Annotated in this window: 107 protein-coding genes and 1 pseudogene (2 of these 108 running past the window's edge); 70 read left to right on the top strand and 38 right to left on the bottom strand. The window is 71.5% G+C overall.

Annotated elements, in window-relative coordinates:
* The 10 genes from IE269_RS03955 to IE269_RS03910 all read left to right on the top strand — a co-directional run.
* On the top strand, positions 1 to 393 hold the 3' portion of the coding sequence (locus IE269_RS03955) for an alpha/beta fold hydrolase (protein ID WP_189821231.1). It extends 381 nt beyond the left edge of the window; the window shows 393 of its 774 coding nt (coding positions 382–774); the start codon falls outside the window, past its left edge; it ends in the stop codon at positions 391 to 393.
* Positions 390 to 1,952, top strand: coding sequence for an amino acid adenylation domain-containing protein (locus IE269_RS03950; protein ID WP_189821230.1), 1,563 nt, complete (start codon positions 390 to 392; stop codon positions 1,950 to 1,952). Before IE269_RS03955 ends, IE269_RS03950 begins: the two co-directional genes overlap by 4 nt.
* Entirely contained in the window at positions 1,949 to 2,227 is a 279-nt protein-coding gene (locus IE269_RS03945) for an acyl carrier protein (RefSeq protein ID WP_189821229.1), read from the top strand. Before IE269_RS03950 ends, IE269_RS03945 begins: the two co-directional genes overlap by 4 nt.
* Positions 2,224 to 3,384, top strand: coding sequence for an acyl-CoA dehydrogenase family protein (locus IE269_RS03940; RefSeq protein ID WP_189821228.1), 1,161 nt, complete (start codon positions 2,224 to 2,226; stop codon positions 3,382 to 3,384). The genes IE269_RS03945 and IE269_RS03940 overlap by 4 nt, the downstream gene beginning before the upstream one ends.
* Before the next feature lie 222 nt (positions 3,385 to 3,606).
* The gene (locus tag IE269_RS03935) at positions 3,607 to 4,809 is read left to right on the top strand and encodes an acyl-CoA dehydrogenase family protein (RefSeq protein WP_189821227.1); all 1,203 of its coding nucleotides are present in this window, start codon (positions 3,607 to 3,609) and stop codon (positions 4,807 to 4,809) included.
* Positions 4,803 to 5,339 carry a flavin reductase family protein gene (locus IE269_RS03930; RefSeq protein ID WP_229897433.1) on the top strand — a complete coding sequence of 179 codons (537 nt, stop codon included), beginning with the start codon at positions 4,803 to 4,805 and terminating at the stop codon, positions 5,337 to 5,339. The genes IE269_RS03935 and IE269_RS03930 overlap by 7 nt, the downstream gene beginning before the upstream one ends.
* Before the next feature lie 37 nt (positions 5,340 to 5,376).
* Positions 5,377 to 5,793: an aspartate 1-decarboxylase gene (gene panD / locus IE269_RS03925; protein ID WP_189821226.1), complete on the top strand. Its 417-nt coding sequence runs from the start codon at positions 5,377 to 5,379 to the stop codon at positions 5,791 to 5,793.
* Positions 5,794 to 5,834: 41 nt separating this feature from the next.
* Entirely contained in the window at positions 5,835 to 6,572 is a 738-nt protein-coding gene (locus IE269_RS03920; protein WP_189821225.1) for an SDR family NAD(P)-dependent oxidoreductase, read from the top strand.
* Between the two features lie 58 nt (positions 6,573 to 6,630).
* Positions 6,631 to 7,443 carry a phytanoyl-CoA dioxygenase family protein gene (locus tag IE269_RS03915; protein ID WP_189821224.1) on the top strand — a complete coding sequence of 271 codons (813 nt, stop codon included), beginning with the start codon at positions 6,631 to 6,633 and terminating at the stop codon, positions 7,441 to 7,443.
* Entirely contained in the window at positions 7,440 to 8,549 is a 1,110-nt protein-coding gene (locus tag IE269_RS03910) for a zinc-binding dehydrogenase (RefSeq protein WP_189821223.1), read from the top strand. Before IE269_RS03915 ends, IE269_RS03910 begins: the two co-directional genes overlap by 4 nt.
* A gap of 6 nt (positions 8,550 to 8,555) precedes the next feature.
* Here the strand turns inward: IE269_RS03910 and IE269_RS03905 are convergent, their stop codons facing one another.
* Positions 8,556 to 9,440: a helix-turn-helix domain-containing protein gene (locus IE269_RS03905; protein WP_189821222.1), complete on the bottom strand. Its 885-nt coding sequence runs from the start codon at positions 9,438 to 9,440 to the stop codon at positions 8,556 to 8,558.
* 210 nt (positions 9,441 to 9,650) lie between these two features.
* Here IE269_RS03905 and IE269_RS03900 point away from each other — a divergent pair, with 210 nt between their 5' ends.
* Positions 9,651 to 10,877, top strand: coding sequence for an MFS transporter (locus IE269_RS03900; RefSeq protein ID WP_189821221.1), 1,227 nt, complete (start codon positions 9,651 to 9,653; stop codon positions 10,875 to 10,877).
* A gap of 211 nt (positions 10,878 to 11,088) precedes the next feature.
* Positions 11,089 to 11,736 (top strand): TetR/AcrR family transcriptional regulator, encoded by a 648-nt coding sequence (locus tag IE269_RS03895; RefSeq protein WP_189821383.1) that lies wholly within the window; start codon positions 11,089 to 11,091, stop codon positions 11,734 to 11,736.
* Here the strand turns inward: IE269_RS03895 and IE269_RS03890 are convergent.
* Both IE269_RS03890 and IE269_RS03885 read right to left on the bottom strand, forming a co-directional pair.
* Entirely contained in the window at positions 11,716 to 12,537 is an 822-nt protein-coding gene (locus IE269_RS03890) for a MaoC family dehydratase (RefSeq protein ID WP_189821220.1), read from the bottom strand. The two genes, IE269_RS03895 and IE269_RS03890, sit on opposite strands and share 21 nt — an antisense overlap.
* Positions 12,538 to 12,539: 2 nt before the next feature.
* Positions 12,540 to 13,856, bottom strand: a complete 1,317-nt coding sequence (locus IE269_RS03885; RefSeq protein ID WP_189821219.1) for a 3-oxoacyl-ACP reductase — start codon at positions 13,854 to 13,856, stop codon at positions 12,540 to 12,542.
* Between the two features lie 278 nt (positions 13,857 to 14,134).
* On the opposite strand from IE269_RS03885, the gene IE269_RS03880 reads away from it, so the two are divergent.
* Positions 14,135 to 14,491 carry a hypothetical protein gene (locus IE269_RS03880; RefSeq protein ID WP_189821218.1) on the top strand — a complete coding sequence of 119 codons (357 nt, stop codon included), beginning with the start codon at positions 14,135 to 14,137 and terminating at the stop codon, positions 14,489 to 14,491.
* A gap of 643 nt (positions 14,492 to 15,134) precedes the next feature.
* Here the strand turns inward: IE269_RS03880 and IE269_RS03875 are convergent.
* From IE269_RS03875 to IE269_RS03855, 5 genes are all read right to left on the bottom strand, one after another.
* Positions 15,135 to 15,326, bottom strand: a complete 192-nt coding sequence (locus IE269_RS03875) for a ferredoxin (protein WP_189821382.1) — start codon at positions 15,324 to 15,326, stop codon at positions 15,135 to 15,137.
* A gap of 23 nt (positions 15,327 to 15,349) precedes the next feature.
* Positions 15,350 to 16,534: a cytochrome P450 gene (locus tag IE269_RS03870; protein ID WP_189821381.1), complete on the bottom strand. Its 1,185-nt coding sequence runs from the start codon at positions 16,532 to 16,534 to the stop codon at positions 15,350 to 15,352.
* Between the two features lie 121 nt (positions 16,535 to 16,655).
* A complete protein-coding gene (locus tag IE269_RS03865; RefSeq protein ID WP_189821217.1) occupies positions 16,656 to 17,201 on the bottom strand; it encodes a hypothetical protein in 546 nt (181 codons plus the stop codon).
* Positions 17,202 to 17,408: 207 nt separating this feature from the next.
* Entirely contained in the window at positions 17,409 to 17,828 is a 420-nt protein-coding gene (locus tag IE269_RS03860; protein ID WP_189821216.1) for a DUF6924 domain-containing protein, read from the bottom strand.
* 26 nt (positions 17,829 to 17,854) lie between these two features.
* Entirely contained in the window at positions 17,855 to 18,115 is a 261-nt protein-coding gene (locus IE269_RS03855; RefSeq protein ID WP_189821215.1) for a YrhB domain-containing protein, read from the bottom strand.
* A 99-nt stretch (positions 18,116 to 18,214) separates the two neighbouring features.
* On the opposite strand from IE269_RS03855, the gene IE269_RS03850 reads away from it, so the two are divergent.
* Entirely contained in the window at positions 18,215 to 18,790 is a 576-nt protein-coding gene (locus tag IE269_RS03850) for a dienelactone hydrolase family protein (RefSeq protein WP_189821214.1), read from the top strand.
* Positions 18,791 to 18,952: 162 nt separating this feature from the next.
* Positions 18,953 to 19,495: an SMI1/KNR4 family protein gene (locus IE269_RS03845; RefSeq protein ID WP_189821213.1), complete on the top strand. Its 543-nt coding sequence runs from the start codon at positions 18,953 to 18,955 to the stop codon at positions 19,493 to 19,495.
* Positions 19,496 to 19,720: 225 nt separating this feature from the next.
* Here the strand turns inward: IE269_RS03845 and IE269_RS03840 are convergent, their stop codons facing one another.
* Together IE269_RS03840 and IE269_RS03835 are read right to left on the bottom strand one after the other, a co-directional pair.
* Positions 19,721 to 20,038 (bottom strand): DUF397 domain-containing protein, encoded by a 318-nt coding sequence (locus IE269_RS03840; RefSeq protein ID WP_189821212.1) that lies wholly within the window; start codon positions 20,036 to 20,038, stop codon positions 19,721 to 19,723.
* Entirely contained in the window at positions 20,035 to 20,904 is an 870-nt protein-coding gene (locus tag IE269_RS03835; RefSeq protein ID WP_189821211.1) for a helix-turn-helix domain-containing protein, read from the bottom strand. Before IE269_RS03835 ends, IE269_RS03840 begins: the two co-directional genes overlap by 4 nt.
* Positions 20,905 to 21,027: 123 nt before the next feature.
* On the opposite strand from IE269_RS03835, the gene IE269_RS03830 reads away from it, so the two are divergent.
* Positions 21,028 to 21,465, top strand: coding sequence for an ATP-binding protein (locus IE269_RS03830; protein WP_189821210.1), 438 nt, complete (start codon positions 21,028 to 21,030; stop codon positions 21,463 to 21,465).
* 83 nt (positions 21,466 to 21,548) lie between these two features.
* Here the strand turns inward: IE269_RS03830 and IE269_RS03825 are convergent, their stop codons facing one another.
* Positions 21,549 to 22,709, bottom strand: a complete 1,161-nt coding sequence (locus tag IE269_RS03825) for an RNA-guided endonuclease InsQ/TnpB family protein (protein ID WP_229897431.1) — start codon at positions 22,707 to 22,709, stop codon at positions 21,549 to 21,551.
* 341 nt (positions 22,710 to 23,050) lie between these two features.
* Here IE269_RS03825 and IE269_RS03820 point away from each other — a divergent pair, with 341 nt between their 5' ends.
* Positions 23,051 to 23,425: an SdpI family protein gene (locus IE269_RS03820; RefSeq protein WP_189821209.1), complete on the top strand. Its 375-nt coding sequence runs from the start codon at positions 23,051 to 23,053 to the stop codon at positions 23,423 to 23,425.
* 363 nt (positions 23,426 to 23,788) lie between these two features.
* On the opposite strand, the gene IE269_RS03815 is transcribed toward IE269_RS03820, so the two are convergent.
* Positions 23,789 to 24,043, bottom strand: a complete 255-nt coding sequence (locus tag IE269_RS03815; protein ID WP_308436935.1) for a type II toxin-antitoxin system VapB family antitoxin — start codon at positions 24,041 to 24,043, stop codon at positions 23,789 to 23,791.
* A gap of 143 nt (positions 24,044 to 24,186) precedes the next feature.
* Between IE269_RS03815 and IE269_RS03810 the strand changes: the two genes are divergently transcribed.
* Positions 24,187 to 24,579, top strand: a complete 393-nt coding sequence (locus tag IE269_RS03810) for a gamma-glutamylcyclotransferase family protein (protein ID WP_189821208.1) — start codon at positions 24,187 to 24,189, stop codon at positions 24,577 to 24,579.
* An 8-nt stretch (positions 24,580 to 24,587) separates the two neighbouring features.
* Here the strand turns inward: IE269_RS03810 and IE269_RS03805 are convergent, their stop codons facing one another.
* The gene (locus tag IE269_RS03805; protein WP_189821207.1) at positions 24,588 to 25,457 is read right to left on the bottom strand and encodes an alpha/beta hydrolase family protein; all 870 of its coding nucleotides are present in this window, start codon (positions 25,455 to 25,457) and stop codon (positions 24,588 to 24,590) included.
* A 175-nt stretch (positions 25,458 to 25,632) separates the two neighbouring features.
* On the opposite strand from IE269_RS03805, the gene IE269_RS03800 reads away from it, so the two are divergent.
* The 4 genes from IE269_RS03800 (at position 25,633) to IE269_RS03785 (ending at position 29,120) form a co-directional block, all read left to right on the top strand.
* Positions 25,633 to 26,430, top strand: a complete 798-nt coding sequence (locus IE269_RS03800; RefSeq protein WP_189821206.1) for an SMI1/KNR4 family protein — start codon at positions 25,633 to 25,635, stop codon at positions 26,428 to 26,430.
* The gene (locus tag IE269_RS03795) at positions 26,418 to 26,792 is read left to right on the top strand and encodes a hypothetical protein (protein ID WP_189821205.1); all 375 of its coding nucleotides are present in this window, start codon (positions 26,418 to 26,420) and stop codon (positions 26,790 to 26,792) included. Before IE269_RS03800 ends, IE269_RS03795 begins: the two co-directional genes overlap by 13 nt.
* Positions 26,793 to 26,939: 147 nt before the next feature.
* Positions 26,940 to 28,145, top strand: coding sequence for an NAD(P)/FAD-dependent oxidoreductase (locus tag IE269_RS03790; RefSeq protein ID WP_189821204.1), 1,206 nt, complete (start codon positions 26,940 to 26,942; stop codon positions 28,143 to 28,145).
* Positions 28,146 to 28,187: 42 nt separating this feature from the next.
* Complete coding sequence (locus tag IE269_RS03785) at positions 28,188 to 29,120, top strand: RNA polymerase sigma-70 factor (RefSeq protein WP_229897429.1); 933 nt, start codon at positions 28,188 to 28,190, stop codon at positions 29,118 to 29,120.
* Between the two features lie 49 nt (positions 29,121 to 29,169).
* Here the strand turns inward: IE269_RS03785 and IE269_RS03780 are convergent, their stop codons facing one another.
* The 3 genes from IE269_RS03780 to IE269_RS03770 all read right to left on the bottom strand — a co-directional run bounded on the left by IE269_RS03780 (position 29,170) and on the right by IE269_RS03770 (position 32,274).
* Complete coding sequence (locus tag IE269_RS03780) at positions 29,170 to 29,745, bottom strand: DinB family protein (RefSeq protein ID WP_189821203.1); 576 nt, start codon at positions 29,743 to 29,745, stop codon at positions 29,170 to 29,172.
* Positions 29,746 to 29,944: 199 nt separating this feature from the next.
* Positions 29,945 to 31,093: a lipase family protein gene (locus tag IE269_RS03775; RefSeq protein ID WP_189821202.1), complete on the bottom strand. Its 1,149-nt coding sequence runs from the start codon at positions 31,091 to 31,093 to the stop codon at positions 29,945 to 29,947.
* 98 nt (positions 31,094 to 31,191) lie between these two features.
* Positions 31,192 to 32,274: an AraC family transcriptional regulator gene (locus IE269_RS03770; RefSeq protein WP_189821201.1), complete on the bottom strand. Its 1,083-nt coding sequence runs from the start codon at positions 32,272 to 32,274 to the stop codon at positions 31,192 to 31,194.
* Between the two features lie 91 nt (positions 32,275 to 32,365).
* On the opposite strand from IE269_RS03770, the gene IE269_RS03765 reads away from it, so the two are divergent.
* Positions 32,366 to 34,108, top strand: coding sequence for an AMP-dependent synthetase/ligase (locus IE269_RS03765; RefSeq protein WP_189821200.1), 1,743 nt, complete (start codon positions 32,366 to 32,368; stop codon positions 34,106 to 34,108).
* 108 nt (positions 34,109 to 34,216) lie between these two features.
* On the opposite strand, the gene IE269_RS03760 is transcribed toward IE269_RS03765, so the two are convergent.
* Positions 34,217 to 34,420, bottom strand: a complete 204-nt coding sequence (locus tag IE269_RS03760) for a cold-shock protein (RefSeq protein WP_008738468.1) — start codon at positions 34,418 to 34,420, stop codon at positions 34,217 to 34,219.
* A 293-nt stretch (positions 34,421 to 34,713) separates the two neighbouring features.
* Between IE269_RS03760 and IE269_RS03755 the strand changes: the two genes are divergently transcribed.
* Entirely contained in the window at positions 34,714 to 35,586 is an 873-nt protein-coding gene (locus IE269_RS03755) for a menaquinone biosynthetic enzyme MqnA/MqnD family protein (RefSeq protein WP_189821199.1), read from the top strand.
* Positions 35,587 to 35,637: 51 nt separating this feature from the next.
* Here the strand turns inward: IE269_RS03755 and IE269_RS03750 are convergent, their stop codons facing one another.
* Positions 35,638 to 36,669: an alpha/beta hydrolase gene (locus IE269_RS03750; protein WP_189821198.1), complete on the bottom strand. Its 1,032-nt coding sequence runs from the start codon at positions 36,667 to 36,669 to the stop codon at positions 35,638 to 35,640.
* Positions 36,670 to 36,902: 233 nt separating this feature from the next.
* Between IE269_RS03750 and IE269_RS03745 the strand changes: the two genes are divergently transcribed.
* Positions 36,903 to 38,546 carry a serine/threonine-protein kinase gene (locus IE269_RS03745; RefSeq protein ID WP_189821197.1) on the top strand — a complete coding sequence of 548 codons (1,644 nt, stop codon included), beginning with the start codon at positions 36,903 to 36,905 and terminating at the stop codon, positions 38,544 to 38,546.
* Between the two features lie 18 nt (positions 38,547 to 38,564).
* On the opposite strand, the gene IE269_RS03740 is transcribed toward IE269_RS03745, so the two are convergent.
* Positions 38,565 to 39,344, bottom strand: a complete 780-nt coding sequence (locus IE269_RS03740; protein WP_189821196.1) for a hypothetical protein — start codon at positions 39,342 to 39,344, stop codon at positions 38,565 to 38,567.
* A 251-nt stretch (positions 39,345 to 39,595) separates the two neighbouring features.
* Here IE269_RS03740 and mqnC point away from each other — a divergent pair, with 251 nt between their 5' ends.
* The 5 genes from mqnC to IE269_RS03715 all read left to right on the top strand — a co-directional run bounded on the left by mqnC (position 39,596) and on the right by IE269_RS03715 (position 44,843).
* The gene (gene mqnC / locus IE269_RS03735; protein WP_189821195.1) at positions 39,596 to 40,792 is read left to right on the top strand and encodes a cyclic dehypoxanthinyl futalosine synthase; all 1,197 of its coding nucleotides are present in this window, start codon (positions 39,596 to 39,598) and stop codon (positions 40,790 to 40,792) included.
* Between the two features lie 7 nt (positions 40,793 to 40,799).
* Entirely contained in the window at positions 40,800 to 41,345 is a 546-nt protein-coding gene (locus tag IE269_RS03730; RefSeq protein ID WP_189821194.1) for an imidazolonepropionase-like domain-containing protein, read from the top strand.
* Between the two features lie 80 nt (positions 41,346 to 41,425).
* Positions 41,426 to 42,118 (top strand): demethylmenaquinone methyltransferase, encoded by a 693-nt coding sequence (locus tag IE269_RS03725; RefSeq protein WP_189821193.1) that lies wholly within the window; start codon positions 41,426 to 41,428, stop codon positions 42,116 to 42,118.
* Positions 42,118 to 43,104, top strand: coding sequence for a glutaminase (locus IE269_RS03720; RefSeq protein WP_189821192.1), 987 nt, complete (start codon positions 42,118 to 42,120; stop codon positions 43,102 to 43,104). Before IE269_RS03725 ends, IE269_RS03720 begins: the two co-directional genes overlap by 1 nt.
* Before the next feature lie 518 nt (positions 43,105 to 43,622).
* Positions 43,623 to 44,843, top strand: coding sequence for a hypothetical protein (locus tag IE269_RS03715; protein WP_189821191.1), 1,221 nt, complete (start codon positions 43,623 to 43,625; stop codon positions 44,841 to 44,843).
* A gap of 264 nt (positions 44,844 to 45,107) precedes the next feature.
* On the opposite strand, the gene IE269_RS03710 is transcribed toward IE269_RS03715, so the two are convergent.
* Positions 45,108 to 45,659 carry a GNAT family N-acetyltransferase gene (locus tag IE269_RS03710; RefSeq protein ID WP_189821190.1) on the bottom strand — a complete coding sequence of 184 codons (552 nt, stop codon included), beginning with the start codon at positions 45,657 to 45,659 and terminating at the stop codon, positions 45,108 to 45,110.
* Positions 45,660 to 45,764: 105 nt separating this feature from the next.
* Here IE269_RS03710 and IE269_RS03705 point away from each other — a divergent pair, with 105 nt between their 5' ends.
* The 3 genes from IE269_RS03705 to IE269_RS03695 all read left to right on the top strand — a co-directional run bounded on the left by IE269_RS03705 (position 45,765) and on the right by IE269_RS03695 (position 48,849).
* Entirely contained in the window at positions 45,765 to 47,060 is a 1,296-nt protein-coding gene (locus IE269_RS03705; RefSeq protein WP_189821189.1) for a geranylgeranyl reductase family protein, read from the top strand.
* Positions 47,061 to 47,264: 204 nt separating this feature from the next.
* Positions 47,265 to 48,179, top strand: coding sequence for a threonine/serine dehydratase (locus IE269_RS03700; RefSeq protein WP_189821188.1), 915 nt, complete (start codon positions 47,265 to 47,267; stop codon positions 48,177 to 48,179).
* 70 nt (positions 48,180 to 48,249) lie between these two features.
* On the top strand, positions 48,250 to 48,849 hold the full coding sequence (locus IE269_RS03695) for a TIGR03086 family metal-binding protein (RefSeq protein ID WP_189821187.1): 600 nt from the start codon (positions 48,250 to 48,252) through the stop codon (positions 48,847 to 48,849).
* A gap of 63 nt (positions 48,850 to 48,912) precedes the next feature.
* On the opposite strand, the gene IE269_RS03690 is transcribed toward IE269_RS03695, so the two are convergent.
* Positions 48,913 to 49,743: a C40 family peptidase gene (locus tag IE269_RS03690; protein ID WP_189821186.1), complete on the bottom strand. Its 831-nt coding sequence runs from the start codon at positions 49,741 to 49,743 to the stop codon at positions 48,913 to 48,915.
* A 790-nt stretch (positions 49,744 to 50,533) separates the two neighbouring features.
* Between IE269_RS03690 and IE269_RS03685 the strand changes: the two genes are divergently transcribed.
* From IE269_RS03685 to recQ, 15 genes are all read left to right on the top strand, one after another.
* Complete coding sequence (locus IE269_RS03685; protein ID WP_189821185.1) at positions 50,534 to 50,893, top strand: NADH-quinone oxidoreductase subunit A; 360 nt, start codon at positions 50,534 to 50,536, stop codon at positions 50,891 to 50,893.
* Positions 50,894 to 50,911: 18 nt separating this feature from the next.
* Positions 50,912 to 51,466 carry a NuoB/complex I 20 kDa subunit family protein gene (locus IE269_RS03680; protein ID WP_018528252.1) on the top strand — a complete coding sequence of 185 codons (555 nt, stop codon included), beginning with the start codon at positions 50,912 to 50,914 and terminating at the stop codon, positions 51,464 to 51,466.
* Positions 51,463 to 52,179, top strand: a complete 717-nt coding sequence (locus IE269_RS03675; protein ID WP_189821184.1) for an NADH-quinone oxidoreductase subunit C — start codon at positions 51,463 to 51,465, stop codon at positions 52,177 to 52,179. Before IE269_RS03680 ends, IE269_RS03675 begins: the two co-directional genes overlap by 4 nt.
* Positions 52,176 to 53,507 carry an NADH-quinone oxidoreductase subunit D gene (locus tag IE269_RS03670; protein ID WP_189821183.1) on the top strand — a complete coding sequence of 444 codons (1,332 nt, stop codon included), beginning with the start codon at positions 52,176 to 52,178 and terminating at the stop codon, positions 53,505 to 53,507. Before IE269_RS03675 ends, IE269_RS03670 begins: the two co-directional genes overlap by 4 nt.
* Positions 53,508 to 53,524: 17 nt before the next feature.
* Positions 53,525 to 54,355 carry an NADH-quinone oxidoreductase subunit NuoE gene (gene nuoE, locus IE269_RS03665; protein WP_438817525.1) on the top strand — a complete coding sequence of 277 codons (831 nt, stop codon included), beginning with the start codon at positions 53,525 to 53,527 and terminating at the stop codon, positions 54,353 to 54,355.
* The gene (nuoF, locus tag IE269_RS03660; RefSeq protein ID WP_189821181.1) at positions 54,355 to 55,716 is read left to right on the top strand and encodes an NADH-quinone oxidoreductase subunit NuoF; all 1,362 of its coding nucleotides are present in this window, start codon (positions 54,355 to 54,357) and stop codon (positions 55,714 to 55,716) included. Before nuoE ends, nuoF begins: the two co-directional genes overlap by 1 nt.
* A complete protein-coding gene (locus IE269_RS03655) occupies positions 55,713 to 58,223 on the top strand; it encodes an NADH-quinone oxidoreductase subunit G (protein ID WP_189821180.1) in 2,511 nt (836 codons plus the stop codon). Before nuoF ends, IE269_RS03655 begins: the two co-directional genes overlap by 4 nt.
* The gene (gene nuoH / locus IE269_RS03650) at positions 58,220 to 59,581 is read left to right on the top strand and encodes an NADH-quinone oxidoreductase subunit NuoH (RefSeq protein WP_189821179.1); all 1,362 of its coding nucleotides are present in this window, start codon (positions 58,220 to 58,222) and stop codon (positions 59,579 to 59,581) included. The genes IE269_RS03655 and nuoH overlap by 4 nt, the downstream gene beginning before the upstream one ends.
* Positions 59,574 to 60,224, top strand: coding sequence for an NADH-quinone oxidoreductase subunit NuoI (gene nuoI, locus IE269_RS03645; protein ID WP_189821178.1), 651 nt, complete (start codon positions 59,574 to 59,576; stop codon positions 60,222 to 60,224). The genes nuoH and nuoI overlap by 8 nt, the downstream gene beginning before the upstream one ends.
* The gene (locus IE269_RS03640; protein ID WP_189821177.1) at positions 60,221 to 61,033 is read left to right on the top strand and encodes an NADH-quinone oxidoreductase subunit J; all 813 of its coding nucleotides are present in this window, start codon (positions 60,221 to 60,223) and stop codon (positions 61,031 to 61,033) included. Before nuoI ends, IE269_RS03640 begins: the two co-directional genes overlap by 4 nt.
* Complete coding sequence (gene nuoK / locus IE269_RS03635; protein ID WP_189821176.1) at positions 61,030 to 61,329, top strand: NADH-quinone oxidoreductase subunit NuoK; 300 nt, start codon at positions 61,030 to 61,032, stop codon at positions 61,327 to 61,329. Before IE269_RS03640 ends, nuoK (IE269_RS03635) begins: the two co-directional genes overlap by 4 nt.
* A gap of 15 nt (positions 61,330 to 61,344) precedes the next feature.
* The gene (nuoL, locus tag IE269_RS03630) at positions 61,345 to 63,240 is read left to right on the top strand and encodes an NADH-quinone oxidoreductase subunit L (protein WP_189821175.1); all 1,896 of its coding nucleotides are present in this window, start codon (positions 61,345 to 61,347) and stop codon (positions 63,238 to 63,240) included.
* Between the two features lie 5 nt (positions 63,241 to 63,245).
* Positions 63,246 to 64,820: an NADH-quinone oxidoreductase subunit M gene (locus tag IE269_RS03625; RefSeq protein ID WP_189821174.1), complete on the top strand. Its 1,575-nt coding sequence runs from the start codon at positions 63,246 to 63,248 to the stop codon at positions 64,818 to 64,820.
* On the top strand, positions 64,817 to 66,481 hold the full coding sequence (nuoN, locus tag IE269_RS03620) for an NADH-quinone oxidoreductase subunit NuoN (RefSeq protein ID WP_189821173.1): 1,665 nt from the start codon (positions 64,817 to 64,819) through the stop codon (positions 66,479 to 66,481). Before IE269_RS03625 ends, nuoN begins: the two co-directional genes overlap by 4 nt.
* A gap of 159 nt (positions 66,482 to 66,640) precedes the next feature.
* Positions 66,641 to 68,671 (top strand): DNA helicase RecQ, encoded by a 2,031-nt coding sequence (gene recQ, locus IE269_RS03615; RefSeq protein WP_229897471.1) that lies wholly within the window; start codon positions 66,641 to 66,643, stop codon positions 68,669 to 68,671.
* Between the two features lie 384 nt (positions 68,672 to 69,055).
* Here recQ and IE269_RS03610 read toward each other — a convergent pair whose 3' ends face one another.
* Together IE269_RS03610 and fahA are read right to left on the bottom strand one after the other, a co-directional pair.
* On the bottom strand, positions 69,056 to 69,727 hold the full coding sequence (locus IE269_RS03610) for a GOLPH3/VPS74 family protein (protein ID WP_189821172.1): 672 nt from the start codon (positions 69,725 to 69,727) through the stop codon (positions 69,056 to 69,058).
* Positions 69,728 to 69,793: 66 nt separating this feature from the next.
* Entirely contained in the window at positions 69,794 to 71,032 is a 1,239-nt protein-coding gene (gene fahA, locus IE269_RS03605; RefSeq protein WP_189821171.1) for a fumarylacetoacetase, read from the bottom strand.
* Between the two features lie 215 nt (positions 71,033 to 71,247).
* Between fahA and IE269_RS03600 the strand changes: the two genes are divergently transcribed.
* Positions 71,248 to 72,528: a carboxylate--amine ligase gene (locus IE269_RS03600; protein ID WP_229897428.1), complete on the top strand. Its 1,281-nt coding sequence runs from the start codon at positions 71,248 to 71,250 to the stop codon at positions 72,526 to 72,528.
* A gap of 118 nt (positions 72,529 to 72,646) precedes the next feature.
* Positions 72,647 to 73,846 (top strand): NAD(P)-binding domain-containing protein, encoded by a 1,200-nt coding sequence (locus IE269_RS03595; protein ID WP_189821170.1) that lies wholly within the window; start codon positions 72,647 to 72,649, stop codon positions 73,844 to 73,846.
* A 45-nt stretch (positions 73,847 to 73,891) separates the two neighbouring features.
* Here the strand turns inward: IE269_RS03595 and IE269_RS03590 are convergent, their stop codons facing one another.
* The gene (locus IE269_RS03590) at positions 73,892 to 75,070 is read right to left on the bottom strand and encodes an epoxide hydrolase family protein (RefSeq protein WP_189821169.1); all 1,179 of its coding nucleotides are present in this window, start codon (positions 75,068 to 75,070) and stop codon (positions 73,892 to 73,894) included.
* A 63-nt stretch (positions 75,071 to 75,133) separates the two neighbouring features.
* Between IE269_RS03590 and IE269_RS03585 the strand changes: the two genes are divergently transcribed.
* Complete coding sequence (locus IE269_RS03585) at positions 75,134 to 76,099, top strand: helix-turn-helix transcriptional regulator (RefSeq protein WP_189821168.1); 966 nt, start codon at positions 75,134 to 75,136, stop codon at positions 76,097 to 76,099.
* Here IE269_RS03585 and IE269_RS03580 read toward each other — a convergent pair.
* Positions 76,096 to 78,087: a CocE/NonD family hydrolase gene (locus IE269_RS03580; RefSeq protein ID WP_189821167.1), complete on the bottom strand. Its 1,992-nt coding sequence runs from the start codon at positions 78,085 to 78,087 to the stop codon at positions 76,096 to 76,098. The genes IE269_RS03585 and IE269_RS03580 overlap by 4 nt on opposite strands.
* 12 nt (positions 78,088 to 78,099) lie before the next feature.
* Positions 78,100 to 79,593 (bottom strand): peptide MFS transporter, encoded by a 1,494-nt coding sequence (locus tag IE269_RS03575; RefSeq protein ID WP_189821166.1) that lies wholly within the window; start codon positions 79,591 to 79,593, stop codon positions 78,100 to 78,102.
* Between the two features lie 250 nt (positions 79,594 to 79,843).
* On the opposite strand from IE269_RS03575, the gene IE269_RS03570 reads away from it, so the two are divergent.
* From IE269_RS03570 to IE269_RS03545, 6 genes are all read left to right on the top strand, one after another.
* A complete protein-coding gene (locus IE269_RS03570) occupies positions 79,844 to 80,854 on the top strand; it encodes a polyprenyl synthetase family protein (RefSeq protein WP_189821165.1) in 1,011 nt (336 codons plus the stop codon).
* A gap of 119 nt (positions 80,855 to 80,973) precedes the next feature.
* Entirely contained in the window at positions 80,974 to 82,014 is a 1,041-nt protein-coding gene (locus IE269_RS03565; protein ID WP_189821164.1) for a CHRD domain-containing protein, read from the top strand.
* Between the two features lie 316 nt (positions 82,015 to 82,330).
* On the top strand, positions 82,331 to 83,566 hold the full coding sequence (locus tag IE269_RS03560; RefSeq protein ID WP_189821163.1) for a LolA family protein: 1,236 nt from the start codon (positions 82,331 to 82,333) through the stop codon (positions 83,564 to 83,566).
* Between the two features lie 27 nt (positions 83,567 to 83,593).
* Positions 83,594 to 84,664: an ABC transporter ATP-binding protein gene (locus IE269_RS03555; RefSeq protein ID WP_189821162.1), complete on the top strand. Its 1,071-nt coding sequence runs from the start codon at positions 83,594 to 83,596 to the stop codon at positions 84,662 to 84,664.
* A complete protein-coding gene (locus IE269_RS03550; protein ID WP_189821161.1) occupies positions 84,651 to 85,532 on the top strand; it encodes an ABC transporter permease in 882 nt (293 codons plus the stop codon). Before IE269_RS03555 ends, IE269_RS03550 begins: the two co-directional genes overlap by 14 nt.
* 225 nt (positions 85,533 to 85,757) lie before the next feature.
* Positions 85,758 to 86,348: a TetR/AcrR family transcriptional regulator gene (locus IE269_RS03545; protein WP_189821160.1), complete on the top strand. Its 591-nt coding sequence runs from the start codon at positions 85,758 to 85,760 to the stop codon at positions 86,346 to 86,348.
* Between the two features lie 60 nt (positions 86,349 to 86,408).
* Here IE269_RS03545 and IE269_RS03540 read toward each other — a convergent pair whose 3' ends face one another.
* The 9 genes from IE269_RS03540 to IE269_RS03500 all read right to left on the bottom strand — a co-directional run bounded on the left by IE269_RS03540 (position 86,409) and on the right by IE269_RS03500 (position 98,571).
* Positions 86,409 to 87,764 (bottom strand): M28 family metallopeptidase, encoded by a 1,356-nt coding sequence (locus IE269_RS03540; RefSeq protein ID WP_189821159.1) that lies wholly within the window; start codon positions 87,762 to 87,764, stop codon positions 86,409 to 86,411.
* Between the two features lie 188 nt (positions 87,765 to 87,952).
* Positions 87,953 to 88,450, bottom strand: coding sequence for a hypothetical protein (locus IE269_RS03535; protein WP_189821158.1), 498 nt, complete (start codon positions 88,448 to 88,450; stop codon positions 87,953 to 87,955).
* Positions 88,451 to 88,583: 133 nt separating this feature from the next.
* Positions 88,584 to 90,188, bottom strand: a complete 1,605-nt coding sequence (abc-f, locus tag IE269_RS03530) for a ribosomal protection-like ABC-F family protein (protein ID WP_189821157.1) — start codon at positions 90,186 to 90,188, stop codon at positions 88,584 to 88,586.
* Positions 90,189 to 90,520: 332 nt separating this feature from the next.
* The gene (gene rarD / locus IE269_RS03525; RefSeq protein WP_229897426.1) at positions 90,521 to 91,498 is read right to left on the bottom strand and encodes an EamA family transporter RarD; all 978 of its coding nucleotides are present in this window, start codon (positions 91,496 to 91,498) and stop codon (positions 90,521 to 90,523) included.
* Positions 91,499 to 91,667: 169 nt separating this feature from the next.
* The gene (locus IE269_RS03520; RefSeq protein ID WP_189821155.1) at positions 91,668 to 92,747 is read right to left on the bottom strand and encodes a 2-oxoacid:ferredoxin oxidoreductase subunit beta; all 1,080 of its coding nucleotides are present in this window, start codon (positions 92,745 to 92,747) and stop codon (positions 91,668 to 91,670) included.
* Positions 92,740 to 94,692 (bottom strand): 2-oxoacid:acceptor oxidoreductase subunit alpha, encoded by a 1,953-nt coding sequence (locus IE269_RS03515; protein WP_189821154.1) that lies wholly within the window; start codon positions 94,690 to 94,692, stop codon positions 92,740 to 92,742. Before IE269_RS03515 ends, IE269_RS03520 begins: the two co-directional genes overlap by 8 nt.
* A 303-nt stretch (positions 94,693 to 94,995) precedes the next feature.
* The gene (locus IE269_RS03510) at positions 94,996 to 95,655 is read right to left on the bottom strand and encodes a response regulator transcription factor (protein WP_189821375.1); all 660 of its coding nucleotides are present in this window, start codon (positions 95,653 to 95,655) and stop codon (positions 94,996 to 94,998) included.
* A 231-nt stretch (positions 95,656 to 95,886) separates the two neighbouring features.
* Positions 95,887 to 97,203 carry a sensor histidine kinase gene (locus IE269_RS03505; protein ID WP_189821153.1) on the bottom strand — a complete coding sequence of 439 codons (1,317 nt, stop codon included), beginning with the start codon at positions 97,201 to 97,203 and terminating at the stop codon, positions 95,887 to 95,889.
* A 96-nt stretch (positions 97,204 to 97,299) separates the two neighbouring features.
* Complete coding sequence (locus IE269_RS03500; protein WP_189821152.1) at positions 97,300 to 98,571, bottom strand: sensor histidine kinase; 1,272 nt, start codon at positions 98,569 to 98,571, stop codon at positions 97,300 to 97,302.
* Between the two features lie 228 nt (positions 98,572 to 98,799).
* On the opposite strand from IE269_RS03500, the gene IE269_RS03495 reads away from it, so the two are divergent.
* From IE269_RS03495 to IE269_RS03435, 13 genes and pseudogenes are all read left to right on the top strand, one after another.
* Entirely contained in the window at positions 98,800 to 99,210 is a 411-nt protein-coding gene (locus IE269_RS03495) for an NADH-quinone oxidoreductase subunit A (RefSeq protein WP_189821151.1), read from the top strand.
* A pseudogene (locus tag IE269_RS42960) lies at positions 99,201 to 99,887 on the top strand (NADH-quinone oxidoreductase subunit B); the annotation flags it as partial. The gene IE269_RS03495 and the pseudogene IE269_RS42960, both read left to right, overlap by 10 nt.
* Positions 99,888 to 100,135: 248 nt before the next feature.
* A complete protein-coding gene (locus IE269_RS03485; protein WP_189821149.1) occupies positions 100,136 to 101,611 on the top strand; it encodes an NADH-quinone oxidoreductase subunit C in 1,476 nt (491 codons plus the stop codon).
* Positions 101,608 to 102,576, top strand: coding sequence for a complex I subunit 1/NuoH family protein (locus IE269_RS03480; RefSeq protein WP_189821148.1), 969 nt, complete (start codon positions 101,608 to 101,610; stop codon positions 102,574 to 102,576). The genes IE269_RS03485 and IE269_RS03480 overlap by 4 nt, the downstream gene beginning before the upstream one ends.
* A 2-nt stretch (positions 102,577 to 102,578) precedes the next feature.
* Positions 102,579 to 103,193 carry a NuoI/complex I 23 kDa subunit family protein gene (locus IE269_RS03475; RefSeq protein WP_189821147.1) on the top strand — a complete coding sequence of 205 codons (615 nt, stop codon included), beginning with the start codon at positions 102,579 to 102,581 and terminating at the stop codon, positions 103,191 to 103,193.
* Positions 103,190 to 103,822, top strand: coding sequence for an NADH-quinone oxidoreductase subunit J family protein (locus IE269_RS03470; RefSeq protein WP_229897425.1), 633 nt, complete (start codon positions 103,190 to 103,192; stop codon positions 103,820 to 103,822). The genes IE269_RS03475 and IE269_RS03470 overlap by 4 nt, the downstream gene beginning before the upstream one ends.
* The gene (gene nuoK / locus IE269_RS03465) at positions 103,822 to 104,211 is read left to right on the top strand and encodes an NADH-quinone oxidoreductase subunit NuoK (protein WP_189821146.1); all 390 of its coding nucleotides are present in this window, start codon (positions 103,822 to 103,824) and stop codon (positions 104,209 to 104,211) included. Before IE269_RS03470 ends, nuoK (IE269_RS03465) begins: the two co-directional genes overlap by 1 nt.
* Positions 104,208 to 106,205, top strand: coding sequence for an NADH-quinone oxidoreductase subunit 5 family protein (locus tag IE269_RS03460; RefSeq protein ID WP_189821145.1), 1,998 nt, complete (start codon positions 104,208 to 104,210; stop codon positions 106,203 to 106,205). The genes nuoK (IE269_RS03465) and IE269_RS03460 overlap by 4 nt, the downstream gene beginning before the upstream one ends.
* Before the next feature lie 3 nt (positions 106,206 to 106,208).
* The gene (locus IE269_RS03455) at positions 106,209 to 107,783 is read left to right on the top strand and encodes a complex I subunit 4 family protein (RefSeq protein ID WP_189821144.1); all 1,575 of its coding nucleotides are present in this window, start codon (positions 106,209 to 106,211) and stop codon (positions 107,781 to 107,783) included.
* 23 nt (positions 107,784 to 107,806) lie between these two features.
* Positions 107,807 to 109,417 (top strand): NADH-quinone oxidoreductase subunit N, encoded by a 1,611-nt coding sequence (locus IE269_RS03450; protein WP_229897470.1) that lies wholly within the window; start codon positions 107,807 to 107,809, stop codon positions 109,415 to 109,417.
* Positions 109,418 to 109,568: 151 nt separating this feature from the next.
* A complete protein-coding gene (htpX, locus tag IE269_RS03445; RefSeq protein WP_189821143.1) occupies positions 109,569 to 110,432 on the top strand; it encodes a zinc metalloprotease HtpX in 864 nt (287 codons plus the stop codon).
* Positions 110,429 to 110,821: a YccF domain-containing protein gene (locus tag IE269_RS03440; RefSeq protein ID WP_189821142.1), complete on the top strand. Its 393-nt coding sequence runs from the start codon at positions 110,429 to 110,431 to the stop codon at positions 110,819 to 110,821. Before htpX ends, IE269_RS03440 begins: the two co-directional genes overlap by 4 nt.
* Before the next feature lie 129 nt (positions 110,822 to 110,950).
* Positions 110,951 to 111,223: a GlsB/YeaQ/YmgE family stress response membrane protein gene (locus IE269_RS03435; protein ID WP_189821141.1), complete on the top strand. Its 273-nt coding sequence runs from the start codon at positions 110,951 to 110,953 to the stop codon at positions 111,221 to 111,223.
* On the opposite strand, the gene IE269_RS03430 is transcribed toward IE269_RS03435, so the two are convergent.
* The 3 genes from IE269_RS03430 to IE269_RS03420 all read right to left on the bottom strand — a co-directional run.
* Positions 111,212 to 111,877 carry an alpha-ketoglutarate-dependent dioxygenase AlkB family protein gene (locus IE269_RS03430; protein WP_189821140.1) on the bottom strand — a complete coding sequence of 222 codons (666 nt, stop codon included), beginning with the start codon at positions 111,875 to 111,877 and terminating at the stop codon, positions 111,212 to 111,214. The two genes, IE269_RS03435 and IE269_RS03430, sit on opposite strands and share 12 nt — an antisense overlap.
* The gene (locus IE269_RS03425) at positions 111,874 to 112,389 is read right to left on the bottom strand and encodes a methylated-DNA--[protein]-cysteine S-methyltransferase (RefSeq protein ID WP_189821139.1); all 516 of its coding nucleotides are present in this window, start codon (positions 112,387 to 112,389) and stop codon (positions 111,874 to 111,876) included. The genes IE269_RS03430 and IE269_RS03425 overlap by 4 nt, the downstream gene beginning before the upstream one ends.
* Before the next feature lie 176 nt (positions 112,390 to 112,565).
* Positions 112,566 to 112,777 carry the end of a YajQ family cyclic di-GMP-binding protein gene (locus IE269_RS03420; RefSeq protein ID WP_189821138.1) on the bottom strand. It continues 277 nt past the right edge of the window, so 212 of the gene's 489 nt are visible here — the last part of the coding sequence; its start codon lies beyond the right edge, outside the window; its stop codon occupies positions 112,566 to 112,568.

The raw sequence follows: 112,777 nt of genomic DNA, 5'->3' as shown, positions 1-112,777 counted from the left end.
TTCTTCGAGGAGGCGAACCGCACCGGCATCGAGAACGCCCGTGCCGCGTACGAGGCGGGCCCGCTCTCCCGGAAGCTGGCCATGGTGCACGACGACCCCCACGGGGTCTTCGACCGCTGGAGCGGGGTGTGGCTCTCGCCCGCCTTCCGCACCTGGAACATCGAGGACGAACTCGACGTCACCGCACCGGTGTTGATGATCCAGGGCGACGCGGACGAGTACGGCTCCCTGGCCCAGGTCGACGCCGTCGAGCGGGCGGTCGCGGGCCCCTTCCGGCGCCTGGTCCCCGAGGGCTGCGACCACTACCCCCACCTGGTCGCCCCGGAGCTGGTCGCCGACACCGTCCGCGACTTCCTCGCCGAGCACACCCGGTCCGTGGAGGCCGCCCGATGACCGCGCAGGCCCCGGTGCGCCTCGACGCCCTGCTGGCCCGCTCCGTCGCCCGTCACCCCGACCGCACCGCCCTGGAGGGTGCGGGGGAGAGCTGGACGTACGCCCAACTCGATCTGGCGGTCCAGGCGTTGGCGAACCAACTGATCGCCGGCGGTGTCGCCCCGGGCGACCGCGTCGGTGTCTACGCGCCCAAGGCCCCGGCCACCGTCATCGCCCTGTACGCGGTGCTGCGGGCCGGCGGTGTGGCCGCGCCCCTCGACGTGGCCGACCCGCCGGAACGCACCGCCCGCATGATCCACAACGCGGGCCTGTCCCTGCTGCTGACCGACGGCCGCGCGCTGTCCGGCGCCCACCGCGCCGCCGCCCGCGCCCGCGACGGGGCACCCGCCCCCGAGGTCCCCTTCGCGCACGGTCTGCACGGGCTGCGGATCCTCGCCCCCGAGGAGCGGCCCGCACCCCTGCCCGGACCCACCGCCCAGGGCGGCTACCTCCTCTTCACCTCCGGCTCCACCGGCTGGCCCAAGGGCGTTCTCCTCTCGCACGAGAACGTCGCGCACTACGCGCTCTGGGCCGCCGACGAGTTCGGCCTCACCCCGGACGACCGGATCGGCTCGCAGGCCGCCCTCACCTTCGACCTGACCACCTTCGACCTGTTCAGCGCCGCCGCCGCAGGGGCCTGCACCGTACTGATGCCGGACCTGCTGCGGTCCTTCCCGCGCGACGTCGTCGGCTGGCTGACCGAGCAGCGCATCACCGCCTTCATGGCGGTGCCGTCGCTGTACCAGAACATGCTCCGGCAGGGCGGCATCGCCGACGCCCCGCCGCCCGCCCTGCGCCTGGTGGCCTTCGGCGGCGAGGCGTTCGTACCCGAACTCCTGGAGCAGTACCTGCGCATCCTGGACGGGGTGCCCTTCTACAACCTGTACGGGCCCACCGAGACGAACGCCTGCACCTACTACCGGGTGCCGGCCGACTGGACCGCCGACCAGGAACTGCCCATCGGCCGCGGCATCGGCGGCGTACACATCGACGTACTCGACGAGGACGGCAGGCCCACCGACGGCGAGGGCGAGATCCACATCGCCGGACCCGTCGTCTTCCAGGGCTATCTGCGCGGCGGCGCACCCGTCGACCCCACCGTCACCGTCACCTTCCGGGACGGCGTGACCCGCCGCGCCCACCCGAGCGGCGACCTCGGCCGGTTCAGGCCCGACGGCGAGGTCCTGCTGCGCGGCCGACGCGACAACCAGGTCAAACGGCGCGGCCACCGCATCGACCTGATGGACGTGGAGAACGCCCTGCTGGAGCTGCCGCAGATCACCGCGGCCGCCGTCGTCGCCAAGGGCGGCCCGTACGCGGGTGAAGTCTGGGCGTACGCACAGACCGACGCCGACGAACGCGAGGTCCTGGCCGCGCTGCGCGACGTGCTGCCCCGGCGGATGCTGCCCGACCGGGTCGTACCGCTCACCACCCTGCCCACGACCACCAGCGGGAAGGTCGACCGTCGCGCCCTGAGCGAGACGGCCGCCCCCGCACTCCTGGAGGAGATCACCGCATGAACAGCGTCGAAGAACTCTGCACCCTCATCGGCAGCCGAATCACCTGGGGGCGCGGCGAGGACGCGAGCTCCCTCGACGCCGACACCCCGCTGCTGGAAAGGGGGCTCCTCGACTCGCTGGCGATCATGGAGATCGTCACGGCGCTCGACAAGGAGGCGGGGATCGCCCTGCCCGACACCGAGATCGTCGCCGCCAACTTCCGTACGCCCAGGGCGCTTTGGAGTGCCATCGGGAAGCTTTCCGGCGAGACCCTTCCGGACGGGATGCGGATATGAGCGCGGCGCTCGCCTCGGTGCTGCGCTCCGGGGCCCCCGAGACGGAGCAGCTCGTCGACGACTTCCGGGACCTGGCCGAACCGGTGGTGCGGCAGGCCGAGGGCAAGGACTTCCTCGCCCAGTGGCAGGCCATGGCCGACCTCGGTGTGCTCCGGCTCGCCCCGCCAGGGGCCACTGCGCCGGGACCGGTCACCCGCTCGCTCGCCATGATCGAGGGCCTCGGTCTCGCGGGTGCGGACCCGGGGCTGTGCTACGCGCTGACCTCGCAGATCTTCGGGATGCAGTTCCCGCTGCGGGACGCCGTCGGCGCGGACGCCTGGCAGCGGGTGGCCGACGTCCAGGAAGGCGGTGCGCTGCTGTGCCACGCGCTGACCGAACGGGGCGGCGGCAGCGACCCGTTCTCCATGCGCACCCGGGCCCGGCGCGAGGGCGAGGGCTTCGTGCTCGACGGGGCCAAGACGTTCATCACCGCCGCCCCCGTGGCCGACCGGGCGATCGTGTTCGCCCGTACCGCCGAGGAACGTTCGCCGTTCGCGCTCTCCGCCTTCCTCGTCCCGCTCGACCTGCCGGGGGTCCGCCGCGGCGAGACCTTCACCAAGACCGCCCTGCCCACCGTGCCGATGGGCGAGCTCCTCTTCGACGAGGTCCGGTTGCCCGGGAGCGCGCTGCTCGGCCGGCAGGGATCGGGACTCGCGGTGATGGCCTCCACCACCGCCTGGGAGCGGGCCGTCATCCTCGGCTACGCGCTCGGCCCGATGCGGCGCCTGCTGGCCCGTACCGTCGAATGGGCGGCGGAGCGTAACCACTTCGGCCGCCGGATGGGGGCCAGTCACCAGGTCGCGGCCCGGGTCAGCGACATGGCCCTGGCGCTGCACCGCTCCCGCGTCCAGCTGTACGCGATGGCCGCCCGGCTCGACGCGGGCACGCCCACCCGGCTGCTGGCCGCCGAGGCCGCCCTTACCAAGATCTCCGTGTCCGAGGACTACGTACGGCTGACCGGACACGCCACCGCGCTGGCCGGCGTCCGTGCCTTCCTCCCCGGCTTCGACCTCGCCGCCGACCTGGCCTCCCCGGCGGCCGCCCTCACCTACGCCGGTCCGAACGACCTGCTGCGCGTGAACGTCGCGCGCCAACTCGGCCTGCCCGTCGAGAACTGACCGGGCGACCCCCGAGCCGTGAACCGGCCGACCACCGAGCCGAGCACCGAGTCGTGAACCGACCGCCCGGGCGACCCCCGAGCCGTGAACCGGCCGACCACCGAGCCGAGCACCGAGTCGTGAACCGACGCCCGGCCGACCCCCGAGTCGCGGACCGACCGCCCGGCCGACCCCCGAGTCGCGAACCGACCGCCCGGCCGACCACCCACCCGAAGGACTTCGATGACGCTGCCGACCTCCCTGGACGACCTCCTCAAACTCGCCGCGCAGACCGGCGAGCGGATCGCCCCGCTCGCCGCCGGCACCGACGCCGGACGTGACGACGGCCACGAGAGCTACCGCATCCTGCGCGAGTCGGGGCTGCTCGCCCTGCTCGTTCCCCGGCACGTCGGCGGTGCCGGGCTGGGCTTCGGCGACTACTGGCGGGTCCTGGCCGAACTCGGCGCGCACCACGGCGCCGCCGCCCTCGGCCTCAACATGCACCACGTCGTCATCGGCGCGCTCGCCGACGCCGACGGCACCCGGCTGCCCCCGGCCGCCGAGGCGTTCCGCACCTGGATGCTGGGCGAGGTGGTGAACGGGCGCAAGCTGTTCGCCTCCGCCACCTCCGAGGCGGGCCGCGGCGCCAAACTCCGTGGCATGCGGACCCGTTACCGGCTCTCCGAGGACGGTGCGCACTACATCCTCAGCGGCAGGAAGTCCTTCGTGTCGCTGGCCGGTGTCGCCGACTACTACGTCGTCGCGGCGGCCGCCGACAACGGCACCGAGGAGTCGGGCGAGGACACCGGCGAGGTCTCGCACTTCGTCGTCGCCGCCGACGACCCCGGCGTGACCTTCGGCGCGGTGCAGCACATGGCGGCGATGCACGGCACGAGCACCGCCCCGATGACCCTGGACGAGGTCCGGGTGCCCCGCTCCCGGCTCTACCTCGGCGTCGAGGGCATGTCCCTGTTCAAGGTCGTACGCGAACCGCACTGGATGGTCGCCGGGTACACCGGCGCCTACCTCGGTATCGCGGAGGCGATCTTCCGGCACACCGTCGACCACGTCACCGCCTCGCCCGCACGCGCCGAATCACCCGTCGTGCAGCAGGAGTTGGGGCGGATGTCCGCCCGGCTGCGGTCCGCCCGCGCCCTGGTGCACGAGGCCGGTGACCTCGTCACGGCGGAGCGCGGCAGCCTGGAGGCCAACGCCATGGTGCACGCCGCCAAGTACGCCGTCGGCGAGGTCGGCCCGCAGCTCGCGCAGGACGCGCTGCGGCTGTGCGGCTCGGCGGCGGTCAGCCGCAGCCACCCCCTGGAGCGGCTGATCCGCGAGGCGCAGTTCGCCCATGTGATGCCCGCCAAGCCGCAGGAGTGCCTGGAGTACCTGGGCAAGGCGGCGGTCGGCGTCAACCTCTACGACGCCCGGGCGTTCGCATGGTGACGCCGGTACGGGACACGTGCGACACGCAGGACGACCGGGCGGTGACCCGCGAGGACTTCCGGGCCCTGATGGGCTCCCACCCCGGCGGCGTCGCCGTCATCACCACCGCCGACCCGCAGGGCACCCCGTTCGGCTTCACCTGCACCGCGCTGTGCTCGCTCTCCCTGGACCCGCCGCAACTGCTGGTGTGCGCGGGCAACAACGGGAGCACCCTCCCGGTCCTGGCCGCCCGAGGGGCCTTCACCGTCAACTTCCTGCACGGCACCGGGCGGCGCGCCGCCGAGGCGTTCGCCGGTCCGGCCGCCGAGCGGTTCCGGCGCGTCCCGTGGCGGGCCGCGCCCGCCACGGGCCTGCCGATGCTGCCCGAGGACGCGCACGCCACCGCCGAGTGCCGGGTCGACCGGCTCGTACCGGCCGGTGATCACACCATCGTCATCGGCGAGGTCCTGCACACCGTGACCCACGCCCCGGCCGCCGGGCGGGCACCGCTGCTGTACGGCAGACGCCGCTACGCCACCTGGCCCGAGTGACCTTGCCCCCCACCCCTCGACACCTTATGGAGCTCCCATGTACCGCACCCTGATGAAGTCGAAGATCCACCGCGCCACCGTCACCCAGGCCGACCTGCACTACGTCGGCTCGGTGACCGTCGACTCCGACCTCATGAAGGCCGCCGACCTGCTCCCCGGCGAGAAGGTCGACATCGTCGACATCGACAACGGCGCCCGCCTGTCCACGTACGTCATCGAGGGCCCGGCGGGCTCCGGCGTCATCGGCATCAACGGCGCCGCGGCCCGTCTCATCAGCCCCGGCGACCTCGTCATCCTCATCGCCTACGCCTCCGTGACGGACGCCGAGGCCGCCTCCCTCGTGCCCCACGTCGTCTTCGTGGACGAGCACAACGGCATCGCGGCCCTGGGCGGCGACCCCGCCGACGTGCCCGAGGGCTCGGGCCTCAAGCGCGGCGACCTCGTCGCCGACTGACCGTACGTGTACGGCACTTCGGACTGTTTACGGGAGGAACCATGACGCCGCTCTCCGTGATCAGCGGCGGCACCCGCGGCATCGGAAGGGCGCTGAGCCTGCGGCTCGCCGCCCTCGGCCACCGGGTGATCGCCCTCTACCGGGGCGACGAAGCCGCCGCCCGGGAGACCGCGACGGCCGGCGAAGGCCGGATCGCGACGCTGCGCTGCGACCTCGCACGGCCCGAGGAGATCCGGGCCGTCTGCCGGGGGATCACCGACACGTACGGCGCACCGTCCGTGCTGGTCAACAACGCCGGGGTGAACCGCGACCGGCCCTTCCTGGAGATGACCGCCGAGGACTGGGACGCCGTACTGGCCACCAACCTCTCCGGCCCCTTCCACCTCACCCGGGCCCTGGCCCCCGCGATGGCGCGGGCGGGCGGTGGCAGCATCGTCAACGTCGCCTCCACCACCGCGATCCGGCCCCGCGTGAACGGCGCCAACTACTGCGCGAGCAAGGCGGGCCTGCTCCAGCTCACCAAGTGCCTGGCCCTCGAACTCGCCCCGCACATCCGGGTGAACGCGCTGCTGCCCGGATTCACCGACACCGAAGAGGTCACCGAGCGCTACCGCCTCGACGACCCCGAACGGCTCGCCGCCGTCCTGGACACCGTCCCGGGACGCCGGCTCGGCACGGCCGACGACCTCGCCGACGCCCTCGAATTCCTGGTGACCGCGCGCAGCGGTTACGTCACCGGGCAACAACTCGTCGTCGACGGCGGCCACTTCATGGGGTGACTCCCCGCCGGGCACCGGCCGACGATCCCCCCCTCGTACGTCTCAGGAGAAAAGACCCATGCGACTGACCAAGGACCAGACCGACCAGTACCACGAGCAGGGCTTCCTGCTGCTCGAATCCCTTCTCGACCCGCAGGAGGTGGAGTTGCTGCGCGCCGCCTTCGAGCGCGACGCGCGGATACCCGGCCCGCAGCGGGTGGCCGAGGACGGCGGCACTAAGGTGCGGGCGGTCTACTCCTCGCACCAGCGGCAGCCCGAGTACGCCGGACTGATCCGTGACCCGCGCATTCTGGAGCCCGTGCGGCAGCTGCTCACCGACGACGTCTACGTCTACCAGTTCAAGATCAACGCGAAGCCGCCGTTCGGCGGCGACAAGTGGGCCTGGCACCAGGACTTCCTCGCCTGGCGGCTCGCCGACAACCTGCCCGCCCCGCGTCAGGTCAACATCGGCGTCTTCCTCGACGACGTCACCGAGTTCAACGGCCCGGTCATCTTCCTGCCGGGCTCGCACGCGAACGGCCTGGTCAGCGAGGGCCGTTCGGACTCCGCGAAGTCCGCCCAGCACCTCGACCCCGACGACATCTCGCTGTCCCCGCAGCAGCTCGCCGCGCACGTCGACCGGTGCGGCATGACCAGCCCCAAGGGCCCGGCCGGGTCCGTCGTGCTGTTCTCCCCGGAGATTGTGCACGGCTCGTCCCCCAACATGTCGCCGTTCGCCCGCCGGCTGCTGATCGCCACGTACAACGACACCGCCAACCTGCCGAGGCCCACGGGCGAACCCCGCCCGGACTACGTGGTGTGCCGCGACACCGAGCCGCTGCGCCCGCTGGCGGCCCCGTTCTCCCGGGCCCTGAGCGGGGTGACGGCATGACCGGGCGTCGCACCGGGCGCGGTGTCGTCCTGGAGGAGTTCGGCGAGCCGCTGCGGCTGCGGGAGTTCCCGCTGCCTCCGGCCCCCGACGGAGGGATGATCGTCGCCTGCGGGTACGGCGGCGTCTGCGGCACCGACCTGCACTTGCAGCAGGGCCACCTGGACATCCCCGTCCCGCTCGTCCTCGGACATGAAGGACTGGGTGTCGTAAGGGAGTTGGGCGCCGGAGTCCACCAGGACGCCACCGGGGCGCCGCTCGCGGCCGGTGACACGGTGATGTGGGCCTCCTCCATCGCCTGCGGCGTCTGCCCGCCCTGCCGGCTGCACCGCGAGCCGACCCTGTGCGAGCAGCGCCGTACGTACGGCGTCAACCGCGCCCTCGCAGACCGGCCGGAACTCTCCGGGTCCTGGGCCGACCACATCGTGCTGCGGCCCGGCACCACCGTGATCAAGGTCCCGGACGGCACCGACCCGCTCGCCGCCATGTCGCTGGCCTGCGCCGGGCCCACCGTGGCCCACGCGCTGTACGAGCGGCGCCCGGTTCGCCTCGGTGAGACCGTCATCGTGCAGGGCAGCGGGCCGGTCGGCCTCGCGGCGGCCGCGTTCGCGCAGCTGGCCGGGGCCGCCAAGGTCGTCGTGGTCGGCGGCCCGGCCGCCCGCCTGGAGCGCGCCGCCGCGGCGGGCATCGGGGACGTGCACCTGAACATCGCGGACGCCGCCGACCCGGCGGAGGTGCTGCGCGAGGCGCGGGACGCGGTCGGAGGGGACGGCGCCGACCTGGTCATCGAGTGCGCCGGGGTGCCCGCCGCCGTCGGGCAGGGCCTCAACCTGGCGCGGCGGGGCGGCAGTTACCTCATCATCGGCCAGTACACGGATGCCGGGGACACGCTGATCAACCCGCACCAGATCGTCCACCGGCAGCTCGACGTGATCGGCTCCTGGGCCTTCACCGGCGCCCATCTCGTCGAGTACGTACGCCTGTTGCCCGCCCTCACCGCCCGGTTCGACCTGGCGAGCCTGGTGACGTCCTTCCCGCTGGACAAGCACGCCGACGCGCTCGCGGCGGTCGCGGACGGGTCGGTGATGAAGGCGGTCCTCACGTCCTGACGGCCCTCACCGCGCTCGCTCGGCCTGACTGGCCTGACTGGCCTGACCGGTCTGCCCGGCCTGACTGGTGAGCGCGGTGAGCACCCCCAGCGCCTCCTCCGTCGCCCTGTCGTCGGGCAGATAGGCGAGCAAATGGTGGCCCGGCTCGTCCACGGCGGCGAGCTTGACGTACCGCAGCCGCAGATCACCGGCGTCCGGGTGCCGGAAATGGCGTACGGCGGGGTGGAACGCCGAAGTCTCCCGGTCGCGGTACCAGCGCCGGGCGTCCGGGTCGGTCAGCAGCTCCTCGGTGACCTCCGCATAGCGGGCGTCCTCCGGATGCCGGGCCGCCCTCGCCCGGAACTGTCCGAGCAGGCTCCGCGCCTCCGACTCCCAGTCGGCCAGCAGCGTACGGGCGGGCGCCCAGTGGAACACCAGCCACAGCAGGTTGCGCTGCTTGGGCGCGAGACGGGCCATGTCGGTCAGCAGGGACGCGTACCCCGAGTTCCAGGCGATCAGATCCCAGTGCGGGTCGAGCACCGCGGCCGGGTTCGGCGCCAGCGACTCCACCAGCGACAGCAGATTCCGGGACACCCACCCCGGCGGCCGCTCGGCGGGGCCGTCGTGCTCCACGAACGACAGCACGTGCGCGGTCTCGTCCGCGCTCAGCCGCAGGGCCCGCGCCACGGACCGCAGCACCTGCTCCGACGTACGCACCCGCCCCTGCTCCAGCCAGGCGTACCAGGAGCTGCTGACACCGGCGAGCTCGGCGACCTCCTGGCGCCGCAGCCCCGGCGTACGACGCCTCGGCGAGCCGGGCAGCCCCACCTCCGCGGGCGCGAGCCGCTCACGGCGCGACCGCAGAAACGCCCCCAACTCACGAGACGGCCCACCGGCTTCACCGCCGCTCACGCCCCCGCGCCTCCCCTCGGCCCCGGCCTGCGCCCGGGGCAGCGCCCCAGGGTGTGAGCAAGGGTAATCGGCTGCGGGCCCACGCCGGTCGGCGGCGGTGATGGTCTGGACACACGGGGCCACCAGCCCCGCGAACACGGGTCACCGGCCCCCGCGAACACGGGCCGCGAGCCCGACCCGAAGAGCCCTCAAGGAGCCCCAAGGAACCCCATGGACACCGCCGACTCTCCCCGCACCACGCCCGCACCCCCGCAGCCCCCCGCCACCGGCCCCGCCCCCACCCCCTCCACTCCGCCCCTCCCCGCCTCCTCTCTCCGGCTCCTGCGCGCGGCCGGGTTCGTCAGCAACTTCGACCGGTTCTGCATCACCCCGATGCTGCTGCTCATCGGTGCCCAGCTCGGCGTGAAGCTGAGCACGGTGATGCTTGCCGCCAGCGGATACTTCCTGGCCTACGGGCTGATGCAGCCGGTCTGGGGGCTGGCCAGCGACCGCTTCGGCCGGGTGCGGGTCATGCGCATCTCACTGGCCGGGGCCGCCGTCGCCGCCCTGTGCTCGGTGCTCGCGCCCGGCGCGACCGTGCTGATCGTGGCCCGCATCGCGGCCGGCGCGTTCTTCGCCGCGTCCATCGCCGCCTCCATCACGTACGTCGGGGACACCGTGCCCGCGGCGGTCCGCCAGCGCCCGCTCAGCGAGCTGATGACCGCGTTCGCGCTGGGCACCGCCGTGGCGACCGTCGTCGCCGGGGCGCTGGCGCACTACGTGAGCTGGCGGCTGGTCTTCGCCCTGCCCGGCCTGATCGCCCTCTACCTGGTCTTCGCCCTGCGCCGGCTCCCGGAACCCCCGCGTGCGGCGCCCGGTGCGCTGCTCGCCCCGTTCAAGGTCGTCCTGAGTTCCCGCTGGCAGTGGTACGTCATGGCGGTCGCGGCGCTCGAGGGCGCCGTCCTGCTGGGCTTCCTGACGTACCTGGCACCGGCCCTGGAGGCCGAGGGCGCCTCGGCGACCCTGGCCGGTGCGGTGTCCGCGCTCTACGGCGTCGGCTCGATGGCCGCCTCGCAGCTGGTCAAGCGCCTGGTCGGACGGTGGAGCGCGGTGGGGCTCATCGTGGCCGGCGGGGTGCAGATGGCGGTGGCCTTCGGCTTCGCCGCGGTCAGCCTGTCGGTGCCTTCCCTGGTGGTGTGCGCCCTGCTGCTCGGCGGCGGCTGGTCGTTCATGCACTCCACGATCCAGTCGTGGGCCACCACCCTGTCCCCGGCCGCCCGCGCCACCGGTGTCGCGATGTTCGGTGTCGCTCTGTACGTCGGCTCCGCCCTGGCCAGTGCCTTCGCCGCCGGGCCCGCCGAACGCCATGCGTACCCGGGCATGTTCCTGACGGCCGCTCTCCTCGCCGTCCCCCTGACGGTGGCCGCCGCGGTGGGCCGCGCCCGCTGCCGGGGCTGACCGCCGCTGCACGGGGCCGCCTTCCGGCTCCGCCTTCCGGATCCGCCCGATCAGGGCCCGTCGGCCAGGTCGGGGCGGCCGCCCCGCGCCGTAGGCTTGCCGCAGAGTACGAGCGGCGGCCAATGACCGGGCCGGCCGGTGGGGCGAAGGGGGCAGGGAGCACATGGGAGCGTCGGACGGTACGCCGGTGGCGGCGGGTCGGGGCAAGCGCATGCCGCGTGCGGTGCGCGAGCAGCAGATGATGGACGCCGCCGTCCAGACCTTCGCGCGGCTCGGGTACCGGGCGGCCTCCATGGACCAGATCGCCGAGCTGGCGGGGGTGTCCAAACCCCTCGTCTACCTCTATCTCAACTCCAAGGACGAGCTGTTCACCGCCTGCATCCGGCGCGAGGCCAGTGCGCTCGTCGCGGCGGTGCAGGCCGGGATCGAACCCGGGCTGCCCGCCGACCGGCAGCTCTGGGACGGGCTCACCGCCTTCTTCCGCCACACCGCCGAGAACCCCGACGGCTGGTCCGTCCTGCACAGCCAGGCCCGCACCCACGGCGAGCCCTTCGCCGCCGAAGTGGCCGCGATGCGGGCGGAGATCACGGCGTTCGTGAACCACCTGATCGGCGACGCCGCCCGCGAGGCCCGCTGCGATCCGCACCTCGCCGACCGTGAGGTCGCCGGGCTCGCCCAGGCCCTGGTCGGCGCCGCCGAGTCCCTCGCGGCCTGGGCGAACGACACCCCCGGCGTCTCCGCCAAGGAGGCCGCCGCCACCCTCATGAACTTCGCCTGGGCAGGGCTGGAGAACCTGATGAAGGGCGACCGCTGGTCGCCCTCGGCCGCCGCCACATCCTCAGCGGGGAAGTCCCGTTGAGGAGATCCGGCCCGACAGGTGAAGCCGTCCGTCCCGGCCCCGCAGCTCGAAGCCGCCGTCCGGCAGATGTACGTACGACACCTTCGCCGGGAGGAGTACGGGCGCCTTGAACTCCGCCCGTACGAATGACGCTTCCGGCGGATCCGCCTCCGCCACGCACCGCGCGAACGTCCACATCCCGTGCGCGATGGCCCTCGGGAAGCCGAAGGGGCGTGCGGTGAGGGGGTGCAGGTGGATGGGGTTCAGGTCGCCCGAGATGCGCCCGTAGCGGCGGCCGAGGTCGCCGGGCAGAGCCCATTCCGCCCCGCCCGCGGCGCCCTTGGGCGACGGTCCCGACCCGACACCGGCAGAGCCCCCATTCCGCGCCAGATACGTGCTCCGCGACGCCCACACCGGCACCCCGGCCCCCTCGGTCCGTACCTCCGTCACCATCACCACCTCCAGCCCCCTCCGGTGCCCCCGCACCTCCTCCGCGTACACCGCCACGTCCACCCGTTCCGCCGGACTCAGCGCCCGCCGCTGCCGCACCTCGATGCCCGTGTGGACCAGGCCCAGCAGCGGCAGCGGGAAGTCCCGCGCCGCCATGATCCGCATCGCGAGCGGGAAGCCGAGGAGGTGCGGGTACGGGAGCGGGACCGGCGCCGCCCCCGCGTACCCGCACAGCCGCGCGTACGCCGCCAGCTTGCCGGGGTCCAGCACGACCCCCTTGCGCACCAGCCGGGGCGAGGAGAGCTCGATGGCCGCGCCCGGCACCTTCTTGAAGGGGGAGCGCGCCGCCCCCGCCACCACGTGCAGCAGCATCCTCAGGCCCCCAGCAGGCTCTGCCCGCACACCCGGACCACCTGTCCCGTGACCGCGCCCGACCCCGGATGCGCCAGCCACGCCGTCGTCTCGGCGACGTCCTCCGGGAGGCCGCCCTGCCCGAGGGAGTTCATCCGGCGGCCCGCCTCGCGGATCATCAGCGGGACGGACGCCGTCATGTTCGTCTCGATGAAGCCGGGGGCGACGGCGTTGACGGTGATGCCGTACGCCGCCAGGCCCGGGGCGAGGGCCCGCACCAGCCCGGCGACGCCCGCCTTGCTCGCCGCGTAGTTCGTCTGGCCCGCGTTGCCCGCGATCCCCGCGATGGAGGAGGTGGCGACGATCCGCGCGCCCTCGCCCAGCACGCCCGCCTTCACGAGCGACTGGGTGGTCCGTATGACGGAACCGAGATTGACGTCGAGGACCGAACTCCAGTTCTCCGCCGTCATGTTGGCGAGCTTCTTGTCACGGGTGATGCCCGCGTTGTGCACCAGTACGTCGACGGGGCCCGTCGCCGCGATGCGCTCGGCGGCGTCCGGTGCGGTGATGTCCAGCGGCAGGGCCGCGCCCCCGACCCGTACCGCCGTACGTTCCAGATCGTCCGCCACCTGGGGCACGTCCAGGCACACCACATGCGCCCCGTCCCTGGCCAGCGTCGCCGCAACGGCCGCACCGATGCCCCGGGCGGCCCCGGTGACCAGGGCGGTGCGCCCGGCGAGAGGCCGCTCCCAGTCGATGTCGCCCGCCAACTCACTGGTGGTGTGCGCGAGTTGCACAACCTGACCGCTCACATACGCCGACTTCGGGGAGAGCAGGAAGCGCAGGGTCGACTCCGCGCCGGAGAGACCGCCGGGGGCGAGCCGGAGCAGCTGGGCGGTGCGCCCACGCCCGATCTCCTTCGCGAGAGACCGCACAAAGCCCCCCAACGCCTCCTGCACGGCGGCCTGTTCGGGATCGTCGGGGGAGAGGTGCGAGCCGAGCACGAGCAGGCGCCCACCGCTCGCCACGGTCCGTACGACCGGCTGGAGCGCCGCGTGCACGTCCGCGAGGCCGTCGACCGTGACCACGCCGGTCGCGTCCAGGACCACGGCGGCGGGCGCACCGGCGGAGGGGACGACACGCAGTCCGGTACGGGGGAGGAGGGCGCCCAGCGCCTCGGTGTGCGCGGAGAGGCCCGCCGTGAGATGCAGCAACTCGCCTTGCAGGACGGGGCGTTCGGGAGACCAGCGGAGGAGGGAGGCCGGTTGGGGCAGCCCGAGTCTGCGGGTCAGGAAACGGCCGGGGGCCGTGCCCGTGAAGTGCAGATAGCGATCGGCCATCGTCCCTGCTCTCTCTGTGCGGTGTTGAAGGGGCAGTATTGACTTCCGGGTAAGGTTACTCAGAAGTCAGCACCAGGGAGACGTCCCGGTGTCCGTCGCCTTCCGTTTGCCCGCTCCGGCGGCCCTCGAACGTTCGTGTGGGAGTGCTCGGCCGACCGGGTGAGAGCGGATCGTTTCGGCGGCACTCGATGGAGGGAAGGGGCGCGACGCGGGCGGGAAGGTGCGGGCACGGTGACCGGGTCGTACCCCAACCCGCCTCCTCTTCACGGGAGTTCACCATGACCGTCCCCCGCACCCGCCGCATGCTGACCGCCGCCGCAGGCGGAGCCGCCGCCCTGCTCGCCTGTCTGCCGGGGGTGGCGCTGGCCGCCGAGGGCGAGTTCAGCTACGTGTACGACGACGCGGGCCACCGCACGTCACTCGTGGACCCGCCGAGCGGGACGTGCATCCTGCTGCCGGGGGTGGACCAGACGTGGATGAGCCTGCCGCCGATGATCGCGCCGCACAACGGGACGGACCGGCGGGTGTACGTGTACGAGTCCAAGGACTGCACGGGCCCGTCCTACGGCATTGACCCGATGGGCACGGAGCCCCCGCTCCCCCGCGTCCCCCTCCGCTCCGCCCGCTTCTCCTGACCCCGATCCCCCGGGGGCTGCACCCCACCCCGGGGCTGCACCTCACTCCGGGGCTGCGCCCCACCCCGGGGCTGCCCCCCCACTCCGGGGCTGCCCCCCCACTCCGGGGTTGCCCTCCACCCCGGGGCTGCGCCCCTGTCCCCTTCCCCTCTCCCCCCTTGGGCGGCGCCCCTTTTCGCCGCCGTCCCCTTGGGCGGCGGGGCCGCCCCCACCCCCTCCCACCCTCGCCCCCTTGGGCGGCGGGGCCGCCCCCCGGGGGCGGGACGGGCGGGCAAGGGGGCGGCCCGCCCGATCCGGGCCCACCCGGACACCGGCCCCCGCCCGCACCTTGCACGCCGGGTGCGCGCAGCCCCAGGGCCCTCGGTTCGCCTCCCGGTGCCGGGTGCGTGAAGCTCCGGCCCGCCGGGCCAAGGAGGGCCCCAGCCCCGCCCCTTCACCTAAAGCGCTCGCCGCGCGGCTGGGTGGGTGGTTGCTCGCGCAGTTCCCCGCGCCCCTGAAGGGGCACGGGAAGGCGCGCCCGCGCGGGGGGAGCCGCCAGTCCGGAAGGGCCCCGCGCGGGGGGAGCCGCCAGTCCGGAAGGGCCCCGCGCGGGGGGAGCCGCCAGGTCCGGAAGTGCCCCGCGCGGAGGGGGCCGCAGATCGGACTACCCCTCCTCCCGGAGGGAGATCGCGCCGACGGGGCACGACTGGACCGCCAAGGTCACCCCGGAGCCCCCGGGGCGAGCCCCCGGGAGGAGTTCGGAGAAGCCCTCGTCGTCCTGGGTGAAGGTGTCCGGCGCGGACAGCACACACTGCCCCGCCCCGATGCAGACATCCGTGTCGATGGCGATCCGCATGGTCATGTCGTCAAGGTCTCCGTTCACCACGCCACCGGCAGTTCCGCCAGCCCCTGGATCGTGTCGCCCGGCTTGCACGGGATCTCGTCCGCCGGGACGCCCAGCCGCAGGTTCGGCAGGCGGCGGAAGAGCGCGGGGAGGGCGATTTCCATCTCCGCCCGGGCCAGGTTCTGGCCGAGGCACTGGTGGATGCCGAAGCCGAAGGCCAGGTGGCGGTCGGTGCGGGTCAGGTCGAGGGCGTCGGGGGAGGCGTAGACGTCCGGGTCGCGGTTGATGAGGGAGGTGGAGAAGATCACCGCCTCGCCCGCCCGGATCGTCTCCCCGGCGATCTCGATGTCCTCCGTCGCCAGCCGTGACATCCCGTCCGCGATGGACAGGAAGCGCAGGAGTTCCTCGACGGCACGGCTCACCCCGGCCGGGTCGGCATCGCGGAAGCGGGCCAGCTGGTCCGGGTGCTCCAGCAGCGTGTACGTACCCAGCGCGATCATGTTCGCGGTCGTCTCGTGCCCGGCGAGGAGCAGGATCAGCGCGAGGTTGACCAGTTCCTCGCGGTCGTCGAAGACGCCGATCATGTCGTCCAGCAGGCCCGCGGGAAGCCCGGGTTCCGAGGCTTGTTTGCGGTCAACCAAGGCGTTCAGATACGCGTCCAACGCGTCCCGCGCCGCCTCCACGTCCTCCCTCCCCGGCCCGCGCAGCAGCCGCCGCGAGGCCTCCTCGAAGAAGTCGTGGTCCTCGTACGGCACCCCGAGCAGCGCGCAGATCACGATGGACGGGACGGGCAGGGCGAAGGCGCTGACCAGGTCGGCGGAGTTGGAGCCCTGCGCGACCATGTCGTCCAGCAGGCGGTCCACCGTGGCCTGGATCGCGGGCCGCAGCCCGGCCGTCCGCTTCAGGGTGAAGCCGGGGATCAACTTCCGCCGCTGGGCGTTGTGTTCGGGGTCGTCGACACCGAGGAGCTCGACCCGGCGGCGTTCGACACCCACCAGGCGCTTGGCGAAGACGGGGAAGTCGGGGCGCTCGCGGGCCGAGGAGAGCCGCTGGTCGGCGAGGAGCGCACGGGCCTCGGCGAGGCCGGTCACCATCCACACCTCGGTGCCGTCGAAGATCTCGACACGGTTCAGGGGCCGGCCGGTGGCCCGCACGGGGTCGTAGCCGGGGGCGGGGTCGTACGGACAGGTGCGGTTCTGCGGAAAGACGACGGGGGTCATGGGGCCTGCGGGGGCGACGGGCGACTCAGTCACGGACAACCTCACTCACACTCAAGCGGAGGGACCTCTACCGATCACCCTCCACTAGATGCCCGCACCACGTACCCGGTCTATGCGATGTTCAGCCAAAGGGGGGCCGGGCTCGGCCCTGGGCGGGTGCGGTGGCCGGCGGGGCGGCCGGGTTGACGGCGTCGAAGGTGAGGACGCGTTTCTCGAAGTCGACGCGGAAGGTCGCCGAGTAGCTGCCGTCCCGGGTGACTTCGCGGTCGAACGCGTCGCTGGTGCGCCAGTGGGCACCTTCCGGGAGGAGTGGGGTGACGGCTCCCGGCAGGGCTGTGCCGGATCCGGCCGCCTCCCGCCACTCGTACCGCGTACGAAGCCGCTCGGCGTCCCGTGCCGAGAGGTCGACGACGCCGGCCATCTCGACGTCCGTCGGGCCGGGGAGGCGGGGGTTGTTGAGCGATACGCCGACCCAGCGGGCCCGCACGAACTCCCCGAACGCGGGGAAGCGGCGTTCGACGGGGGCCCTGTCCTGTCGCACCTGGGCCTCGGCCCTCTCTTTGGCGGGGACCCACCCGGCGGTGTCTTGTGCCTCCCCGCAGCCGGTGAGTGCCACCACCATGGCTCCCGCCAGGATTGTGGCCCCGGGCTTTCGGTTCCGTTTCACCGTGACTCCTCTCCGCCCCTGTGGCGTGGGGTGTGTTCGCTTCCCGGTGCTGGAGGGGTTCAGCAGTGGCCAGCCGGGCCGATGGGTCCCCAGCCCCGCCCCTTCACCTAAACCCGCGGGGCAGTGGGGCGGTTCCCGTGCGGGAGTGTTGTGGTTGCTCGCGCAGTTCCCCGCGCCCCTGAAGGGGCACGCACCGGGAGGTGCAGGTCAGAGGGGGTGTACGACCCCGCCGGGGGAGGTTGCGGCCTCGTCGGCGAATTCGGCGAAGTCCATGTTCGCGAGCTGGAGGTTCACGTGGACGGAGTGGACCGCCCCCGGCATCACCCGCAGCTCGCGCGGTTCCGGGTGGTCGACCAGGTCCTGGTAGTAGGTGGGGTCGAGGGTGGAGGTGTCCTCCCAGCCGAGGTTCAGTGCCAGGAGGGCCCGGTCCGGGGATGTCATGGTGTGGCGGTCGGCCAGGAAGACCACGCTCAGGTCTTCGTCGTCGCGGTACGCCGTCCACGCCTCCTCGGTGGAAGCCCCGTCCCGGTCCAACACCCGGAACTCCGGGTGGAGTTCACGCAGGACCGCCTCCCACGCCCCCTCGTCCCCGAAGTCCGTCCGGACGATCAGTGCGTCGTACTCCATCGAGCCCCCCTCACGTCCTCGCACCCTCACAGTCCGAGTTCCGCCGTCTCCATGGACCCGGTGAGCCGGCACTCGCCGGTTTCCAGGTCGACGGCGACCGGTCCCGAACCGATCGCCAGGTCCCGCCAGTTGCCGGTCCGGAGATAGGCGGTCGACTGGCAGTCGAAGTACAGCACGGAGCCCCGCACCTGCGGCTCGCCGTCCGTCAGCGCCAGGGGCATCTCCGCCGTGCGGTTCCCCGCTTCGAGGAACCGTGCCGCGCGTTCTCTCGCACTCTCCTTGTCCATGCGGCGATCGTATAGTCGAATGGGCGTTCGATAGACCTAGGATGGCGGATCATTCGCCGGCCACAGGCAAGGCAAGCGAGCAAGGCAAGGAGTTCGGGTGTGGCTGAGGTTGTGCTGTTCCACCATTCGCAGGGGCTGACGCCCGGAGTCCTCGCGTTCGCCGACGCGTTGCGGGTCGCCGGGCACACCGTGCACACGCCCGACCTCTACGAGGGGCGGACCTTCGCCACTCTCCAGGAGGCCATGGCGTACGTCGAGGAGATCGGGTTCGGGACGTTCGTCGAGCGGGGTGTGCGGATGGCCGGGGGATTCCCCCCTGACGTCGTGTACGCCGGGATCTCGCTCGGCGTGCTCCCCGCGCAGAAGCTCGCCCAGACGCAGGCGCAGGCGCGTGGTGCGCTCCTGGTCGACGCCTGCATCCCGGTCGAGGAGTTCGGCGAGGGCAAGGGCTGGCCCGCCGCCGTCCCCGTACGGATCCACGCCAAGGAGGCCGACCCGCTCGTCGCCGAGGACCTGGACGCCGCCCGCGCGCTCGTCGCCGGGGCCGCGGATGCGGAGCTGCACCTCTACCCCGGCGACCAGCACCTCTTCCTGGACAGCTCCCTGCCCTCGTACGACCCGGAGGCCGCCGCCCTCGTGACCGCCCGCGCGATCGAGTTCCTCGCCTCCTGCTGAGCCTCTCGCTGAAGCGTGGGCTCGGCCGACCCGCCGAACACGACCAGCGTCATCGCCGTCTCGACGGGCGAAGCGCCGGGCTGGTGGCCCGACCTGTTCAGCACAGCTCCGGAGGGAGGCGGCCACGGTCCGGAGTCGCCGTACTTCTGCCAGCATGCTGCCGTGACAGACATACGTGATCAGCGTCCCGCCGAGGCCACTCTCGACTTCCTGCGGACCGCGTTCCCGTCGGAATGGCGGGAGCCGCCGCTCGGGCAAGAAGCCGTCGCGGACTGGGAGCAGGAGAACCGGGTGGTCCTGCCGGAGCCGTACAGGACGTTCATCGCGGAGATCAGCAACGGGTCCGGCCTCGGCCCCGCCGGCGACGGCGGTCTCCAGCCGCTCGGCTGGCTGCCCGACACCTGGCCCGATCTTGGACCGCGACAGCCGGGCGAGCCGTTTCCGCTGGGGGCTGCCTGGCCGTGGGAGGACGACGAGAGTGTCGGCCCCGAGGACCCGCGGATCGACGCCGCGTTCAACAACGGGTCCATCGTTCTCGGGTCCGAGGACGGGCAGTCGTTCTGGCTCCTGCTGACCACTGGCCCCCGCCGCGGCGAGGTGTGGATGATCGCCGACGTCGGGGCCGTCCCGGCGCCCGGCGACCAGGCATGGGGCTTTGAGGAATGGGTGCAGCGCTGGCGCACCGGCAACGGCTGGTGGGACTGAGCGGACGCGGGTTCCGGGGTCGGCGTACGGGGTGGGTGTGGTCCGCGCGGTGGGGGTGACTCCGAGCTGGGGGCTGGCGTCGGCGAGTTTGGGGGCGTGGGGCTCTGCTTGCTTATCGGGTGGTCCCCGGGGTCGGCGTACGGGGTGGGCGCGGTCCGCGCGGTGGGGGAGGCCCCGAGCTGGGGACTGGCGTCCCCGAGCTTGGGGGCGCGGGGCTCTGCTTGCTTACCGGGTGGTCCCCGGGGTGGCGTACGAGAGGAACGCGGTCCAGGCGGCGGGGGAGACCCCGAGCTGGGGGCTGGCGTCGGCGAGCTTGGAGTCGCGGATGTGGATGGTGGTGGGGTGGGCTGCCACTTCGACGCACTGGCCGCCCTCGCCGTCGCTGTAGCTCGACTTGGACCAGTCGTAGGCGACCTCCAGGCACTCACCGCCCTCGCCGCCGCTGTAGCTCGACTTCCGCCATTCGTAAGCGACTTCGAGGCAGTCGCCGCCCGCCCCCCCGCTGTAGCTCGACTTGAACCAGGTCAGCGTTTCCGCGTTCATCGGTCTCCCAGAATTCTTTCGATCATCGCCAGGGAGGCGTCCGGCCTGAGAGCCAGCGTCTGCATGATTCCATAGCGTTCCTGCATCGCCCGGACTTCGGCCGGATCGGTGATCAGGCGCGGGTGCCCCTGAACCTCCGTGTATGCCACGCGCTGTTCGTTCTTGGCGGTCAGCAGGTTGAACGCACCATCCATGTTGGGATGTTCCTCGCAGGCTGTCTCCATTACCTGGATGGTGATGTTGCGCCGAGTGCCCAACGTCAGCAGCCGTCGCAACTGCTCGTGGTGCACCTCGCGGCCGCCGATCGGCCGGTGCAGGGCGACCTCCTCGAAGATGAAGCCGAATTGCGTGGGCGGCCACTTCTCCAGCACCCCTTGCCGCGACAGGCGGTCTGCGACTCGCTTCTCCACGGTCTCCTCGCTGTAAAGCGGTCGCCACCGGGTGAAGATGGCCCGCGCGTACGCCTCCGTCTGGAGCAGCCCGTGCACGACCTGGTTGCCGTAGTGGAAGATCTCCAGTGCCTCGGCCTCCAGCTTGGCGTAGTTCCGGTACCAGTCCGGGTGTCGGGTCCGGCTCTTCTTCAGGGCCTCTTCGACGTCCGGGATGGCCGCGATGAGAGTCCCGTGAGCCCCGAGCACAGGATCTGCGGCCAGCAGCAAGTCGGGCTGCGGCGTGCGCGTCCCCCTCTCGACGGCCGAGATGAGGTCCGGGCCGAAGCGGACGGCGGTCGCCAACTCGCTCTGTTTCATGCCCCGGAACTCCCGCAGGGCCTTGATCTGTTTGCCCAGCGCACGGAACAAGTGGGCGGTGCCGTCCTCTTGGGACGGAGTCTCTGGGGTCGGGTCCTGATCCGGGTTCGGGAGCACGGGGGCCACCTTCGGGGGTCACGGTCGACAACTCGTACAACGCGCATCACGCGCCCGTACAACTACCCAGAGTCGCCGGGTCGCACCTGGCCAGCGTAGATCGGACCGGCCACGCTCTGTCACATGAACAGTGAAATGCCCACGCTGGACGTGGAGTTCAAGCAGCAGATCAGTTCCACGCGGCGCGGGGCCCGGCTGGCGAGGCTGCTGGCGGAGCGGCAGCTTCAGGAGTGGGGGGTGCCGTACGGGTGCGAGTTCGCGGACGCGGTGGTGACGGTGGTGGCGGAGCTGGCCGCGAACGCCGTCCTCCACGGCCACGTGCCGGGGCGGGACTTCGAGCTGCGGATGACGTGGGGCGACGTACTGCGCATCGAGGTGTCGGACGCGCGGGGTGAACGGCGGCCGGTGCGGCAGGAGTACGGGCCGTACGTGACGGAGGGAGGGCGGGGGATGGTGCTGGTGGAGGAGCTGGCGGACGACTGGGGCGTCACGGAACGCAACCCCGGCAAGACGGTGTGGGCGGAGGTCAACTACTCGGCCGTGAACGACCGAGCTTGTTAGCTCGGTGTGTCACGGCTGGGTTTATGCTCCCGACTGCCCCCTACGGTAGGGCGGTCACGGGGCACATTTACCCGTCTGCGGCTCTAGGCCGGGGCGGGATCGGGCATGTTGACGAAGGCCCACGCCGAGCGGGCGCGGTTGCGCACGTTGATCCCGGCGACGTGATCGGAGGGCCCAGCGAGGCCGCACCGACGACAGGTGAAGTGTTCCCGAGTGGGCCGGTTGGCGCGCTCGGTGTGGCCGCAGCGCGGGCAGCGCTGGGAGGTGTAGGCCGGGTCCACCTCGACGAACGGCACTCCGTTGCGTCGGCACTTGTAGGCGATGAACGCCCCGAGCTGGTGGAAGGGCCAGGAGGACAGCCGTGCGCGCTGGTCGCGGGGAACCGTGACCCGATCGCGGATACCCCGAAGCTCTTCGAGGGCGATGCCGCGTCCGGTGCGTTGGGCGACCGCAACGACTGTCTTGGCGATCCTGTGGTTGAGGTGGGTGGCGTGGCGGGCTTCCTTCTTCGCCCGCTTCTTCAGCCGCTGCTTCGCGGACCGGGTGCGCTTGGCCTGGAGCTCGGCCCGCTTACGCGCCTGCCAGCGCCGGTAACGGCCCACCCGACGACCCTGGTAGTCAGTGCCGTCCGAGGTGGTGGCCAGGTTCACGATGCCCCGGTCCACCCCCACCCAGTCCACGGGTTCGTACACCTCGCGGTCGGGCACGTCGATGGTGGCGTACAGAAACCACTTCCCATCCCGGAACACCAGGTCCGACTCACCCTTGCGGTGTGCGGTGAGCTGCTTCAGAGCCTTCGGGGAGCAGGCGAAGCGGACGTTCCGCACGCGTCCGTCGAGCGTCCAGATGCTCACGGTCTGCGCGTCGTAGTTCCACGACAAGCACCGGTCATCGAACGTGTGGGCGGCGTGCGGACGGAAGGCGACCGGTTTCGACTCCGCCGTGCGGCGGCGCTTGGAGGTGGGCGGGCCGAGGGATCCGGCCCGGATGCTGACCCGCAGGGTGGTGTAGGTGTCGGCGACACGTTTGATGAGATGCTGGGCGGCCTGCGCCCCGAACCCCTGGCCCCGCAGCTCGCCGTAACAGAGTTTGCGCAGCTCCCGTACCCCGCCCCGCAGGGCGAAGGCCTCGAAGGAGAGCGCGGACACCCAGTTGGCGGCCTGGTTGAGGGCAGGCAGGGTGCGCTCGAACGCCGAGACCTGCACGGCATCCGGCAGCAGCTTGACCTGCACCACCAGCTTCATAAGAACCGAACGTAACCATCCGCTGCCCGGCCCGCGCCCCTTCCCGGCCCGCTCACCCGATCGAGTGATCGCCACCCCTGGCCGTGGGCTGCTGTGGCCGACTCCGTCGGCACCTGCTCTGATTCCTGTCCGCAGGACCCCCACCGTGCCTGGCTCCGCCGGTACAAGGGGCTGCGACGCTCCGCGTCGCTCAGCCGAGGATGCGATTCCTCCCGGGCGTGAACGCCCGGGGTTCCTCGCAAGAATCCGCTGAAGTGGCCGGGAGACTGCCGGGGGACGGCAGTGCACTGAGGGTCGGGCCGGGTCCAGGATGACGAGGTCAAGGACTGGGAGGGGGAGGCATGGACCCGGCTGCGGGATGGGTGTTCGGGGTGGGGCTGCTGGTGCTGGGGGCGGCGGTCCAGTACGTGAAGCGGCTGGTCGGGGAAGACGGCTTCGGGCGGAACGCGGCGATCGGCATCAGGACGCGGGCGACGATGGCGTCGGACGAGGCGTGGCGGCGGGGCCACGCGGCGGCGGTCCCGCTGCTGAGGGCGACGTACCTGACGGCGTACGGGGCGGGCGCGGTGTCGCTGGCGACGGGGGTGGTCCTGCTGGCGGCCGACACGCGGAGTGCGGCTGCCCTGGTCGTCCCGCTGTGCGGGCTGGTGGCGGTGCTCGGCCTGCTGATCGCGGCCTCGGCGAGGGCGAATGGGGCCGCACGGGCGCCCCTTTAGGGGCGCGGGGAACTGCGCGCCCAGCCACGACGCTCCTGCACGGGAACCGGTCCCCTCTTGCCCCGCGGGTTTAGGTGAAGGGGCGGGGCTGGGGACCTCTTGGCCCGGCGGGCCGGAGCTTCACGTGCCCGGTGCCGGGAGGCGTCCCGAGGGCCCGGGGGTGAGCGCACCCGGCGTGCAAGGTGCGGGCAGGGGTGGCACCCGGGCGGGCCGGGAGCGGAAGGGCCGCCCCGCCGCCCAAGGGGACGAGGGGAAGAGGAAGGGGGGCGGCGTCGTTGCTGATGACCTCGCCCCAGGCGCTCAGGAGTGCTTTGTCGCGCTGGACACGCCAGAGGGCGGACGAATCGATGAGGTAGCGCGGGATCATTGCGGCCGGTCGCTCTTCTCCGCCGCGTGACGCCGTTCCCAGGACTCGTAGTCCCAGGTCTGGGCGACGTCGGCGTAGTGCTCCAGGGCGGCGATGCGCCGGTGGCGCTCGGTGAACTCGCGCAGGGCGGTGTTCACGGCTTCCTCCTTGGACCTGATACCGGACACGCGCATGGCCTCGGCCAGGGCCTCGTCGTCGAGATCAATCGTGGTCAGGCTCATGAGGCCCTCCATGTTGATGGCCAGCAGCATTCATCAACAGAGTACGTATGGCACCCGACGTGCACCCTTTCGTCCCCAGGAGGGGCGACCCCGAGCCCGGCCGGCCTCTCGTCCCCGGCCCCGACCCCCCTGCCCCCTTGGCCGCGCCACCGATCAGCGGCGAGACTCCCCCCATGGCCGACCACCGCCCCGACACCCTCTTCGTCTACGGAACCCTCCGCTTCCCGGAGGTCCTGCACGCCGTCCTCGGCCGCGTCCCCTCCGGGACCCCCGCCGAAGCGGCGGGCTGGCGGGCCGCCGCCATCCGGCACCGGGCGTACCCGGGCCTGGTGCCCTCGCCCGGCAGCGTCACGCGGGGCCTCCTGCTGGCCGACCTGACACCGGCCGAGTGGCAGCTCCTGGACGAGTACGAGGGCGCGGAGTACGACCTGCGCCGCATCCCGCTGGAGGGCGGGACACCGTACGGCTGGACGTACGTATGGGCGGCCGGCGACGTCCGCCCGGACACCTGGGACGCCGAGGCCTTCCGCACGCACGGCCTGCCCGCCTTCCTCACCCTCCTCTGAGGGCCCCCTCACAGGAGGTGGTGGCGGAAGAAGTCCGCCGCCTCCCCGCCCACCCGTACCCGGGCCGTCGGGTCGGCGGGGTCGTCCGCGAAGAAGTCCTCGTGGCGGACCCCGGGTCCGGCGCAGGCCCCGCTCGCCGCCGGGATGTGCTCCAGGTACGGGCGGGTGTCGGCCTCGTACGGGGCGATGGTGTCCGCCCCTCCCCACCGGATGCCCACCGGCACCCGTACCGTCGCCAGACTCTCCGGGGTCACCAGGCTGCCGACGCCCGGGGCCACCTGGAAGACCGCCCGCACGCGAGAGTCCCTGAGGTCCACCCCGGCGGCGGCCTCCAGCGCCTGCCGTGACGCCTCGTCCTGCGGGTACAGCCGCCGCAGCTCCTCCAACAGCCCCGGGAATTCCGGGACTTCGGGCAGCGGGTAGGCCCCCGTACGGATGCCCCAGAGGATCTCCGGATCGACCCGTGCCCCGACGAGGGCCGCCGCCGTGTAGCCGCCGAGGGAGAAGCCCGCGACGCCGACCGGCCCGAGCGGCTGCTCGCGGGCGAGGGTGTCGAGGACGAAGGTGATGTCGCGGGGGCGCTCCCAGACGTGCAGGAAGCCCTCGGGCTCGTACCCGTCGACGTAGTTGTTGCCGTGGTGGTCGAGCGCGACGACCCGGAACCCCGCCTCGTGCAGCGGCCGTGCCAGCCACTCCATGTCGCTGCCCGATCCGCCGGTGCCGTGCGAGACGACCACCAGCGGCGCGGGTCGCCCGGCCTGCGGGGGCTCCCACAGGTAGAGGCGGACGGGGCGCGGGCGGGAGGGGTCGCGCAGGTCGGGGCGGGAGGCGTCGTGCAGGACGCGTATGAGGGGTTGGGCGGCCTCGGTGATCGTCATGGGGGAATCGTAAGGAGCGTGGGGCGTACGGGAGTTGCCTTTCGGGCGGATGGTCCGGGATGTTCCGGGGGTGGTGCGGCCGGTGCGGCTCGTGTAGAAACATGCGGTTCTGCTCTCGTACGCACGCACGTATGCGCGCGCGTACGCCTGCGTCCCCGACCGGAGGTCCCACCCCATGAACATGCGCCGGGACGAGGCGTACGAGGCCGTGATGGGGATGGTCTTCCCCGAGTCGGGGGAAGAGCCGCTCGTCTGCGGGGAGTCGGGCCACGGGGCGGGGCACGTGTGCATACCGCTGGCGGCGGACGTGGCCCCGGACGAGGACTGGTTCGACCTCGGGGGAGCGTCGGCGGGGGTGCGCGGGCTGCCGGAGGCGCTCGGCGGGGAGACGGTGGAGTGGGTGGTGGCGTGGCCGTGGAGTGCACGGTGGGTGGGGGTGGGGCGTACGGGTGGGGTACGACCCGTACTCGCCGTGCTGGAACGGACCACCCCGGACCTGGCCGCGCTGCCCTCCGACGCGACCTGGCTGGACGCGCTGGTTGCCGTGACGGGGTGGGAGGCGACGGGGGTGCGGGCACCGGAGGTCGAATGGGGCCTGCTGGAGCGGGGGTTGGGGATGCGGCTGCCGCAGGAGTACAAGGCCTTGGTGGAGACCTTCGGGCCGGGCCGCTTCGACTCCTTCCTGGACCTGACGCCCCCGCAGGACCTGCACCCGTCCACCTGGCCGGGCGACGGCCACGACCGCCTGGTCTGGGCCTCCAACGAACACCGGGACACCTTCTACTGGCTCATGGACGGCCCGGACCCGGAACGCTGGCCGGTGTGCGGGGAAGCGGACACCGGCAGGGCGGTCCGCTTCGACTGCGGGCCGGCTGAGGTGATCTTCCGGTATCTGGTGGACCCGGACTTCCCGTTCCGCATCCCGACGGGGTTCCGGGCGCAGTGGTTCGATGCGTGGGGGTGCGAGGAGTGAAGGGGGAGCGGCTCGGGTGCGGGGCCGGGGGGCTCATCGGGGCGCTGTCCGGGGTGCCGACGTCGCTGCTGGTGGCGTACGTGGTCGCGGTGATGTGGTCGCAGTGTGATGTCGGGGTCGCGCCGGGGCTGGTGGCGATGGGGCTGGCGTTGCTGCTGTGGTTCGCGACGAGTGTGCTGTGGACGGTGGTGGTGTGGGCGCTCGGCCGGTACGGGACGGGGCTCGCCGTGCTGGTGGGGGTGGTGGCCAACCTGGGGCTGGTGTGGTGGGTGATGGCGGTGGTGGCCACACCGGCGGACTATCCGGACGACATCTGCCCGGCGAACGTGCCGGAGTGGTGGCCGGGGTGGGTGCCGGTGTGAAGAGGGCCGAAGCCTCCGGAATCGGGCTCGGCCCGCCCGGTGTGCGACCCCGGCGCGCGACCCCCGCGTGTGACCCCCGCCACATCCCGTCACAGTCTCCGCACCCCCGGTGTCCTGTGGTCGAACCCCTTTCGAGTGGAGGACACCATGAGCGAGACCCAGGCCACCCGCGTCGTCGTCATCGGCGGCGGCTACGCCGGAGTGATGGCCGCCAACCGCCTCACCCGGCGCAGTGACCTCACCGTCACCCTCGTCAACCCCCGCCCCGACTTCGTCCACCGCATCCGGCTGCACCAGCAGGTCGCCGGGACCGGTGGTGCGGTCGTCGCGTTCCGGGAGGTGCTCGCGGAGGGGGTGCGGCTGGTGGTCGACACCGTGGAGCGGATCGACGCGGGGGCGCGGAGCGTTGCGCTCGGGGCGGGCGAGGACCTGTCGTACGACTACCTCGTGTACGCGGTCGGGAGCGGCAGCGCCGATCCGCGCGTCCCGGGGGCTGCCGAGTTCGCGTACCCGATCACCACCCTGGAGGAGGCGGAGCGGCTGCGTCCGGCGCTGGAGGGCGTGGGTGCGACCGCCCGGGTCGTTGTCGTCGGGTCGGGGCCCACCGGCATCGAGACCGCCGCCGAGCTGGCGGAGGCGGGGCGTCCGGTCAGCCTGGTCTGCGGCGGCGAGCTGAACCCGTACCTCCACCCGAGCGGCCGGCGCTCGGTGGCCCGGCGGCTGGCCCGCCTCGGGGTGGAGGTGGTGGACGGCCCCGGCAGCAGGGCCGTCGAGGTCACCGGGGACGCCGTCCGCCTGGCCGACGGGCGGGAGCTGAGCAGTGCGCTCACCGTCTGGACGGTCGGCTTCGGTGTTCCGGACCTGGCCGTACGGAGCGGCCTGACCACCGACGCGCTCGGCCGGCTCCTCACCGACGAGACCCTGACCAGCGTCGACGACGACCGCATCCTCGCGGCGGGCGACTCGGCCGCCCCCTCGGGCCTGCCGCTGCGGATGAGCTGCCAGGCCGCGATGCCGCTGGGCGCGCAGGCCGCCGACACGGTGCTCAGCCGGATCGCGGGCGAGCAGCCGGAGACGGTGAACCAGCCGTTCGCCGCGCAGTGCATCAGCCTGGGGCGGCGCGACGGGATCTTCCAGTTCGCCAACAGGGCGGACACGGCGGTGCGTTGGAAGGTCGACGGGGCGCTGGGCGCGAAGCTCAAGGAGACGGTGTGCGCGGGTGTCGTCGGCCATCTGGCGGGCGAGGCGGCCAAGCCGGGCGGGTACCGGCTGCACCGGATGGGCGGCGGCGGTCAGCGCCGGGAGCGGCTGGCCGCACAGGATGCGCCGCGGGCTCTCGACCGTACGGCCTGACCGGTCCATGATCAGACGGCAGCCAAGGAAAAGGATCTTGCCGTGAGCACCCCTCTGAGCGCCCCCGGGCCCTCTCCCTCTCCCGACCCCGCCACCGAGACCTTCCTCGCCCACCGCAACCTCCTCTTCACCGTCGCCTACGAAATGCTCGGCTCGGCCGCCGACGCGGAGGACGTGCTCCAGGAGACCTGGCTGCGCTGGGTCAAGGTCGACCTCGCCCAAGTGGACGACCGCCGCGCCTACTTGGTGCGGATCACCACCCGCCAGTCCCTCAACCGCCTGCGCACGCTGCAACGCCGCAAGGAGTCGTACGTCGGCTCCTGGCTGCCGGAGCCGATGCTCACCGCGCCGGACGTGGCGGAGGACGTCGAGCTGGCGGAGAGCGTCTCCACGGCCATGCTGCTGGTTCTGGAGACCCTCTCGCCCACCGAGCGCGCCGTGTTCGTCCTCCGGGAGATCTTCGACGTCGGGTACGACGAGATCGCGACGGCGGTGGACAAGTCACCGGCGGCGGTCCGCCAGATCGCCCACCGGGCCCGGCAGCACGTCGAGGCCCGCCGCCCCCGCCAGACGGTCCCGGCGAGCGTGACCCGGGCGGCGCTCGCCTCCTTCCGGCGCGTGCTGGAGACCGGCGACCTCCAGGGGCTCCTGGACGTGCTGGCCCCGGACGTGGTCCTGATCGGCGACGGCGGCGGCATCAAGCACGCGGCCCTGCGGCCCACGGTCGGCGCGGCGAAGGTGGCCCGCTTCATGCTGGGCGGCATCGGCAAGCACGTCGAGGGCAAGGGCTCCGCCTTCACGGTCACGCCCACCGTGGTCAACGGCACCCCGGGCCTCCTCATCCACATCGACGGCGAGCTGGACGGGGTGATGACGGCACGCGTCGAATCCGCGCGGATCACGGGCCTCTACTACGTCCGCAACCCGGAGAAGCTCCACCGAGTGACCGCCGAAACCCCGCTCACCCTCAGGTGACCCCCACCCCTGAAGGGGCGGGGGCGACGTACGGGTCGGGTGGGCGGGGCTACTGGCCCACCCTGCCGTCCACGCACTCGCGGAGCAGGTCCGCGTGGCCGCAGTGGCGGGCGTACTCGTCGACCATGTGGATCATGAGTTCGCGCACGGCGATGTCCTCGCGGCCGACGCGGGCGCCGAGGTCGGTGTGGTACTTGGACAACTCCGCGTCCGTGGCGGCCTGTTGGCGTTCCAGGTCGGCCCAGGCGGACTCCACCTGTGCCGGGTCGCCGGTCGCCTCGTCGAAGTCCGCGTCGCGCTTGCCGTACAGCTTCGGGAGCGGGTCGCCGTGGGTGATCCAGTTGAGCCAGTCCCGTTCCACCTCCGCGAGGTGCCGGACGAGGCCGAGGAGCGACATCGTGGACGGGGGGACGGAGCGGGTGGCCAGCTGGGCGGGGGTCAGGCCGTCGCACTTCATGCGCAGGGTGAGGCGGTAGTTCGTGATGAAGTCGAGGAGGGTGGCGAGCTCGCCCTCGGGGGACGGCTGGTCGCTGTCGCGGGGGTCGTCGTCCGGGTTGACCCACATGTCGGGGTAGACGGTCGCTTCGGTCCAGCGTGCGGGGCGGTCTGCGGTGGTGTCGGTCATGGGGGCATCGTCGCCCCTGGGCGGCCGTGGCGCCATGGGGTTTGCGGGGCCGCCGGGGGCCGTGTTCGGTGGCGTGGGCGTGCGTTCCCGGCGGCGGCCGCGGTTGCGGTGGATCCGGTGATCAGCAGGACGGTCGTGCCGAGGAGGGCGGTCCAGGGCGAAACCTTCGCGGCAGGGGAGAACCCGCGTCGTACGACGGTCAGCAGTTGCCGTCCGCCGGCTTGCCCGTGAAGCGGTCGGCGAGCCAGTCCATCGCCGGGAACGCCCCGACCGTCACCCCGCCGATGTGTCCCAGGAGTGGATGCGTGCGCCACTGGACCTTCGCGCCCGCCTCGCACCAGTCGCTGCGCAACTGCTTGCCCACCTTGTACGGGATCAGCTCGTCCACGGCCCCGTGGTAGAGGTAGACCGGGTGGTCGGGGGCGTGGCGGCCGAGCTTCGAGTCGTTCAGCTTCGCCTGCCAGTCGGGGGATTCGAGGGGGTTGGTGGTGGTGACCTCGCTGATCCGCTTGAAGGGGGCGGAGATCGCGTTGATCGCCACGCAGTTCTTGCGCATGAAGTCGACGTAGGACTTGCCCTGTTGGTTGAGGTACGAGTCGAGCTTCAGCTCGGGGTACGCCGTGTCGTGGCCGGCCGCCGCCATCAGGATCAGGCCCGCGCCGATGTTGCCCTCGTTGAACTTCGCGACCTCCATCAGGTCGGCGGGGACGCCGCCGGTCGCGGTGCCCTTGACGTTCAGTTCCGGGGCGTACGAGTCGTGGAGTTCGGCCGCCCAACTGCTGGCCTGGCCGCCCTGGGAGTAACCCATGATGCCGACGGGGGAGGCGGGGGTCAGACCGGTTTCCGAGGCGGGGAGCTTCAGGGCGGCGCGGGCCGCGTCCAGGACGGCCTGGCCCTCCGCGCGGCCCACCGTGTACGTGTGGTCGCCCGGGGTGCCCAGGCCCTCGTAGTCCGTCACGGCCACGGCCCAGCCGCGCTGGACGACCTGGTTGATGAGGGTCGCCTCGGTGGTGGTGCCGGTCGGGAACCCGGCGCTTGGGGCGCACTGGTCGCCCATGCCCACCGTGCCGACGGCGTACGTGACGAGGGGGCGCGGGCCCTTGCGGCCGTCCCGGGGGACGATCACCGTGCCGGAAACGGTGTTGGGGGCGCCCTTCGCGGTCGTCGAGCGGTACGTGATGTGCCAGGCGTCGGTGTTGGTGGGCTGGAGGGGGAGGGGGTGGAAGGAGGTGGGGGCGGCGGAGAGGAGGGCGCCGGGAGCGGGGTCGGCGGCGTTCGCCGTCGCGGGGAGGGAGGCGGAGAGGGCGAGGGCGGCGGAGACGGCGAGGGTTCGAGTGCGTACGGACATGGCTCTCCCTACGGGGGTGGGGGGTGCAGGGTGCGCTCTTGCGTACGGAGAAGGTAGTGACCGGTGAGTAAGGAGGGGGCTGACCGGAATGCTCAGCTTCACTGGCGCGGGGGCGCAGCGAGGAAGGGCTCGCCCCGTTGCCCGGACCCCTGAGGGAGCGCCCCGTGGGACGCCACCCGGTACGCCCCCGGAGTCGTGCCCGTCCAGCGGCGGAAGGCGCGGTGGAAGCTCGTGTCCTCCGAGAAGCCGAGGCGGGCCGCCAGCTCGGCGATGGGTTCGTGGCCCTCCGCCAGGGCCGCGATCGCCGCGTCCCGGCGCACCGCGTCCTTCAGGTGCTGGAAGCTCGTGTTCTCGCGGTCCAGGCGCCGGCGCAGCGTCGCCGGGCTCACGGCGAGGCGGGCGGCGGTGTCCGTGAGGGTGGGCAGGCGCGGGGAGGCGCGGAGCGCCCGGGCGAGGGAGCGGCGGACCTGTTCGGCGACCGTCGTGCCGTACTCCCGCCGGGTCAGCAGGTCGAAGGGGGCCCGGCGGAGGAGCGCGTCGAGCGAGGACTCGTCCTGGACGAGCGGCGCGGCGAGCCAGTGCGCGTCGAAGCCCGCCGCCGTGCGGGCGGCCCCGAAGCGGACCGGGCAGCCGAAGAGGCTCCCGTACTCGGACTCGTGAGGCGGCGGCGGGTAGGCGAACTCCGCCCAGCGCAGCGGGATGCGGCTCCCGGTCAGCCAACTGCACAGCCGGTGCCAGATGATCACCATGCACTCGGTGAGGAACCGGTCCTCGTATCTCTCCTCGTCCGCCCCCAGCCCGTTGTGCACGGTGAAGACCGCCTCGGCCGGAGTCCGGCTCAGCGAGAGGTTCGGGCCGTCGGGGAAGAGGGCGTAGAAGGCGGTGCCGCGTTCCATCGCCCGGCCCAGGTCGGAGCAGCCCATGGTCGCGTAACACATCATCGCGAAGGTCCCCGGCCGGCTCGGCGCGGACGCGAGGCCCAGGAACTCGTCCTGCGTCGTGCGGTACAACGCCCGGAAGAGCCGGGCGAACTGGACGCTGGTGACACGCGCCCGGTCGTCGCCCAGCAGCAGCGGCGGGATCCGGGCGGCCTGGAGGAGCGGGACCGTGTCCAGCCCGGCCCGCTCGGCCCCGCGCAGCACGGCCCGCACGTGGTGCACGGTGATCGTCCGCTTGCCCATGGAGGGAAGGTAGCCGCTGTGAGCGCGCGGGTCAGTGGTGCTGACGCTTCCGGTCATCTCCCGTACGAGGACGGCTCCTTACCGTCGGGTCATGACCGATACGGGTGGCACGTCCGCGGCACGGCCGCGTCCTGCGGCACTGTCCGAGTTCACCGAATGGGCGGGCGAACGGTACGGGAACCTCCCGGCCCTGCGCTCAAAGGGGGCCGGTCCCGTCTCGTACGACCGGCTCCGTGACCGCGTACGGGACATCGGGCGCGGCCTGATGGCGGCCGGGGTCGCCCCGGGCGACCGGGTCGCCGTCCTCGGCGAGACCTGCGCGGACTGGACGTACGCCCACTTCGCCGTGCTCGCGGTGGGCGCCGTGGTCGTCCCGGTCTACCCGACGGCGGGCGACGACGAGCTCGCCTGGGTCCTGACGGACTCGGGCGCGACCCTCGTCCTGTGCGAGAACGCCGAGCAGGCGAAACGGGTGTCGTCCGCAACGCCCTCCGGGCCCTTTCCCGCCCTGCTCTTCGGGGAGTTGGCCGGACTGGACGCCGGGGCGGTCGCCGTGGACGACTTCCTCGCGCGGGCCGCCGCCGTCCGGCCCCAGGACCTCGCCTCGCTCGTCTACACGTCCGGGACCACCGGGCCGCCCAAGGGGTGCCGGCTCACCCACGCCAACTTCGGGGCCGTCCTCGACGGCGGGGCCGAGATGATCCGGGGCGGGCCGGGGGACGTCACGTACCTGTATCTGCCGCTCGCGCATCTGCTGGCGCAGCTGATCGAGCTGAACACCCTCATGTTCGGCGGGGAGTTGTGCTATTTCGGGGGGCGGATCGAGGACGTCGTCGGGGAGCTGGCCGAGGTGCGGCCCACCCATCTGCCGTCCGTGCCCCGGCTGTTCGAGAAGGTGCACGCGGTGGTGCTGGGGCTGGCGGAGGCCCAGGAGGGTGGGCGGGAGCGGTTCGCGGAGGCCGTCCGGGTGGGCGTGCTGGCGGCGGAGGGGCGGCTTCCGGAGGAGGACAGGGCGACGTGGGAGGCCGCGGAGGAGTCGCTGTACGGGCTCGTGCGCGCCGCCTTCGGGGGGCGTCTGCGGTGGGCGCTCACCGGGGCCGCCCCCATCGCCCCGCAGACCCTCGACTTCCTGCGGGCCTGCGGGATCCCGGTCTACGAGGGGTACGGGATGACCGAGTCCGGCGGCGTCATCTCGCTCAACCGGCCGGGAGCGGTGAAGTACGGCTCCGTGGGGCGGGCGTACCCCGGATGCGAGATGAGGATCGATCCGCAGGACGGAGAGGTTCTGGCCCGGGGCGGGATGGTCTTCCCCGGGTACCACGGGAACGACACCGCCACCCGCGAGGCCCTCGACGCCGACGGATGGCTGCACACCGGGGACCTCGGGATGATCGACGAGGACGGGTATCTGACCATCACCGGGCGCAAGAAGGACCTGGTCATCACGTCCTCGGGGAAGAACCTGACCCCGTCGGCGATCGAGCATGCGATCCAGCAGTCCCGGTACGTCTCGTACGCGGTCATGGCCGGGGACCGCCGCCCGCACCCCGTCGCCCTGATCACCCTGGAGGGTGAGGAGATCGCCGCCTGGGCCGCCCGCGAGGGGCACGACCTCGGGCCGCGGCCCGGCCGGCACCCGGCCGTGCGGGAGCTGGTCCGGGAGGCGGTGGAGGCGGCCAACGCCCAGGTCTCCCGGCCCGCCCGCATCCGGGCCTTCGCCGTGCTCGACCAGGACCTCGGCATCGCCGACGGCACCCTCACCCCCACCCTGAAAGTGCGCCGGAAAGCCGTTCTGGAACGGTATGCAGCGGAAATAGAAGCTCTTTACCGATAAGGGCGACAAAGGCAGGAGCCCCGTTCCGGGAAATCGGAACGGGGCTCCTTGGGTACTGCGTTCAACGACCGCGATCGGTCGTTTCCCAGTCCTTGAGTCCGAGAGGACTTAGGCGGGGGTGACGTTCTCCGCCTGCGGGCCCTTCGGGCCCTGCGTGACGTCGAAGTTCACGAGCTGGTTCTCCTCAAGCGAGCGGAAACCAGACGCGTTGATCGCGGAGTAGTGGACGAAGACATCCGGGCCGCCGCCGTCCTGGGCGATGAAGCCGAAGCCCTTTTCAGCGTTGAACCACTTGACGGTTCCGGTAGCCATAAGCCCTCCCATGGGCCAAAGGGTTGCCCTGCTCCAGAACCTGCAAGGAAGTCTGAAAACAAAAGCCTGCGGGTTACATGTCCGCAGGCTCTGTACTGCAAGGGAAACCAAACTGCAACTTGCGGGCGAGCCTAGCACGCACCTTCAGGCAAGCGGTAGAGGGAAAGATCACGTCACTCGGATGTTTGACACGGGCGTGTCGGCTGACGCCGGGAGGGCCGGGAGAGGTCGTGCGCGGTGCGCCCGGACCCCCCGGAGGGGCCCTCCGGACCGGGCGGGTCTAGCCTCGCGATGTGGACAATTCAACCGCTGGCGAGCTGACGCCGAACCGCACCCGGCCCCGCGTCGGCCACATCCAGTTCCTGAACTGCGTGCCCCTCTACTGGGGCCTCGCGCGCACCGGGAGCCTGCTGGACTTCGAGCTGACCAAGGACACCCCCGAGCGGCTCAGCGAACAGCTCATCCGCGGCGACCTGGACATCGGCCCCGTCACCCTCGTCGAGTTCCTGAAGAACGCCGACGACCTGGTGGCCTTCCCCGACCTCGCCGTCGGCTGCGACGGGCCCGTCATGTCCTGCGTGATCGTCTCCAAGGTGCCGCTCGCCGAGCTGGACAAGGCGCGGGTCGCCCTCGGATCGACCTCGCGCACCTCCGTACGCCTGGCCCAGCTGCTGCTCGCCGAGCAGTACGAGGTGGAGCCGGACTACTACACCTGCCCGCCGGACCTCGGCCTGATGATGCGCGAGGCGGACGCCGCCGTGCTGATCGGGGACGCCGCGCTGCGGGCCTCCCTGCACGACGCGCCCCGGCTCGGGCTCCAGGTCCACGACCTGGGGCAGATGTGGAAGGAGTGGACGGGGCTGCCGTTCGTCTTCGCCGTCTGGGCCGCCCGCAAGGACTACCTGGCCCGCGAGCCGTACCACGTGCAGAAGTCCCACGAGGCCTTCCTCGCCTCCCGCGACCTCTCCCTGGCCGAGGTCGACCAGGTCGCCGAGCAGGCCGCCCGCTGGGAGGACTTCGACGCCGAGCTGCTGGAGAAGTACTTCACCACGCTCGACTTCCGCTTCGGGCCCGACCAGATCGCCGGCGTGCGCGAGTTCGCCCGCCGCACCGGCGACACCACCGGGTACCCGACGGACGTACAGGTGACGCTGCTGGGGGAGTGACCCCCTGCTCGGGGAGTGACCCCGCTCGGGGAGTGACCCCCGGCCGTCCGCTCAGGGCGTGGGGACGGGTGCCTTCAGGTGCGAGCTCAGCCAGGTGAGGCTGCCCGACTCCATGCCCTTGATGTACGTCGCCGGATTGTGCACCCCGTCCGGAATGATCTCCAGGCGGGTCTTGATCGGGCCCTTGCCGTAGTCGTGCATGAAGCGCTGCACGCGCGGAATCAGCTTCTCCTTGGAGCCGGCCTGGAACGCCAGGTAGACCTTCGGGGCGTCCGGGCGCTTGATCAGGTCGGCGGCCAGCTTCCGCGGATTGTTCGCCAGCTTCTCCTGCGGGAAGCCCTTCCACATCGGGGAGTCCGGCACGATGTCCGGGCCCGAGGAGATCGCCGCCTTGAACCGCTCCGGGTGCCCCAGCACCGACTTCAGCGCGATGAATCCGCCGGACGACGAACCCATGAACGCCCAGCCGTCCCGCGAGCGGAACGTACGGAAATTCGCCTTGACGAAATCGGGTACGTCCTGGGTGATCCAGGTGCCCATTTTCGGCCGCCCCGGAATGTCGCTCCCGTCGTAGTACTTCTTCTCCGGATTCTGCACCGGCATCACCACGACGAACGGCAGGCTCGTGCCCTTCTGGGACATGTCGGCGACCGTCTCCAGGAAGTGCTTCTTCTCCAGCGACCAGTAATTGCTGTCGTACCCGTACGAACCGGGAAGCGCGATCAGCACCGGGAAACCGCTCTCCGCGTACTTCGGATCGAAATACTGCTTCGGGGCCCACACCCACACCTTGCCGGTGAATCCGGACTTCGCCCCGGACAGGGTCGTCTCGGCCACCTTCGTGCCGTCGTCCAGGGTGCGGAAGACGGAGAAGTCGGCGCGCGGGCCGCGCGGCAGCAGCGTGTCGGACTCGCCCTTGGACGCCGCCTGCTGGAGGTCGTTGCGCTGGATCGAACCGCCGTTCGTCTCGGCCGAGTTGAAGTCGTACGGCTTGCCCTCGTCCGAGCAGCCCGTCACCGAGAGCGTCAGGGCGGACGCGAGCAGCGCAGCGGCTATCAGGCGGCGGTTCGGCAGGCGATTCATGCGGGGGCTCCGGGCGGGTGGGGGCGGACGTGGTGCGGTGACGGGGCGGTGCGGCGGCCCGATTCCGTACACGTGGCGGACGCGCTCCGTGCGCGTTCCGTACAAGGAGATGTGTCCCGCGGGACATCGGTTCGCCCGGTGTCCGAACTGTCCCAGTGATCCCGCACACGTCGGCCCTACTGTGGGGAGCAGGGTTCACGGCGGTCCACGAGGTCTCGGGGGAGAACATCACCATGCAGCCGCTGGAAGCGGGCGAACCGCAGAATATCGGTGACTACCGTCTGCTCGGGCGATTGGGGTCCGGCGGCATGGGCCGGGTCTACCTCGGGCGCAACGCCGGGGGCCGCACGGTCGCCGTCAAGATCGTGCATCCGCACTTCGCGCAGGACGAGGAGTTCAGGGCGCGGTTCCGGCGCGAGGTGGAGGCCGCACGGCGGGTCGGCGGGGCCTGGACCGCGCCCGTCCTGGACGCGGACGCGGAGGCTCCGGTGCCGTGGGTGGCGACGGGTTACGTGGCGGGCCCGTCGTTGACACAGGCCGTCGCGGCGCACGGTCCGCTGCCGGATGCGTCCGTACGGGTCCTGGGTGCGGGCCTCGCGGAGGCGCTCACGGCGGTGCACGGGCTCGGCCTCGTCCACCGGGACGTGAAGCCGTCGAACGTGCTGCTCACCCTCGACGGGCCCCGGCTGATCGACTTCGGCATCGCGCGGGCGACCGACGCCACGGCCTCGCTGACGTCGACGGGGGTCTCGGTGGGGTCGCCCGGCTACATGTCGCCCGAGCAGATCCTCGGCAAGGGGGTGACCTCGGCCGCCGACGTCTTCTCGCTCGGCGCGGTGCTGGCCTTCGCGGCGACCGGGACGGCACCCTTCCCCGGCGACTCGGCGGCCTCCCTGCTCTACAAGGTGGTCCACGAGGAACCCGAACTGGACGGCCTGGAAGGGGACGTGCGGGAACTGGTGCTGGCCTGCCTCGCCAAGAACGCCGCCGACCGGCCCACGCCGGAGGAGATCGGCCGGCGGCTGGTGCCGGGCGGGGCGGCCCCGGCCGTGGCGGCGGGCTGGCTGCCGGGGGAGCTGGTCGCGGAGGCCGGGCGCAGTGCGGTGCGGCTGCTGGAGATGGAGGCGGCCTCGGGGCCCGTGCCGTTCACGCACGGGGTGGTGAGCGGGGGCGGCGGGGCACCGGTGCCGGGGGAATTCGGGCCGCCGCCCGTGTCGTACGGGAGCAGGCCCGTGCCCGAGGTGCCGGCGAGGAAGCCCGAGGTCCCCGCCCAGCGGCCCGGGCTGTCCGTGTCGGTCGCCACCGAGACCTCGCCGTCCGGGGCCCCGGACGGGCGGGGGCGGCGGCGCAGCTGCACGCTCGTGCTCGCGGTGGCGGGCGCGCTGGCCGCGGTGACGCTGGGCATCGCCTTCCTGCCGGGAATGCCGGGAATGCTGGGGGGCGGGGACAAGAAGGACTCGGGGTCGGGTGCCGCGGAGCCGCCCGGGGCGCACTCATCGGCGCCGCAGGTGCCGGGCGGCGGGGTGCCGGACAGCTTCGTCGGCACCTGGACCGGCAGCCTCACCGAGGCCACCACCAACCAGCCGCACGGCACCATCACGCTCACCCTCGCGCGGGGCGCCAAGGGTGAGGACGTGCTGAAGTCCTCGTACGACCTCATGGGCGTCAAGTGCTACGGCATCGGCAAGCTGGAGTCGGCGACGGCGGACAAGGTCGTCGTGGTCGACCGCACCGACCCGGCGCGGCCCTCCACCCCGCTGCTGTGCTCCGGCGAGTCCAGCCAGATCGTCCTCGACCGCAACCCGGACGGCACGCTCCAGTACACGTCGCCGTCGGCGCAGCAGGGGAAGCCGTACGGCACGCTGAAGAAGCAGTAGACGTACGGGAGTTGCGCGTCAGTGGCGGGTCTTCTTGGGCTTGCTGGGCTTGCTCGGCTTGTTCGACGTGCCGCTGTCGGACTTCTTCGGCGGCGTCGGCCTGACGGTCTTGGCGGGCTTCTTCTGGGCCTTGGAGGGCTTGGTGGTGCTGCACTCCGCCGTCGCCCGCTCCTGCACCTGCACCTCCTGGGCGACCCAGCCGTCCGCGAGCGCGGGGGAGGGGCGCATCAGGATGCTGTACTTCTGGAAATTGGCCGGATTCGGGCGCGCGGGGCTGCGCTTGCCGGTCTTCAGGGTCTTGCTGAAGGCCTTCGACAGGTCGTGGCAGAAGCCGACCTGCACGGACGTGCCGTCCTCGGCCGGTGCGGTGGTGACGTTGTAGTAGCGGTCCGTGCCGCCGGGCACCAGGCCGCTGCTCAGCTCCTTCTCGATCCGGGCCTTCCCGAAGGCGGTGCCGCCCGCGCGGGAGTAGAAGCGGTAGCCGGGGTCGTTGGCGTTCCGCACGTGGACGCCGTGCCAGATCGCCTGGATGTAGCGCGAGGAGTCGGCGAGGGCGGCCGACTGCCGGGGGTCCGCGGGCCGCGCGAAGTCGAAGGTCACCCAGTGGCCGTCGCCGAGGCCGAGGTCGGGCCGCTTCGGTCCGGACGCGGGCGCCGCGGGCGCGGGGGACTTCTTCGCGGCCCCGGCGGGCGCGGCCGCCGGCTGCTCCTGCTTGCCGCCTCCGCCTCCGCACGCGCTCAGCAGGAGTGCGGCGGCCACGGCGGACGCGGCGACGGCGGGTATGGAACGTCGATTCACGTGCAACAGCTCCTGACGCGGCAGGCGGGGCGATCCGAGCCCGACGAAGCTATCGGCCGGATTCCGCCCCCGCCAGCGGACATTACGTACGCGTGCCTGCCACACCGGGGCGAATTCCCGTGCGGTTCCCGTGTGGGAAATACGACCTTCCCGCCCTCCCCGGGCCCCGCCCAGGAGGCCCGGGCCCCTGGCGTACGCTGGATCAGTCTTGACGTACGACCCCCGAACCCCTCTGGGAAGGAACCGCCCCGGTGACCGAGAAGGCCGACCTCCAGTCTGTCCTTGACCGTGCCGCCGAGGGTGGCCGCATCACCCCCGAGGAAGCCCTCGACCTGTACCGGGACGCCCCGCTGCACGCGCTGGGCCAGGCCGCCGACGCCGTGCGCCGCCGCCGCTACGCCGGCACCGAGCACATCGCGACGTACATCATCGAGCGCAACATCAACTACACGAACTCGTGCGTCACCGCGTGCAAGTTCTGCGCCTTCTTCGCCGCGCCGAAGAGCCCCGACGTATGGACCCGTGACCTCGACGACATCCTGCGCCGCTGCGCGGAGACCGTCGAGCTGGGCGGCACCCAGATCATGTTCCAGGGCGGGCACCACCCCGACTACGGCGTCGAGTACTACGAAGAGCACTTCGCCGCGATCAAGAAGGCGTACCCGCAGCTCGTCATCCACTCCCTCGGCGCGTCCGAGGTCGAGCACATGGCGCGGATCTCGAAGGTCTCCACCAAGGAGGCGATCCAGCGTATCCACGCCGCCGGGCTCGACTCCTTCGCCGGTGCCGGTGCCGAGCTGCTGCCCGCCCGGCCGCGCAAGGCCATCGCGCCGCTCAAGGAGTCCGGCGAGCGCTGGCTGGAGATCATGGAGGAGGCGCACAACCTCGGGGTCGAGTCGACGTCCACCATGCTCATGGGCACGGGCGAGACCAACGCCGAGCGCATCGAGCACCTGCGCATGATCCGCGACGTACAGGACCGGACCGGCGGCTTCCGCGCCTTCATCCCGTACACGTACCAGCCGCAGAACAACGCGCTGAAGGGCCGCACGCAGGCCACCCTCTTCGAGTACCTGCGCATGATCGCCATCGCGCGGATCTTCCTCGACAACGTCGCCCACATCCAGGGCTCCTGGCTGACCACCGGCAAGGAGGTCGGCCAGCTGTCGCTGCACTACGGCGCGGACGACCTCGGCTCGATCATGCTGGAGGAGAACGTCGTCTCGTCGGCGGGGGCCAAGCACCGCTCCAACCGGATGGAGATCATCGATCTGATCCGGAAGGCGGGACGGGTCCCGGCCCAGCGCGCCACGACGTACGAGCACCTCGTCGTCCACGACGACCCGGCCAACGACCCGGTCGACGACCACGTCGTCTCGCACCTCTCCTCCACGGCCATCGAGGGCGGCACGGCCCACCCCGAGCTGAAGCTCCTCGCGTCCAACTGACGCGCCGGTGCTGACGATTCACCGGGTGCGCGGCATCCGGGAGGCGGACGGCGCGTCCGGGGACGCGGTCGTCGTGGACGGCGACCGCATCTCCGCCGTCGGTACGTACGAGGAACTGGCCCCGCACCTCGACCCGCGCGCCCGCGTCCGGGAGTGGGACGGCTACCTCACCCCCGGCCGCTTCGAGCCGGACGCCGTCACCCTCCTCCAGGCCCGCTACTGGCCCGACCCCCGCGAGGCCGACGATCTCGGCACCGAGCCGCTGTCCGGGCACGCCCTGCACGGCCTCGGCATGACCGACAGCCGGTGGGGTGCCAGCGCCCGGCGCGGGGTGCAGCGCCTGCTCGCGCACGGCACGACGGCCGTCGCCGGACCCTTCACCCATCCAGCGGTACGGGTCGCCGTCGAGCGCTCCCCGGTGCGCGTCCTGCACGGGCCCCGCCCCCGCTCCCTCACCGCCGGTTCCGCCGCCGACTTCGCGGTCTTCTCGGAGCCGGCGGGGGACTGTCTGGTGACGGTCATAGGCGGACGGCTGGTGTTCCGCCGGGCCTGACGGGCTCCCGTGCGCGGCTCGGGCGGACCCGTCCGTGCCCGCCTGAGCCCCGTTCGTCCCCTACCGGCACAATGGGGCTCGTGACCCGAGCATCCCTGGACAAGCAGCCGCACGAAGTCGCGTCGATGTTCGACGGAGTGGCGGCGAACTACGACCTCACCAACACCGTCCTGTCCCTGGGCCAGGACCGCGCCTGGCGCAAGGAAGTGACCCGGGCCGTCGACCCCGGCCCCGGCAAGCGGGTCCTGGACCTCGCGGCCGGCACCGCCACCTCCTCCCTCCCCTTCGCCGCCACCGGCGCGTACGTCGTCCCGTGCGACTTCTCGATCGGGATGCTCAGCGAGGGCAAGCGCAAGCACGCGCACCTGCCCTTCACCGCCGGTGACGCGACGAAGCTGCCGTTCCGGGACGAGTCCTTCGACGCCGTCACCATCTCCTTCGGGCTGCGCAACGTCGTCGACACCGACGCCGCGCTGAAGGAGATGTTCCGGGTGACGAAGAAGGGCGGACGGGTGGTGATCTGCGAGTTCTCCGACCCGACCTGGGCGCCGTTCCGCACCGTCTACAACGAGTACCTGATGCGGGCACTGCCGCCGGTCGCGCGCGCCGTCTCCTCCAACCCGGACGCGTACGTCTACCTCGCCGAGTCCATCCGCGCCTGGCCCGACCAGGCCGGACTCGCCAAGAAGCTCCAGCAGGCCGGCTGGTCGCAGGTCGCCTGGCGCAACCTGACGGGCGGCGTGGTGGCGCTGCACCGGGGCGTGCGGGTCTGATGAGCAGCGGGCCGGGTGCGGTGGGGCCGGAGTCGGAGCACGGGCCGGAGTCCGAGCTGGAGCAGCCCGTCGACTTCGACTTCCCGGGCATCCTGCGCCGGATCGAGGCGGATGTGCGGCCGCAGATCGGCCAGGGGCAGGTCGCCGCGTACATCCCGGCCCTGTCCTGCGTCGACCCGAACCGCTTCGGCATGGCGATCGCCGACCTCGACGGCAAGGTGTACGGGGTGGGGGACTGGCAGCAGCCGTTCTCCACCCAGTCCATCACCAAGGTCTTCGCGCTGGCCCTCGCCCTGGCCCAGGGCGGCGACGACCTCTGGGAGAAGGTCGGCCGCGAGCCGTCCGGCAACCCCTTCAACTCGCTCGTCCAGCTGGAGTACGAGAACGGCATCCCGCGCAACCCCTTCATCAACGCGGGCGCGCTCGTCGTCACCGACCGGCTCCAGACCCTCACCGGCGACGCGAGCAGCGAACTCCTGGAATTCGTACGGCAGGAGAGCGGCAACCCGGACGTCACCTTCGACCCCGAAGTCGCCGCCTCCGAGTCCGACAACGGCGACCGCAACGCGGCCCTCGCCCACTTCATGGCCTCCTACGGCAACATCGCCAACCCCATCCCCGCCCTCCTCGACCACTACTTCTGGCAGTGCTCGATCGAGATGAACTGCTCCGACCTGGCCCTCGCCACCCTCTTCCTGGCCCGCCACGGCCTGCGCGCCGACGGGACGAGGCTGCTGCCGCGCCGCCTCGCCAAGCAGATCAACGCGGTGATGATGACCTGCGGAACGTACGACGCGGCGGGCGAGTTCGCGTACCGGGTCGGGCTGCCCGGCAAGAGCGGGGTGGGCGGCGGGATCGTCGCCGTCGTGCCGGGCGTGTGCACGGTGTGCGTGTGGAGCCCGGGGCTGGACCCGCAGGGGAACTCGGTGGCGGGCATAGCGGCGCTGGACCGGTTCACGTCCCTGACGGGGCTGTCGGTCTTCTGATCCCCATGATCCCCGGGTGCCCCATCTTCCTTACTGCGCAACGGATTTGAGACCTCGTCACCCCTTCACCGGGGGGTGGCGGGCGGGCAGGATGAGTCAGTTCACGTCCGTGGACCCGCTCGCCCACTCGCCTCCCCGGAGCCTCCCTCATGGCGCTGCACTGTCCCCATTGCGGAACCGTCACCCCCGGCGACACCCGGTCCTGCGTGAGCTGCGGCTGGGCCCCGGCGGCGGGGGCGGGGGCCGGGGTGCCCGCCATGCCGCCCGCGCCGGCCGGGCCCGCCGCGCCGGCCGTGCCCGCGGCACCGGCCATGCCTGCCGGGCCGCCGCCTCCGCCGGCGTATGCACCCGGGCAGACGTACGGGCAGATGCCGGGGTACGGGGGCGGTCCTGGCCCCGGTCATGTCGCTGGCCCCGGTCCCGGTCCTGGCCCCGGTCATGTCGCTGGTGCGCCTCAGCAGCCTTCCGCCGCAGGGGAGTTCCTCTCGCGCACCTTCCGCAGCGGGTGGGGTGCCGCCGTGCGGGCCGCCGCCTGGCCGCTCGGGCTGCTGCTCGTCCTCGGGGCGGGGCTCGTGGTCCTCTCGTACGTCCTCGACGGCAAGGCGGGCGACGACGACGTTCCGCTCGGCTGGGCGGTCCGGCTGCGGCTCTCCTTCGCCCTGCTGCTCCAGGCCTTCGGCGGCGGCATCGAGTTCCACGCCATGCGCTCCGGCTACCGGGTCGACCCCTCCGAGGGCTCGGGCAACTGGCCCGACTACGGCTCCGGCGTCGACACTCCCGGCCTGACCGTCGAGGGCGGGGCCACCCTCTCCTTCGTCCCGCTCACGGTCACCGTGCTGCTCGTCCTGGCGCTGTGGCTCGGGGCGCGCATGCTGCGCCGCGGCCTCGCCGCCCGCGCCGCCGCCGGACAACTCCCCAGCCGCACGGCGGGAGTTGAGGCCGCGATACGGGTCTCGCTGGTCGTCGCGGCGGGCGTGCTGATCCTCGGGCTGCTCTCCCAGCCCGAGATCGAGACCGTCGAGATCTCGATCGCGCCCGTGCTCGTCACGCTGATCGCGTTCGCGGTGGCGCTGGCCGTCACGGTCGGAGTGCTCCAGCGCGACGACCTCGCCCGGTGGGCGGGGCAGCGGCCCGGCACGGTGCTGGCGATGCGGGCGCTGGGGACTGCGGTACGGGCCCTGGTCGTCGGCATCGTGCTGTGCACGGTCGTCGGGCTCGTCGTCCTCGTCGTCAAGGGCGGTACGAGCCTCGAAGACCTACTCGTCCTCTTCCCCGTCCTGCCGAACATCGGGATCGCGGTGCTCGGGCTGTGCTGGGGGGTGCCGCTCGCGTACGACGTCCAGGGTGCGGGGGGACCCTTCCGGGTCGGTGCCGAACGCGGCGAGATCGGGCTCGACCAGATCGCGGAGGAGTTCAGCGGGTGGGGCGTGGCCGGGGCACTCGTGCTCGGGGCGGTGTGCGCGCTGGTCCTGGGGGTGCTGGCGGCACGCCGGACGCCGGAGCGGGGGGCTCAACTGGTGAGCGCCGTCGCCTACTTGCTGCTGTTGCTCGTGCTGATGGGGGCTTCCGGGATGTCGGCGGAGATCTCGGGCGGGATCAGAGAGCTCTCCGGAGCGACCGGACGCGCCTCCCTCTCCCTCGGCATCGCCGAGGCCTTGCTCTTCGGACTGCTGTGGCTGGCGGGGGCGGTGCTGGTGGGGTCGTATGCGGCGAGGGTGCGGCGGGGTGTGGGGGCTTAGGCGGGTTCCGCCCCCCTCTTCCCCTCTTCCCTCGCCCCCTTGGGCGGCGGGGCCGCCCCCCGGGGGCGGGACGGGCGGGCAAGGGGGCGGCACGCCCGATCCGGGCCCGCCCCGGCACCGGCCCCCTGCCCGCACGCCCGATCCCGGCCCGCCCCGGCACCGGCCCCTGCCCGCACCCCCGACACCGGCCCCGTGACGGGGCCCCCGGCCGAGCTCCCACCGGCCGCACCCGGTGCAAGGAGCCAAGCCGGACCGTACGCCCGACTAGAGCGACAGCCGGAAGCAGCGGCCGGACCGCTCCGGCTCCGCCCCCGTCGCCGGGACCACGAAGGTCTCCGCCGGGCGCATCCCCAGCTTCTCCGTCACCGCGATCGACCGCGCATTGCGCGCATCCACCACCGCCACCACCTCCGGCACCCCCGCCGCCCGCACCCGCGCCACCGCCTCCTGCGCCGCCGCGAACGCATAGCCCCGGCCCCAGAACTCCCGCCCCAGACGCCACCCGATCTCGATCTCGCCGACCGGCCCGTAGTGCGTGCGCGGCCACGGCTGCGCGCCCGTGAAGCCGATCACCCGGTCGTCCTCGTCCAGCAGCGTCCACAGGCAGTAGCCCAGTTCGGCGTCGTGCTTGCGCTGGCGGGCCGTCAGCTCCTCGTAGACCGAGACCCCCGAGGGCCGGCCGCCGAAGAACTCCATGACCTCCCGGTTCTTGAACGCGTCGTACCAGCCGTACGCGTCCTCCTCGACCGGCACCCGCAGCCGCACGGTCGGCAGCGGTCGGGACAGTTCGGAGGCCACAGGTGGCGTGAGGGTCATGAGGGCAGCCCTTCAGATGATGGAGGAGTACGCCCCCATAGACTGCCCGGTGGCCCGTGCCGTCAAGGCACAACATCAACATCGAGTCTTACGGGAGACCCCGCCGTGACCGAGCCCGCGACCTCGACCCCTTCCGAACACACCGCAGATGTGATCGTCGTCGGGGCCGGACCCGCCGGCTCCGCCACCGCGTACTACCTGGCCAAGTCCGGCCTGGACGTACTCCTCCTGGAGAAGACCGCGTTCCCGCGCGAGAAGGTCTGCGGCGACGGGCTCACGCCCCGTGCCACCAAGCAGCTCGTGTCGATGGGCATCGACATTTCCGAAGAGGCCGGGTGGCTGCGGAACAAGGGGCTGCGCATCATCGGCGGCGGGCAGCGGCTCCAGCTCGACTGGCCCGAGCTGGCCTCGTACCCCGACTACGGACTCGTCCGCAAGCGTGACGACTTCGACGAGCAGCTCGCCCGTCAGGCCCAGAAGGCGGGCGCGCGGCTGTACGAGCGCTGCAACGTGGGCGCTCCGATCCTCGACAAGCGCACCGGGCGCATCACGGGCGTCGAGGCGAAGCTCGGGGAGGAGAAGCTGCCCGTCACCTTCCACGCCCCGCTCGTCGTCGCCGCCGACGGCAACTCGACCCGGCTGTCCCTCGCCATGGGCCTGCACCGGCGCGAGGACCGCCCGATGGGCGTCGCGGTACGGACGTACTTCACCTCCCCGCGACACGACGACGACTACCTCGAATCCTGGCTGGAACTGTGGGACCGGCGCGGCCCCCAGGACCGTCTCCTCCCCGGCTACGGCTGGATCTTCGGCATGGGCGACGGGACGTCCAACGTCGGCCTCGGCATCCTCAACTCCTCGAAGGCGTTCAAGGAGCTGGACTGGAGGGAGGTGCTGAAGGCGTGGTGCGCCTCGATGCCGGAGGAGTGGGGGTACACCCCCGAGAACATGACCACCCCCATCCGGGGCGCCGCCCTCCCCATGGCCTTCAACCGTCAGCCCCACTACACCAAGGGACTTCTCCTGGTCGGTGACGCGGGCGGCATGGTCAACCCGTTCAACGGCGAGGGCATCGCCTACGCGATGGAATCCGGCCAGATCGCGGCGGACGTCATCGTCCAGGCGCATGCCCGAGCCACCCCCGCCCAGCGCGAGATGGCGCTCGCCCGCTACCCCCAGGTCCTCAAGGACACGTACGGCGGCTATTACACGATGGGCCGCGCCTTCGTGAAGCTCATCGGCAACCCGAAGATCATGAAGCTCGCGACGGAACGCGGCCTGACCCACCCCATCCTGATGCGCTTCACCCTGAAGATGCTGGCCAACCTGACCGACCCGACGGGCGGCGACGCGATGGACCGCATCATCAACGGCCTCGCCAAGGTGGCCCCCAACTCCTGACCCGGCTCGTCCCCTTGGGTGCCCACCCTCCCGCTTCCGCCGCCGTCCCCTTGGGCGGCGGGGCCGCCCCCCGGGGGGCGGGACGGGCGGGCAAGGGGGCGGCCCGCCCGATCCGGGCCCGGGGGCGGCACCGGCCCCCACGCGCACCCCCGGCACCGGAAGCCCGCGCCCCCGGCCCACAGTTGTCCCCCCCTGGAGCCCCCCATGACCCCGCCCCTCACCCCCGGTGAGATCAAAGTCGCCGCCGAGCGCATCTCCGGCCGCGTCCGGGAAGTCACCGTCGCCCCCGTCGGCGACGACCGCCACCTCGCCCTCGAATTCCTCCAGCACACCGGCAGCTTCAAGGCCCGCGGCGCGCTGAACTTCCTCCTCGCCCACCGGGAGTCCCAGAGCCTCCCCGACGCGGGCGTCACCATCGCCTCCGGCGGCAACGCCGGTCTCGCCTGCGGCTGGGCCGCCCGTGAGCTGGGCGTGCGCGCCACCGTCTTCCTGCCCGAGAACGCCCCGCCCGTGAAGGTCGAGCGGCTGCGGTCGTACGGCGCCGAGGTACGGCTCGTGGGGGAGCGGTACGACCAGGCCCGCGCCGCCTGCGCGGAGTTCGCGGCGGAGTCCGGGGCGCTGGCCTCGCACGCGTACGACCATCCGCTGATCTCGGCGGGCGCGGGCACCCTGACCGAGGAGATCCTGCGACGGATTCCGGGAGGCATCGACACGATCGTGGTGTCGGTGGGCGGCGGCGGGCTCTTCGCCGGGGTCGCGACGGCCGCCCTGGAGGCCGGCGTACGGGTCGTCGCCGTCGAGCCGGAGAACTGCCGGGCGCTCAACGCCGCCCTGGAGGCGGGCCGTGTCGTGGACGTGCCGGTGGAGTCCGTCGCCGCCGACTCCCTCGGCGCGACCCGCGTCTCGCAGGACGCGCTGGCGGTGGTCGGCCGCGAGGGAGTGCGCTCCGTCCTCGTGTCCGACGAGGCGATCGTGGCGAGCCGGCAGCGGCTGTGGGACGAGCACCGGATCGCCGTCGAGCACGCGGCTGCGACGGCCATGGCGTACGTGCCCGAGGCGGGGGAGCGCACCGCCGTCGTGCTGTGCGGGGCGAACACCGGGCTCGGGAATCTGGGGTAGTCAGGGGCAAGTCCGTTACGGGGCGGGGGAATTGCGGGCGGGGGCGTGCTCGCGCCCGTAGGTTGGCGCCATGACCTCGAACCAGTGGGACCTGCTCGACCAAGCGCACCAGGCCATCCGCACCGCCGCCGTCCGCGTGGCGGCGCACCAGTGGACCGCCCCGACGCCCTGTTCCGAGTGGAACGTCGCCCAGGTGCTCCGGCACGCGGCCGGCGACCAGCTCGCGTACGCCTCGAAGATCACCGGCGGGGAGGGGCCGGGCTTCGACCCCTTCGCCCCGGACGCGGCGGCGTTCGGCGGGGAGAGCTCCGCCGCCGCCCTGCTCGATCCGGCGCTCAGCCGCACCGCCGAGGCCTTCGCCGGGGTCAAGCCCGGTGAGAGTGCGGTGCCCGTGCCGCTGCCGCCGTTCTCGCTGACCGCCGAACTCGCGGTCGGCGCCGCCGCGCTGGACGCTGCCGTCCACGCCTGGGACATCGCGGCCGCCACCGGCCGGCCGTCCCCGCTGACCCTGGACCTGGCCCGCGCCCTGCTGCCGGTCGCCCACGCGCTTGTGGAACCGCTGCGCGGGTTCGCCTTCGCGGCGGCCGTCGAACCGGCGGAGGGCGCGGACGACGTGGCCGTGCTGCTCAACCACCTCGGGCGGCGGGCCGACTGGGCCGCCCGGGACTGACGTACGACGAAGGGCCGTCGTTCCCGAGCGGGGGAACGACGGCCCTCGGCCGAAGAGTGGTGCTCAGAGCACGCGCACGGCGCCGGTCGGCGGGTCGTACGACAGCGGACGCTCGACGACGCCCGTGCCCGAGTTCTGCGCGCCGACGAAGTTGCCGCCGCCCACGTAGATGCCCACGTGGTACGCGCTGCCCGCGCCGCCCCAGTACAGGATGTCGCCCGGCTGGAGGTTGTTCAGGCCGACCTGCTTGCCGAAGGTCGACTGGCTCTGCGAGACGCGCGGCAGGTCCACACCGATGGTGCGGAACGCGGCCTGGGTGAGGCCCGAGCAGTCCCACGCGTTCGGGCCGGTGCTGCCCAGGACGTACGCGTCGCCGACCTGCGCCCGCGCGAACGCGATCACGGCGGCGGCGCTGCCGGTGGCGGTCGACTTGGAGGAAGAGGCGGAGGAAGAGGAGTAGGAGCTCAGGTCGGAGCGGTCCGAGGAGCGCGAGGCGCGCTCTTCGGCAGCCTTCTTCTCGGCCTTCTCGCGGGCCTCTGCGGCCTTCTTCTCGGCCTCCGCCTTGCGGTCCGCCTCGGCCTTGGCCTTCTTGGCGTCCTTCATGGCGGTCTCGGCGGCCGCCTCCTGGCGGGCCTGCCGGTCGTACTCGAAGGCGATCTGCTGGGTCGCCTCGGCAGCGGTGCTGACGGTGGAGGCGGGCTTCGCGGCGGCGGCGTCGGTCAGCGTCGGCATCTCGACGGTGGTCTCGTGCACCGGGTCGGCGTTCGCCGGAGCCGCCGCACCAGCAACCGCGATGGTGCTGAGGACGCCACCGGCAACTCCGGCACGGAGCGCCATCTTCGAGGCGCTGCGGCGGGGCTTCCGGTGGCTGGGTATGTGAGCGGTGTGGGACATGAGAACAACCGCTATCAGAGGTAACGACTCGGCATCAAGAAACGTGGTGTCCGCCACAGTTGCCGAAATGCGGCTCGAATTCGGCCTCCGCGCCGCCTTATTGACGCCGTAACGGGCAAAACGGGCATCGATGATCAACGCTGTGATCATGGGTTTTCCGCGATACGTCCGAATTGCCCCGACGCCTACCATCCGTTCACACGCATGGCCAAGCCCGCTTTCCCGACGCATTGTTGAGCGTGACGCAGGTCACACCGCGGGCGGGCAACGGGGAGTTGGCCGACGGAGTCGCCCGCCGGCTCGCGCGTTCGTGAACGCGTGCACGTGTCCACCCGCCTCCGCGGACCCCCTCGCGCGGGTGAGTTCGAGTGGCCGATGGCCGCGGACGGGCGCACCTCGGGGCCTTATCACGCGCGAGCGTCCAGTTCCAATTTGCTTGCAGCGACCACCTCTTGATAGAGCGACACGCCTTCCACCAGCGACAACGCCACCGAATGTCACGTCAGGTGATCACTTGCGCGCTTCCGGTACGTAGATCACCGCTCATCCGGCTTCATGATCCTTCGTCAGGTGGTGGAGATCACAAAGTCGTTGTCGTACCCCGTGTCGCAGATCACAGACCGGCAGGCATAGGATGCGGGGCAGTCAGGCTTGTGAACTGCCTCACATATCCGCGATCTTCATACGGTTCTTCCGCGGAGAACGGCGAGGCGCACCGGCCCCCCGCTCCGGGGCAGGCACGAGCCCGGCGCGGTCCAACGGTCAAGGACGACTGGAAGGAGCGAGGAGGGTGAATGCTTACGCGCCCATCCTTGTGCTCGGCGCCCTCGGGGCAGGGTTTGCGATCTTCTCCGTGGTCATGGCCACGCTTATCGGCCCCAAGCGCTACAACCGGGCGAAGCAGGAAGCGTACGAGTGCGGCATCGAGCCCACACCGACGCCCGCCGGCGGCGGGCGCTTCCCCATCAAGTACTACCTGACGGCGATGCTGTTCATCGTCTTCGACATCGAGATCGTCTTCCTCTACCCCTGGGCGGTCTCCTTCGACGCCCTGGGGATTTTCGGGCTCGTCGAGATGCTCCTCTTCGTGCTCACCGTTTTTGTCGCGTACGCGTACGTATGGCGTCGCGGCGGCCTGGAATGGGACTGAGGGGCTGAGGGATCACCCATGGGACTCGAAGAGAAACTGCCGAGCGGATTCCTGCTCACCACCGTCGAACAGGCCGCTGGCTGGGTGCGGAAGTCCTCCGTCTTCCCCGCCACCTTCGGCCTCGCCTGCTGCGCCATCGAGATGATGACGACGGGCGCGGGCAGGTACGACCTGGCCCGCTTCGGCATGGAGGTCTTCCGCGGCTCACCGCGCCAGGCCGACCTGATGATCGTGGCCGGGCGGGTCAGCCAGAAGATGGCGCCCGTCCTGCGACAGGTCTACGACCAGATGCCGAACCCCAAGTGGGTCATCTCCATGGGCGTCTGCGCCTCGTCGGGCGGCATGTTCAACAACTACGCCATCGTGCAGGGCGTCGACCACATCGTGCCGGTCGACATCTACCTCCCCGGCTGCCCGCCGCGCCCCGAGATGCTGATGGACGCGATCCTCAAGCTCCACCAGAAGATCCAGTCCTCCAAGCTCGGCGTGAACGCGGAGGAAGCGGCCCGCGAGGCGGAGGAGGCGGCCCTCAAGGCGCTCCCCACGATCGAGATGAAGGGGCTGCTGCGGTGAGCGAGCGAGACGAGAGCGCGACGAACGGCGTGCCCGCCCCGCGCGACGCGGGCGGCGAGGTGCTCCGCACCCGCAAGGGCATGTTCGGCGCCAACAACGGCGGTGACACGACCGGGTACGGCGGTCTCGTACGGACCGTCACCTTCCCCGGCGAATCGTCCCGCCCCTACGGCGGCTGGTTCGACGAGGTCGCCGACGAGCTGGAGGGCGCGCTGGAGGAGCAGGACCTGCTGCCTTCGAACGCCATCGAGAAGACGGTCGTCGATCGCGGCGAACTCACCTTCCACATCGCCCGCGAGCACCTGCTCCAGGTGGCCCGCACCCTCCGCGACGACCCGGCCCTCCGCTTCGAGCTGTGCACGGGTGTCAGCGGCGTGCACTACCTCGAAGACAAGGGCCGCGAGCTGCACGCGGTGTACCACCTGCGCTCGCTCACCCACGGCCGGCTCATCCGGCTCGAAGTCAGCGCCCCCGACGCCGACCCGCACGTCCCCTCGCTGGTCTCGGTCTACCCGACCAACGACTGGCACGAGCGCGAGGCGTACGACTTCTTCGGCCTGATCTTCGACGGCCACCCCGCCCTGACCCGGATCATGATGCCGGACGACTGGCAGGGCTTCCCGCAGCGCAAGGACTACCCCCTCGGCGGCATCGCCGTCGAGTACAAGGGCGCCCAGATCCCGGCTCCGGACCAGCGGAGGTCGTACTCGTGACAACTCCCCCCTCTTCCGCATCCGCCCGCGAAACCACCGAGGGCACCGTCTACACGGTCACCGGCGGCGACTGGGACGAGGTCGTCCAGTCCGCGGTCAAGTCCGACGACGAACGCATCATCGTCAACATGGGCCCCCAGCACCCGTCCACGCACGGCGTGCTCCGCCTGATCCTGGAGATCGACGGCGAGACCGTCACCGAGGCCCGCTGCGGCATCGGCTACCTCCACACCGGCATCGAGAAGAACCTCGAATTCCGGAACTGGACGCAGGGCACCACCTTCGTCACGCGCATGGACTACCTGACGCCGTTCTTCAACGAGACGGCGTACTGCCTGGGCGTCGAGAAGCTCCTCGGCATCACCGACCAGATCCCGGACCGGGCCAGCATCATCCGCGTCCTGCTGATGGAGCTGAACCGGCTCTCCTCGCACCTGGTGTGCATCGCCACCGGCGGCATGGAGCTCGGCGCGACCACGATCATGATCTACGGCTTCCGGGACCGCGAACTCATCCTGGACGCCTTCGAGCTGATCACCGGTCTGCGCATGAACCACGCGTTCGTCCGCCCCGGCGGCCTCGCCCAGGACCTCCCGCCGGGCGCCATGGACAAGCTGCACGAGCTGCTGAAGACCATGCGCAAGAACCTGCCGGAGTACGACAAGCTCGCCACCGGCAACCCCATCTTCAAGGCCCGCATGCAGGACGTCGGCTACCTCGACCTCACCGGCTGCATGGCGCTGGGGGCCACCGGCCCGGTGCTCCGCTCCGCCGGTCTCCCGCACGACCTGCGCAAGACCGACCCGTACTGCGGTTACGAGACCTACGACTTCGAGGTCCCCGTCGCCGACACCTGCGACTCCTACGGGCGCTTCCTGATCCGGCTCGAAGAGATGCGCCAGTCCCTCGACATCGTCGAGCAGTGCCTGGAGCGCCTCAAGAAGCCCGGTGACGTCATGGTCGCGGACAAGAAGATCGCCTGGCCCGCCCAGCTCGCCATCGGCGCGGACGGCCTCGGCAACTCCCTCGACCACATCAAGAAGATCATGGGCACCTCCATGGAGGCCCTGATCCACCACTTCAAGCTGGTCACCGAGGGCTTCAGGGTCCCGGCCGGCCAGGCGTACGCGGCCGTCGAGTCCCCCAAGGGCGAACTCGGCGTGCACGTCGTCTCCGACGGCGGCACCCGCCCCTACCGGGTCCACTTCCGCGACCCGTCCTTCACCAACCTCCAGGCCATGGCGGCGATGTGCGAGGGCGGCCAGGTCGCCGACGTCATCGTCGCCGTCGCGTCCATCGACCCCGTGATGGGAGGCGTCGACCGATGACCGATGTGTCACTGGGCATGCCCCAACTGCCCGCCCCCGCCTACCCGGACGAGGTCCGGGCCCGCCTGGAAGCGGACGCGAAGGAGGTGATCGGCCGCTACCCCGACAGCCGCTCCGCGCTGCTGCCGCTGCTGCACCTCGTGCAGTCCGAGGAAGGCTACGTCTCCCGTACGGGGATGCAGTTCTGCGCGGAGGTGCTGGGCCTGACCACCGCCGAGGTCACCGCCGTCGCCACCTTCTACACCATGTACCGGCGCAAGCCGTCCGGCGACTACCAGGTCGGCGTCTGCACCAACACCCTGTGCGCGGTCATGGGCGGCGACGCCATCTTCGACGAGCTGAAGAGCTACCTCGGGGTCGGCAACAACGAGACCACCGGCGACGGCAAGGTCACCCTCGAACACATCGAGTGCAACGCCGCCTGCGACTACGCCCCCGTGGTGATGGTCAACTGGGAGTTCTTCGACAACCAGACCCCGGAGTCGGCGAAGAAGCTCGTCGACGACCTGCGCTCCGGCCGCCCCGTCGAGCCCACCCGGGGCGCCCCCCTGTGCTCGTACAAGGAGACCGCCCGCATCCTCGCCGGCTTCCCCGACGAGCGCCCCGGCGCGGTCGAGGCCTCCGGCGGCGCCGGGCACGCCTCGCTGCTGGGGCTCAGGCTCGCCAAGGGCGAGTCGCTGGGCCAGCCCCGCGTCGTATCGCCGCGCGGTGAAGCCAAGCAGGAGGCGCCGCAGGGCGGTTCCGGTCACCTCAGCTCGCACGACGCACCCCAGCCCACCTCGGCCTCCGACCCGGCCGCGGCACCCGAGCAGCACCCGGCAGGACCCTCGTCCGAGGAGGGGGAGTGATGACCTTGGCAGCCGAGATCAACAGCAACGGCAACGGGGACAGCCCGGAGAAGCTGCTCTCACCCGTCCTCTCCGCCTTCTGGGACGACCCCAAGTCCTGGACCCTGGAGACCTACCGCAGGCACGAGGGGTACGAGGGTCTGCGCAAGGCCCTCGCGATGACCCCGGACGACCTCATCGCGTACGTGAAGGAATCCGGACTGCGCGGGCGGGGCGGAGCCGGATTCCCCACCGGAATGAAGTGGCAGTTCATTCCGCAAGGAGATGGCAAGCCGCACTATCTCGTTGTCAACGCCGACGAATCGGAGCCGGGGACCTGCAAGGACATCCCGCTCCTCTTCGCGAACCCGCACAGCCTCGTCGAGGGCATTGTCATTGCGTGTTACGCGATCCGTTCGAATCACGCCTTCATTTATCTGCGCGGAGAGACCGTCCCCGTGCTGCGCAGGCTGCACGAGGCCGTGCGGGAGGCGTACGAGGCCGGATACCTCGGCGAGAACATCCTCGGCAGCGGACTCGATCTCGAACTCACCGTGCACGCGGGGGCGGGTGCGTACATCTGCGGAGAAGAGACCGCGCTGCTCGACTCGCTCGAAGGCCGTCGCGGCCAGCCCCGGCTGCGTCCTCCTTTCCCTGCGGTCGCCGGGCTCTATGCCTGTCCCACTGTTGTTAACAACGTCGAGTCGATCGCATCCGTTCCCGCAATCCTCAACAAGGGCAAGGATTGGTTCCGTTCGATGGGGAGTGAGAAGTCTCCGGGCTTCACGCTGTACTCCCTGAGCGGGCACGTCGCCAATCCCGGCCAGTTCGAAGCCCCCTTGGGTATCACGCTGCGCCAACTGCTCGACATGAGCGGCGGAATGCGCGCCGGGCACCGGCTGAAGTTCTGGACGCCGGGCGGCTCCTCCACCCCGATGTTCACGGACGAGCACCTCGACGTACCGCTTGACTACGAGGGTGTCGGCGCCGCCGGTTCCATGCTCGGTACCAAGGCGCTCCAGTGCTTCGACGAGACGACCTGCGTGGTGCGCGCCGTCACCCGCTGGACCGAGTTCTACGCCCACGAGTCCTGCGGCAAGTGCACGCCCTGCCGCGAAGGCACGTACTGGCTGGTGCAGTTGCTGCGTGACATCGAGGCCGGCAAGGGCCAGATGTCGGACCTCGACAAGCTCAACGACATCGCCGACAACATCAACGGCAAGTCCTTCTGCGCGCTCGGAGACGGTGCGGCCTCGCCGATCTTCTCCTCGCTCCAGTACTTCCGCGAGGAGTACGAGCAGCACATCACCGGCAAGGGCTGCCCCTTCGACCCCGCCAAGTCGACCCTGTGGGCCGACAAGCACCTGGAGGTGAACGCATGACCGTCACGACAAACAGCGCGCCCTCCGGGGGCGGCGAGGCGGCGGTCCCCCGGGAGGATCTCGTCTCCCTGACCATCGACGGCATCGAGATCAGCGTCCCCAAGGGCACCCTGGTCATCCGCGCCGCCGAACTCCTCGGCATCGAGATCCCCCGGTTCTGCGACCACCCCCTCCTCGACCCGGCCGGCGCCTGCCGCCAGTGCATCGTCGAGGTCGAGGGCCAGCGCAAGCCGATGGCCTCCTGCACCATCACCTGCACCGACGGCATGGTCGTCAAGTCGCAGATCACCTCGCCGGTCGCCGACAAGGCGCAGCGCGGCGTGATGGAACTGCTGCTGATCAACCACCCGTTGGACTGCCCGGTCTGCGACAAGGGCGGCGAGTGCCCCCTCCAGAACCAGGCCATGTCGCACGGCGACCCGGACTCCCGCTTCGAGGGCAAGAAGCGGACTTACGAGAAGCCCGTCCCGATCTCCACCCAGGTGCTCCTGGACCGCGAGCGCTGCGTGCTCTGTGCACGCTGCACCCGGTTCTCGAACCAGGTGGCGGGCGACCCGATGATCGAGCTGATCGAGCGCGGCGCGCTCCAGCAGGTCGGCACCGGCGAGGGCGACCCGTTCGAGTCGTACTTCTCCGGCAACACGATCCAGATCTGCCCGGTGGGCGCGCTGACCTCGGCCGCGTACCGCTTCCGCTCCCGGCCCTTCGACCTGGTGTCGACGCCTTCCGTGTGCGAGCACTGTGCCGGTGGCTGTGCCACCCGCACCGACCACCGGCGCGGCAAGGTCATGCGGCGCATGGCCGCCGAGGACCCGGAGGTCAACGAGGAGTGGCTGTGCGACAAGGGCCGCTTCGGCTTCCGCTACGCCCAGCGGCCGGACCGGCTGACGACTCCTCTCGTACGGAATGCCGAGACCGGTGAACTGGAGCCCGCGAGCTGGCCGGAGGCCCTGGCCGCTGCGGCGAAGGGGCTGTCCGCCGCGCGCGGTCGCGCCGGTGTGCTGGCCGGTGGCCGGCTGACGGTGGAGGACGCGTACGCGTACGGCAAGTTCGCCCGTATCGCCCTCGACACCAACGACGTCGACTTCCGCGCCCGCGTCCACAGCAGCGAGGAGGCCGACTTCCTGGCCTCCCGCGTCGCCGGACGCGGCCGCGACCTCGACGGCACGGGGACGACGTACACCACCCTGGAGAAGGCTCCGGCGGTGCTGCTCGCCGGGTTCGAGTCCGAGGAGGAGGCGCCCGGCGTCTTCCTGCGGCTGCGCAAGGCCCACCGCAAGCACGGCCAGCGCACCTTCGCCCTCGCCTCGCACGCCACCCGGGGTCTGGAGAAGGCGGGCGGCACGCTGCTGCCCGCCGCCCCCGGCACCGAGACCGAATGGCTCGACGCGCTGGCCGGGCACGCGGGCCTGGAGGGCGACGGGGTGCGCGCGGCCGACGCGCTGCGCGAGCCCGGTGCGGTGATCGTGGTCGGCGAGCGGCTGGCCGGTGTGCCGGGTGCCCTGACCGCTGCCGTACGGGCCGCTTCGGCGACCGGCGCGGAGCTGGTGTGGATTCCGCGCCGGGCCGGAGAGCGCGGGGCCGTCGAGGCGGGCGCGATTCCGTCGCTGCTGCCCGGCGGGCGGCCCGCGATCGACCCCCGGGCGCGCGAGGAGGTCGCCTCCGTGTGGGGTGTGGCCGAACTCCCGCACCGGTACGGGCGCGACACCGGCCAGATCGTGGAGGCCGCCGCGACCGGCGAACTCCTCGCGCTGGTCGTCGCGGGCGTCGACCCGGCGGACCTGCCCGACCCCGCGCGTGCGCGCACCGCGCTCGACGAGGTGCGCTTCCTGGTGTCGCTGGAGCTGCGGCCCAGCGAGGTCACCGCCAAGGCCGACGTCGTCTTCCCGGTGGCCGCGGTCGCCGAGAAGCCCGGCACCTTCCTCAACTGGGAAGGCAGGGCGCGGATGTTCGAGGCCGCGCTGAAGCCGGAGCAGATGACGCGCCGCCTGGCACCGAGCGATTCGCGGGTGCTGCACATGCTGGCCGACGAAATGGACGTGCACTTCGCGCTGCCGGATCTGAAGTCCGTGCGGCGGGAGCTGGACCGGCTCGGCGCCTGGGACGGACCGCACGCCTCCGTTCCGCTGGAGACCTCCCGGCCGCTTCCCCGAGCGGGTGCCGGAGAGGCCGTCCTCGCAGGTCACCGGATGCTGCTCGACCAGGGCAAGCTCCAGGACGGCGACGAGGCCCTGGCCGGCACCCGGCACGCCGCCGTGGCCCGGCTGTCGGCCGCCACCGCCGCCGAGACCGGGGTCAAGCACGGCGACGTGCTGGCCGTCACCGGCCCGGCCGGAACCGTACAACTGCCGCTCCAGGTCAGCGCGATGCCCGACCGGGTCGTCTGGCTGCCGATGAACTCGGTGGGCGGCGGCGTCCTCTCCGACACCGGGGCGCGCCCCGGCCAGTTGGTCACCCTCGCGCCCGCTCGGAGCGCCGAGGCCGTTCCGACGGAGGTGACGGCATGACGACGTACACACTCGCGGTCGAAGACCTGTCCATGTTCGGCACGGACCCCTGGTGGCTCGTCGCGATCAAGGCCGTCTTCTGCTTCGCGTTCCTGATGGTGACCGTGCTGTTCTCCATCGTGTGGGAGCGCAAGGTCGTCGCCTGGATGCAGCTGCGCATCGGCCCCAACCGGCACGGCCCCTGGGGCATGCTCCAGTCGCTCGCCGACGGCGTGAAGCTGATGCTGAAGGAAGACCTCGTCGTCAAGCGCGCCGACAAGGTCGTCTACGTCCTCGCCCCGATCGTCGCGGCCATCCCGGCCTTCATGGCGATCGCGGTGATCCCCTTCGGGCCGCCCGGCAACGAGGTCTCGATCTTCGGCACCCGTACGACGATGCAGCTCACCGACCTGCCGATCGCGATGCTCTACATCCTCGCGGTCGCCTCCGTCGGCATCTACGGCATCGTCCTGGCGGGCTGGTCGTCGGGCTCCACGTACCCGCTGCTCGGCGGTCTCCGCTCCTGCGCGCAGATGATCTCGTACGAGATCGCCATGGGTGCGGCCTTCGCCTCGGTGTTCCTCTATTCCGGGTCGATGTCGACGTCCGAGATCGTGGCGCAGCAGCACGACAAGTGGTTCATCGTCGTGCTGCCGGTGTCCTTCCTGATCTACGTCGTGACGATGGTCGGCGAGACCAACCGCGCCCCCTTCGACATGCCGGAGTCCGAGGGCGACCTCGTCGGCGGCTTCAACACCGAGTACAGCTCGATCAAGTTCGCGCTGTTCATGCTGGCCGAGTACGTCAACATGGTCACCGTCTCGGCGGTCTCGGTCACCCTCTTCCTGGGCGGCTGGCGGGCCCCGTACCCGATCAGCAGCTTCTGGGAGGGCGCGAACCACGGCTGGTGGCCGATGCTCTGGTTCGTCCTCAAGGTGCAGTTGCTGCTGTTCTTCTTCATCTGGCTGCGCGGCACGCTGCCCCGCGTGCGCTACGACCAGCTGATGAAGCTGGGCTGGAAGGTCCTGATCCCGCTCTCGGTGGTCTGGCTGATGCTCGTCGCGACCATGCGGGCGCTGACCCGCGAGGGCGTCGAGTTCCGGTCGATCGTCTTCTACGTCGCCGGGGCCGTGCTCGCCGTACTGCTGATCTCGTACGTGTGGGAGATGTTCCGCCGCTCCAAGCACGAAGAGCCCGAGGACCAGGCGGCGTTCGACCCGATGGCCGGGGGATTCCCGGTGCCTCCGCTGCCCGGACAGACACTGCCGCCAGTGCCGCGAAGGCGGTCCCGGCAGGAGCGGGAGCTCGTTGTCAGTGGCGGCGGCAATACTGAGGGCATTGCTACTGAGAGTGACGGAAAGGAGGCTGACGGTGTCTGATGCAGCTTCCCGGGGCGAAGACCCCCGGACCCCCTGGCAGAACCCCGTGGCCGGCTTCGGCGTGACCTTCAAGGCCATGTTCAAGAAGCGGCTGACCGAGCAGTACCCGGAGACGCCGAAGGTGACGGCGCCGCGCTTCCACGGCCGTCACCAGCTCAACCGGCACCCCGACGGCCTGGAGAAGTGCGTCGGCTGCGAGCTGTGCGCCTGGGCCTGCCCCGCCGACGCGATCTACGTGGAGGGCGCGGACAACACCGAGGAGGAGCGCTACTCCCCGGGTGAGCGGTACGGCCGCGTCTACCAGATCAACTACGCCCGCTGCATCCTGTGCGGGCTGTGCATCGAGGCGTGCCCCACCCGGGCGCTCACGATGACCAACGAGTTCGAACTGGCCGACAGCAGCCGCGAGAACCTCATCTACACCAAGGAGCAGCTCCTCGCCGGGCTGACCGAGGGCATGGTCGACTCCCCGCACTCGATCTTCCCGGGCACGGACGAGCAGGACTACTACCGGGGGCTGGTCACCGAGGCCGCGCCCGGCACGGTCCAGCAGGTCGCCCTCAGCAAGGGGGAGCGGGTCCAGGAGGGCGCCTCCACCTTCGGCGAGGACGAGCCCGCCTCCAGCAAGGTGGTGGGAGCGTGAGCGCCCTCGCCGCTGCCGCCTCCACCGGTGAGGCCGTCCAGTTCTGGATCCTGGGGACGGTCGCCGTCGTCGGCGCGCTGTCCACGATCCTGATGAAGAAGGCCGTGCACAGTGCGCTGTGTCTCGCCGGGACTATGATCATCCTGGCGGTCTTCTACCTCGCCAACGGGGCGTACTTCCTGGGCATCGTCCAGATCGTCGTCTACACCGGCGCGATCATGATGCTGTTCCTCTTCGTGGTCATGCTGGTCGGTGTCACGGCGGCGGACTCCCTCAAGGAGACGCTGAAGGGCCAGCGCTGGCTGGCCGCCGGCTGCGGCATCGGCTTCGGGATCCTGCTCATCGCGGGCATCGGCAACGCCGGGATCAAGGAGTTCAACGGACTCGGCCAGGCGAACGCCGCCGGGAACGTCCAGGGCCTCGCCAAGCTGATCTTCACGGACTACGTCTTCGCCTTCGAGATCACCGGCGCCCTGCTCATCACCGCCACGGTCGGCGCGATGGTCCTCACCAACCGCGAGCGCACCGAGCGCGCCAAGACCCAGCGTGAACTGTCCGAGCAGCGCGTGCGCGAGGGCAAGCACCTCCCGCCGCTGCCCGCCCCCGGCGTCTACGCCCGGCACAACGCGGTGGACATCGCCGGTCTGCTCCCCGACGGCACCCCGTCCGAGCTGACCGTCATGCAGACGCTGCGCGAGCGCGGCCAGATCCGCGACGTGTCGACCGAGGCGCTCAACGACCTCAAGGCGCTGGAGCAGCGCTCCGAGGAGCGGCTCGGTCGCGACCGGGAAGAGGAGGCTGCGAAGTGAATCCGGTCAACTACCTCTATCTCGCCTCGCTGTTGTTCACCATCGGTGCGGCAGGGGTCCTGATCCGGCGCAACGCCATCGTCGTGTTCATGTGCGTCGAGCTGATGCTCAACGCCTGCAACCTGGCACTCGTCACGTTCTCCCGGATGCACGGCAATCTCGACGGCCAGATCATCGCCTTCTTCACGATGGTCGTCGCCGCCGCCGAGGTCGTGGTCGGCCTGGCGATCATCGTGTCGCTGTTCCGGTCCCGTCACTCGGCCTCGGTCGACGACGCCAGCCTGATGAAGCTGTAAGGGGCGCAAAGAATCGTGGAGAACCTGATCGCGCTGCTCGTCGCAGCGCCACTGCTCGGAGCGGCCGTACTGCTGTGCGGCGGCCGCCGGTTGGACCGAATCGGCCACTGGCTGGGCACCGTCCTCGCCGCCGGTTCCTTCCTGATCGGCGCCGTGCTCTTCGTCGACATGATCGGCAAGGGCGCCGACGACCGCGCCCTGCACCAGAAGCTGTTCAGCTGGGTGCCCGTCGAGTCCTTCCAGGCGGACATCGCCTTCCAGCTCGACCAGCTGTCGATGACCTTCGTCCTGCTGATCACCGGCGTGGGCACCCTGATCCACGTCTACTCCATCGGGTACATGGAGCACGACGAGCGCCGCCGGCGCTTCTTCGGCTACCTGAACCTCTTCCTCGCGGCGATGCTGCTGCTGGTCCTCGCCGACAACTACCTCCTGCTGTACTTCGGCTGGGAGGGCGTCGGTCTCGCCTCGTACCTGCTCATCGGGTTCTGGCAGCACAAGCCCAGCGCGGCGACGGCGGCCAAGAAGGCGTTCCTGGTCAACCGGGTGGGCGACATCGGCCTCTCGATCGCGATCATGCTGATGTTCACCACCTTCGGGACCTTCGCCTTCGGGCCGGTGCTGGAGGCCACGGGCGACACCGGTGAGGGCAAGCTCACCGCGATCGGCCTGATGCTGCTGCTCGCCGCGTGCGGCAAGTCGGCGCAGGTGCCGCTCCAGTCCTGGCTCGGCGACGCGATGGAGGGCCCGACCCCGGTCTCGGCCCTCATCCACGCGGCGACCATGGTCACCGCCGGTGTCTACCTGATCGTCCGCTCCGGAGCCATCTTCGACGCCGCGCCCACCGCCCAGTTGGTGGTCACCGTCGTCGGCGCGGTCACGCTCCTCTTCGGTGCGATCGTCGGTTGTGCCAAGGACGACATCAAGAAGGCCCTCGCCGGATCGACCATGTCGCAGATCGGCTACATGATCCTCGCGGCCGGACTCGGCCCGATCGGCTACGCCTTCGCGATCATGCACCTGGTGACGCACGGCTTCTTCAAGGCCGGGCTCTTCCTCGGTGCGGGCTCCGTGATGCACGGCATGAACGACGAGGTCGACATGCGCAAGTACGGCGGCCTGCGGAAGTACATGCCGGTCACCTTCATCACCTTCGGCCTCGGCTACCTGGCGCTCATCGGCTTCCCGGGCCTGTCCGGCTTCTTCTCCAAGGACAAGATCATCGAGGCGGCGTTCGCCGCGGGCGGCACCCAGGGCTGGATCCTGGGCGCGGCCACCCTGCTGGGCGCCGGACTCACCGCGTTCTACATGACGCGCGTGATGCTGATGACCTTCTTCGGCGAGAAGCGCTGGCAGCCCGACGCGGACGGCAACGAGCCGCACCCGCACGAGTCTCCGTCGTCCATGACGATCCCGATGATCGTGCTGGCCTTCGGGTCGGTCTTCGCCGGTGGCTTCTTCGGCATCGGCGACCGGTTCGTCAACTGGCTGGAGCCGGTGACGAAGTTCGAGCACCCGCACCCCCCGATCTCGATTCCCGTCATCACGGGCGCGACGATCGCGGTCCTGCTGCTCGGTGTGGCCGCCGCGTACCTCCAGTACGGCCGCAAGCCGATCCCGGTCGTCGCCCCGCGTGGCTCGCTGCTCACCCGGGCCGCCCGCCGCGACCTCCTCCAGGACGACTTCAACCACGTGGTCCTGGTCCGCGGCGGCGAGCACCTCACCCGCTCGCTGGTCTACCTCGACCACAAGGGCGTCGACGGCGTGGTCAACGGCACCGCCGCCGCCGTCGGCGGGCTCTCGGGCCGGCTGCGCAAGCTCCAGAACGGCTACGCCCGCTCGTACGCGGTCTCGATGTTCGGCGGTACGGCGATCCTCATCGCCGCGACCCTGCTGATGAGGGCGGTCTGATCACGATGTCCTTTCCCCTGCTCACCGCGACGGCGGTCCTCCCGGCGGCCGGTGCCATCCTCACCGCCGCCGTGCCGGCCGCCCGTCGCACGGCCGCCAAGTGGCTGGCGCTGCTGTTCTCGCTCGGCACGCTGGTGCTGGCCGCCGTCGTGCTCGTACGGTTCGAGCCCAACGGCGACCGGTACCAGCTCACCGAGTCCCACACCTGGATCAAGGACTTCGGCGTCCACTACGAACTGGGCGTCGACGGCATCGGGGTCGCGCTCATCGCGCTGACCGCGCTGCTGATCCCGTTCGTGATCGTCGCCGGCTGGAAGGACGCCGACCCCCTCGAAACCAAGGACAACAAGCGGTGGCGGCCCACCCAGGGCTTCTTCGCGCTGATCCTGATGGTCGAGGCGATGGTGATCATCTCCTTCGAGGCCACCGACGTCTTCCTCTTCTACATCTTCTTCGAAGCCATGCTCATCCCGATGTACTTCCTCATCGGCGGCTTCGGCGACCGCGCCCACAGCGGCACGGACGAGGCGGCGGCGACCCAACGGTCTTACGCGGCCGTGAAGTTCCTGCTCTACAACCTGGTCGGCGGGCTCATCATGCTCGCCGCGGTGATCGGCCTCTACACGGTCACCGGCACCTTCTCCCTCTCGGAGATCGCGGAGCTCCGCGCCAACGGCGGCCTGGAGATGTCGACCAACGTCGAACGCCTCCTCTTCCTCGGCTTCTTCTTCGCCTTCGCGGTGAAGGCCCCGCTGTGGCCGCTGCACACCTGGCTGCCGAACGCGATGGGGGAGGCCACCGCACCGGTCGCCGTCCTCATCACCGCGGTCGTCGACAAGGTCGGCACCTTCGCGATGCTGCGCTTCTGCCTCCAGCTCTTTCCGGAGGCCAGCAAGTGGGCGACGCCCGCGATCCTCGTCCTCGCACTGATCAGCATCGTGTACGGGGCGCTGCTCGCCGTCGGCCAGCGCGACATCAAGCGCCTGGTGGCGTACGCGTCCATCTCGCACTTCGGCTTCATCATCCTCGGCATCTTCGCGATGACCAGCCAGGGCCAGTCCGGCGCGACGCTGTACATGGTCAACCACGGCATCTCGACCGCCGCGCTGATGCTGGTCGCGGGCTTCCTGATCTCCCGGCGCGGCTCGCGGCTCATCGCGGACTACGGCGGGGTGCAGAAGGTGGCCCCGGTGCTCGCCGGCACCTTCCTGATCGGCGGCCTGGCGACGCTGTCGCTGCCGGGGCTCGCGCCGTTCGTCAGTGAATTCCTGGTCCTGGTCGGCGTGTTCGCCGCGTACCCGGTGGTCGGCATCATCGCGACCTCCGGCATCGTCCTCGCCGCGCTGTACGTCCTCGTGCTCTACCAGCGCACGATGACCGGCCCGGTGAAGGCCGAGGTCAGCGGGATGAAGGACCTCAAGGCCCGCGAGCTGACCGTGGTGGTCCCGCTGATCGTGCTGCTGATCGGGCTCGGCGTCTTCCCGAAGCCGCTGACCGACATCGTCAACCCGGCGGTCACCCACACCATGCACGACGTGAACAAGCAGGACCCCAAGCCTGAAGTGGAGGCCGCGAAGTGAGCACCGTATCCGTCCACAGCCTGTGGACGACTCTGGCGGCGGACACTCCTCCCGGCGGCGGGCTGAAGTTCCAGGCCCCGACCATCGAGTACGCCCAGCTCTCGCCGATCCTGATCATTGTCGGTGCCGCGGTCCTTGCGGTGCTGGTCGAGGCGTTCGTCCCGCGCAAGGGCCGCTACTACGCCCAGCTGTTCCTGTCCGTGGTGGCCATCGCCGCCGCGTTCGCGGCCATCGTCGGGCTCGCGGCCAGCGGGTTCGGCACCACCAAGGCGCACATCGCGGCCATGGGCGCGATCGCGGTCGACGGCCCGGCACTGTTCCTCCAGGGCACGATCCTGCTGGCCTCGCTGGTGGCCGTCTTCACCTTCGCCGAGCGCAAGCTCGACCCGGAGGCGCACGGCAACCGCGTGGACTCCTTCGCGGCGGACGCGGCGGCCGTGCCCGGCAGCGACGCCGAGAAGGCCGCGGTCAAGGCGGGCTTCACCACCACCGAGGTCTTCCCGCTCGCCCTGTTCGCGATCGCCGGTCTGCTCGCCTTCCCGGCGGCCAACGACCTGCTGACGCTGTTCATCGCGCTGGAAGTCTTCTCGCTCCCGCTCTACCTCCTGTGCGCCGTCGCCCGCCGCAAGCGGCTGATGTCGCAGGAGGCGGCCGTGAAGTACTTCCTGCTCGGCGCGTTCTCCTCGGCGTTCCTGCTGTTCGGCATCGCGCTGATCTACGGGTACGCCGGTTCCGTCTCGTACGCGAAGATCGCCGACGTGGTCGACGGCACGACCCAGCAGATCTCCCCGGCGCTCGCCGGGACCATGGGCAACGACGCGCTGCTGCTCATCGGCATGGCGCTGATCCTGATGGGCCTGCTCTTCAAGGTCGGCGCGGTCCCGTTCCACATGTGGACCCCGGACGTCTACCAGGGCGCCCCGACCCCGGTCACCGGCTTCATGGCCGCCGCCACCAAGGTCGCCGCCTTCGGTGCGCTGCTCCGTCTCCTGTACGTGGTCCTCCCGGGCCTCACCTGGGACTGGCGGCCGGTGATGTGGGGCGTCGCCATCGTCACCATGCTGGGCGGTGCGATCGTCGCGATCACCCAGACCGACATCAAGCGGCTCCTCGCATACTCCTCGATCGCGCACGGCGGGTTCATCCTCGCCGGTGTCATCGCGGCCACCCCCGACGGCATCTCGTCGGTCCTCTTCTACCTGCTCGCCTACTCCTTCGTGACGATCGGCGCGTTCGCCGTGGTCACGCTGGTGCGCGACGCGGGCGGCGAGGCGACGCACCTGTCGAAGTGGGCGGGCCTGGGCCGGCGCTCCCCGCTGGTCGCGGCCGTCTTCGCGGTGTTCCTCCTCGCCTTCGCGGGCATTCCGCTGACCTCCGGGTTCGCGGGCAAGTTCGCGGTCTTCAAGGCGGCGGCGGAAGGCGGCGCGGGCGTCCTGGTCGTGGTGGGTGTGCTGTCCTCGGCGGTCGCCGCCTTCTTCTACATCCGGGTCATCGTCCTGATGTTCTTCAGCGAACCGAAGGCGGACGGCCCCACGGTCGCCGTGCCCTCGGTGCTGACGACGACCGCGATCGGAGTGGGTGTGGCGGTGACGCTGGTGCTCGGCGTCGCCCCGCAGTACTTCCTCGACCTGGCCAACCAGGCGGGCATCTTCGTCAGGTAACCGCTGTTACGGTCCGTGACCGCCGCCCGGCATCCCTTCGAGGGGTGCCGGGCGGCGGCTTTTGGTCCCGGTTGTCAGTGCGTGCCCCTACCGTGGTGGGAGGTGGCGATACGGAAATGGGGGAACGGTGCGATGAACGTGATGAGTGGGGCGAGCGGGATGGTGGACGTGGACGGCACGGACGGGACGCAGTCGGCACCGGAGATCGCGGAGAGTGACGCGCTGCGCACGCTCCACCGGATCTTCGGGTACGACGCGTTCCGGGGCGAGCAGGCGGCGATCATCGACCAGGTGGTGGGCGGCGGAGACGCGGTCGTCCTCATGCCGACCGGCGGCGGAAAGTCCCTCTGCTACCAGATCCCCTCCCTGGTCAGGCCGGGCACGGGCGTGGTGATCTCGCCGCTGATCGCCCTGATGCAGGACCAGGTCGACGCGCTGCGGGCACTCGGCGTGAAGGCCGGGTTCATGAACTCGACCCAGGACTTCGACGAGCGGCGCACGGTCGAGGCGGAGTTCCTGGCGGGCGAGCTGGACGTGATCTACCTGGCGCCGGAGCGGCTGCGCCTGGACTCGACGCTCTCGCTGCTGTCCCGGGGCAAGATCTCCGTCTTCGCGATCGACGAGGCGCACTGTGTGGCCTCCTGGGGCCACGACTTCCGGCCCGACTACCTGGCCCTGTCGGTCCTGGGCGAGCGCTGGCCGGACGTACCGCGCATCGCGCTGACGGCGACGGCGACGGCGGCGACCCACAAGGAGATCACCGCCCGCCTCGGCATGCCGAACGCGAAGCACTTCGTGGCGAGCTTCGACCGGCCGAACATCCAGTACCGGATCGTCCCGAAGGTCGACCCGAAGAAGCAGCTCCTGTCCTTCCTCCGCGAGGAGCACGCGGGGGACGCGGGCATCGTCTACTGCCTGTCGCGGAAGTCGGTGGAGGCGACGGCGGACTTCCTCTGCAAGCAGGGCATCGAAGCGGTCCCGTACCACGCGGGGCTGGACGGGGGCACGCGCGCCCGCAACCAGGCCCGCTTCCTGCGCGAGGAGGGCCTGGTGGTCGTGGCGACCATCGCCTTCGGCATGGGTATCGACAAGCCGGACGTGCGCTTCGTCGCGCACCTGGACCTGCCGAAGTCGGTCGAGGGCTACTACCAGGAGACCGGTCGTGCGGGCCGTGACGGGGCCCCGTCCACGGCGTGGATGGCGTACGGACTCCAGGACGTCGTCCAGCAGCGGAAGATGATCCAGAGCGGCGAGGGCGACGAGGCGTTCCGCCGCCGGGCCGCCTCCCATCTGGACGCGATGCTGGCGCTCTGCGAGACGGCGGACTGCCGGCGCGGCCAGCTCCTCGCCTACTTCGGGCAGGAGGGCGCGCCGGAGAAGTGCGGCAACTGCGACAACTGCCTGACCCCGCCGGAGACCCTCGACGGGACGGTGCCCGCGCAGAAGGTGCTGTCCACGGTGTGGCGGCTCAAGCAGCAGCGCAGGCAGAAGTTCGGGGCCGGGCAGATCGTGGACATCCTGCTCGGGAAGAAGACGGCGAAGGTCATCCAGTTCGACCACGACCAGCTGTCGGTGTTCGGGGTGGGCCAGGACCTGGCCGAGTCCGAATGGCGTGGTGTGGTGCGGCAGTTGCTGGCGCAGGGGCTGCTGGCGGTGGAGGGCGAGTACGGCACGCTCGTCCTGACGGAGACCAGCGGCTCGGTCCTGGGCGGCGAGCGGGAGGTGCGGCTGCGCAAGGAGCCGAAGAAGGTGGCGGTGGCGCGGGCCGAGCGGTCCGAGAGGAAGGCCAAGTCGGCTGCTGCGGTGGCGGACCTGCCGACGGACGCCGCCCCGGTCTTCGAGGCCCTTCGGTCTTGGCGGACGGAGCAGGCGAAGGAGTTGGGGATGCCGCCGTACGTGGTCTTCAACAACGCGACGCTCCAGGAGATCGCGGTGCGGAGGCCTTCGTCGCTCGCGGAGCTGGGGGAGATCGGCGGGGTCGGCGAGAAGAAGCTGGCGACGTTCGGGGAGGGGGTGCTGGGGGTCCTGGCGGGCCTGGGTGGAACTCCGGCACCCGCCTTGCCGGTCCCGGCCCCCGCTCCGGTGGCTGCGGCCCAGGCCCCCGCTCCGGCCCGCTCGGCGGAACCCGAGTGGGACTGGGACGCGGAGCCGGAGCCGGACTGGGCGATGGAGCCGCCGCCGGAGGACTGAGCGGGGGCGGCCGGGGCCTGGCCGGTACCGGGCGTGCGGGCAGGGGCCGGAACCGGGGCGGGCCCGGATCGGGCGTACCGCCCCCTTGCCCGCCCGTCCCGCCCCCCGGGGGGCGGCCCCGCCGCCCAAGGGGGCGGGGGAGAGGGGAGGGGGGCGGCTTCGCCGCCAGGCGGGGGGATGGTGCCCGAAGGGCATCCATCCAGGGGCGCGGGGAACTGCGCGACCAGCCACGACGCACCCGCACGGGACCGGGACCACGACGCACCCGCACAGACGCCACTCAGCCCCGCGGGTTTAGGTGAAGGGGCGGGACCGGGGCGGGCGCCGCAGGCAACCGGGGTGCCGGGTGCGGCACAGGAGGGCCCCACCGGAGCGAGTCCGGGGTCAACCGCCCCCGGACCCCCCGTTGCTGGCCGCCTGGTCGCTCTGGACCGCCTTGCGGACGGCCCTCGCGGTCCACTCCTGGCGGCAGAAGTCCCGGGTCTGGGACCGCAGCGCACGGCCCTCCCGCCCCGGGAAGTGGCGGGCAACCAACCCGGTCGCGTACAGGAGCGCGCCCAGGAGGCGGTCGTGCGGGTCGGGGAAGCCTGAGGCAGAGGCGACGGCGAGGCGGTGGCGGAGGACCGGCGAGAAGTCCTCGCCCGCCGCCGGGTGGCGGACGACCGGGAAGAGGCCCAGGACCTTCTTCGACTCCCGGCGCAGCACGCCCCGTTCGACGAGGCGGTCCAGGCAGCGGCCCATGACGGTGTGCCGGGAGCGCCGGACGAAGTGCGAGGTGCGGACCCCGTCCCGGCGCCCCTTCCCCGGCACGGCGGCCAGCCGCTCCAGCGCCTCCACCGCGACAGGGTCGAGACCCGCCGGCGGGATCGGGTTGCGGACCCGCACCCGGCCCCGCTCCTCCACGACGCAGCCCGCCAGGGCGAGTTCGGCGAGTACGGCGCCGGCGACGCCGTACTCGACGTAACTGCCCATGAGCCGGGTGGACCCCCGCTGCGGATGCAGTCCGAGCAGGAGCAGTTCCTCCGCGAGGGAGAGGCGGGGAGGGGGTGTGTTCACGGCGTCAGCCTCCAAGGACCGCAAGAGGGGTGTGCCCAGGACCAGGATTCCCCTCCCGCACCCCGTTCAGCCCCGCCCCACGATCCGCCCGGACACCTCGCCGAGGCCGACCTTCGTGCCGTCCGGCCCCGGCGCCCACGCCGTGAGCGTGACCTCGTCGCCGTCCTCCAGGAACGTCCGCTTGCCGGTGGGCAGTTCGATGGGCTCGGTGCCGTTCCAGGTCAGCTCCAGGAGGGAGCCCCGCTGGCCGGTCTCCGCGCCGCTGACGGTTCCGGACCCGTACAGGTCGCCCGTCCGCAGCGATGCCCCGTTGACCGTCATGTGCGCCAGCATCTGCGCCGCCGACCAGTACATGGTCGAGAAGGGCGGCTCGGAGACGACAACACCGTTGATGGAGAACGAAATCCGCAGGTCGAGGCCGCCGGCCTCCTCCTCGTCGGAGTCGTCCAGGTAGGGGAGTACCGGCACGTCCCGCGCCGGCAGCGCCACCCGCGCCTCCTCCAGGGCCTCCAGCGGAGTCACCCACGCCGAGACCGACGTCGCGAAGGACTTCCCGAGGAAGGGGCCGAGCGGGACGTACTCCCAGGCCTGGAGGTCGCGCGCCGACCAGTCGTTGAGCAGCGAGAGACCGAAGACGTGGTCGCGGAACTCCGCGAGGCCGACCGGCTTCCCCAGCTCCGACGGCGTGCCGACGACGAAGCCGACCTCCGCCTCGATGTCCAGCTTCACCGACGGGCCGAAGACGGGGGCCGCGTCCGCCGGGGTCTTGCGCTGGCCCGACGGGCGTACCACGTCCGTCCCGGAGACCACAACGGTGCCGGACCGGCCGTGGTAACCGATCGGCAGGTGCTTCCAGTTGGGGGTCAGCGCGTCGCCGTCCGGGCGGAAGATCCGGCCGACGTTCGTCGCGTGGTGCTCGCTCGCGTAGAAGTCGACGTAGTCGGCGACCTCGTACGGAAGGTGCAGGGTCACCGCGCCCAGCGGGTGCAGCAGCGGCTCTATGTCCTCGCGGTGCGCCGGACTCGTGACCCACGCGGTGAGCGCGCGCCGCACGTCGCGCCAGGCGGTGCGGCCCGCCGCCAGCAGCGGGTTCAGCGAGGGCTGGGCGAGGAGCTGGGCGTACGGGGAGCCGAGCGCGAGTGCCGCGGCGCCCGCGTCCAGCACGTGGTTTCCGATACGGACACCGACGCGGCGGCGCTCCGGCGCGTCCGCGGTGGAGAACACGCCGTAGGGGAGATTGTGCGGGCCGAAGGGATCGCCTTCGGCGACGTCGAGCGCTGACGTGAGCGGGGACTGCTCGGGCATGGGGTGCTGCCTCGCTTTCCAGGTCGTTGGAACACACGTTACGTGGGGGAGGCCAGGGACGGCAGTGGCTAAAGAGTTCGTAATGTCCTGAATGGCGTGGGTGGAGGCGGGAATTCCGGCTTAGCTTCCTTGGGGGCACGGGCGGGAGTTCCAGGGGTCCAGGGGGTCCTCGCGCAGGGTGGGTCCCGGCCCGTGGAAGTCCATAGGGGGGACGTGTGGGGAGCGGCAGTACGACGGGGCGCCGCCGCGGCGCGCCGGGGCCGACGGTGGACCGGGACGTACCGGCCCTGATCGTGAAGTTCGGAAACTATCCACTCCATCACGGCGGCGTCGGCGCGATCCGCAGCCTCGGCCGCCTCGGCATACCCATGTACGCGATCACCGAGGACCGGTGGACGCCCGCCGCCCTCTCCCGCCACCTGCGCAGGCCGTACGTCTGGCCCACCACCGGCACCGAGGAGCCCGGCCGCCTGGTCGAGGGGCTGCTGCGGGTCGGCCGCCTGATCGGCCGGCCGGCCGTTCTCGTACCGACGGACGAAGAGGCGGCGGTGCTCATCGCCGAGCACCAGGAGGAGCTGGCCCCGGCCTTCCTCTTCCCGCGCACCGAGGCCGAGTTGCCCCGCCGGCTCGCCAGCAAGCAGGGCCTGCACGAGCTGTGCACGGAGCACGGTGTGGCGACCCCGGAGGCCGCGTTCCCGGCCTCGTACGCAGATGTCGTCGCCTTCGCCGAGCGGGCCCGCTTCCCGGTGGTCGCCAAGAACCGGGAGGCTTTCGTACGCCGCCACCGCCCCGCCGTACGAGGCACTACGCGCATAGCGGGACCCCGCGAACTCCTCGCGCTCGCCCGCGAATGGGGCGACGCGCCCGGCGTGATCCTCCAGGAGTACCTGCCGCGCGAGGAGGCCGAGGACTGGATCGTGCACGCCTACTTCGACGCGCACAGCGAACCCCGGGCGCTGTTCACCGGGGTCAAGGTGCGCTCCTGGCCGCCGCACGCGGGCATGACGGCCTGTGCGTACGTGGTCGACAACCCCGAACTCGCGGGCCTCGCCGCGCAGTTCGTCAAGCGGATCGGGTTCAGCGGCATCGTGGACCTCGATCTGCGCTTCGACCGGCGCGACGGGCAGTACAAGCTGCTCGACTTCAACCCCCGGATGGGCGCCCAGTTCCGGCTCTTCGAGAGCGAGTCGGGCGTGGACGTCGTACGGGCACAGCACCTGGACCTGACCGGGCGCGCCGTTCCGGAGGGGGAACAGCGCGCCGGGCACCGCTATCTGGTCGAGAACATCGACCTGCCCGCCCTGCTCGCGTACCGCCGCAGCGGCTACACCACTCCGCACGCGCCCGCCCGGGCGGACTCCACGGAGCTGGCGTGGTTCGCGGCGGACGACCCCGTGCCGGCGTTCGCGATGCTGGGACGGATGGTGCGGCCGGGGGTGCGTCATCTCTACGAGACGTACGAGGCGCGGAGCAAGGGGCGGGGAGGCGGCGCATAGCGGGTGCTCGCGCGTACGTACGGCGGGTGCCCGCGTGCCTGGCGGGTGCTCGCGCGCATGGCGGGACGCCCCCGTGCGCATACATCTGGTGTGTTTCACCCTGGGGAGGGGAACTTCAGTGATTCTTCCGGTCGTTGTCATCGGTGCCGGGCCCTACGGTCTGTCCACCGCCGCCCACCTGAAGGCCCGCGGGATCCCGGTGCGGGTCTTCGGCGACCCGATGGTCGCCTGGCGCACCCGCATGCCCGCCGGGATGCTGCTCAAGTCGACGCCCGCCGCCTCGAACATCGACGCGCCGCAGCCCGGGCACGACCTGATCGACTTCTGCGCCGAGGCGGGGGTGCGGCGGTACGAGTCGGACTGGGACATCGTGCCGGTCGAGGACTTCGCCGCGTACGGACAGTGGTTCGCGGAGCGGCTGATTCCGGAACTGGAGCGGGAGAAGGTCGTCTCCGTCGACCGGACGGGGTCCGACTTCGCGGTGAAGCTGGACTCCGGGGAGCAGTTCCGGGCGCGGGCGGTGGTCGTGGCGACCGGGCTGTCCGGGCTGGCGCGGATGCCGAGGGAGCTGGTGGCCGCCGCCCCCGACGGGCCCTCCGCCACCGGCCCGATCTCGCACGCGGCCCAGCACCGCGACCTGTCCGTCTTCGCGGGCAAGGACGTGCTGGTCGTCGGCGCCGGACAGTCCGCGCTGGAGAACGCGGTGCTGATGGCGGAGGCGGGGGCGAAGTCGGTGCGGATCGTGGCGCGGCGGCGCGGGGCGGTCCACTTCGGCGACGCACCGGACCAGCAGCCGCGGCTGCGCCCGGAGTCGCCGTTCGGCCGGGCCTGGTCGCTGTACGGGCTGACGTATCACGCGTCGTACGTGCGGGCGTTGCCCGCGCCGGCCCGGCACTATCTGGTGCGGCGGGTGCTCGGGCCGCTCGGGGCGTGGTGGCTGCGGGAGAGGTTCACCGGGCGGGTGCAGGTGACGGACGGGCGGCGGATCGAGCGCGTGCGGGTGGAGGACGGGCGGCCGGTCCTCACCCTCGGCGGCGGCGAGGGGCCCTCGGCCGAACTGGGCGCCGACCACGTCATGGCCGCCACCGGCTACCGGACGGACGTCGCCGCCATGGGCTTCCTGGGTGACGGGCTGCGTACGGAGCTGCGTACGTCCCGGGGCGCGCCGGTCCTGGACGCGGCCTACGGCTCCTCCGTCCCCGGCCTCTTCTTCACGGGGCTGCCGGCGGCGGCGTCCTTCGGGCCGGTCATGCGGTTCGTGTGCGGGACGGAGTACGCGTCGGGGAGGGTGGCGGCGGGGGTGGACCGGCTGGGGTAGCCGGGGTGCCCCGGGGGGAGCCGACCGCTCCCCCCCCCGGCATCCTCAGCGCAGGTCGCGGAAGAACTCTCGGACGTCCTGCGTCAGCAGGGCCGGCTCCTCCAGGGCCGCGAAGTGGCCGCCCCGGTCCTCGATGTCCGTCCAGCGGACCACCGTGTTCTCGCGCTCCGCGTAGCGGCGGATGCCCACGTCGTGGGCGAGGGTCAGGACGCCCGTCGGGACGCCCGAGTTCTCCACGGTGACGCCCCAGGCCTGGTGCTGCGCGTAGCCCACGTACGCGGCGGAGCCTGCCGTGCCGGTCAGCCAGTAGAGCATCACGTTCGTGAGGAGCCGGTCGCGGTCGACGACCGTGTCCGGGAGGGCCGCACGCGGGTGCGTCCACTCGCGGAACTTGTCCATGATCCAGGCGAGTTGGCCCACAGGGGAGTCCACCAGCCCGTACGCCAGCGCCTGCGGTCGCGTCGACTGGACCGCGATGTAGCCGAACTCCTCCTGCATGAACGCCTCGATCCGGGCGACCCGGTCCCGCTCCAGGTCGGTGAGCGACGCCAACTCCTCGTCCGGGAGGGGGAATTCCGGCATCGGACCCGGGTCGCCGTTGACGTGCACGCCGATCACCCGGTCCGGGGCCACCCGGCCGAGCGCGGGGGAGACCGCCGCCCCGAGGTCGCCGCCCTGGGCGCCGTAGCGCTCGTAACCGAGCCGGTTCATCAGTTCCGCCCACGCCCCGGCGATCCGCGCCGAGTCCCAGCCGCCCTCGGAGACCGGGCCCGAGAAGCCGAAGCCGGGGAGTGAGGGGATGACCAGGTGGAAGGCGTCCGCCGGGTCGCCGCCGTGCGCGCGGGGGTCCGTCAACGGGTCAATGACATCGAGGAATTCCACGATCGAGCCGGGCCAGCCGTGCGTCAGGATCAGCGGCAGCGCGTCCGGCTCGGGGGAGCGGACGTGCAGGAAGTGGATGCGCTGGCCGTCGATCTCGGTCAGGAACTGGGGGTGGGCGTTCAGCTCCTGCTCCGCCGCCCGCCAGTCGTACTTCTCACGCCAGTACGAGACCAGCTCGCTCAGCCAGCCGGTCGGCACGCCCGTGGTCCAGTCGTCGCCCGGCAGGGGGGCGGGGAGCCGGGCGGCGTCCAGTTTCGCGTGCAGCGCGTCGATCTCGTGCTGCGGGATCTCGATCCGGAAGGGGCTGATGAGGGGGCTGGTGACCTGCTCGTTTCGGCTCATGAAGACAAGGTATCGACCAGCTAGGACACCTTCCGTCCTAGCCAACTGGCAGACTCCACAGGCATGTTGGAAACTTCCGCACGCCTGCTCAGGCTGCTCTCGTTGCTCCAGACGCCCCGGGACTGGCCGGGGTCCGACCTCGCGGCGCGGCTCGATGTCGACGTACGTACCGTGCGCCGCGACATCGACAAGCTGCGCACCCTCGGCTACCCCGTCCACGCCACCCCCGGCGCCCCCGGTTACCGGCTCGGCGCGGGCGCGAACCTGCCGCCCCTCCTGCTGGACGACGACGAGGCCGTGGCCGTCGCGGTCGGGCTGCGCACGGCGGTCGGGGGAGGCGTGGCCGGCGTCGAGGAGAACGCGCTGAGCGCCCTGACCAAGCTCCAGCAGGTGCTGCCGTCCCGGCTGCGGCACCGCGTCGGTGCACTGGAGGCGGTGACCGTCAGCCTTGCCCCGGACGGCGGCCCGGGCGTCGACCCCGATGAGCTCACCGCCGTCGCCGCCGCCTGCCGGGGGCATCAGCAGCTGCGCTTCGACTACCGTGGGCACGGCGGGGAGAGCTCGGTGCGCCGCACCGAACCGCACCGGCTGGTGCACGCCGGGCACCGCTGGTACCTCGTCGCCTGGGACCTCGACCGGGACGACTGGCGCACCTTCCGCCTCGACCGCCTCACCACCCGCATCCCCACCGGCCCCCGCTTCACCCCGCGCGAGCTGACCGACGAACAGGTGGCCGCCCGCACCTCGTACGGGGTGACGAACGCCGTCTACCGCCACCGCGCCCGGGTCACCCTGCGCGTGCCGCTCGCCGAGGCGGCGGCAGAGGTGCCGACCACCGTCGGTGTGCTGGAGGACCTCGACGGGCAGTCCTGCACCCTGTACGCGGGCTCGAACTCGCTGGACGAACTCACGCTGTATCTCGGCCTGTTCGGCTTCCCCTTCGAGGTGCACGAGCCCCCGGAGCTGGTGCGGCGGGTCGGAGAACTCGCCGCACTGCTCGCGGGGGCCGTGCCCGAGGGCCGGAGTTAGCCCGCCGTGCGGGGGATGCGGCGTTCCCACACCCTGTGGAAGACGACCTCGCCGCCCTCCTTGCAGGTCACCTCGCTGGAGGTCAGGAAGTCGGAGGCGTCGCAGGTGATCTCGGAGCGGGTGACCACCTCCGTGTCCCACGCCAGGTCCGGGCGGCGCAGGCGGATCGTCCAGTCGGAGCGGGTGTGCGCCGAGAGGGGGTCCTTCTCGTTGATGGTGTACGTCTCCAGGGCGTCCTCGGTGAATTCGAGGCCGTCGGGGTAGATGCGCGTACCGCCGTAGCGCGGGTCGACCTCCAGCTTCCACTCGCCCTTGGCCACGTCCCGTACGACCAGACGTTCCGGGCGTTCGTCCGGGTTGGCCGGGAATTCCACGTTCAACGGGGGCGACTGCTCCGGGGCCTCGAAGCGGATCTCCGGGTGTTCCGTGTGGGTGCGCACCGGAAGTTCCAGTGACGAGCCCGCCGGGTCCAGGACGAAGCCCGCCGAGCCGGCCTGCGGCCAGATCCACGGCCAGTAGGCGGAGGAGACCGAGAGACGGACGCGGTGGCCGGGCGGGAAGGTGTGGCCGATGCCGTTCAGCTCGAAGGTCACCTCCTCCGTCGCGCCCGGCTGCCACGCATCCGCGCGGTCGCGGCCGTTGCGGGCGGAGAGGTTGAGGACGCCCCGGGTGACCAGGGTCGAGGAGCCGTCGGGGGCCACGTCGCAGACGCGGGCGATCGCCTGGCCCTGCGGCACGTCCATGGTCAGGCGCAGGCGCACCTTCGCCCGGCCCAGGATCTCGATCGGCGCGTCCGTGACGGGGAAGTCGAAGCTCGCCGACTTGGCGTCCTCGTCGCGCTGGTCCGGCGGCAGGTCGGAGTCGTTGCCGAAGGGGAAGAAGCGGCCGGCGTCCAGGCCCGTGTGCATGGGGGAGTCGACCACCACGGGCGGGCCCTGGAGACCGTAGGAGGTGGGTGTGACCAGGGGGGACGGCCAGGCGGTGTCGCCCACCCAGCGGCCCGGGAGCGAGGGGTACGTCGTCGCGGGCGGGTGCGATTCGCTGATCCAGGAGCGGAGGAGCGGTTCAGCCATCACCCCCGTGTCCTCGCCCTTGAGGTGCTGGTCCCACCAGCGCAGGGTCTCCTGGAGGAAGCCGATCGCAGGGCCCGGCGGCAGGCCCCGGTCGGGGTACTGGTGCGACCACGGGCCGATCAGTCCTCGTACGCGGGACGGGTCCAGGTGTTCCACCAGGCGCAGGACCGTGTCGCGGTACGGGTCGTGCCAGCCGCCCACCGCGAGCACCGCCGCGTCGATCGCGGAGTAGTCCTCGCAGACGCTGCCGTGCTTCCAGTAGTCGTCGCGGGTCTGGTGGTCCAGCCAGGTGTGGATGAAGGGGTCGACGGCGTCGAGGCGCTTCAGCCACATGTCCTTCCAGACGTCCCCGACCTGCGCCGGGTCCGGCGGGCGGCAGACGAAGGCGAGCATGGTGGCCGCCCACGCGTGCATGTCCACGGCGAGGACGGAGCCGCCCATGTAGTGCACGTCGTTGTCGTAGCGGTCGTCGGCGGAGCAGACGGTGACGATCGCCTTCAACGGCTCGGGGGCGAGGGCGGCGATCTGGAGGGAGTTGAAGCCGCCCCAGGAGATGCCGAACATGCCGACCTTGCCCGTGCACCAGGGCTGTTCGGCGAGCCAGTTCACGACCTCGACGCCGTCGCTCAGCTCCTGCGCGTCGTACTCGTCGCCGGGCAGGCCCTCGCTGTTGCCGTGCCCGCGCACGTCCACGCGTACGGACGCGTACCCGTGGCCCGCGTACCAGGGGTGGCGCTGCCAGTCGCGCGGCGCGGTCCAGTCGCTGAGCCGGTAGGGGAGGTATTCGAGGAGCGCCGGTACGGGCTCCTGCGTCACCGGCCGCCAGATCCGGGCGTACAGGTGCGTGCCGTCGGCCAGCGGGATCGTCACGTCCTCGCAGGTCGTGCCGTACGGGAATTCAGTACGTATCTGCATCAGGAAGTCACCTCAGTGAACGGGGTGCATGGTGCGCTTGAGCCACGGGGCCGCGGCGACGACCGCGAGGCCGCAGGCGACCGCGATGGCGCCGTTGACGCCGAAGTACACGGGGTTCGAGACCTGCCCGTACAGCTTCACGGTCTGCGCCTGGATGCCGTTGGCGAGCGCGAGGGAGAGGAACCAGAGCGCCATCGTCTGGCTGGCGAAGGCCTTCGGCGCCAGCTTGGTGGTGGCGGACATGCCGGACGTCTGGAGCAGGATGTCGCCGAGCCCGAGCAGCAGGTACGAGCCGACGATCCACCAGGCGGCCATCTTGTACGTGTCCGTGGCGTGCCCGGAGGTGGGCAGCACCATCAGCAGGAAGGAGAGGCCGCCCAGGATCACGCCGATGGCGATCTTGTTGGAGGCGTGCGGCTGCCGCTTGCCCATCCGTACCCACACGGCGGCGACCACGGGGGCGAGCGCCACCTCGAAGGCGCCCAGCGCGGACGCGTACCAGCTGACCGGGAAGTCGAAGCCGAGGATGTGCGTCTGCGTGTTCGACGCGGCGAGCAGCATCATCGTCGAGTACGCCTGGAACAGGATGAAGTTGAAGGCGACGGAGGCCAGGAAGAGGACGACGTACGGCCGCAGCCTGCCCTTCTCCTCGCTCGTCACCCGGGGGCTGCGGAACATCACCGCGAAGTAGACCACCGGCGCGATCACCGAGATCAGCGTGAGAACGTCCACGAAGCGCGACATCGTCAGCCAGCCGGCCAGCGCGAGCACCGTGCAGACCGCCGCCACCGCGACCAGGCCGAGCACGATCATCCGTACGGTGCTGCGCATCTTCTCCGGCGGCAGCGCGAACTCCGCGCGGTCCTTGCGGCCCGCGAGGTGGCGGCGCCCGGCGACGTACTGGATCAGACCCAGCGTCATGCCGAGCGCGGCGGCCGAGAAGCCCCAGTGCCAGCCCTTGTGGTCGGCGAGCCAGCCGGTGACCAGGGGGCCGAGGAAGGCGCCGATGTTGATGCCCATGTAGTACAGGGCGAATCCGGCGTCCCGGCGCTCGTCGGCGGTCTTGTAGAGCTTGCCGACCATGTTCGCGACGTTGGGCTTGAGCAGACCGGTGCCCGCGCTGATCAGGCCGAGGCCGATCCAGGTGAAGGCGTCCGTGGGCACGGCCATCGCGTAGTGGCCGCAGGCGATGAGGATGCCGCCCCACAGGACGGCCCGGTACGAGCCGAGGATCCGGTCCGCGAGCCAGCCGCCGGCCACCGACACCAGGTAGACGAGGGTGCCGTAGGCCGCGCCGAGCGAGGCCGCGTTGCCCGGGTCCATGCCCATGCCGCCGTCGGCCACTTTGGCCGCGAAGTAGAGCACGAGGATCGCCTGCATGCCCAGGAACGAGAACCGCTCCCACACCTCCAGGCCCGACAGGGTCATCAGACCCTTCGGCTGGCCGAAGAAGGCGGTGTCGTCGCCGGGCGGCGGCTGGCTGGAGTTCCGGGACCCGGTTGCCACACCGGATTCCGGGGACTCGTCGGACTGAGGGTTGGGCTCTATATGGGACAAAGGGCTTACTCCTGGTCTTATCAGCTCACCACGAACATACCGGTGCGCTTCAGACCGTGCCCGGGGGGACCTGACCAGGGGGTGGCGAAGAGGGCGGGGGCCTCGGTGATCGAAAGTCGACGGGATAGGCTGACTTGTTGAGTGATGCCAGCGACAGATCGACAATCCGTTTGATCGTCAGCAGACAGGAGTAACCCTCGTGACCGTCGTCGGGCCGTTCGGACTGAGCGTGCGGGACCAGGCTCTTGAGACCGATGTCCAGACCGGACTGGCAGCCGTCGAGGAGGGGCTCCTCGACGCGACCAAGAGCGAGGTCCCGTTCATCACGGAGGCCGCGCAGCACCTCGTCCGCGCAGGTGGCAAGCGTTTCCGGCCGCTCCTTGTGATGCTGTCCTCCCAGTTCGGCGATCCGTACGCGCCGGGTGTCGTGCCGTCGGCGGTGGTGGTCGAGCTGACCCACCTGGCGACGCTCTACCACGACGACGTCATGGACGAGGCGGACGTACGGCGCGGAGTGCCGAGCGCGAACTCGCGCTGGGGCAACTCGGTCGCCGTCCTCACCGGGGACTTCCTGTTCGCACGCGCCTCGCACATCCTTGCGGACCTGGGGCCGGAGGCCGTACGCATCCAGGCCGAGGCGTTCGAGCGCCTGGTCACCGGCCAGATCCTGGAGACGGCCGGGCCGCGCGACGGGCGCGACCCGATCGAGCACTACCTCGACGTCATGTCCGGCAAGACGGGCTCGCTGGTCGCCGTCTCCTGCCGCTTCGGCGCGATGATCTCCGGTGCCGACGAGAGTGTCGTCGACATCCTCACGCAGTACGGGGAGCGGCTCGGCACCGCCTTCCAGCTCGCCGACGACGTCCTGGACATCGCCAGCGACAGCCATGAGTCCGGCAAGACCCCCGGCACCGACCTGCGCGAAGGCATCCCCACGCTGCCGGTGCTGCACCTGCGCGCCATGGCCGAGGCGCACGGCCGCCCCGAGGACGTCGAGCTGTGCGAGCTGCTCGACGGGGACCTGACGGGCGACGCCGAGCTGGCCGAGGTGCTGCGCAGGCTGCGCGTCCACCCGGCGCTCGAACAGGCCAGGCGGGACACCGTGCGGTACGCGGAGGAGGCGAGGGCCACGCTCGCGCCGCTGCCGGACTGCTACGCGAAGTCGGCGCTGGCGGAGCTGTGCGACGCGGTGGTGCACCGGGCGGGCTGAGCCCGTCGGGGGAGTGTGACGCAGGTCACATTTCCGGATTGAGTCCGGGCCCGGATCGACTCCGTACCCCTGCACAGAAGCTGACGCAGGGGGCGTCGGCTCCGGTACGGGGAGCAATCATGACGAAGCGGATCTTTTCCGGGCGGACCGAGGCCTCCGGGCGCACGAAGGCGGTCTCCGGGCGTACGAAGGCGGCTCTTGTCGGTACGACCGCTGTCGTGGCTGCCGCGGGGGTCGCCTTCGCGGTCCTGCCGGCCTCGGCGGACGGGGGCGGAAGCGGGCACGCGGGGCACGCGGCGAACACCGGGGTGGCCCTCCAGGCGGGGGCGCTCAGTGACAGCCGGGGTGCCGCCTTCTTCGCCGCCAGCATGAACGGCGCCAACGAGATCCCCACCCCGGGCGGCCCGGCCGTCGGCGACCGGGACGGGGTGGCCCTGGAGTTCGTGAAGGTCAGGGGCGACGTGGTGTCCTTCGCCGTGAAGTGGCGGGGCACCGACCGGCCGTCCGCCCTGCACATCCACCAGGGTCCCCGGGGCGTCAACGGCGGCATCAAGGTCGACTTCACCGGCGAGCTGGGCAAGAGCCGCGGCCGTACGGCGCAGGGTTCCGTACGGGTCCAGGACCCGGCCCTCCTGGCGGCCCTCAAGGCCGACCCCACGAGCTTCTACGCCAACCTGCACACCAAGGAGTTCCCCGGCGGCGCGGTCCGCGGCCAGCTCCACAAGGTGACCAACTCCTTCGACTTCGGGCGGGCGCTGGAGAACTTCCAGTCACCCGTCCTGCGCGGCCGGCAGATCTACGAGTGCAAGAAGGCGGCCGACGGCACCACCTCCTTCCAGCAGCGCGACGTACGGGCCGTGCTCGCGGGCGGCATCGCGCACTCCTTCGTCGCCCCGAACTCCGGCACCCCGCAGTGGGTCGCGGGGGACCGCAGCAAGGTCGTCGGCACCCTGATCTCCAAGAGCCCCAACGGCGCGGGCAACATCCCCGAGCTGGACCTCGCGGGCAAGGCGTCCGGCCGCCCGGGCGGCCTGTTCTCCCGTACGACCGAGATCCTGCGGCTCAACACGGTGGGCGGCGTCGCCCCGGCCGGGAGCTGCGACCCCGGGTCCCTGACAGGGGTGCCGTACCAGGCGGATTACGTCTTCATCCAGCGCTGAGCGGGCCTGACCTGCGGATACCTGAGGTGAGTGCAGGGGCCACCCTTCTCGGTCCCCCCAGAACGGGGGAGAGGAGGGTGGCTTCCGTCATCCCGTGGGAGTACATGAGGTCCATGCCGGGGGCTGACGTATTGCGGCCGGTGTTTTGGTCAGATTGACCTCACCACTCCTCACCACTCCTGACCGATCCGGGCGAGAATGGCGGCGCGGAGTGGGCACAAGCGCAGGGGAACCAAGCGCAGGGGAACCAAGCGCGTGGGAACCAGGCGCAGGGGAACACGGCCGCCGATCCGGCAACCACGGAGGTAGAGCACAGATGGCACCCAACGACACGGCACAGGGCACCACGGAGGGCACCGGCGGGGTGCGCCGCCGCAAGGCCGCGCGGTACATCGTGCCGGTCGCGGTGGCGGGCGTCGCGGCGGCGACCATCGGGCTCGTCCCGGCACTCGCCAACGCGGGCGACCCGGACCTGCCGCAGCTCACCGCCCAGGAACTCATCGAGAAGATCGCCGCCTCCGACACCGAGCAGCTCTCCGGCAACGTCAAGATCACCACGGATCTGGGCCTGCCCAACCTCGACGGCATCGCCAAGAGCCTCGGCGGCGCCGAGGGCGGCAAGGGCAAGGGCTCCGGCGCGGACCCGCAGGCCCAGCTCACCAAGCTGGTCTCCGGCACCCACACGCTGCGCGTCGCGGCCGACGGCCCCGAGCGGCAGAAGGTCTCGATCCTGGACGACGCCGCCGAGTACAGCCTGATCCACAACGGCGACGACGTCTGGGCGTACGACAGCGCCTCCAACGAGGCCTTCCACGCCAAGGCCCCGAAGGACGCCTCCGGCAAGCCCGGCAAGCGGCAGAAGCTGCCCGAGGGTGCGCCGACCACGCCCAAGGAGTTCGCCGAGCAGGCGCTGAAGATGGCCGGGAAGGACACGGCCGTCACCGTCGACGGCACCGCGCAGGTCGCGGGCCGGGACGCCTACCAGCTGAGCGTGAAGCCCAAGCAGTCCGGCTCGACGGTCGCCGACATCCGCGTCGCGGTCGACGCCAAGACGGGTACGCCGCTGAAGTTCACCCTGCTGTCCACCGACGGCGGCAAGCCGGTCGTCGAGGCGGGCTTCACCAAGGTCGACTTCGCCAAGCCGGCCGCGAGCACGTTCGACTTCACGCCGCCCAAGGGCGCGAAGGTCACCGAGGCCGACAAGCTCGACGGCCCGAAGAACGACAAGAACGCCCCGGACTTCGGTCTCGGCAAGGAGTTCGGCAAGGGCGGCAAGGGCGAGGACGTCAAGGTCATCGGCCAGGGCTGGACCTCGATCGCGCAGATCGGCACGAAGAGCGCCAAGCCCGCCGCGGGCAACGGCAAGGACCAGCTGCCGCCGCAGGCGCAGGGCCTGATGGACTCGCTGGGCGCCAAGGTCTCGGGTTCGTTCGGCGAGGGCCGGGTCTTCTCGACCCGCCTGGTCAACGCCCTGATGACGGACGACGGCCGGGTGTTCGTCGGCGCGGTCACCAAGGACGCACTGGTGAAGGCGGCCAACGAGGCCAAGTAGTCATGAACTGAGGGGAGTTGGGGTCGCATGGGGGACGGGCCGCCGTCGGCGGAAAGAACGGCGGGCACGCCGGACGGGCAGGGCGCGGGGGGTGCTCGCACCGCTGACGCGGCGGGCCCCTCTCCCCGGTCGGCCGCCGGTCCGGCGGCCGACGCTGCGGCGTGGGTGATCGAGACCCGCGGGCTCACCAAGCGGTTCCGGGGTGGGCAGGTGGCCGTGGACGGGCTGGATCTGGCCGTCCCGGCCGGGAGCGTCTTCGGCTTCCTCGGGCCCAACGGCTCGGGGAAGACCACCACCATCCGGATGCTGATGGGGCTGATCGAACCGACCTCCGGCACCGCCCGGCTCCTCGGGCGGGCCATGCCGGGCGCCTCCAGGACCGTACTGCCGAAGGTCGGAGCGCTCATCGAGGGGCCCGCGCTGTACGGGTTCCTGTCCGGCCGCGACAACCTGCTGCGGTACGACTCCGCCGACCCCACCGCCGACCCCCGCACCCGCGGGGCGCGGGTGGCGGCGGCCCTGGACCGGGTCGGGCTGACCCCGGCCGCCGGCAAGAAGGCGCGGGCGTACTCGCTGGGCATGAAGCAGCGGCTCGGGCTCGCGGCGGCCCTGCTCCAGCCGCGTGACCTGCTCGTACTCGACGAGCCCACCAACGGCCTCGACCCGCAGGGGATGCGGGAGATCCGCACCCTGGTCCGGGAGCTGGCGGCCGACGGCACGACTGTGTTCCTCTCCTCGCACCTGCTGGACGAGATCGAGCAGGTGTGCACGCATGCCGCCGTGATGGCCAAGGGGCGGCTGCTCGTGCAGGGGCCGGTCGCCGAGCTGGCGGCGGGTGCGCGGGGGCGGCTCGTGGTCACCACGGCCGATCCGGGCGAGGCGGTACGGGTGCTCAAGGAGCACGGGGTGACGGACGTCGAGGCGGCGGAGGGCCGGGTCACCGGCAGCCCTCCGGGCCCCGAAGGGCCGGGGCTCGCGGAGTTGAATGCCGCGCTGGTGCACGCCGGGGTGCGGGTCACCGGGTTCGGGGTCGAGCGGGCCTCGCTGGAGGACGCGTTCGTCGCGCTGACCGGGGAGGGATTCGATGTCGCGGGCTGAGGCGGAAGTGGTGGCGCAGGGGCGGGCGGTGAGCCCGCTGTGGACGTTCGGGCTGCTGCGGTCCGAGCTGAGGGTGACCTTCCGGCGCTGGCGCACCCTCGCGCTGCTGGTCGTGCTCGCCGGCGTACCCGTACTCATCGGCATCGCGATGAAGGTGGACTCCGGCGGCTCGCCCGAGGGCGGGGGCGGGGGCGGCGGTCCCGCCTTCTTCTCGCAGGTCACCCAGAACGGGCTGTTCCTCGTCTTCGCCGCGCTCGCGGCCACGCTGCCGGTGTTCCTGCCGATGGCCGTCGGCGTCGTCGCGGGCGACTCGATCGCCGGGGAGGCCCACTCCGGGACCCTGCGCTATCTGCTGGTCGCGCCCGCCGGAAGGAGTCGGCTGCTGCTCGCGAAGTACGCGACCACGCTGGTGTTCTGCCTGGTCGCGACCCTGGTGGTGGCGGCGTCCGCGCTGGCGGTGGGGGCGCTGCTGTTCCCGGTCGGCGAGGTGATGACGATCTCCGGGGTGCCGATCGGGTTCGGGGAGGGGCTGCTGCGGGCGCTGGCGGTCGCGGTGGCCGTCGCCGCCTCGCTCGTCGGGTTCGCGGCCGTCGGGCTGTTCGTCTCGACGCTGACCAGCAGCGGCATCGCGGCCATGGCGACCACCGTCGGGCTGCTGATCACCGTGCAGATCCTGGACACCATCCCGCAGCTCGACGCGCTCGGCCCCTACCTCTTCCCGCACTACTGGCTGTCCTTCGCGGACCTGCTGCGGGAGCCCGTCTACTGGGACGAGCTGGGGAAGAACCTCGGGATGCAGGGCGTGTACGCGGCCGTGTTCGGGTCGGCGGCGTGGGCGCGCTTCACCAGCCGGGACATCACGGCCTGAACGGCCTGAACGCTCCGGCCGGCGGAGGAGGGCCGGAGGGGCGTGCGGGCCGGGCCCGCACATTCCCCTCCGGCGCACGGGACCGGCCCTGAGCCTGTGCCGTACCGAGCCGTCCCCCGATGCGGCTCGACACGACACGGACCGTTCCCCCTCGGGTCGCTATTGTTGGAGGCTGTCCTTCCGCTGTCAATACGCTACGTATCGTCGCCCGGCTACACTCCCCGCGTGAGCGCGACGCCTCCCAACCCGCAACGGCGCAGCGAGCGGTCCCGGCAGGCGATCCTCGCGGCAGCCATCGACCTGTGCTCGGAGAAGGGATACGCCGGGGTCACCGTCGAGGCGATCGCCGCCCGCGCGGGCGTCAGCAAGAAGACGATCTACCGCTGGTGGCCCTCAAAAGGCTTTGTCCTGCTGGAAGCTCTGGGCCAGAGCAGCGACTCGAACGCGCCCTTCCCGGACACCGGGCACCTTGGCGCGGACCTCTACACGCAGATGACCGGAGTGGTCCATCTGCTCACCACGCCGCCCTTCGGACCGGCGTACATCGGCATCCTCTCGGAGCTCCACCACGACCCCGAGCTCACCGAGGCTGTTCACGAACAATTCATCACTCCGCGTTTCACCGCCGCCGTGAACCGCCTCAAGAGCGCCCAGCGCCAGGGCCGCCTGCCCGAGGGCGCCGACCTGGAACTGGCGGTGGAGCTGCTCTACGGGCCGCTCTACTACCGGTACGCGCTGCGCAAGCCCCCGCACACGCCCGAGCGGATGGCGGAGCTGGTCGACCATGTGCTGCGGACACTGGACTGCCGCCCCTGACGCGGGGTCGAACACGCGTCAGGGGCGGCAGGGTTCAGGGTCGTGCCCCGCTCACTCGGCTCAGAAAGTGAGCTTCCAGCTGTTCAGCGTGCCCGTGTCCTGCGCCGCGACGTCCTGGACGCGGAGCTTCCACGTCCCGTTCGCCGCCTCGCTGGACGCGTTCACCGTGTACGTCGCGACGATGTTGTCCGCCGAGTCGCTGCTGGAGTTCTTCAGCCGGTACGCGGTCCCGTCCGGGGCGACCAGGTCGAGGACCAGGTCACCGCGGTAGGTGTGCGTGATGTTCACCGACACCTTGAGCGCGGCGGGCGCGTTGCCCGTACGGCCCGTGACGGCGATCGACGAGGTCACGGCCGCACCGGCGTCGGGTATCGCCACCGGGGTGGTGTTCTCGTAGTCCGTGCCGCCCGGGGGAGTCGTGCCGCCGGCCGACAGGGTCCACAGTGCGTACGCGATGGCGTCGCTGTTGCGGTCCAGGGCGGTGTCGTTGATGTTCGTCAGGCTGTCGCACGAGGAGTGGTAGCAGCGGTCGAAGGCGACGCCCGAGGTGCCGCCCCACTTCTGCGCCTGCGCGGCCGTCTTGCGGTAGTCCGCGCCCGAGAACAGGCCGCCGACCGGGATGCCGACGTTCTTGAACGGGGCGTGGTCGCTGCGGCCGTCGCCCTCGGTCTCGATCTCGGTGGGGATGCCGAGGCCCGCGTAGTAGTCCTTGAAGGTCTTCTCGATGGTCGGGTCGTCGTCGTAGACGAAGTAGCCCGGGTTCGGCGAGCCGATCATGTCGAAGTTGAGGTAGCCCGCGAACTTCGTGCGCTCGGTCGACGGGAGGCTGTTGACGTACGCCTTCGAGCCGAGCAGCCCCAGCTCCTCCGCGCCCCACCAGCCGAACCGCAGGTGCTTGTCGGGCTTCAGCTGGGCGCGGGAGACGGCGAGCGCGGCCTCCAGGACGGCGGCCGAGCCCGAGCCGTTGTCGTTGATCCCGGCGCCGGCGGACACCGAGTCCAGGTGCGCACCGGACATCAGGACCTTGTTGGGGTCGCCGCCCGGCCAGTCGGCGATGAGGTTGTAGCCGGTGGCGCCGCTGGCGGTGAAGGTCTGGAGCGAGGTGGTGAACCCGGCCGCGTCCAGCTTGGCCTTCACGTAGTCGATGGACGCCTTGTAGCCGGGACGGCCGTGGGCGCGGTTGCCGCCGTTGGCGGCGGCGATCTGGGAGAGCTGGGTGAGGTGCGCCTTGACGTTGGCGAGCGGGATGTCGGGCGCGGCGGCCGCTGCCGCTGTCGTACGGGTGGGAGCGGGCGCCGCGGCGGTCGCACCGGCGGTGGTGGCGAGCAGTCCGGTGACGGCGAGCGCGGAGACGGCCGCGACTCTGAGGGTGCCGGATCTGCGGTGGGTGAAGCCGAGGGAAGGGGAGAGCGTCATGTGGGGGCTCCGGATTCCGAACGGGGACGGGACGGAAACGTACGAGAACTGGCCGAACAGGTGGGTCTGGTAAGGCAGTTGAGCGGTGACGCGTGCGCTGTGCGTGCCTGATGTTCAGCGAGAGTTCGACTCACCGTCAAGGGCGGGTTCCGGTCAAGGGTGTTCGCAATGCGGACCGGGACGGTCGCTCACTGTCGGCGTACGCGGTAGGCCGTCCCGACCTGATCGCCGCCCGTCACTTCTATGTGGACGTCGAGTGCCTTCGAGGCGGGGGTCAGCTCGACCGTGACGACGCGGGACGCCGTGTCCCCGCCGCAGTCGATCCGTTGGCTGACCTTCGCCCGGCCCGAGGTGAGCGTGAAGGTCGCCGAGCCCTTCCCCGCGCAGGTCAGGTCGGCCGTGAGCGGCTTCCCGGGCGTCATCGTCTCGTCCCGGTTCAGGCTCGAACCCGTGCTGGAGGCGTCGAGGAGAACGGAGTCCTCCTCCGCCTCGACCCTGCCGAGCCGCCGTCGCGCCGCCTCCTCCAGTACCCGCCCCGGATCCGGTGCCTTCACGGTGGGGGAGGGCGGGGGTGCGCCCCGGTCGAGGGGCGGCGCCTGGGGCGAGGTGGTGCACGCCGTCGCCGCACCGGCGAGCAGTGCGGCGACGGTCAGGGCTGCGGCCATGCTTCGGGTGAGGTGCGGCATGGGGTCCCCCGTTTGCGGTAGCGGACGCGCACTCAGGCGTCTCAGGTGCGGTGATCATCCCGTCCGGGGCCTGCCTTCAATCGTGCAGACGTACACCGGTACGAATCTGAGACACGCGGCCGCCACCGTTCCCTCACCCCGCGGACACCACCCGGCCCTCCGCCAACTCCAGCTCCGCACCCGCGAATCCGCTCCGGAAGCGGCGGTCGTGCGAGACGACCACCACCGCGCCCGGGTAGGCCGCCAGTGCCTCCTCCAATTCCTCCACCAGGGCGAGCGAGATGTGGTTCGTCGGCTCGTCCAGTACGAGGAGGTCGGCGGGCCGTGTCACCAGCCGGGCCAGCTCCAGCCGCCGCCGCTGGCCGACGGACAGCGCCGCCACCGGAACGCCCAGGTCGTCCGGGCGGAACAGCCCGAGAGCGAGCAGCTCCTCCTCGTACTCCTCGGGAAATCCGGGCCGCCCGGCGGCGAACCCGGCGAGCAGGGTGCGCCGGTCCTCGGAACGGTCGGGTTCCTGGTGCAGATGCCCGAGGTGGTCGGGCCGTACGACGGTGCCCGCGTCCGGCGCGATCTCCCCGGCGAGCACGCGCAGGAGGGTGGACTTGCCCGCGCCGTTGGGGCCCGAGACCAGCAGGCGCTCCCCGGACTTGATCGTCAGCTCGGGGAGGTGGAGGCGGTCGGCGACGCGGATGTCCCTCAACTCGGCGACAGTGGCCGGCTGTTCGTCGTCCGTCGTCCGCAGTTTCACGTGAAACGAAAGCGGAACGGGTGGGGCCGGTACGGGGTTGGCCCGCAGCGTCTCCAGGCGCTGACGGGCGGCGCGGACCCGGCCCGACAGCTTGGCCTCGCTGGACCTGCGGTGCTTGCCGAAGCCCTGACCGGGGTCCTTACCGGTGGCGGCGAGACGTTGGCCTGCGGCCTCCACCAGGGCTTCGGTGTGGGCGAGTTCGTCGGCCCACTGCTGGTGCTCCTGCGCCCAGCGGGCGCGGGCGGCGGCCTTGGCGGTGCGGTAGCCCTGCCAGCCGTCGCCGTAGCGGGTGACCGTGCGCAGGTCGCGGTCCACCTCCCAGACGGTGTCGGTCACCCGCTCCAGGAAGGCGCGGTCGTGCGTCACCGCGACGACGGTGCCGCGGTGGGTGCGCAGCCGGTCCTCCAGCCAGGCGGTGGCGTGCCGGTCGAGGTGGTTGGTCGGCTCGTCGAGGAGGAGGAGTTCGGGGTCGGCGGCCAGGACGCAGGCCAGCGCGAGGCGGGACTGCTCGCCGCCGGAGAGGGAACCGAGGGCGCGGTCGCGGGTGATGCGGGCCAGGCCAAGGTTGTGCAGGGCGGCCTCGACGCGGGCGTCGGCCTCGTAGCCGCCGCGGTCCTGGTAGGCGGCGAGGAGTTCGCCGTAGGCGTCGAGGGTCGCCTCGGTGAGGTTTTCCTCCGCCGTGCGGAGTGCGGCTTCCAGGGCGCGCAGGTCGGCGAGGGCGTGGTCCACGGCGTCCTGGACGGTGAGGTTGCCGGGGAGGGCGAGGGTCTGGGCGAGATGGCCGACGCCGCCGGGGAAGGCGACGGTGATCTCGCCCTCGTCGGGGGCGGTCCCGCCGGCGATCAGGCGCAGGAGGGTGGACTTTCCGGAGCCGTTCTCGCCGACGACTCCGGCCTTCTCACCGGGGCGCAGGGAGAGGTCGACGCGGTCGAGGACGGTGCGGTCGCCGAAGGACTTGGAGACGGCGTGGAGGGAGAGCTGGGCGGGCATGGGGGTTCCCCTGGGGTGGCATGGGCTGCTACGGACTGCGATCCCTTCTCAGGGCACGCGGAGCCGACGGCGGGGGAGGGGCTCAGCCCCTTCGAACCCGGCCGCGTCCGCGGGAGGAATCACAGAAAGTAAAAGTGCCTGGCCATGGGTCGAGGCTAACGCGGGGTAAGTGGGTCTGTCCCCTGCATTTCCCGCTCGGTCCCTCCCCCTAGCCCCCTTGGGCGGCGGGGCCGCCCCCCGGGGGCGGGACGGGCGGGCAAGGGGGCGGTACGCCCGATCCGGGCCCACCCCGGTACCGGCCCCGCCCGCACCCCCGACACCGGGCACGCGCGCTACCGGCCCGGCCCCACCGCGCCCGGTTCCGCCACCGGAGCCGGGGGCGCAAGGGCAGCAGCCGACGCCACCGCCAGCCGCGCAGCCCTCGCACCCCGCGCCGTCCGCACCGCGTCCCACGTCAGCAGCGTCAGCGCCAGCCACACCAGCGCGAAGCCGGCCCACCTCTCCACCGGCATCTCCTCGCCGAAGTACAGGACCCCGAGCAGGAATTGGAACACCGGGGCCAGGTACTGGAGCAGGCCGAGAGTGGAGAGCGGGACCCGTACCGCCGCCGCCCCGAAGCAGACCAGCGGCACCGCCGTCACCAGGCCCGTCGCCGCCAGCAGCGAAGCGTGCCCCGCCCCGTGCCCGCCGAAGGCCAGCGAGCCGGAGAGGCCCAGCCACACCAAGTACCCGAGCGCGGGCAGGAAGAGCACGGCGGTCTCGGCGGCCAGCGACTCCAGCCCGCCCAGGTTCACCTTCTTCTTGACCAGGCCGTACGTGGCGAAGGAGAAGGCCAGGACCAGGGAGATCCACGGGGGCTGGCCGTAACCGATGGCGAGGACCAGCACCGCCGCCGCCCCGATCGCGACCGCCGTCCACTGCAAGGGGCGCATCCGTTCGCCCAGCAGCAGGACGCCCATCGCGATGGTGACCAGCGGGTTGATGAAGTAGCCGAGCGACGCCTCCACCACGTGCCCGGAGTTGACCGACCAGATGTACAGGCCCCAGTTGACGGTGATGACGGCCGCCGCCAGGGCTATCAGGCCCAGCTTCTTCGGCTGGCGGAGCAGTTCCCGGATCCAGGCCCAGCGGCGTACGAAGAGCAGCGCGATCACGACCACGCCCAGCGACCACACCATCCGGTGCGCCAGGATCTCGATCGCCCCGGCCGGCTTCAGCAGCGGCCAGAAGAGGGGGACGACGCCCCACAGCCCGTACGCCCCGAATCCGTACAGCAATCCGGTCCGCTGTTCGTTCTTTTCCTGCTTCACCGGTCTGTCCTCCCGCCCCGACAACACACGCCCCGTGGTCCGAAGGTAAGGCCGTCCGGCCCGGTGTGTCATGTCCGTTCCGCGATACGGTCATGACCATGCGCCCGCGCCCGGAAGCGCAAAAGGGCGCCCGGTCGTGAAAGACCGGACGCCCGAGGCACGGACAGGGTCAGCCGACGACCGTCCAGGTGTCCTTGCCCGCCAGCAGTGCCCCCAGGTCGCCCTTGCCGTCGCGCTCGATCGCGGTGTCCAGCTGGTCCGCCATGAGCGTGTCGTACACCGGGCGTTCGACCGACCGGAAGACACCGATCGGGGTGTGGTGCAGGGTGTCCGGGTCGGCCAGCCGGGACAGCGCGAAGGCCGTGGTCGGCGATGTGGTGTGGGCGTCGTGGACCAGGATCTGCGACTGGTTCTCCTCCGTCACGGCGACGACCTTCAGATCACCGGTCTGCGGATCCCGTACGACCCCCTTCGAGCCCTCCGCGCCGAAGCGGATCTGCTCGCCGTGGGTCAGGCGGATGACCGCCTCCTCCGCCTGCTGCTTGTCCTTCAGGACCTCGAAGGCGCCGTCGTTGAAGATGTTGCAGTTCTGGTAGATCTCCACGAGCGCCGTGCCCGGATGGTCGGCGGCCTGGCGCAGCACCTCGGTGAGGTGCTTGCGGTCGGAGTCGACCGTGCGCGCCACGAAGGACGCCTCCGCGCCGATGGCCAGGGACACCGGGTTGAAGGGCGCGTCGAGCGAGCCCATGGGCGTCGACTTCGTGATCTTGCCGACCTCGCTGGTCGGGCTGTACTGGCCCTTGGTGAGGCCGTAGATCCGGTTGTTGAAGAGCAGGATCTTCAGGTTCACGTTGCGGCGCAGGGCGTGGATCAGGTGGTTGCCGCCGATGGAGAGCGCGTCGCCGTCACCCGTGACCACCCACACGCTCAAGTCGCGCCGGGAGGAGGCCAGTCCGGTCGCGATGGCCGGGGCGCGGCCGTGGATCGAGTGCATCCCGTACGTGTTCATGTAGTACGGGAAGCGGGAGGAGCAGCCGATTCCGGAGACGAAGACGATGTTCTCCTTCGCCAGCCCCAGCTCCGGCATGAAGCCCTGCACGGCGGCGAGGACCGCGTAGTCCCCGCAGCCGGGGCACCAGCGCACTTCCTGGTCGGACTTGAAGTCCTTCATGGTCTGCTTCGCCTCGGCCCGCGGGACCAGGGAGAGCAGGGGGTGCGGGTGATCGCTCGTCGTGACCGTCTCAGTCATTGATGGCCTCCTTGAGGGCCGTTGCGAGCTGCTCGGCCTTGAACGGCATTCCGTTGACCTGGTTGTACGAGATCGCGTCCACGAGGTACTTCGCCCGGATCAGCGTGGCGAGCTGGCCCAGGTTCATCTCGGGGACCACCACCTTGTCGTAACGCCTCAGGACCTCTTCGAGATTCCTCGGGAAGGGGTTGAGGTGGCGCAGGTGCGCCTGCGCGATGGGCTGCCCCTCGCCGCGCAGGCGGCGTACGGCGGCGGTGATCGGGCCGTACGTGGAGCCCCAGCCCAGCACCAGGGTGCGCGCGCCGTCCGGGTCGTCGACCTCGACGTCGGGGACCGCGATGCCGTCGACCTTGGCCTGGCGGGTGCGGACCATGAAGTCGTGGTTGGCCGGGTCGTAGGAGATGTTGCCGGTGCCGTCCTGCTTCTCGATGCCGCCGATGCGGTGTTCGAGGCCGGGGGTGCCGGGCACCGCCCAGGGGCGGGCCAGGGTCTCCGGGTCGCGCTTGTACGGCCAGAAGACCTCGGTGCCGTCGGCCAGCTCGTGGTTGGGGCCGGTCGCGAACTGCACGCGGAGATCGGGGAGTTCGTCGACCTCGGGAACTCGCCACGGCTCCGAGCCGTTGGCCAGGTAACCGTCGCTCAGCAGGAAGACCGGCGTCCGGTAGGTCAGCGCGATCCTCGCCGCGTCGATCGCCGCGTCGAAGCAGTCGGCGGGTGTCCGCGGTGCGACCACCGGCACCGGGGCCTCGCCGTTGCGCCCGTACATGGCCTGGAGCAGGTCCGCCTGCTCGGTCTTGGTCGGCAGCCCGGTGGACGGGCCGCCGCGCTGGATCGCCACGATGAGGAGCGGGAGTTCGAGGCTGACCGCCAGCCCGATGGTCTCGGACTTCAGGGCGACGCCCGGTCCCGAGGTGGTGGTGACCGCCAGCTGGCCGCCGAAGGCTGCCCCCAGCGCCGCGCCGATCGCCGCGATCTCGTCCTCGGCCTGGAAGGTCCGTACACCGAAGTTCTTGTGGCGGGACAGCTCGTGGAGGATGTCGGAGGCCGGGGTGATGGGGTACGAGCCGAGGTAGAGCGGCAGGTCGGCCTGGTGGCCGGCCGCGATCAGTCCGTACGCCAGGGCCAGGTTCCCGGAGATGTTGCGGTACGTGCCCGGGGGGAACGCGGTGGTGGCCGGGGCCACCTCGTAGCTCACCGCGAAGTCCTCGGTGGTCTCGCCGAAGTTCCAACCCGCCCGGAAAGCGGCCACGTTGGCCTCGGCGATGTCGGGCTTCTTGGCGAACTTCTGCCGCAGGAACGCCTCGGTGCCCTCGGTCGGGCGGTGGTACATCCAGCTCAGCAGCCCCAGCGCGAACATGTTCTTCGAGCGGCCCGCGTCCTTGCGGGAGAGCCCGAAGTCCTTCAGCGCCTCCACGGTCAGCGTGGTCAGCGGCACCGGGTGCACGCTGTAGCCGTCCAGCGAGCCGTCCTCCAGCGGGGACGTCTCGTACCCCACCTTGGCCATCGGGCGCTTGGTGAACTCGTCGGTGTTGATGATGATTTCCGCGCCGCGCGGCACGTCGGCGATGTTCGCCTTGAGCGCGGCCGGGTTCATCGCCACCAGCACGTTCGGGGCGTCGCCCGGGGTGAGGATGTCGTGGTCGGCGAAGTGCAGCTGGAACGACGAGACACCCGGCAGGGTCCCGGCGGGGGCGCGGATCTCGGCCGGGAAGTTCGGCAGCGTCGACAGGTCGTTGCCGAACGACGCGGTCTCCGACGTGAAGCGGTCGCCGGTGAGCTGCATGCCGTCACCGGAGTCACCCGCGAAGCGGATGATCACCCGGTCCAGGCGGCGGACTTCCTTCGCGGGGGGCGTCACGGGCCGGTCGTCCCCGCCCGCGGTGGGCCGGTTGTCCCCGTCGTCGCCCTCGGCCTGCTCGGCCGGGCTACTGACCTGGCTGGTCACTGAACTGGACCTCCCTCAGAGGCGGCTGTTCCGGGGCGACCGGCCGACCGGCCGCCCGTGGCCACCCTACGTCCGTACGGGGTGCCCGCCGGGGGGTGCCCGCAGGATGGACGCGCTTTTGAGACACCCAACTGTCCTGATTTCGCACGATCCCGCCCCCTCCGCCCCTCCGAGTACCCCCGGAGAGGGAGACGCCCCAGCTCATCCTTTGGTTCTGGTCCCCAAGCCCCCCGCCCGCAAGGCCGTTGGACCTTATTAACTGACGCTGCGTCAGAAATCCAGGACTCCGCTGCTCAGCACTGTTCAGGAGTTGAGGTAGGTGAGTACGGCCAGCACCCGCCGGTGGTCCCCGACGCTCGGCGAGAGCCCCAGCTTCAGGAAGATGTTGCTGACGTGCTTCTCCACCGCCCCGTCGCTCACCACCAGCTGCTTCGCGATCGCCGAGTTGGTCCGCCCCTCGGCCATCAGACCGAGGACCTCCCGCTCACGCGGGGTGAGCCCGGCCAGCACGTCCTGCTTGCGGCTGCGCCCCAGCAGCTGGGCCACCACCTCGGGGTCCAGGGCCGTACCGCCCCGGGCCACCCGTACGACGGCGTCCACGAACTCCCGCACCTCGGCGACCCGGTCCTTCAGCAGGTAGCCGACGCCGGTGCTGGACCCGGCCAGCAGTTCGGTGGCGTACTGCTCCTCCACGTACTGCGACAGCACCAGCACCCCGATGCCCGGGTGGTCCCTGCGCAGCCGCACCGCGGCCCGCACCCCCTCGTCGGTGTGGGTCGGCGGCATCCGTACGTCCGCCACCACCACGTCCGGCAGCTCCCCCTGCGCGGCGAGGTCCGCGACCGTCTTGACCAGCGCCTCCCCGTCCCCGACGCCCGCGACCACGTCGTGGCCGAGGTCGGTCAGCAACCGGGTCAGGCCCTCCCGGAGCAGCACCGAGTCCTCGGCGATGACCACGCGCACCCTGTCTCCCACGACCACGTCTCTTCCTGCCCCCAGTAACCGGCGGACCGCACGCACGGCCCGTATCGCGGACCGCGCACGCGATCCGTATCGCGGACCGCATGCGCGATCCGTTCAGGGGCCAGCATCCCAGCATCCGGACCCGAGCGCCCCCGTACGCACGCCTCCCGCACATACGGCAGGGCCCTCCGGACAGCTCCGGAGGGCCCAGGCTTCGGTACGGGTACGGGCTCAGCCCCGCCAGGGCAGTTCGGCCGTGACCGTGGTCGGGCCGCCCGCCGGGGAGTCCACCACCAGCACCCCGTCCACCGCGTCCAGCCGCTCGCCGAGCCCGGCCAGACCCGAGCCGCGCGAGGTGTCCGCGCCGCCCCGCCCGTTGTCGGAGACCTGGAGCATCAGCCGCCCGCCGGTCTCCCACACGTCGACCGTGGCGCGGGTGGCCTGAGCGTGCTTGCTGACGTTCTGGAGGAGCTCCGAGACGGTGAAGTACGCGATGCCCTCGATCGCCGCCGCCGGACGGGCCGGCAGGTCCACCTCCACCTGCACCGGCACCGTGCACCGGGACGCCACCGCCGACAGCGCCGCGTCCAGACCCCGGTCGGTGAGGACCGCCGGGTGGATGCCCCGGGCCAGGTCGCGCAGCTCCTGGAGGGCCACCTTCACCTCGCCGTGCGCCTCGTCGACCATCTTCGCGGCGGCCTCCGGATCCTGGGCCAGCTTCTCCTTCGCCAGCCCCAGATCCATCGCCAGGGCCACCAGACGGGCCTGCGCCCCGTCGTGCAGATCGCGTTCGATGCGCCGCAGGTCGGCGGCGGCGGTGTCCACGACCACGCCCCGGTCCGACTCCAGCTCGCTGACCCGGTGGTCCAGGGCGGACGCCCCGAGCAGCCCGCCCACCGCGAGCCGGTCCACCGACACCAGCGCCCGGGTCGCCCAGGGCGCCGCCAGCAGGACGACCAGGCCGACCGTGAAGGTCAGCAGAATGGCGAGCGGCTCGTCCAGGTAGACCTGGCCGTCGCGGTCGGAGTAGAGCGTGATGCCGCTGTCGCCGGGGGTGGCCCACCCGTACAGCGGGTACGTCACCCCGGCCAGCCCGACGGACCAGAAGACCACCGCCACGGTGAAGGAGAAGATCGCCCACGGCATGTGCAGGAAGCCGTACAGCAGATGCCGCCAGGACACCCCGGACTTCAGCACCGCCCCGATCCAGCTCATCGCCCCCGGCTTGGCGCCGCGCACCGGACGCGGCGACTCCACGTCCAGGCCGAGCAGCGCCCGCGCCCGCCCCCGCTCCACCGCGCCGAGACCGCGCAGCGCCATCAGGCCGGCCGCCAGCACCGGGATGCCGATGAACGTCACCAGGAGGCCGGCCCCCAGCGAGAGGGAGGTGACCGCGAGGGTGAAGCCGACGATGCCGAGCGGCAGTCCGAGCAGGACGTACGTCAGCTCCCGCCAGGCGCGGGCCTCGAACGGCGCGCGCAGCACCGCCGGGACGCGGTGCCGTGGGGGCAGGTGATCCCGGGTGCGGGGGGCGTAGTCCGTGGCCATGGTTCGGGTCCGTTTCTTCGGGTGTCCAGAGGCGGGGTGGAGGTGGGGCGATGTCTCAAGACTGCGCTCGCGGGGCGGCGTGGACCATGTGGTCAGTCACCGTCTTTTACGGGGGTTTTCCCTACCGGAGCCGGAGCCGGAGCCGGCACGGGCCCCGCTCGCGGCCGTGCGCGTCCGCCACGGCAGTTCGGCCGTCACCGTGGTGCCCGCACCGGGCGGCGAGTCGACCGTGAACAGCCCGTCCACCGCGCCGAGCCGCTCCGCGAGCCCGGACATCCCGGTGCCCCCGTCCAGGCTGGCGCCGCCGCGCCCGTCGTCCCGTACCTGAATCAGCAGCCGCTGGCCCGAACGCCACACCTCGACCGACGCCGTGCGCGCCCCGCTGTGCTTGCTGACGTTCTGCAGCAGCTCCGAGACGGTGAAGTAGGCGATCCCCTCGATGGCCTCCGCCGGCCGCTCGGTCAGATCGGCGGTCACCTTCACCGGCACCGTGCAGCGCGACGCGATCGCGGACAGCGCCGCGTCCAGACCCCGGTCGGTGAGGACGGCCGGGTGGATGCCCCGCGCCAGATCCCGCAACTCCTGCAACGCCAGCTTCACCTCTCCATGCGCCTCGCCGACCATCTGCGCGGCCGCCTCCGGGTCCTCCAGCAGCTTCTCCTTGGCGAGCCCGAGCCCCATCGCGAGCGCCACGAGCCGGGCCTGCGCCCCGTCGTGCAGATCGCGCTCGATCCGCCGCAGGTCGGCGGCGGCGGTGTCCACGACAACCCCCCGGTCCGACTCCAGCTCCGCGATACGCCGCTCCAGCTCGCCCGAGGGGAACAGCAGCCCGCGCACCATCGCCCGGTCGACATTCGACATGCCCCGCGCGAGATACGCGAGCACCGGCCACAGCACGATGAGGCTCACCAGCGTCACCGCGAAGGTCAGGACGCCCCACGGCAGCCGGATCACCGAGTACAGGACGGTCCGCCAGGCCACCGGGTCCTTCAGCGTCGACCACAGCCACGGGAAGAAACCGTCCTGCGCACGCGCCGCCCGCAGCGGACTCGGCTCCTCCACCCGCACCCCGAGCAGTACCCGCGCCCGCCCCCGCTCCCAGCGGCCCAACTGCCGCGCACCCATCAGCCCGGCCGCCAGCAGCGGCAGCCCGACCACGGTCACGGACAGCCCGACCCCGAGGGCCACGACGAGCACCGCGTACACGAACCCGATCAGCGCCATGGGGAAGTCGAGCAGCAGCTGCGCGACCTCCTTCCAGGTCTGCTTGCCGAACGCGAGGACGGCGGGCGGCGGGAGCGGCGCATCGGGCGGATACGGCGGGGGAGGCGGGGTGCCGGGCGTGTGCGCACCGGAGCTGACGGTCATGGCCCAAGCCTGCCGGGTGCGCGCGGGCGTCCGCCATGGGGTGGGCGGGCCACCCGGGGTGGGGACAACCCCACCCCTCTCTCCTCTGTCTCCCCCCTGTCTCCCCTCTGGCCGGTCCACGACTGCTTACCGGAGCTTTACCAGGCCCTAGACTCCCCTCTCGTACAGATCGACGACGGACGGCGCTCTTGCTGAGGCGCCGCGCGGCCAGGGAGAGAGGTTCGGGACGTGCCGAAACCGACCGTGCCGGTGGTGGACCACACGGTGGCCGCCTCCTACTTCCAGAGCTATTCGGTCGTCGGCCTGCTCGCCGTGATCGGCGTGCTCTTCGTGGCGGTGGCCTTCGGCGCGGGACGCCTGCTGCGCCCGGTGGTCCCGACCCCCGAAAAGCTCCTCACGTACGAGTGCGGAGTCGACCCCGTCGGCGAGGGCTGGGCGCACACCCAGGTCCGCTACTACGTGTACGCCTTCCTCTACGTCATCTTCGCCGTCGACGCGATCTTCCTCTTCCCGTGGGCGACGGTGTTCGCTGCGCCCGGGTACGGCGCCACGACGCTGGTCGAGATGTTCATCTTCCTCGGCTTCCTGGCCGTGGGTCTGCTGTACGCATACAAGAAGGGCGTCCTCGAATGGACGTGACCCCCGAGCCCGTGCTCCTCCCGGAACCCCAGCGCCTCGGAGTCCTCTCCCGGCTCGCCCCCGAACCGATGAAGGTGGTCCTCAACTGGGGCCGCCGCTACAGCCTCTGGGTCTTCAACTTCGGCCTGGCCTGCTGCGCCATCGAGTTCATCGCCGCCTCCATGGCCCGCCACGACTTCATCCGCCTCGGTGTGATCCCCTTCGCGCCGGGCCCGCGCCAGGCCGACCTGATGGTCGTCTCGGGCACGGTCACGGACAAGATGGCCCCCGCCGTCAAGCGCCTCTACGAGCAGATGCCGGAGCCGAAGTACGTCATCTCCTTCGGCGCCTGCTCCAACTGCGGCGGCCCCTACTGGGACTCGTACTCCGTCACCAAGGGCGTCGACCAGATCATCCCGGTCGACGTCTACGTCCCGGGCTGCCCGCCCCGCCCCGAGGCCCTCCTCCAGGGCATCCTCAAACTCCAGGAAAAGATCGCCCGCGAATCCCTCGCGGACCGCTACGGGACCTCCCCCGCACGCCCGTCCGTCTCCTCCCTGCAGAGCGCCCTGGTGACTCCACCGCCAACCCCGGGGACGCCCGCTCCGGAGGAGGAACCTGCTGCGGGACCTGCTTCCGGCGCGGGTGGCGCTTCCGGTACGGGCACCGCGCCGGCCGGCGGTACGGGTGCCGCTTCCGGTACGGGCACCGGCACTGCCCCGGCTGCGGGAGCCGCACCCGCCACCGGGTCGGCGTCCGGCTCGGGTGCTTCCTTTGGTACGGGTGCTGCTTCGGGTACGGACAGCGCTTCCGGCACGGGAGCCGCCCCGGCTTCGGGCGGTGCCCCGGTCTCGGGGTCCGGTCCCGCTGCGGGATCCGCCTCCGCCCCTGGCGGTGCCCCGGCTTCCGGTGCCGGAACCACCGACGCTTCCGGAGGCGAGGCCCGATGAGTGCCTACGACGGTCTGCCCGACAACGTCACCGAGGTCTTCGGCGAGGAGGCCCGCGCGGAGCGCGCGTACGACCTGCTGACGGTCGACGTGCCCCTCGGCGCGTGGATCACCGCGCTCGAAATCGCCCGGGACAAGCTGGCCTGCACCTACTTCGACTGGCTGAGCGCGGTCGACGAACCCGGTACGGGCTTCCTCGTCTCCGCCCACCTCGCCTCCCTCGAAGGCCGTACGGTGCGCCGCCTCCTGCTCCGCACCACGGTCCCGCACTCCGCCCCCGTGCTGCCCACGGCCGTGGAGGTCTTCGCGGGCGCGGCCTGGCACGAGCGCGAGACGCACGAGATGTTCGGCATCGACTTCACCGACCACCCGCACCTGGCCCCGCTGCTCCTCCCGGACACCTTCGAGGGCCACCCCCTCCGCAAGGACTTCGTCCTCGCGGCCCGCGTGGCGAAGGCCTGGCCGGGAGCGAAGGAACCCGGCGAGTCGGAGCACGGCGGCCCCAAGCGCCGCCAGATGCTCCCCCCGGGCGTTCCCGACCCCAACGAATGGGGCCCCCTCAAGGGCCAACTCCCGGCCGCCCCGGCCCGCCCGGCCCGAGGCGCCCGCGCGGCGGGCGCGACCCCGGCGGCGGACCGCCCGGCCCGCCGCACCCGCACCGCCTCCGACGGCTCCGCCTCCCAACCGGACGCCACCCCTCCGGTGCGCCGCTCCCGCACCGCCGCCGAGGGCTCGGCCTCCCAGCCCGCAGCGGGGGAGACCGCCGCTTCCCCGGCCCGCCGCTCCCGCACCGCGAGCGAGGGTTCGGCCTCACAGGCATCCTCGGCCACGGGCGCTCCGGCAGCGGGCGCCCCGGCTCGCCGGTCGCGGAGCGCGAGCGAGGGTTCGGCGTCGCAGACTTCCCCGGGCGCCGATGCTCCGGCAGCGGGCACCTCTGCCCCCGGCGTCTCGGCCTCCCATGCTCCGGCCCCCGGTGCTCCGGCCCCTGGTGCCCCGGCAGCGGGCGCCCCGGCCCGGCGCTCCCGCAGCGCGAGCCAGGGCTCCGCGAGCCAGGCCGCACCCGGAGGTCGGGCGGAGGCCGCCGCCCCGGGTCCCGGCACCTCGGGCGGAACCCCGGCAGCCCCCGCTCCCGGCGCGGACAGCACGTCCGGCCCCGCCGACCCCGGGGGCCCGGGGGCGGAGCCCCCGGTTTCGGGAAGGGGCGGGGAGGGGACAGCCCCGCGCAGCGGCACCCCCACCCCGGCCACCCCCTCGGCCCCGTCCAGCTCGGACGCCCCCTGGCACAACGCCCGCCCGGCGTTCGACACCTCCGCCGCCCCCGAGCCCGTACACGAAGAGGCCCCCGAGCCCGTACACGAAGAGGCCCCCGGGCCGGACGGCTCACCAGGCCGGGGCCGGGACGACGGCCAGGCCGACCCGACCGGCCCGCAAGACGACACCCCCACCACCCCCGCCGGAGGCGATCCCGCGTGAACGACGTACTCGACGTCGCCCTCCGCCTGCTCCTCGTCTTCGTGCTCTTCCTGGTCCTGCCCCTCCTGGTCGGCCAGACCGAGCACAAGGTGATGGCCCACATGCAGGGCCGCCTCGGCCCCATGTACGCCGGCGGCTTCCACGGCTGGGCCCAGCTCGTCGCCGACGGCGTGAAGTTCGCGCAGAAGGAAGACGTCGTACCCAGCGGCGCCGACCGCCGCATCTTCCAGCTCGCCCCCGCCGTCGCCCTCCTCCCGTACCTCCTGGTCCTCCTCGTCATCCCCATCGGCCCGAGCGAGTCCGCCGTCGGCCAGCAGATCGACGCGGGCATCTTCTACGTGCTCGCCGTCATGGGCGTCGGAGTCCTCGGCTCGCTCATGGCGGGCTGGGCCTCGGCCAACAAGTTCTCCCTCCTCGGGGGCCTGCGCACCGCCGCCCAGCTCCTCGCGTACGAACTCCCCATGCTGCTGGCCGCCGCCTCGGTGGCCATGGCGGCCGGGACGCTCTCCCTGCCCGGCATCCTCGACGCCTGGCAGTGGTGGTGGCTGCCCTGGCAGCTGATCGGCGCGTTCGTCTTCTTCACGGCCGGACTCGCCGAGCTCCAGCGCCCTCCGTTCGACGCCCCGATCGCCGACTCGGAGATCATCTTCGGCGCGTACACGGAGTACACCGGCCTGCGCTTCGCGCTCTTCCTCCTCGCCGAGTACGCGGGCATCGTGATCGTCTGCGGCCTGACCACTGTCCTCTTCCTCGGCGGCTGGCACGGCCCGTGGGGCGCCGACGGACTCGGCTGGGTCTGGACGCTCCTGAAGACCGCGATCCTGGCCTTCGTCGTCATCTGGCTCCGCGTCAGCTACCCCCGGCTCCGCGAGGACCAGCTCCAGAAGCTGTCCTGGACCGTACTCATCCCGCTCGCACTCGCGCAGATCGCGCTCACCGGCATCGTGAAGGTGGCGATCCAGTAGTCATGGCACCCCCCATCCCCGGGAGCGGCCTCGCCAAGGGCCTCGCCGTCACCCTCCGCACGATGACGAAGAAGACCGTCACCGCGCAGTACCCCGAGAAGCAGCCCGAACTCCCGCCCCGCACGCGCGGCGTGATCGGCCTCTTCGAGGAGAACTGCACCGTGTGCATGCTGTGCGCGCGCGAGTGCCCCGACTGGTGCATCTACATCGACTCCCACAAGGAGACGGTGCCGCCCGCCGCCCCCGGCGGCCGCGAACGCAGCCGGAACGTCCTCGACCGCTTCGCCATCGACTTCTCGCTCTGCATGTACTGCGGGATCTGCATCGAGGTGTGCCCCTTCGACGCCCTCTTCTGGTCGCCGGAGTTCGAGTACGCGGAGACCGACATCCACGAACTCACCCACGAGCGCGACAAGCTCCGCGAGTGGATGTGGACCGTCCCCGAACCGCCCGCCCTCGACCCCGGTGCCGAGGAACCCAAGGAGATCGCCGCCGCCCGCAAGGCCGCCGACAAACTCGCCGCCACCCAGCAGGCGGAGGCCACCCAGCAGGCGGAGGCCGCACAGCAGGCGGAGGCCACCCAGCAGGACCGTACGGAACAGGAGGGCCCGGCGTGATCACGACGAGCACCCTGACCACCCTCGCCGCCACGGGCCCCGGCTTCCTCTCCCCGACCGGCGTCGAGATCGCCTTCCTCCTGGTCGGCCTGGTCACCCTCGGCGCGGCCGTCGTCACGGTCACCACCAAGCAGCTCGTGCACGCCGCGCTCTGGCTGGTCGTCGCCCTCGGCGGCCTCGCCGTCGAGTACCTGCTCCTGACCGCCGAGTTCATCGCCTGGGTCCAGGTCCTGATCTACGTCGGCTCGGTCGTCGTCCTCCTCCTCTTCGGCCTCATGCTCACCAAGGCCCCCATCGGCCGCTCCCCGGACGCCGACTCCGGCAACCGCCCGGTCGCCCTCGCGGTGGCCGTCGCCGCGGCCGCCGCCCTGGTCTGGGTGGTCGTCGACGCGTTCCGTACGACCTGGATCGACCTCGACGGACCCGTCCAGGGAGCCACCAAGGTGACCGGCGAGATCCTCTTCCAGCACTGGGTGCTGCCCTTCGAGGCCCTCTCGGTCCTGCTCCTGGCCGCCCTGGTCGGCGCGATCGTCCTCTCCCGCAAGAACAAGGCCGCGGCCGAAGCCGAAGCCCTGACGACGACCGCACCGAAGAAGCCGACGACCGGACCGAAGAAGGAGCAGCGCTGATGCACCTCGCCTACCCGGCCGTCCTCGCCGCCCTCCTCTTCTGCGTCGGCCTCTACGGAGTTCTCGCCCGCCGCAACGCGATCCTGGTCCTGATGTCCGTCGAGCTGATGCTCAACGCCGTCAACCTCAACCTGGTCGCCTTCGACGTCTGGCTCCGCGACGCCCTGCACGCCGGCCAGGCCCTCACGCTCTTCACCATCGCCGTCGCCGCCGCCGAGATCGGCATCGGCCTGGCGATCGTCCTGATGGTCCACCGCAACCGCGGCACCTCCGACGTCGACAAACTCCGCGACACCGCCGAGGCCGCAGCGGACGACGACCCCACCGACGCCGACGAGGACGCAGCCCCCGACTCCCCGGCCCCGAAGGCAGCGGAGGCCGCCGCGTGACCACCACGACCCTCGCCGTCCTCGTCCCCCTCCTCCCGTTCCTCGGCGCGGTCGCCGGCCTCCTCCTCGGCCGCACCGCCCCCGGCTTCGTCCGCCCCCTGGCGATCCTGCCGACCGTCGCCGCCCTCGCGCTGGCGATCACCGTCGCCGTGCACCAGGGCGGCGGGAAGTCCATCGACGCCGCCACCCGCCTCACCCCGACCGGCTCGGTGCCGATCGACCTGGCCCTGCACATCGACGGCTTCGCCGCCCTGGTCGCCGTCCTGGTGACCGTCGTCGCGACCTGCGTCCAGGTCTACTCGACGGCCTATCTGCGCGACGACCCGCGCTACGCCTCGTACGCCGCTCTCGTCTCCCTCTTCACCTCCGCGATGCTGGTCGTCGTCTACTCCGGCGATCTGATGGTGCTGCTGGTCGGCTGGGAGATCATGGGCATCTGCTCGTACTTCCTGGTCGGCCACTACTGGGAGACGCCCGAAGCCCGCGCCGCCTCCCTCAAGGCCTTCCTGGTCACCAAGCTCGGCGACGTCCCCTTCCTCTTCGGCCTGTTCGCGCTGGCCGCCGACGCGGGCACCTTCCGCATCACCGGCATCCTCGAAGCCGTCGCCACCGGCGGCCTCGACCACCCCACCCTGATCGCCCTCCTCCTCGTCGCGGGCGTCGCGGGCAAGTCCGCCCAGTTCCCGCTGCACACCTGGCTCCCGGACGCGATGGCGGGCCCGACCCCCGTCTCCGCGCTGATCCACGCCGCGACGATGGTCGCCGCCGGCGTCTACTTCGTCGCCCGCCTCCTGCCCGTCTTCGCGGCCTCCGCCGCCGCCATGACCGTCCTCGCCGTGATGGCCGCCGTCACGATGGTCGGCTCGGCCCTCGCCGCGCTCGCCCAGGACGACATCAAGCGCGTCCTCGCGTACTCGACGATCGGCCAGCTCGGCTACATGACCGGCGCCCTCGCCGTCGGCGACCGCGGTGCCGCCGTCTTCCACCTCCTCTCGCACGGCGCCTTCAAGGCGCTCCTCTTCCTCGGCGCCGGCGTGATCATCCACGCCGCCGGCACCAACTCCCTGGCCGCCATGTCCCGCATGGGCGACCTCCCCAAGCGCATCCCGGACGCCTACTGGACGATGACGATCGCGCTCCTCGCGCTCGCCGCCATCCCCCCGTTCGCCGGCTTCTTCTCCAAGGAAGCCGTCCTGGTCGCCGCCGAGCACACCGCCCTCGGCGACTCCGCCACCAGCCCCTCGGGCGCGGGCTGGATCGTCCTGATCGCCGGTCTCCTCACCGCCCTCCTCACCGCCGCCTACGCCACCCGCCTCTGGCTCCTCGCCTTCCGCGGCCGCGGTCCCGCCGCCCCGGATCACGGGAAGCAGCCGCTCGCCATGAGCGCCGTCCTCTGGGTCCTCGCCGTCCCCTCCCTCGCCCTCGGTCTCGCCGTCGGCCAACTCGCGGGCTGGTTCGACGTCACCTCCCTCACCCCGTCCGTCACCACCGCCGTCCTCGGCACCGGCGTCGCGCTCGTCGGCGGGATCATGACGTACGCCTCCTGGCGCGCCCTGCGCTACAAGGCGGGCACCAACATCCCCCTCGGCGCGGTCGCCGCCCACCCGGACGCAGACCCCGCCACCTCCGAGGAAGAGGCCATCGCCACCCACCAGGCGGCCTACGGCGACATCGCCTCCGCCCCCGACCCCGGCGACCCCGGCCGCCTCCTCCTGGGCCCCCTGCACCGCCACGCGGCCACCGGCTTCCACCTGGACGCCCTCTACGCCGCCCTCTTCGTCCGCCCCGTCAAGGGAGCCGCCGAGCTGGTCCGGTTCCTCGACCGCGAGGTCGTCGACACCTACGTCCGCGCCGCCGGAACCCTCCCGCGCTGGCTCGGCATCGCCGTCCGCCGCGCCCAGACCGGCAACGTCCAGACCTACCTGGCCGCCCTGCTCGCCGGTTCCGTCGTCCTGGCGATCGCCGCCGTCCTCGTCGCCGCCGTCGGAGCGTGAGCCATGATCGATATCAGCGAATCCGTGATGCAGTTCCTTCTCGCATTGATCGTCGTCGGCCCGCTCATCGGCGCCGTCGCCGCTCTCCTCCCGGCCCCGCCCGGACTGAAGGGAAAGTCCCCGGACCAGGCCGTGCTCCGCCACGGCGTCGTCGTCACCGGCGCCGTCCTCATCGCCGCGATCGTCCTCGGGCTCGGCTTCGACCGCGACCACCCCGCGAAGATGCAGGCCAGCACCGACATCAGCTGGATCCAGGCGCTCGACGTCCGCATCCATCTCGGCATCGACGGCATCTCGCTCCCCCTTCTTCTCCTGACCGCGCTCCTGACCTTCCTCTGCGCGCTCTACAGCTACTTCAAAATGCCCAAGGGCCCGTCGCCCAAGGCCTTCGTCGCACTCCTCCTCGTCCTGGAGACCGGCACCCTCGCCACCTTCGTCGTCCTCGACCTGATCCTGTTCTTCCTCGCCTTCGAGATGGTCCTCATCCCGATGTACTTCCTGATCGCGCGCTGGGGCGGAGCCCAACGCACCCAAGCGGCCTGGAAGTTCATCCTCTACACCCTGCTCGGCTCCGTCGTGATGCTGCTCGGCCTCCTCCTCATCGGCCTGAAATCCGGCACATTCGACATGGTGGCACTCGCCACTGACAACGGCCGTGGCCTGACAACATCCGTGCAGGTCACGGCAGTTCTGGCCATCGCGGTCGGCCTCGCCGTGAAGACCCCGATGTGGCCCCTGCACAGCTGGCTCCCGGACGCCCACACCGCCGCCCCGACCGTGGGCTCGGTCCTGCTGGCCGGCGTACTGCTCAAGATGGGCACGTACGGCTTCGTCCGCATCGCGCTGCCGATCGCGCCCGAGGGCATGCACACGTTCGCGCCGTACCTGGCCGCCCTCGCCGTCGTCGGCATCCTCTACGGATCCCTCGCCTGCCTCTCCCTGGCCCGCAAGGGCAACAAGGGCGACCTGAAGCGCCTCATCGCGTACTCCTCGGTGGGCCACATGGGCTTCGTCCTCCTCGGCATCGCCTCCATGACCCCCACCGGAGTCAACGGCGCGCTCTTCGCCAACATCGCCCACGGCCTCATCACCGGCCTGCTCTTCTTCCTGGTCGGCGCCCTCAAGGACCGCTACGGCACCGCCGACCTCGACACCCTCGCCCAAGGCACCGGCGCCGCCCTCTACGGCCGCGCCCCCCGCCTCGGCGCCCTCCTCGCCTTCGGCGCCGTCGCCTCCCTCGGCCTGCCCGGACTCGCCGGGTTCTGGGGCGAGATGCTCACGATGTTCGGCGCCTTCGACCCCGCCGAGGGCCTCAGCCGCCCCGCCTTCCTCACCTTCATGGCCCTCGCCGGTCTCGGCACGCTGCTCACCGCCGCGTACCTCCTGATCGTCGTCCGCCGCGTCTGCATGGGGGAGCGGCGCGAGGAGACCCGGGCGATCGCCGACGTCCAGGGATACGAATACGCCTCCTGGACCCCGCTCGTCGCCCTCACCGTCCTCGCCGGCCTCTGGCCCGCAGTCCTCCTCGGCCTGACCGACCCGGCCGTCCAGAAGCTCCTCGCAGGAGGCAAGTCGTGACCGTGGCCACCGAAGCCGTGACCCTGGCCGCGCAGGCCACCCCGACCCAGACCGCACAGGCCACCGACCTCGTGCACGCAGCGGCCCCCGCCGCGAGCCTCGTCCAGTCCGTCGACTGGCTCGCCATCGCCCCGCCCGTCGTGGCCGCCGTCGCCGCGCTCCTGATCCTGGTCGCCGACCTCTTCGTACGAGAGGGACGCAAGCACCTCCTGGGCCTCGGCGCGGTCCTCGGCCTCGTCGTGGCCCTGGCCGCCCTGCTGCCCCTGCGCGGCGCCGGCCACAGGACCTTCTGCCTGGTCGGCGACACCACGGTGTGCAGCTACACCGCCGACCAGTTCGCCCTGGTCATCCAGGCACTGGTCCTCGTCGGCGCCCTGGTGACAGCGCTCCTGTCCCTCACCCTCGCCAAGGACGACAAGAACCTCCCCGCGGGCGAGTACTGGTTCCTGCTGCTGTCGTCCGCCGCCGGAGCGACCCTTCTCCCGGCCGCCCGCGACCTCGCCACCCTCGTCGTCGCCCTCGAAGTCGCCTCGCTGCCCGCCTTCGCCCTCGTCGGCCTGCGCCGCGGCGACAAGCGCTCCTCCGAAGCGGCCCTGAAGTTCTTCCTGTCCTCCGTGACCGCGACCGCCGTGATGCTCCTGGGCGTCAGCTTCGTGTACGCCGCGACCGGCAGCCTGCACCTCACCGAGATCGCCACCCGCCTCGACAACGTCCCCGCCCAACTGGACACCCTCGCCCAGGCGGGCGTCGCCCTCACCCTCGTCGGCTTCGCCTTCAAGACGGCCGCCGCGCCCTTCCACTTCTGGGTGCCCGACACCTACGTCGGCGCACCCCTCCCGGTCGCCGCCTACCTCTCCGTCACCGGAAAGGCGGTCGGTTTCTCCGGCCTCATCCTGGTCACCGTCGTGGCGTTCCCGTCGTACGCCGACGTCTGGGGCCCGGCACTCGCCGTCCTGGCCGCACTCACCATGACCGTCGGCAACGTCGCCGCCCTGCGCCAGAACGCCACCCGTGCGCACAGCGCGGTGCGCCTCCTCGCCTGGTCCTCCGTCGGCCAGGCCGGCTACCTCCTGGTGCCGATCGCCGCCGCCGCGTACACCAGCGACGCCCAGATCGGCTCCACCGTCGCGTACGCCCTCATGTACGCCGTCGTGAACCTCGGCGCCTTCGCGGTCGCCGCCCTGGTCTCCCGTACGAACCCGGGCGGCCGCCTCACCGACTACCGCGGCCTGTACGCGCGCAGCCCCCTCGCGGCGCTCGCCCTCGGCTTCTTCCTGCTCTGCCTGGCCGGACTTCCGCCGGGCATCATCGGTCTCGTCGCGAAGGTCACCGTCTTCTCGTCGGCCGTCGACGCGGGCCTGGCCTGGCTGGCCGTGGTCATGGCCGTCAACGTCGTGATCGCCCTCTACTACTACCTGCGCTGGACCGCACTCCTCTTCCGCCCAGCACCTCAAGAGGCGCCAGAACAAGCACCGGCGACGGCGACAGGAGAGACACCACACCCGGTGCGAGCCCCCCGCCGCCTCCCCGCCCCCCTCGGCACCGCGATCGTCCTCACCCTGGTCGCCGCCGTCGCACTCTCCGGCTACCCCCAGCTGATCCTCCGCTTCGTCACGGGCTCGCTCTTCCAGTAGCCCCACATTCCCCGGACGGCCTAATCCGCTCACCGGTGCACAAGGGAACTAGTGACCCCCGCCTGGCGTTGACCAGTAAGGAAGGGTCCACTGAACGTGGAAGCACCACCCGGTCAGGAGTTCCCCTGCCGCACTACTTGGAGGGCCTACCGTGCACCGCCGGCACAACGGGTTGAAGACAGCCGTACTCCTCGGGGGCCTGTCCGCGCTGATCCTCGTCATCGGCAGCTTCTTCGGCCGTACGGGACTGCTGGTCGCGCTCCTCGTGGCGCTCGGCACCAACGCGTACGCGTACTGGAACAGCGACAAGCTGGCCCTGCGCGCCATGCGTGCCCGCCCGGTCAGCGAGTTCGAGGCCCCCGAGCTCTACCGCATGGTCCGCGAGCTCTCCACGGCCGCCCGCCAGCCCATGCCCCGCCTCTACATCTCGCCGACCCAGGCCCCCAACGCCTTCGCCACCGGCCGCAACCCGCGCAACGCGGCCGTCTGCTGCACCGAGGGCATCCTCCAGATCCTCGACGAGCGCGAACTGCGCGGCGTCATCGGCCACGAGCTCAGCCACGTCTACAACCGCGACATCCTCATCTCCTCCGTCGCCGGAGCCCTCGCCTCGGTGGTGATGTTCCTGGTCAACTTCGCCTGGCTGATCCCCGTCGGCAGATCCAACGACAACGAGGGCCCCGGCATCTTCGGCATGCTGCTGATCATGATCCTGGGCCCGATGGCCGCCTCGATCATCCAGCTCGCCGTCAGCCGCTCCCGCGAGTACGAGGCCGACGCCTCCGGCGCGCAGCTCACCGGCGACCCGCTCGCCCTCGCGAGCGCATTGCGCAAGCTGGACGCGGGTACGAAGCAACTACCGCTGCCGCCCGAGCCCCGGATCGAGACCGCGAGCCACATGATGATCGCGAACCCCTTCCGCCCCGGCGAGGGCGCGGCCAAGCTCTTCTCGACGCACCCGCCCATGGCGGAACGCATCGCCCGACTCGAACAGATGGCAGGCCACCGACCGTGAAGACACTCCTCAACCTCATATGGCTGGTCCTGAGCGGCTTCTGGCTCTTCCTGGGCTACCTGGTCGCGGGCCTCCTGCTCTGCATCACGATCATCGGCATCCCCTTCGGCCTGGCGGCCTTCCGGATCGGCATCTACGCCCTGTGGCCCTTCGGGCAGACCGTCGTGGACCGCCGCGACGCGGGCGCACCCTCCTGCATCGGCAACGTCCTGTGGCTGATCCTCGCGGGCTGGTGGCTGGCGCTCGGCCACATCATCACCGGCATCGCCCTGTGCATCACGATCATCGGCATCCCCTTCGGCATCGCGAACTTCAAGCTGATCCCGGTGTCCCTGCTGCCCCTCGGCAAGGAAATCGTCCCCACCGACCAGCCCTTCGCCGCCCGCTGACCCCGCCGCCCCTCGGCTGACCTGGCAACCTTCCCGGCGTGCGATGCGTCTTCCCCTGCGAGAGCGGGCAGGAGCACCACACCCGCCCGTGCGCACCGCACGGCACATCGCACCCACGGGGGGACCCTCATGAGCATCCTGGGCTGGATCGTCCTCGGCCTCGTCGCCGGCGTCATAGCCAAGATCCTGCTGCCCGGCCGCGACCCCGGCGGGCTGATCGGCACCACGCTGATCGGCATCGCGGGCGCGTTCATCGGTGGCTGGATCTCCACGAAGTTCCTGGACCGCGAGATCGCCAACCAGTTCTACGACGGCCCGACCTGGCTCGCAGCCATCGGCGGCTCACTGGTGCTGCTCATCGCGTACCGCATCCTCTTCGGCCACTCCCGCTCACGCGGCTAGCCCGGTCACCCGCAGCGTGACGTTCAGCCGTCCGGCGGCCATCCCGGTCGCCGGATCGCCCGTACCCGGCAGCACCTTCGGCACGCCGTGGTACGCGAACCGCGAAGGCCCCCCGAACACGAAGAGGTCCCCGGACCTCAACTCCACATCCGTGTAGGGGCGTCCCCGCCCCTGTGTGTTCCCGAACCGGAACACACAGCTGTCGCCGATGCTCAACGACACCACCGGCGCCTGCGACCGTTCTTCTCGGTCCTGGTGCATCCCCATCCGGGCGTCGCCGTCGTAGAAGTTCACCAGCCCGGCGTCCGGCGCATACCCGTCACCGGCGCCCTCGTCCTCGTACGCATCGACCAGCGCCCGGCGTCCCAAGTCGCCCAGCCACGGCGGAAAATCGGCCACCCTCGCACCGTTCACATCACCCGCCGTGCGGGAGTAGCGGTACGGCTGCCAGTGCCACCCCAGCCCCACCGAGCGCACCGACATCACCCCGCCCCCGGGCAGCCGTATCTGCCGCAGCGGCACCGGACCGGTGGCCCACCCCCGGCACGCCACCACCAGCTCCTGCTGCTCCTCCAGCGACAGCCACCCCGGAACGTGCACCGCTCCCGGTGCCACCTCCGCCCGCTCCCGGGGCAGCTCGAAAAGCTCGCTCACCGCACCTGGCCGCCCTCCAGCTCCAGCAGCAGCCGCTTGCGCTCCAGACCGCCCGCGTACCCCGTCAGCGACCCGTCCGCCCCCACGATCCGGTGGCACGGCCGCACCACCAGCAGCGGATTGCGCCCGATCGCGGTCCCCACCGCCCGGACCGCCGCACGCGATACCCCGATCGACTCGGCGAGCTTCCCGTACGAGGTGGTCTCCCCGTACGCGATGTTCTCCACCGCACTCCACACCCGGCGCTGGAACTCCGTACCCACACCGTCCGCGTACGCGATGTCGAACCGCGTCAGCTCCCCGGCGAAGTACGCCTTCAGCTGCGCCGCCACCTCGCCGAACAGCTCCGGCGCCCGCCGCCACCCGTCCCCGACGACGGCACCGCCCTTCTGGTCCGGCACCGACAGCGACAACAGCGCGACCCCGTCGGGAGCGCTCGCGGACTCCTCGCCCACCAGCAGCAGCTCGCCCAACGGGCTGTCGAGGGTCGCGTACACCGTGGTCCCGCTCATGACCCCATCCTCTCCGCGCAGTGCTCGCTGCGCCTCTCGCCGTCCTCGCCGTCGAGTCTGCGCCCGCGCCCGCACCGGGGCTGGCGGTATTCGGACATCACGGTCGCGTGCGGGCACGCGAAGGGGGCGGGAGCCGGCCCGAAGCCGCCCACCGCCCCCGTCCGAACCCGCAAGCCTCAGCGGTAGTTCACGAACTGGATCGCGAAGTCCAGGTCCTTGCCCTTGAGCAGCGCCTGCACGGCCTGGAGGTCGTCACGGCTCTTGGAGGTGACGCGCAGCTCGTCGCCCTGCACCTGCGCCTTGACGCCCTTGGGGCCCTCGTCGCGGATGATCTTGGCGACCTTCTTGGCGTTGTCCTGCGAGATCCCCTCCTCGATGGAGGCGAAGA

The organism is Streptomyces spiroverticillatus (assembly GCA_014650415.1).
In the GTDB taxonomy this organism is placed as follows: Bacteria; Actinomycetota; Actinomycetes; order Streptomycetales; family Streptomycetaceae; genus Streptomyces; species Streptomyces spiroverticillatus.
This window is presented reverse-complemented; position numbering and strand designations above follow the sequence as displayed.

Bases quoted from the DNA above. Each gene is read 5' to 3' on its own strand.
- IE269_RS03520 (WP_189821155.1), bottom strand. From the start codon at position 92,747: ATGACTGAGACGGTCACGACGAGCGATCACCCGCACCCCCTGCTCTCC.
- IE269_RS03930 (WP_229897433.1), top strand. From the start codon at position 4,803: ATGGTGACGCCGGTACGGGACACGTGCGACACGCAGGACGACCGGGCG.
- IE269_RS03805 (WP_189821207.1), bottom strand. From the start codon at position 25,457: ATGACGATCACCGAGGCCGCCCAACCCCTCATACGCGTCCTGCACGAC.
- IE269_RS03900 (WP_189821221.1), top strand. From the start codon at position 9,651: ATGGACACCGCCGACTCTCCCCGCACCACGCCCGCACCCCCGCAGCCC.
- IE269_RS03555 (WP_189821162.1), top strand. From the start codon at position 83,594: ATGGGGGACGGGCCGCCGTCGGCGGAAAGAACGGCGGGCACGCCGGAC.
- IE269_RS03875 (WP_189821382.1), bottom strand. From the start codon at position 15,326: ATGCGGATCGCCATCGACACGGATGTCTGCATCGGGGCGGGGCAGTGT.
- IE269_RS03950 (WP_189821230.1), top strand. From the start codon at position 390: ATGACCGCGCAGGCCCCGGTGCGCCTCGACGCCCTGCTGGCCCGCTCC.
- IE269_RS03425 (WP_189821139.1), bottom strand. From the start codon at position 112,389: ATGAGCGGGACCACGGTGTACGCGACCCTCGACAGCCCGTTGGGCGAG.
- IE269_RS03780 (WP_189821203.1), bottom strand. From the start codon at position 29,745: ATGACCGACACCACCGCAGACCGCCCCGCACGCTGGACCGAAGCGACC.
- IE269_RS03455 (WP_189821144.1), top strand. From the start codon at position 106,209: ATGATCGATATCAGCGAATCCGTGATGCAGTTCCTTCTCGCATTGATC.
- abc-f (WP_189821157.1), bottom strand. From the start codon at position 90,188: ATGCCCGCCCAGCTCTCCCTCCACGCCGTCTCCAAGTCCTTCGGCGAC.
- IE269_RS03790 (WP_189821204.1), top strand. From the start codon at position 26,940: ATGAGCGAGACCCAGGCCACCCGCGTCGTCGTCATCGGCGGCGGCTAC.
- IE269_RS03585 (WP_189821168.1), top strand. From the start codon at position 75,134: ATGTTGGAAACTTCCGCACGCCTGCTCAGGCTGCTCTCGTTGCTCCAG.
- IE269_RS03920 (WP_189821225.1), top strand. From the start codon at position 5,835: ATGACGCCGCTCTCCGTGATCAGCGGCGGCACCCGCGGCATCGGAAGG.
- IE269_RS03500 (WP_189821152.1), bottom strand. From the start codon at position 98,571: ATGACCGTCAGCTCCGGTGCGCACACGCCCGGCACCCCGCCTCCCCCG.
- IE269_RS03750 (WP_189821198.1), bottom strand. From the start codon at position 36,669: ATGAATCGCCTGCCGAACCGCCGCCTGATAGCCGCTGCGCTGCTCGCG.
- IE269_RS03770 (WP_189821201.1), bottom strand. From the start codon at position 32,274: ATGGGCAAGCGGACGATCACCGTGCACCACGTGCGGGCCGTGCTGCGC.
- nuoK (WP_189821146.1), top strand. From the start codon at position 103,822: ATGCACCTCGCCTACCCGGCCGTCCTCGCCGCCCTCCTCTTCTGCGTC.
- IE269_RS03765 (WP_189821200.1), top strand. From the start codon at position 32,366: ATGACCGATACGGGTGGCACGTCCGCGGCACGGCCGCGTCCTGCGGCA.
- IE269_RS03505 (WP_189821153.1), bottom strand. From the start codon at position 97,203: ATGGCCACGGACTACGCCCCCCGCACCCGGGATCACCTGCCCCCACGG.
- IE269_RS03870 (WP_189821381.1), bottom strand. From the start codon at position 16,534: ATGACCCCCGTCGTCTTTCCGCAGAACCGCACCTGTCCGTACGACCCC.
- IE269_RS03580 (WP_189821167.1), bottom strand. From the start codon at position 78,087: ATGCAGATACGTACTGAATTCCCGTACGGCACGACCTGCGAGGACGTG.
- panD (WP_189821226.1), top strand. From the start codon at position 5,377: ATGTACCGCACCCTGATGAAGTCGAAGATCCACCGCGCCACCGTCACC.
- IE269_RS03700 (WP_189821188.1), top strand. From the start codon at position 47,265: ATGACCCCGCCCCTCACCCCCGGTGAGATCAAAGTCGCCGCCGAGCGC.
- IE269_RS03690 (WP_189821186.1), bottom strand. From the start codon at position 49,743: ATGTCCCACACCGCTCACATACCCAGCCACCGGAAGCCCCGCCGCAGC.
- IE269_RS03945 (WP_189821229.1), top strand. From the start codon at position 1,949: ATGAACAGCGTCGAAGAACTCTGCACCCTCATCGGCAGCCGAATCACC.
- IE269_RS03625 (WP_189821174.1), top strand. From the start codon at position 63,246: ATGTCCTTTCCCCTGCTCACCGCGACGGCGGTCCTCCCGGCGGCCGGT.
- nuoH (WP_189821179.1), top strand. From the start codon at position 58,220: ATGACGACGTACACACTCGCGGTCGAAGACCTGTCCATGTTCGGCACG.
- IE269_RS03895 (WP_189821383.1), top strand. From the start codon at position 11,089: ATGCCGCGTGCGGTGCGCGAGCAGCAGATGATGGACGCCGCCGTCCAG.
- IE269_RS03720 (WP_189821192.1), top strand. From the start codon at position 42,118: ATGAGCAGCGGGCCGGGTGCGGTGGGGCCGGAGTCGGAGCACGGGCCG.
- IE269_RS03590 (WP_189821169.1), bottom strand. From the start codon at position 75,070: ATGAGCCGAAACGAGCAGGTCACCAGCCCCCTCATCAGCCCCTTCCGG.
- IE269_RS03915 (WP_189821224.1), top strand. From the start codon at position 6,631: ATGCGACTGACCAAGGACCAGACCGACCAGTACCACGAGCAGGGCTTC.
- IE269_RS03695 (WP_189821187.1), top strand. From the start codon at position 48,250: ATGACCTCGAACCAGTGGGACCTGCTCGACCAAGCGCACCAGGCCATC.
- IE269_RS03775 (WP_189821202.1), bottom strand. From the start codon at position 31,093: ATGTCCGTACGCACTCGAACCCTCGCCGTCTCCGCCGCCCTCGCCCTC.
- IE269_RS03810 (WP_189821208.1), top strand. From the start codon at position 24,187: ATGGCCGACCACCGCCCCGACACCCTCTTCGTCTACGGAACCCTCCGC.
- IE269_RS03535 (WP_189821158.1), bottom strand. From the start codon at position 88,450: ATGCCGCACCTCACCCGAAGCATGGCCGCAGCCCTGACCGTCGCCGCA.
- IE269_RS03830 (WP_189821210.1), top strand. From the start codon at position 21,028: ATGAACAGTGAAATGCCCACGCTGGACGTGGAGTTCAAGCAGCAGATC.
- IE269_RS03560 (WP_189821163.1), top strand. From the start codon at position 82,331: ATGGCACCCAACGACACGGCACAGGGCACCACGGAGGGCACCGGCGGG.
- IE269_RS03710 (WP_189821190.1), bottom strand. From the start codon at position 45,659: ATGACCCTCACGCCACCTGTGGCCTCCGAACTGTCCCGACCGCTGCCG.
- IE269_RS03565 (WP_189821164.1), top strand. From the start codon at position 80,974: ATGACGAAGCGGATCTTTTCCGGGCGGACCGAGGCCTCCGGGCGCACG.
- recQ (WP_229897471.1), top strand. From the start codon at position 66,641: ATGGTGGACGTGGACGGCACGGACGGGACGCAGTCGGCACCGGAGATC.
- IE269_RS03655 (WP_189821180.1), top strand. From the start codon at position 55,713: ATGACCGTCACGACAAACAGCGCGCCCTCCGGGGGCGGCGAGGCGGCG.
- IE269_RS03745 (WP_189821197.1), top strand. From the start codon at position 36,903: ATGCAGCCGCTGGAAGCGGGCGAACCGCAGAATATCGGTGACTACCGT.
- IE269_RS03910 (WP_189821223.1), top strand. From the start codon at position 7,440: ATGACCGGGCGTCGCACCGGGCGCGGTGTCGTCCTGGAGGAGTTCGGC.
- IE269_RS03860 (WP_189821216.1), bottom strand. From the start codon at position 17,828: ATGGAGTACGACGCACTGATCGTCCGGACGGACTTCGGGGACGAGGGG.
- IE269_RS03940 (WP_189821228.1), top strand. From the start codon at position 2,224: ATGAGCGCGGCGCTCGCCTCGGTGCTGCGCTCCGGGGCCCCCGAGACG.
- IE269_RS03815 (WP_308436935.1), bottom strand. From the start codon at position 24,043: ATGCTGCTGGCCATCAACATGGAGGGCCTCATGAGCCTGACCACGATT.
- IE269_RS03935 (WP_189821227.1), top strand. From the start codon at position 3,607: ATGACGCTGCCGACCTCCCTGGACGACCTCCTCAAACTCGCCGCGCAG.
- IE269_RS03760 (WP_008738468.1), bottom strand. From the start codon at position 34,420: ATGGCTACCGGAACCGTCAAGTGGTTCAACGCTGAAAAGGGCTTCGGC.
- nuoF (WP_189821181.1), top strand. From the start codon at position 54,355: ATGACCTTGGCAGCCGAGATCAACAGCAACGGCAACGGGGACAGCCCG.
- IE269_RS03855 (WP_189821215.1), bottom strand. From the start codon at position 18,115: ATGGACAAGGAGAGTGCGAGAGAACGCGCGGCACGGTTCCTCGAAGCG.
- IE269_RS03890 (WP_189821220.1), bottom strand. From the start codon at position 12,537: ATGCTGCTGCACGTGGTGGCGGGGGCGGCGCGCTCCCCCTTCAAGAAG.
- IE269_RS03550 (WP_189821161.1), top strand. From the start codon at position 84,651: ATGTCGCGGGCTGAGGCGGAAGTGGTGGCGCAGGGGCGGGCGGTGAGC.
- IE269_RS03485 (WP_189821149.1), top strand. From the start codon at position 100,136: ATGAGTGCCTACGACGGTCTGCCCGACAACGTCACCGAGGTCTTCGGC.
- IE269_RS03840 (WP_189821212.1), bottom strand. From the start codon at position 20,038: ATGAACGCGGAAACGCTGACCTGGTTCAAGTCGAGCTACAGCGGGGGG.
- IE269_RS03800 (WP_189821206.1), top strand. From the start codon at position 25,633: ATGAACATGCGCCGGGACGAGGCGTACGAGGCCGTGATGGGGATGGTC.
- IE269_RS03475 (WP_189821147.1), top strand. From the start codon at position 102,579: ATGGCACCCCCCATCCCCGGGAGCGGCCTCGCCAAGGGCCTCGCCGTC.
- IE269_RS03680 (WP_018528252.1), top strand. From the start codon at position 50,912: ATGGGACTCGAAGAGAAACTGCCGAGCGGATTCCTGCTCACCACCGTC.
- nuoE (WP_438817525.1), top strand. From the start codon at position 53,525: ATGCCCCAACTGCCCGCCCCCGCCTACCCGGACGAGGTCCGGGCCCGC.
- IE269_RS03820 (WP_189821209.1), top strand. From the start codon at position 23,051: ATGGACCCGGCTGCGGGATGGGTGTTCGGGGTGGGGCTGCTGGTGCTG.
- fahA (WP_189821171.1), bottom strand. From the start codon at position 71,032: ATGCCCGAGCAGTCCCCGCTCACGTCAGCGCTCGACGTCGCCGAAGGC.
- IE269_RS03885 (WP_189821219.1), bottom strand. From the start codon at position 13,856: ATGGCCGATCGCTATCTGCACTTCACGGGCACGGCCCCCGGCCGTTTC.
- IE269_RS03435 (WP_189821141.1), top strand. From the start codon at position 110,951: ATGAGCATCCTGGGCTGGATCGTCCTCGGCCTCGTCGCCGGCGTCATA.
- IE269_RS03880 (WP_189821218.1), top strand. From the start codon at position 14,135: ATGACCGTCCCCCGCACCCGCCGCATGCTGACCGCCGCCGCAGGCGGA.
- IE269_RS03540 (WP_189821159.1), bottom strand. From the start codon at position 87,764: ATGACGCTCTCCCCTTCCCTCGGCTTCACCCACCGCAGATCCGGCACC.
- IE269_RS03825 (WP_229897431.1), bottom strand. From the start codon at position 22,709: ATGAAGCTGGTGGTGCAGGTCAAGCTGCTGCCGGATGCCGTGCAGGTC.